The sequence below is a fragment of the Paenibacillus sp. D51F genome, from assembly GCF_053345695.1.
Genome location: NZ_JBKFAO010000004.1, coordinates 1 through 115,343, shown reverse-complemented (window position 1 = coordinate 115,343; position 115,343 = coordinate 1). Strand labels below are relative to the sequence as shown.

Annotated in this window: 99 protein-coding genes, 1 pseudogene and 2 riboswitches (1 of these 102 running past the window's edge); of the genes and pseudogenes, 74 read left to right on the top strand and 26 right to left on the bottom strand. The window is 60.4% G+C overall.

All coding sequences use genetic code 11. The annotated features are described in order from the left end of the window. From yicI to fumC, 14 genes are all read left to right on the top strand, one after another. Positions 1-1,566, top strand: the 3' portion of a protein-coding gene (gene yicI / locus ACLBWT_RS09570) for an alpha-xylosidase (RefSeq protein WP_447662842.1). The gene continues 834 nt to the left of window position 1, outside the view; the window shows 1,566 of its 2,400 coding nt (coding positions 835-2,400); the start codon falls outside the window, past its left edge; the stop codon is at positions 1,564-1,566. A 433-nt stretch (positions 1,567-1,999) separates the two neighbouring features. Next, entirely contained in the window at positions 2,000-2,980 is a 981-nt protein-coding gene (locus ACLBWT_RS09565; RefSeq protein ID WP_447663098.1) for an ABC transporter permease, read from the top strand. Between the two features lie 14 nt (positions 2,981-2,994). Further along, positions 2,995-3,897, top strand: coding sequence for a carbohydrate ABC transporter permease (locus ACLBWT_RS09560; protein WP_447662841.1), 903 nt, complete (start codon positions 2,995-2,997; stop codon positions 3,895-3,897). Between the two features lie 175 nt (positions 3,898-4,072). Further along, entirely contained in the window at positions 4,073-5,812 is a 1,740-nt protein-coding gene (locus ACLBWT_RS09555; protein WP_447663097.1) for an ABC transporter substrate-binding protein, read from the top strand. Positions 5,813-6,045: 233 nt separating this feature from the next. Beyond that, positions 6,046-7,842, top strand: a complete 1,797-nt coding sequence (locus ACLBWT_RS09550; RefSeq protein WP_447662840.1) for a histidine kinase — start codon at positions 6,046-6,048, stop codon at positions 7,840-7,842. Between the two features lie 3 nt (positions 7,843-7,845). Further along, positions 7,846-9,459: a response regulator gene (locus ACLBWT_RS09545; protein WP_447662839.1), complete on the top strand. Its 1,614-nt coding sequence runs from the start codon at positions 7,846-7,848 to the stop codon at positions 9,457-9,459. 188 nt (positions 9,460-9,647) lie between these two features. After that, positions 9,648-10,502: a helix-turn-helix domain-containing protein gene (locus tag ACLBWT_RS09540; RefSeq protein WP_447662838.1), complete on the top strand. Its 855-nt coding sequence runs from the start codon at positions 9,648-9,650 to the stop codon at positions 10,500-10,502. A 264-nt stretch (positions 10,503-10,766) separates the two neighbouring features. Continuing rightward, complete coding sequence (locus ACLBWT_RS09535) at positions 10,767-11,441, top strand: SOS response-associated peptidase (RefSeq protein WP_447662837.1); 675 nt, start codon at positions 10,767-10,769, stop codon at positions 11,439-11,441. Between the two features lie 515 nt (positions 11,442-11,956). Then, entirely contained in the window at positions 11,957-15,553 is a 3,597-nt protein-coding gene (locus ACLBWT_RS09530; protein ID WP_447662836.1) for a chemotaxis protein CheB, read from the top strand. Between the two features lie 384 nt (positions 15,554-15,937). Continuing rightward, positions 15,938-16,135 (top strand): hypothetical protein, encoded by a 198-nt coding sequence (locus tag ACLBWT_RS09525; RefSeq protein ID WP_447662835.1) that lies wholly within the window; start codon positions 15,938-15,940, stop codon positions 16,133-16,135. 159 nt (positions 16,136-16,294) lie between these two features. Further along, a complete protein-coding gene (locus tag ACLBWT_RS09520) occupies positions 16,295-16,483 on the top strand; it encodes a hypothetical protein (protein ID WP_447662834.1) in 189 nt (62 codons plus the stop codon). A 162-nt stretch (positions 16,484-16,645) separates the two neighbouring features. Beyond that, entirely contained in the window at positions 16,646-17,392 is a 747-nt protein-coding gene (gene map, locus ACLBWT_RS09515) for a type I methionyl aminopeptidase (RefSeq protein ID WP_447662833.1), read from the top strand. Positions 17,393-17,798: 406 nt separating this feature from the next. Further along, positions 17,799-18,467, top strand: a complete 669-nt coding sequence (locus ACLBWT_RS09510; RefSeq protein WP_447662832.1) for a bifunctional 2-keto-4-hydroxyglutarate aldolase/2-keto-3-deoxy-6-phosphogluconate aldolase — start codon at positions 17,799-17,801, stop codon at positions 18,465-18,467. 102 nt (positions 18,468-18,569) lie between these two features. Next, positions 18,570-19,955 (top strand): class II fumarate hydratase, encoded by a 1,386-nt coding sequence (gene fumC, locus ACLBWT_RS09505; RefSeq protein WP_447662831.1) that lies wholly within the window; start codon positions 18,570-18,572, stop codon positions 19,953-19,955. Between the two features lie 427 nt (positions 19,956-20,382). Here the strand turns inward: fumC and ACLBWT_RS09500 are convergent, their stop codons facing one another. From ACLBWT_RS09500 to ACLBWT_RS09490, 3 genes are read right to left on the bottom strand one after another with little or no spacing between them, the layout of a single operon-like run. After that, a complete protein-coding gene (locus ACLBWT_RS09500; RefSeq protein ID WP_447662830.1) occupies positions 20,383-21,003 on the bottom strand; it encodes a ferric reductase-like transmembrane domain-containing protein in 621 nt (206 codons plus the stop codon). Further along, positions 21,000-22,049 carry an FAD:protein FMN transferase gene (locus tag ACLBWT_RS09495; RefSeq protein WP_447662829.1) on the bottom strand — a complete coding sequence of 350 codons (1,050 nt, stop codon included), beginning with the start codon at positions 22,047-22,049 and terminating at the stop codon, positions 21,000-21,002. The genes ACLBWT_RS09500 and ACLBWT_RS09495 overlap by 4 nt, the downstream gene beginning before the upstream one ends. A 2-nt stretch (positions 22,050-22,051) precedes the next feature. After that, positions 22,052-22,405: a hypothetical protein gene (locus ACLBWT_RS09490; RefSeq protein WP_447662828.1), complete on the bottom strand. Its 354-nt coding sequence runs from the start codon at positions 22,403-22,405 to the stop codon at positions 22,052-22,054. A 320-nt stretch (positions 22,406-22,725) separates the two neighbouring features. Between ACLBWT_RS09490 and ACLBWT_RS09485 the strand changes: the two genes are divergently transcribed. Together ACLBWT_RS09485 and ACLBWT_RS09480 are read left to right on the top strand one after the other, a co-directional pair. Beyond that, the gene (locus ACLBWT_RS09485; protein WP_447662827.1) at positions 22,726-24,666 is read left to right on the top strand and encodes an ABC-F family ATP-binding cassette domain-containing protein; all 1,941 of its coding nucleotides are present in this window, start codon (positions 22,726-22,728) and stop codon (positions 24,664-24,666) included. 6 nt (positions 24,667-24,672) lie between these two features. Beyond that, the gene (locus tag ACLBWT_RS09480; RefSeq protein ID WP_447662826.1) at positions 24,673-25,323 is read left to right on the top strand and encodes a fumarylacetoacetate hydrolase family protein; all 651 of its coding nucleotides are present in this window, start codon (positions 24,673-24,675) and stop codon (positions 25,321-25,323) included. 150 nt (positions 25,324-25,473) lie between these two features. Here the strand turns inward: ACLBWT_RS09480 and ACLBWT_RS09475 are convergent, their stop codons facing one another. Further along, positions 25,474-25,617: a hypothetical protein gene (locus tag ACLBWT_RS09475; RefSeq protein ID WP_447662825.1), complete on the bottom strand. Its 144-nt coding sequence runs from the start codon at positions 25,615-25,617 to the stop codon at positions 25,474-25,476. A gap of 58 nt (positions 25,618-25,675) precedes the next feature. Between ACLBWT_RS09475 and ACLBWT_RS09470 the strand changes: the two genes are divergently transcribed. Continuing rightward, on the top strand, positions 25,676-26,266 hold the full coding sequence (locus ACLBWT_RS09470; protein ID WP_447662824.1) for a ribonuclease H-like YkuK family protein: 591 nt from the start codon (positions 25,676-25,678) through the stop codon (positions 26,264-26,266). A 230-nt stretch (positions 26,267-26,496) separates the two neighbouring features. Here ACLBWT_RS09470 and ACLBWT_RS09465 read toward each other — a convergent pair whose 3' ends face one another. The 3 genes from ACLBWT_RS09465 to ACLBWT_RS09455 form a co-directional block, all read right to left on the bottom strand. Beyond that, on the bottom strand, positions 26,497-26,958 hold the full coding sequence (locus tag ACLBWT_RS09465; protein ID WP_447662823.1) for a Dps family protein: 462 nt from the start codon (positions 26,956-26,958) through the stop codon (positions 26,497-26,499). 156 nt (positions 26,959-27,114) lie between these two features. After that, positions 27,115-28,653 (bottom strand): MDR family MFS transporter, encoded by a 1,539-nt coding sequence (locus ACLBWT_RS09460; protein WP_447662822.1) that lies wholly within the window; start codon positions 28,651-28,653, stop codon positions 27,115-27,117. A gap of 188 nt (positions 28,654-28,841) precedes the next feature. Next, positions 28,842-28,991, bottom strand: coding sequence for a hypothetical protein (locus tag ACLBWT_RS09455; RefSeq protein ID WP_447662821.1), 150 nt, complete (start codon positions 28,989-28,991; stop codon positions 28,842-28,844). A 231-nt stretch (positions 28,992-29,222) separates the two neighbouring features. Between ACLBWT_RS09455 and galU the strand changes: the two genes are divergently transcribed. The 4 genes from galU to htpG all read left to right on the top strand — a co-directional run bounded on the left by galU (position 29,223) and on the right by htpG (position 34,925). Further along, on the top strand, positions 29,223-30,098 hold the full coding sequence (gene galU, locus ACLBWT_RS09450) for a UTP--glucose-1-phosphate uridylyltransferase GalU (RefSeq protein WP_083436264.1): 876 nt from the start codon (positions 29,223-29,225) through the stop codon (positions 30,096-30,098). Between the two features lie 161 nt (positions 30,099-30,259). After that, complete coding sequence (locus ACLBWT_RS09445) at positions 30,260-31,657, top strand: zinc ribbon domain-containing protein (protein ID WP_447662820.1); 1,398 nt, start codon at positions 30,260-30,262, stop codon at positions 31,655-31,657. A 30-nt stretch (positions 31,658-31,687) separates the two neighbouring features. Continuing rightward, positions 31,688-32,833, top strand: coding sequence for a S1C family serine protease (locus tag ACLBWT_RS09440; protein ID WP_447662819.1), 1,146 nt, complete (start codon positions 31,688-31,690; stop codon positions 32,831-32,833). A 211-nt stretch (positions 32,834-33,044) separates the two neighbouring features. Then, positions 33,045-34,925, top strand: coding sequence for a molecular chaperone HtpG (gene htpG, locus ACLBWT_RS09435; RefSeq protein ID WP_447662818.1), 1,881 nt, complete (start codon positions 33,045-33,047; stop codon positions 34,923-34,925). Positions 34,926-35,111: 186 nt separating this feature from the next. Here htpG and ACLBWT_RS09430 read toward each other — a convergent pair whose 3' ends face one another. Continuing rightward, a complete protein-coding gene (locus ACLBWT_RS09430) occupies positions 35,112-36,257 on the bottom strand; it encodes a hypothetical protein (protein WP_447662817.1) in 1,146 nt (381 codons plus the stop codon). Between the two features lie 225 nt (positions 36,258-36,482). After that, a complete protein-coding gene (locus ACLBWT_RS09425) occupies positions 36,483-37,097 on the bottom strand; it encodes a superoxide dismutase (protein WP_447662816.1) in 615 nt (204 codons plus the stop codon). Between the two features lie 462 nt (positions 37,098-37,559). Here ACLBWT_RS09425 and ACLBWT_RS09420 point away from each other — a divergent pair, with 462 nt between their 5' ends. From ACLBWT_RS09420 to folE, 7 genes are all read left to right on the top strand, one after another. Then, a complete protein-coding gene (locus ACLBWT_RS09420) occupies positions 37,560-37,982 on the top strand; it encodes a GNAT family N-acetyltransferase (protein WP_447662815.1) in 423 nt (140 codons plus the stop codon). 141 nt (positions 37,983-38,123) lie between these two features. After that, positions 38,124-38,693, top strand: coding sequence for a DUF402 domain-containing protein (locus ACLBWT_RS09415; RefSeq protein ID WP_447662814.1), 570 nt, complete (start codon positions 38,124-38,126; stop codon positions 38,691-38,693). After that, complete coding sequence (gene lepB, locus ACLBWT_RS09410) at positions 38,690-39,322, top strand: signal peptidase I (protein ID WP_447662813.1); 633 nt, start codon at positions 38,690-38,692, stop codon at positions 39,320-39,322. Before ACLBWT_RS09415 ends, lepB begins: the two co-directional genes overlap by 4 nt. Before the next feature lie 49 nt (positions 39,323-39,371). Then, positions 39,372-39,824: a ribonuclease HI gene (gene rnhA, locus ACLBWT_RS09405; protein ID WP_447662812.1), complete on the top strand. Its 453-nt coding sequence runs from the start codon at positions 39,372-39,374 to the stop codon at positions 39,822-39,824. A 49-nt stretch (positions 39,825-39,873) separates the two neighbouring features. Then, positions 39,874-41,058, top strand: coding sequence for a tRNA epoxyqueuosine(34) reductase QueG (queG, locus tag ACLBWT_RS09400; protein ID WP_447663095.1), 1,185 nt, complete (start codon positions 39,874-39,876; stop codon positions 41,056-41,058). Positions 41,059-41,153: 95 nt separating this feature from the next. Then, positions 41,154-41,423, top strand: a complete 270-nt coding sequence (locus ACLBWT_RS09395) for a YneF family protein (protein WP_021881158.1) — start codon at positions 41,154-41,156, stop codon at positions 41,421-41,423. 35 nt (positions 41,424-41,458) lie between these two features. After that, on the top strand, positions 41,459-42,052 hold the full coding sequence (folE, locus tag ACLBWT_RS09390; protein WP_447662811.1) for a GTP cyclohydrolase I FolE: 594 nt from the start codon (positions 41,459-41,461) through the stop codon (positions 42,050-42,052). A 184-nt stretch (positions 42,053-42,236) separates the two neighbouring features. Here folE and ACLBWT_RS09385 read toward each other — a convergent pair whose 3' ends face one another. Both ACLBWT_RS09385 and ACLBWT_RS09380 read right to left on the bottom strand, forming a co-directional pair. After that, positions 42,237-43,439 carry a Fe-Mn family superoxide dismutase gene (locus tag ACLBWT_RS09385; protein ID WP_447662810.1) on the bottom strand — a complete coding sequence of 401 codons (1,203 nt, stop codon included), beginning with the start codon at positions 43,437-43,439 and terminating at the stop codon, positions 42,237-42,239. A gap of 140 nt (positions 43,440-43,579) precedes the next feature. Then, a complete protein-coding gene (locus ACLBWT_RS09380; protein ID WP_447662809.1) occupies positions 43,580-44,602 on the bottom strand; it encodes an alpha/beta hydrolase in 1,023 nt (340 codons plus the stop codon). A gap of 446 nt (positions 44,603-45,048) precedes the next feature. On the opposite strand from ACLBWT_RS09380, the gene ACLBWT_RS09375 reads away from it, so the two are divergent. Both ACLBWT_RS09375 and ACLBWT_RS09370 read left to right on the top strand, forming a co-directional pair. Further along, positions 45,049-45,816 (top strand): IclR family transcriptional regulator, encoded by a 768-nt coding sequence (locus tag ACLBWT_RS09375; protein ID WP_447662808.1) that lies wholly within the window; start codon positions 45,049-45,051, stop codon positions 45,814-45,816. Positions 45,817-46,070: 254 nt separating this feature from the next. Beyond that, positions 46,071-47,432 carry a dicarboxylate/amino acid:cation symporter gene (locus tag ACLBWT_RS09370; RefSeq protein WP_447662807.1) on the top strand — a complete coding sequence of 454 codons (1,362 nt, stop codon included), beginning with the start codon at positions 46,071-46,073 and terminating at the stop codon, positions 47,430-47,432. Positions 47,433-47,659: 227 nt separating this feature from the next. Here ACLBWT_RS09370 and ACLBWT_RS09365 read toward each other — a convergent pair whose 3' ends face one another. Next, the gene (locus ACLBWT_RS09365) at positions 47,660-48,283 is read right to left on the bottom strand and encodes a hypothetical protein (protein ID WP_447662806.1); all 624 of its coding nucleotides are present in this window, start codon (positions 48,281-48,283) and stop codon (positions 47,660-47,662) included. Positions 48,284-48,288: 5 nt separating this feature from the next. Beyond that, positions 48,289-48,478, bottom strand: a riboswitch (cyclic di-AMP (ydaO/yuaA leader). Between the two features lie 214 nt (positions 48,479-48,692). Here ACLBWT_RS09365 and ACLBWT_RS09360 point away from each other — a divergent pair. From ACLBWT_RS09360 to ACLBWT_RS09300, 13 genes are all read left to right on the top strand, one after another. Continuing rightward, positions 48,693-49,811, top strand: a complete 1,119-nt coding sequence (locus tag ACLBWT_RS09360) for an amidase domain-containing protein (RefSeq protein WP_447662805.1) — start codon at positions 48,693-48,695, stop codon at positions 49,809-49,811. 68 nt (positions 49,812-49,879) lie between these two features. Next, positions 49,880-51,013, top strand: a complete 1,134-nt coding sequence (locus tag ACLBWT_RS09355) for a D-alanine--D-alanine ligase (RefSeq protein ID WP_447662804.1) — start codon at positions 49,880-49,882, stop codon at positions 51,011-51,013. Between the two features lie 129 nt (positions 51,014-51,142). Further along, a complete protein-coding gene (locus tag ACLBWT_RS09350) occupies positions 51,143-51,460 on the top strand; it encodes a hypothetical protein (RefSeq protein ID WP_447662803.1) in 318 nt (105 codons plus the stop codon). Further along, entirely contained in the window at positions 51,457-52,476 is a 1,020-nt protein-coding gene (gene uvsE / locus ACLBWT_RS09345) for a UV DNA damage repair endonuclease UvsE (protein WP_447662802.1), read from the top strand. Before ACLBWT_RS09350 ends, uvsE begins: the two co-directional genes overlap by 4 nt. A gap of 109 nt (positions 52,477-52,585) precedes the next feature. Continuing rightward, complete coding sequence (locus ACLBWT_RS09340; RefSeq protein ID WP_447662801.1) at positions 52,586-53,407, top strand: sulfite exporter TauE/SafE family protein; 822 nt, start codon at positions 52,586-52,588, stop codon at positions 53,405-53,407. 135 nt (positions 53,408-53,542) lie between these two features. After that, complete coding sequence (locus tag ACLBWT_RS09335) at positions 53,543-54,370, top strand: inositol monophosphatase family protein (protein ID WP_447662800.1); 828 nt, start codon at positions 53,543-53,545, stop codon at positions 54,368-54,370. A 167-nt stretch (positions 54,371-54,537) separates the two neighbouring features. After that, positions 54,538-55,587, top strand: coding sequence for a hypothetical protein (locus ACLBWT_RS09330; RefSeq protein ID WP_447662799.1), 1,050 nt, complete (start codon positions 54,538-54,540; stop codon positions 55,585-55,587). A gap of 182 nt (positions 55,588-55,769) precedes the next feature. After that, positions 55,770-56,003 (top strand): hypothetical protein, encoded by a 234-nt coding sequence (locus ACLBWT_RS09325; RefSeq protein WP_447662798.1) that lies wholly within the window; start codon positions 55,770-55,772, stop codon positions 56,001-56,003. After that, the gene (locus ACLBWT_RS09320) at positions 56,003-56,701 is read left to right on the top strand and encodes a sulfite oxidase-like oxidoreductase (protein ID WP_447662797.1); all 699 of its coding nucleotides are present in this window, start codon (positions 56,003-56,005) and stop codon (positions 56,699-56,701) included. The genes ACLBWT_RS09325 and ACLBWT_RS09320 overlap by 1 nt, the downstream gene beginning before the upstream one ends. 309 nt (positions 56,702-57,010) lie before the next feature. Further along, positions 57,011-57,307, top strand: coding sequence for a hypothetical protein (locus ACLBWT_RS09315; RefSeq protein ID WP_447662796.1), 297 nt, complete (start codon positions 57,011-57,013; stop codon positions 57,305-57,307). Between the two features lie 181 nt (positions 57,308-57,488). Then, positions 57,489-57,908, top strand: a complete 420-nt coding sequence (locus ACLBWT_RS09310) for a MarR family winged helix-turn-helix transcriptional regulator (RefSeq protein WP_447662795.1) — start codon at positions 57,489-57,491, stop codon at positions 57,906-57,908. Positions 57,909-57,939: 31 nt separating this feature from the next. After that, positions 57,940-59,559: a DHA2 family efflux MFS transporter permease subunit gene (locus ACLBWT_RS09305; protein WP_447662794.1), complete on the top strand. Its 1,620-nt coding sequence runs from the start codon at positions 57,940-57,942 to the stop codon at positions 59,557-59,559. A gap of 57 nt (positions 59,560-59,616) precedes the next feature. Beyond that, positions 59,617-59,937 (top strand): hypothetical protein, encoded by a 321-nt coding sequence (locus ACLBWT_RS09300; RefSeq protein ID WP_447662793.1) that lies wholly within the window; start codon positions 59,617-59,619, stop codon positions 59,935-59,937. Positions 59,938-60,023: 86 nt separating this feature from the next. Here the strand turns inward: ACLBWT_RS09300 and ACLBWT_RS09295 are convergent, their stop codons facing one another. The 4 genes from ACLBWT_RS09295 to ACLBWT_RS09280 all read right to left on the bottom strand — a co-directional run bounded on the left by ACLBWT_RS09295 (position 60,024) and on the right by ACLBWT_RS09280 (position 65,445). Next, positions 60,024-61,310 carry a dicarboxylate/amino acid:cation symporter gene (locus tag ACLBWT_RS09295; RefSeq protein WP_447662792.1) on the bottom strand — a complete coding sequence of 429 codons (1,287 nt, stop codon included), beginning with the start codon at positions 61,308-61,310 and terminating at the stop codon, positions 60,024-60,026. A 56-nt stretch (positions 61,311-61,366) separates the two neighbouring features. Next, complete coding sequence (locus ACLBWT_RS09290; RefSeq protein ID WP_447662791.1) at positions 61,367-62,812, bottom strand: malic enzyme-like NAD(P)-binding protein; 1,446 nt, start codon at positions 62,810-62,812, stop codon at positions 61,367-61,369. 316 nt (positions 62,813-63,128) lie between these two features. Continuing rightward, positions 63,129-63,830: a response regulator gene (locus ACLBWT_RS09285; protein WP_447663093.1), complete on the bottom strand. Its 702-nt coding sequence runs from the start codon at positions 63,828-63,830 to the stop codon at positions 63,129-63,131. Next, positions 63,823-65,445 (bottom strand): ATP-binding protein, encoded by a 1,623-nt coding sequence (locus ACLBWT_RS09280; RefSeq protein ID WP_447662790.1) that lies wholly within the window; start codon positions 65,443-65,445, stop codon positions 63,823-63,825. Before ACLBWT_RS09280 ends, ACLBWT_RS09285 begins: the two co-directional genes overlap by 8 nt. A 225-nt stretch (positions 65,446-65,670) precedes the next feature. Between ACLBWT_RS09280 and ACLBWT_RS09275 the strand changes: the two genes are divergently transcribed. Further along, positions 65,671-66,744 carry a DctP family TRAP transporter solute-binding subunit gene (locus ACLBWT_RS09275; protein WP_447662789.1) on the top strand — a complete coding sequence of 358 codons (1,074 nt, stop codon included), beginning with the start codon at positions 65,671-65,673 and terminating at the stop codon, positions 66,742-66,744. A 374-nt stretch (positions 66,745-67,118) separates the two neighbouring features. Continuing rightward, the gene (gene udk, locus ACLBWT_RS09270; protein WP_447662788.1) at positions 67,119-67,742 is read left to right on the top strand and encodes a uridine kinase; all 624 of its coding nucleotides are present in this window, start codon (positions 67,119-67,121) and stop codon (positions 67,740-67,742) included. Between the two features lie 224 nt (positions 67,743-67,966). Here udk and ACLBWT_RS09265 read toward each other — a convergent pair whose 3' ends face one another. Beyond that, the gene (locus tag ACLBWT_RS09265; RefSeq protein WP_447662787.1) at positions 67,967-70,366 is read right to left on the bottom strand and encodes an MMPL family transporter; all 2,400 of its coding nucleotides are present in this window, start codon (positions 70,364-70,366) and stop codon (positions 67,967-67,969) included. A 95-nt stretch (positions 70,367-70,461) separates the two neighbouring features. Next, positions 70,462-71,076: a TetR/AcrR family transcriptional regulator gene (locus tag ACLBWT_RS09260; RefSeq protein WP_447662786.1), complete on the bottom strand. Its 615-nt coding sequence runs from the start codon at positions 71,074-71,076 to the stop codon at positions 70,462-70,464. 354 nt (positions 71,077-71,430) lie between these two features. Here ACLBWT_RS09260 and ACLBWT_RS09255 point away from each other — a divergent pair, with 354 nt between their 5' ends. From ACLBWT_RS09255 to ACLBWT_RS09225, 7 genes are all read left to right on the top strand, one after another. Next, positions 71,431-72,348: an ABC transporter permease gene (locus tag ACLBWT_RS09255; RefSeq protein ID WP_447663092.1), complete on the top strand. Its 918-nt coding sequence runs from the start codon at positions 71,431-71,433 to the stop codon at positions 72,346-72,348. Between the two features lie 19 nt (positions 72,349-72,367). Beyond that, positions 72,368-73,255 (top strand): carbohydrate ABC transporter permease, encoded by an 888-nt coding sequence (locus ACLBWT_RS09250; protein WP_447662785.1) that lies wholly within the window; start codon positions 72,368-72,370, stop codon positions 73,253-73,255. Positions 73,256-73,339: 84 nt separating this feature from the next. Beyond that, positions 73,340-75,040, top strand: coding sequence for an extracellular solute-binding protein (locus tag ACLBWT_RS09245; protein ID WP_447662784.1), 1,701 nt, complete (start codon positions 73,340-73,342; stop codon positions 75,038-75,040). A gap of 108 nt (positions 75,041-75,148) precedes the next feature. Continuing rightward, entirely contained in the window at positions 75,149-77,038 is a 1,890-nt protein-coding gene (locus ACLBWT_RS09240; RefSeq protein WP_447662783.1) for a histidine kinase, read from the top strand. Next, a complete protein-coding gene (locus ACLBWT_RS09235; RefSeq protein ID WP_447662782.1) occupies positions 77,038-78,600 on the top strand; it encodes a response regulator in 1,563 nt (520 codons plus the stop codon). Before ACLBWT_RS09240 ends, ACLBWT_RS09235 begins: the two co-directional genes overlap by 1 nt. Positions 78,601-78,778: 178 nt before the next feature. After that, on the top strand, positions 78,779-80,449 hold the full coding sequence (locus tag ACLBWT_RS09230; protein ID WP_447662781.1) for a cellulase family glycosylhydrolase: 1,671 nt from the start codon (positions 78,779-78,781) through the stop codon (positions 80,447-80,449). Positions 80,450-80,743: 294 nt separating this feature from the next. Further along, entirely contained in the window at positions 80,744-81,331 is a 588-nt protein-coding gene (locus ACLBWT_RS09225; protein ID WP_447662780.1) for a YjgB family protein, read from the top strand. A 133-nt stretch (positions 81,332-81,464) separates the two neighbouring features. On the opposite strand, the gene ACLBWT_RS09220 is transcribed toward ACLBWT_RS09225, so the two are convergent. Further along, entirely contained in the window at positions 81,465-81,971 is a 507-nt protein-coding gene (locus tag ACLBWT_RS09220) for a PCYCGC motif-containing (lipo)protein (RefSeq protein ID WP_447663090.1), read from the bottom strand. A 205-nt stretch (positions 81,972-82,176) separates the two neighbouring features. On the opposite strand from ACLBWT_RS09220, the gene ACLBWT_RS09215 reads away from it, so the two are divergent. Continuing rightward, positions 82,177-82,926, top strand: a complete 750-nt coding sequence (locus ACLBWT_RS09215) for a MerR family transcriptional regulator (RefSeq protein ID WP_447662779.1) — start codon at positions 82,177-82,179, stop codon at positions 82,924-82,926. A 70-nt stretch (positions 82,927-82,996) separates the two neighbouring features. On the opposite strand, the gene ACLBWT_RS09210 is transcribed toward ACLBWT_RS09215, so the two are convergent. Further along, on the bottom strand, positions 82,997-84,037 hold the full coding sequence (locus ACLBWT_RS09210; protein ID WP_447662778.1) for a hypothetical protein: 1,041 nt from the start codon (positions 84,035-84,037) through the stop codon (positions 82,997-82,999). Positions 84,038-84,167: 130 nt separating this feature from the next. Between ACLBWT_RS09210 and ACLBWT_RS09205 the strand changes: the two genes are divergently transcribed. Continuing rightward, positions 84,168-84,962: a gluconate 2-dehydrogenase subunit 3 family protein gene (locus ACLBWT_RS09205; protein WP_447662777.1), complete on the top strand. Its 795-nt coding sequence runs from the start codon at positions 84,168-84,170 to the stop codon at positions 84,960-84,962. Positions 84,963-84,980: 18 nt separating this feature from the next. Beyond that, positions 84,981-86,699 (top strand): GMC family oxidoreductase, encoded by a 1,719-nt coding sequence (locus ACLBWT_RS09200; protein WP_447662776.1) that lies wholly within the window; start codon positions 84,981-84,983, stop codon positions 86,697-86,699. Between the two features lie 484 nt (positions 86,700-87,183). Here the strand turns inward: ACLBWT_RS09200 and ACLBWT_RS09195 are convergent, their stop codons facing one another. Together ACLBWT_RS09195 and tatC are read right to left on the bottom strand one after the other, a co-directional pair. Continuing rightward, a complete protein-coding gene (locus ACLBWT_RS09195) occupies positions 87,184-87,378 on the bottom strand; it encodes a twin-arginine translocase TatA/TatE family subunit (RefSeq protein WP_048744779.1) in 195 nt (64 codons plus the stop codon). A gap of 52 nt (positions 87,379-87,430) precedes the next feature. Beyond that, entirely contained in the window at positions 87,431-88,159 is a 729-nt protein-coding gene (gene tatC / locus ACLBWT_RS09190) for a twin-arginine translocase subunit TatC (protein WP_447662775.1), read from the bottom strand. A 205-nt stretch (positions 88,160-88,364) separates the two neighbouring features. Between tatC and ACLBWT_RS09185 the strand changes: the two genes are divergently transcribed. The 7 genes from ACLBWT_RS09185 to ACLBWT_RS09155 all read left to right on the top strand — a co-directional run bounded on the left by ACLBWT_RS09185 (position 88,365) and on the right by ACLBWT_RS09155 (position 96,248). Continuing rightward, positions 88,365-88,733: a c-type cytochrome gene (locus ACLBWT_RS09185; RefSeq protein ID WP_447662774.1), complete on the top strand. Its 369-nt coding sequence runs from the start codon at positions 88,365-88,367 to the stop codon at positions 88,731-88,733. A gap of 347 nt (positions 88,734-89,080) precedes the next feature. After that, on the top strand, positions 89,081-90,943 hold the full coding sequence (locus ACLBWT_RS09180) for an LTA synthase family protein (RefSeq protein ID WP_447662773.1): 1,863 nt from the start codon (positions 89,081-89,083) through the stop codon (positions 90,941-90,943). Positions 90,944-91,139: 196 nt separating this feature from the next. Next, positions 91,140-91,339: riboswitch (cobalamin riboswitch) on the top strand. A gap of 161 nt (positions 91,340-91,500) precedes the next feature. Further along, a complete protein-coding gene (locus ACLBWT_RS09175) occupies positions 91,501-92,490 on the top strand; it encodes a DUF4430 domain-containing protein (protein ID WP_447662772.1) in 990 nt (329 codons plus the stop codon). Next, on the top strand, positions 92,483-93,376 hold the full coding sequence (locus ACLBWT_RS09170) for an energy-coupling factor transporter transmembrane component T (protein WP_447662771.1): 894 nt from the start codon (positions 92,483-92,485) through the stop codon (positions 93,374-93,376). The genes ACLBWT_RS09175 and ACLBWT_RS09170 overlap by 8 nt, the downstream gene beginning before the upstream one ends. Next, positions 93,349-95,022: an ABC transporter ATP-binding protein gene (locus tag ACLBWT_RS09165; protein WP_447662770.1), complete on the top strand. Its 1,674-nt coding sequence runs from the start codon at positions 93,349-93,351 to the stop codon at positions 95,020-95,022. The genes ACLBWT_RS09170 and ACLBWT_RS09165 overlap by 28 nt, the downstream gene beginning before the upstream one ends. Beyond that, positions 95,019-95,720, top strand: a complete 702-nt coding sequence (locus ACLBWT_RS09160) for an ECF transporter S component (protein ID WP_447662769.1) — start codon at positions 95,019-95,021, stop codon at positions 95,718-95,720. The genes ACLBWT_RS09165 and ACLBWT_RS09160 overlap by 4 nt, the downstream gene beginning before the upstream one ends. Before the next feature lie 24 nt (positions 95,721-95,744). Then, on the top strand, positions 95,745-96,248 hold the full coding sequence (locus ACLBWT_RS09155; RefSeq protein ID WP_447663088.1) for an anti sigma factor C-terminal domain-containing protein: 504 nt from the start codon (positions 95,745-95,747) through the stop codon (positions 96,246-96,248). Positions 96,249-96,280: 32 nt separating this feature from the next. On the opposite strand, the gene ACLBWT_RS09150 is transcribed toward ACLBWT_RS09155, so the two are convergent. Together ACLBWT_RS09150 and ACLBWT_RS09145 are read right to left on the bottom strand one after the other, a co-directional pair. Continuing rightward, a complete protein-coding gene (locus ACLBWT_RS09150; RefSeq protein ID WP_447662768.1) occupies positions 96,281-96,538 on the bottom strand; it encodes a hypothetical protein in 258 nt (85 codons plus the stop codon). Positions 96,539-96,552: 14 nt separating this feature from the next. After that, the gene (locus ACLBWT_RS09145; RefSeq protein WP_447662767.1) at positions 96,553-96,930 is read right to left on the bottom strand and encodes a DUF948 domain-containing protein; all 378 of its coding nucleotides are present in this window, start codon (positions 96,928-96,930) and stop codon (positions 96,553-96,555) included. Between the two features lie 509 nt (positions 96,931-97,439). Here ACLBWT_RS09145 and ACLBWT_RS09140 point away from each other — a divergent pair. Further along, positions 97,440-98,006: a uridine kinase family protein gene (locus tag ACLBWT_RS09140; RefSeq protein WP_447662766.1), complete on the top strand. Its 567-nt coding sequence runs from the start codon at positions 97,440-97,442 to the stop codon at positions 98,004-98,006. Between the two features lie 1,487 nt (positions 98,007-99,493). Here ACLBWT_RS09140 and ACLBWT_RS09135 read toward each other — a convergent pair. Further along, on the bottom strand, positions 99,494-100,840 hold the full coding sequence (locus ACLBWT_RS09135) for a glutamate-1-semialdehyde 2,1-aminomutase (RefSeq protein WP_447662765.1): 1,347 nt from the start codon (positions 100,838-100,840) through the stop codon (positions 99,494-99,496). A gap of 393 nt (positions 100,841-101,233) precedes the next feature. Then, on the bottom strand, positions 101,234-102,307 hold the full coding sequence (locus tag ACLBWT_RS09130; RefSeq protein ID WP_447662764.1) for an LCP family protein: 1,074 nt from the start codon (positions 102,305-102,307) through the stop codon (positions 101,234-101,236). Between the two features lie 322 nt (positions 102,308-102,629). On the opposite strand from ACLBWT_RS09130, the pseudogene ACLBWT_RS09125 reads away from it, so the two are divergent. From ACLBWT_RS09125 to ACLBWT_RS09075, 11 genes and pseudogenes are all read left to right on the top strand, one after another. Beyond that, positions 102,630-103,667: pseudogene (locus tag ACLBWT_RS09125) on the top strand (ABC transporter ATP-binding protein); the annotation flags it as partial. A gap of 280 nt (positions 103,668-103,947) precedes the next feature. Continuing rightward, on the top strand, positions 103,948-104,742 hold the full coding sequence (locus tag ACLBWT_RS09120; RefSeq protein ID WP_447662763.1) for an ABC transporter permease: 795 nt from the start codon (positions 103,948-103,950) through the stop codon (positions 104,740-104,742). 3 nt (positions 104,743-104,745) lie between these two features. After that, positions 104,746-105,546, top strand: coding sequence for an ABC transporter permease (locus tag ACLBWT_RS09115; protein ID WP_447662762.1), 801 nt, complete (start codon positions 104,746-104,748; stop codon positions 105,544-105,546). Between the two features lie 97 nt (positions 105,547-105,643). Further along, entirely contained in the window at positions 105,644-106,126 is a 483-nt protein-coding gene (gene bcp, locus ACLBWT_RS09110; protein ID WP_447662761.1) for a thioredoxin-dependent thiol peroxidase, read from the top strand. A gap of 157 nt (positions 106,127-106,283) precedes the next feature. Then, a complete protein-coding gene (locus ACLBWT_RS09105; RefSeq protein WP_447662760.1) occupies positions 106,284-107,234 on the top strand; it encodes a glycerophosphodiester phosphodiesterase in 951 nt (316 codons plus the stop codon). A 108-nt stretch (positions 107,235-107,342) separates the two neighbouring features. Beyond that, on the top strand, positions 107,343-109,028 hold the full coding sequence (locus tag ACLBWT_RS09100; protein ID WP_447662759.1) for a polysaccharide deacetylase family protein: 1,686 nt from the start codon (positions 107,343-107,345) through the stop codon (positions 109,026-109,028). Between the two features lie 319 nt (positions 109,029-109,347). Then, positions 109,348-109,749, top strand: a complete 402-nt coding sequence (locus tag ACLBWT_RS09095) for a peptidase G2 autoproteolytic cleavage domain-containing protein (RefSeq protein ID WP_447662758.1) — start codon at positions 109,348-109,350, stop codon at positions 109,747-109,749. 3 nt (positions 109,750-109,752) lie between these two features. After that, positions 109,753-110,070 (top strand): hypothetical protein, encoded by a 318-nt coding sequence (locus tag ACLBWT_RS09090; RefSeq protein ID WP_447662757.1) that lies wholly within the window; start codon positions 109,753-109,755, stop codon positions 110,068-110,070. A gap of 350 nt (positions 110,071-110,420) precedes the next feature. Next, positions 110,421-111,449, top strand: a complete 1,029-nt coding sequence (locus ACLBWT_RS09085; RefSeq protein ID WP_447662756.1) for an AAA family ATPase — start codon at positions 110,421-110,423, stop codon at positions 111,447-111,449. Then, positions 111,446-112,924, top strand: coding sequence for a DUF58 domain-containing protein (locus ACLBWT_RS09080; RefSeq protein ID WP_447662755.1), 1,479 nt, complete (start codon positions 111,446-111,448; stop codon positions 112,922-112,924). The genes ACLBWT_RS09085 and ACLBWT_RS09080 overlap by 4 nt, the downstream gene beginning before the upstream one ends. Then, the coding region (locus ACLBWT_RS09075) for a transglutaminase-like domain-containing protein (protein ID WP_447662754.1) at positions 112,911-115,343 on the top strand (2,433 nt) is incomplete at its 3' end. The genes ACLBWT_RS09080 and ACLBWT_RS09075, both read left to right, overlap by 14 nt.

The following is a 115,343-nucleotide window of genomic DNA, read 5'->3' as shown; positions in this document are numbered from 1 at the left end:
GACCTGACCGGCAAGCCGGCGCTGCCGCCGGCCTGGACGTTCGGGCTGTGGCTGTCGACCTCGTTCACGACGGAGTATGACGAGGCGACGGTGAACGCCTTTGTGGACGGCATGGCGGAGCGGGATCTGCCGCTGTCGGTCTTCCATTTCGACTGCTTCTGGATGAAGGAATTCCACTGGACGGACTTCAAATGGGACGAGAGGGTATTCCCGGATCCGGCCGGCATGCTGGCGCGCCTCAAGGAGAAGGGGCTCAAGATCTGCGTCTGGATCAACCCGTACATCGGGCAGCGCTCGCGGCTGTTCGAGGAAGGGCGGAGCAGGGGCTACCTGGTGCGCAAGCCGAACGGCGACGTCTGGCAGACCAATCTGTGGCAGCCGGGCATGGCGCTGGTCGACTTCACGAATCCGGATGCCTGCGCCTGGTACGCCGGGTACCTCGACGAGCTGATGGACATGGGCGTGGACAGCTTCAAGACGGACTTCGGCGAGCGCATCCCGACGGATGTCGCCTACCATGACGGATCCCATCCCGAGGGCATGCACAACTACTACACCTTCCTCTACAACAAGGTCGTATTCGAGGCGCTGGAGCGCAAGCTCGGCCGCGGCGAGGCCGCTGTATTCGCCCGTTCGGCGACGGCGGGCGGCCAGCAGTTCCCGGTCCACTGGGGCGGAGACTGCTACGCGGATTACGAGTCGATGGCGGAGAGCCTGCGGGGCGGCCTGTCGCTCGGGCTGAGCGGCTTCGGCTTCTGGAGCCACGACATCGGAGGCTTCGAGAACACCGCCCCGGCGCATGTATTCAAGCGCTGGCTGCAGTTCGGCCTGCTGTCCACCCACAGCAGGCTGCACGGCAGCACGTCGTACCGGGTGCCTTGGGCTTATGACGAGGAATCCGTCGAAGTGACGCGGACGTTCACCAAGCTGAAAATGAAGCTGATGCCTTACCTCTACAGCGTTGCCGTCGAAGCGAAGGAGCAAGGCGTGCCCGGCATGCGCGCCATGCTGCTGGAGTTCCCGGAAGATCCGGCGGCGGAAACGCTGGACCGCCAGTACATGCTCGGCGGCTCGCTGCTGGTCGCGCCGGTATTCTCGGAGTCCGGCAACGTCAGCTACTACGTGCCGGAAGGCCGCTGGACCTCGCTGCTCACCGGCGAAGCCGTCGAGGGCGGACGCTGGCGCAAGGAACGCCACGGCTTCCTCAGCCTGCCGCTGCTCGTGCGGCCGAACACGCTGCTCGCGCTCGGCGCGGTCGACAGCCGTCCGGACTACGACTACGCCGATTCCGTAGAGCTGGCGCTGTACGCGCTGGAGGACGGCGCGAGCGCGAGCGCGGCCGTATGCGATACGTCCGGAGCGGTGCAGCTGAAGGCGCAGGTCAGCCGCTCGGGCAATCGTCTCGAGCTGCGCGTCAGCGGTGCCGGCAAGCCGCTGCGCCTCTCGCTGCACGGAGGAACCGGCGAGATCGCAGAGGTTGCCGGAGACGGAGCGCGGCTTGCGGATGGAGCTGTCGTCCTGGACGGCTTCGCTGGAGAAGCGTCAGCCGTCATCATCTTGCGCTGACGCTGACCGCTGACCGCTGACCGCTGACCGGCGGTCGGAAGAACAGTCCGGCCGCGCAGCGATCATCGATTGAAATCCTGAGTTCATCTTCTATGACCCTGAATGACAAAAAGGCCCTTTAAGAGCAGCAGCACACTTAAAGGGCCTTTCGTTTATTCCGCGAACAGCTTATCGGCGTCGTCCAGCGCCATTTTATGGCCGAGGGAGGAGTAGTCTTAGCCATTTTTGCCCGTCGAGCACATAGACATGCTTGCGGAAGAGCAGGAATGCGCTTTCAGAAATCTCTAATTTTGACCTGATTTTCGCTCCGATCCCTCCGGTAGGAAGGCCCGGGTGAATGCGTTACCATGAATGGCATAGGGAAACAAGCAAGCGTGGAGGTGCCCGGGCGCAGCTGCCCGGGACGCTGCGGAAGAAAGGAAGGATGGAGCTTGTGAAAGCGCTGACAGACAAACATCCGGCCGCCGGTCCGGATGGAGCCGCACTAGCCGCAAGCTCGGGCCCGGCCCGGTTCTGGAAAGTAATGAAGTCCCAGAAGTACTTGTATTTCATGTCGATTCCGTTCGTGATCTGGGTGTTCGTGTTCAGCTACATGCCCCTCTGGGGGTGGACGATGGCGTTCCAGGATTTCAAGGCCGGCAAGTCGTTCGGCGAGCAGAAATGGGTCGGCTTCAAGCATTTTCAGGAGCTGTTCACCGACGAGCGCTTCTACCTCGTGCTGCGCAACACCTTGGCGATGAGCCTCATGGGCCTGATCGTAGGCTTCGTCGTCCCGATCCTGTTCGCGGTGCTGCTCAACGAGGTGAAGGGCCGGATGTTCAAGCGGACGGTGCAGACGATCTCTTATCTGCCTCACTTCGTCTCCTGGGTCGTCGTAGCGGGCATCGTGACCAAAATGCTGTCGACCGACAGCGGAGCCGTCAACAACCTGCTCATGTGGCTGCATATCACGGACGAGCCGATCCAGTTCATGGCCAAAGGAAGCTGGTTCTGGAGCATCGTGACCGCCTCCGACCTGTGGAAGGAGCTCGGCTGGAGTGCGATCATCTATCTTGCGGCCATCGCCGGCATCGACCCGGAGCTGTATGAGGCTTCGAGAGTGGACGGAGCGAACCGGCTGCGGCAGATGTGGCATATTACGCTGCCGGGCATCCGCACGACGATCTCGGTGCTGCTCATCATGAGCATCGGGCATCTCATCAGCATCGGCTTCGAGAAGCAGTTCCTGCTCGGCAACAACCTGGTCAAGGATTACTCGGAGGTGCTGGATCTGTACGCCCTCAATTACGGGCTCAGCCTGGCGAGGTTCTCCTTCGGCACCGCGATCGGCATCTTCAACTCCGTCGTGAGCATCTTCCTCCTGTTCCTGGCGAACGGCGTGCTGAAGAAGGTCACGAAGGAAAGCATCATGTAAAGGGGGGACCAACGATGAACAAGGCTTTCAACGCCACCCGCGGCGAACGGGTATTCGACGTCATCAATATTCTCATCATGCTGCTGCTCGTCTCCGTCACGCTGTATCCCTTCCTGAACGTGCTGGCGATCTCGCTGAACAATTCGCAGGATACGGTCCGGGGCGACATCAGCCTCTGGCCCCGGCAGTTCACGCTGGAGAACTACAAGGTGATCTTTGCCTACGAGGGGCTCATGCAAGGGTTTAAAATCTCCATCCTCAGGACGGTCGTCGGCACCGTGCTGGGACTGCTGAGCGCCTCGATGCTGGCCTTCACGCTCAGCCGCGCCGACTTCCAGGCGCGCCGCTTCGTCTCGGTGTTCCTGGCGCTGACGATGTACTTCTCCGGCGGGCTGATTCCGGTCTACATCCTGATGCGCGACCTGCATCTGATCGGCACGTTCTGGGTGTACGTCCTGCCGGGAATGGTAGGGGCGTTCAACGTCTTCGTCATCCGCTCCTTCATCGACGGCCTGCCGTTCGCGCTGCAGGAGTCGGCCAAGCTGGACGGGGCGAACGACTTCACGATCTACTGGCGCATCATTCTGCCTCTCGCCAAGCCGGCGCTCGCGACGATCGCGCTCTTCCTGGCGGTCGGGCAGTGGAACGCCTGGCTCGACACCTATCTGTACAACGGCTCCAGCGAAACCTGGACGACGCTGCAGTACGAGCTGATGAAGGTGCTCCAGAGCACGCAGCAGGGCGGAGCGAACATGCGGACCAGCAACGAGGACATGACCAAGCTGATGAACCAGGTGTCGCCGGAATCGATCAAGATGGCGATCACGATCGTGGTGACGGTGCCGATCCTGGCGGTCTATCCGTTCCTGCAGCGGTATTTTGTCGGCGGCATGACGCTTGGAGCCGTCAAGGCGTAAGGCTTCGCCGGGCCATCCCCGCAAGGCGGGCCAGCCCTTCCGAGAACAGGGAGATTGGCCGGCCGCGCAGCACCTATCGGGTAGCTCGTTTTAAATAAAGCAAAATGAATGCGTTTGCTTCGAATCGTTTTCCAGACGGCTTTTTCAGACCACTAGGGAGGTTATGAGCTTGAAGATGCTTAAAATGAGACAAACAAGAGCGACGGCCGTGCTGGTGCTAGCCGGCGTGCTCGCCGTGACGGCAGGCTGCTCGGGCAGCAACAACAGCGGCGGAGGCAATACGAACGCCGCCGTGTCCTCGAATACCCAGGGCGGCGCGGCCAACGCGGATGCCGGCAAGCAGGATCTCAAGCCGGTCACGTTCAGCTTCTTCGGAGCCGACGCCAGCCCGAACTGGAACAACATGCAGGATGAAGTCGGCAAAGCCATCACCGAGAAGACCGGCGTCACGATCAAGGCCGAGTACGCGGTATCCGGCGGAGGCACGGACAAAATCTCGCTGATGGCGGCCAGCGGCCAGTACCCCGACATGGTGTTCGCCAAGGGCGACGTCGACAAGCTGGTCGACGCCGGAGCGCTGCTCGACCTCACCGACCTCATCGAGAAATACGCCCCGAACCTCAAGAAGGTATACGGCAAATACATGCAGCGCCTCAAGTACAGCAAGGAAGACACGTCGATCTACGTGCTTCCGAGCAACGACTCCATCGATCAGACCTACTTCGACGCCGGCGGCGGCTTCGAGCTGCAGCAGCGCGTGCTGAAGGAGCTCGGCTATCCGCAGATCAAGACGCTCGAGGACTATGAGAACGCCCTCAAAACCTACTACGCCAAGCATCCGACGACAGACGGCAAGCCGACCATTCCGCTCACGCTGGACACGGATGACTGGCGCATCATGATTACCGGCACCAACCCGGCCTTCCTGGCTACGGGCCTGCCCGACGACGGCGAATACTACATCAATCCGGACACCTACGAGGCATCCTTCCATATCCGCCGTCCGGAAGAGAAGGAATACTTCCGCTGGCTGAACAAGATGTTCAACGAAGGGCTGCTGGACAAGGAAGCGTTCGTGCAGAAGAGCGACCAGTACAAGTCCAAGATCGCCAGCGGACGCGTGCTCGGCCTGATCGACCAGGAATGGGGCTATGGAGACGCCGAGAACGCGGTCAAGAGCAAGGAAGAGGGAGCCTATACGTACGGCCACTTCCCGGTCACGATCTCCTCGGATGTCAAAGACCACAGCTTCGCTCCGACGGGCTTCATGGCGGGTTATGGCATCGCCATCACGAAGGACTGCAAGGATCCCGTCCGCGCGATCCAGTTCCTCGACTGGATGGCTTCCGACGAAGGCCAAGTGCTGCGCAACTGGGGCATCGAAGGCAAGCAGTACAACGTGGAGAACGGCATCCGCGTCATTCCGGCCGATATCCAGAAGCAGAAAACCGAGGACAACACGAACTTCACGAAAAATACGGGCATTGGACTGTACTTCGTCTTCGGGCCTCACTACGGCGACGGCGTGAAGGATCCGAGCGGCAGCTACTACACGACGAACTTCCCGGATCAGATCGTGGCGGGCTACACGAATGCGGAGAAGGAAACGCTCAAGGCGTACGGCGCGACGACGTGGAAGGACTTGTTCCCGAACGAGAGCGAGTTCAAGGAGCGTCCTTACGGCGCCGCCTGGAACATCCCGGCTCCTTCCGATCCAGACTACAATGTCATCTTCAAGAAGGCGGAGGACATCATCTGGAAGAAGATTCCGGAAGCGGTGCTCGCCAAGCCGGCCGACTTCGACAAAGTGTATGATTCCATGCTGAAGCAGCTGGACGACGTCAACCTCAGCAAGATCGAGAACATCTATACCCAGGCGGTCAAAGACCGCGTGGAGCAGTGGTCGGCCAAGTAATCCCGGCCGCGTCCGAGGCAGCCGTCCCGAATCGGGGAGGGCTGCCTTCGGGTCTTTTTATCCGGGAAGAAGGGAAGGTCCGATTTCATGTGGAAGCGGATCTTCGCCAGGATGGAGATGGAGCCTGTGCCGCTTGCGCGGCGGCGGATTTTCCCGTTTACCTTTGTAAGCGGTTGCCTTACGATACGGTCTAAGACTATCTTCTTCATGGATCGAAAGAGAGGCATCCGCAAGTGAGACAAGTCATCCGGCATATCGGATTCCGCTTCAACAACCTTCGGCTCAAGAGCCAGCTGTTCATCGCCTTCCTGATCGTCGTGCTGATCCCGGTGCTGATCGTGGGCGTTTTCCTGACGGCCCAGTACCGGAACAACGTGCTTGAGCAGGCGACGCGGCAGACGACGAACAACGTGGACAAGATCGTCACGCAGACAGCGGACATCCTGCGCATCCCGATGGAGCTCTCGGACGATTATATGGTCAGCACGGACCTGAGCAATCTGGTCAATACCCGGTACGCGACCGTGTTCGACTCTACGCATGCGCTGTGGGAGTTCAACGATTTCCGCAGCGCCGTGAAGCTGTACCGCGAGGTGGACTATATCCGGCTGTACGCGGACAACGATACGCTGCTGGAGAATTGGGAGTTCCTTCATCTGACGGACGCCGTCCGCAGGACGGACTGGTACCGGGCCGCCAACGCCAAGGACGGCATCCATTGGATGTACACGTCCAACGAGACGAGGAAAGGAGCGAAATCGCTCAGCCTCGTGCGCCTGATCCCCTTTCCTACTTATAAGACAAGCGGCGTCCTCGTCATCGACGTCAACCCGAAGCTGTTCGACACGATGCTGCGGCAGGAGCCCTACGATACGATGATCGTGGACGCTTCGGACACGGTCGCCGCGGCGAAGAACGGCTCATGGATCGGCAAGAACCTGTCCGAGCTTGAGTTCCCCGGCCTCGGCGGCAAAGCCGAAGGGACATACAACATGACCTTCGGCGGCGAGGAATACCGGGTCGTCATCGAGAAGCTGAACCCTGCCTCGAGCGTCAACGGGCTGCGCATCGTATCCGTGTTCGCGGTGGAGAGCATCGTCGGGGAAGCGAACCGCGTCGCCCGCCTCGGCATGGGCGTGCTGGCCGTGAGCATGGCGATCGCGCTGGTGCTCATCTACATCGTGGCCTCGGTGCTGACCAAGCGCACGCTCGTGCTGTACCGCAACCTGAGCCGGGTCGGCAAGGGCGATCTGCAGGTATATTCGGACATCCAGGGCAACGACGAGATCGGACTGCTGTCCCGGCAGTTCAACAATATGGTGGCGAGCATACGCGGGCTGATGGCGGAGGTGGAGGATTCGCACCGGCAGCGGACCGAGCTGGAGGTGAGGCAGCGGGACATCAAGCTCAAGATGATGGCCAGCCAGATCAATCCGCATTTCCTGTTCAATGCGCTGGAATCGATCCGGATGAGGATCCATATGAAGGGCGAGAAAGAGATCGCTTCCGTCGTGCGCATGCTCGGAAGGCTGATCCGCAACAACATCGAGATCGGGCAGCGCCATATTCCTCTCGGCGAGGAGCTGGAGATCGTCCGGTACTACTTGGAAATCCAGAAATTCCGATACGGCGAGGACCGCCTGGAATTCGTCATCGATGTCGAGGAGGAGATGTCGCTGACGCTCATCCCGCCGCTGATCCTGCAGCCGTTGGTGGAAAATGCCGTCGTGCACGGCCTGGAGGGCATCGGGGAAGGCGGGCGCATATCGATTGCGGGAAGAAGATTGCAGAACGGAGGCCTGGAGCTGACCGTCGCCGACAACGGCATCGGCATGACGGCGGAGCGGCTGCGGGACAACCGGGATGCCCTGGACGATCCAAGCGAGGACAAGCAGCATCGGATCGGGCTGCGCAACGTGCATCAGAGGCTGGTGCTGAATTACGGCCCGGGCAGCGGCCTGAGGCTCGAGAGCAAGGAGGGGGAAGGGACGGAGATCAGGCTTCTCATTCCCCGGATGAAGGAGGGATAGCGGATGTACAGCTTGTTGATTGTCGATGACGAGCCGGCGATTCGGGAAGGCATGCAGACGCTGATCGAATGGGAGCGGCTGGGATTCCGGGTCGCCGGGCTGGCGGCGGACGGCATGGAGGGGCTGCGACTGTACCGGGAGCTGTCCCCGGATCTGATCCTGGTCGACATCCGGATGCCCAAGATGAACGGCCTTGAGCTGGTCGAGGAGATCAGGAGGCAGGATTCCGCCTGCCGGATTATGGTGCTGAGCGGCCATGCCGACTTTTCTTATGCGCAGCAGGCGATCCGCTACGGCATCGAGGGCTACCTGCTGAAGCCGGTCGACGAGGATGAGCTGGAGCAGTATGCGGCGCGGATCGCCCGTTCGCTGGATGAGGAGCGCGGGAAGGCGGCCGATCCGGCCAAACGGCGGGAAGAAGCGCTGCTGGCGCTGCTGTCGGGAGATGCGGAGGGGGCGCTGTCGATCGCCGCGGATGCCGGAAGAGCCGGCATGCTTCCGGGCGTCCATGCAGAAGCCGGCGGGCGGGACGCCTCCGGTGCTGATCTGTGGCGGCTGCTCCATGGAGGCGCTCCCGGCGGCCGCGTGCTGCTGGCGGAGGCCGGACAGGGAGACGGCCTGGAGCAGGCGGAATTCAGGCGGAGGCTGGAGGCGGGAGCCGCAGCCCGAGGGCTTGGACCGGTCTTCGAGGCCGGGACCTCTCTGGGGCTGCTGATTCCAGGCGGGGAATCGGCGCTGCGGTCCGCCGCGAAGCTGCTGGAGGAAAGCGCAGGCGAAGGAGGCTTCACCGCCGCCGCGGGGTCATGCGCGGAGGAGCCGCCGGCAGCCGCGCGTTCGCTGCTGGAGGCGCAGGAGCTGATGGCCTTGCGCTTCCTGCTGGAGCCGGGCCGCATCCATACCGAGCGGCCTGCGATGCTTGCGGCGGGAGCTCCCGGCCATACCGGATCATCAGCGGCTTGCGCGGCGGATGGAAGAGATGATGCTCGCCTGGCCGTGCTCGCCCTGGCGCTCAGCCGCGCCGTGGAGACGGGCGGCATGTCCGGCATCGTCGCCTCTCTGGACGAGGCGGCGGCCTCGCTGGCGGCCGGGAATGCGTCGCGCCCGGCATTCTCCTCGGCGATGGCCGAGCTGATGACGCTGGTCATGGCCGAGCTTGGACGCCATGGCGGCGCGCCTGCAGATGGGCGCCATGGCGCCCTCGCGGCGAGCGTCTACCGGCACGCCAACTGGAGCTCCATGCGCGCGGAGCTGGCCGCCGGACTCTCCGCCGTGCAGCAGTCGCTGGACGCGTCGGACAGCGGCAGTGTCCTGAGGCGCATGACCGGCTTCATCGAGCGCCACTACGGCGAGCCGCTGAGGCTGGAGACGCTTGCCGAGCTGTTCGGGTACAACAGCGGCTACTTAGGCAAGCTGTTCAAAAGCCATACCGGCGTCTCCTTCAACGCCTATCTCGACCGTCTGCGCATCGAGCGGGCGATCGCCTTGCTGGAAGGCGGCATGAAGGTGCGCCAGGCCGCGGAGAAGGTCGGCTACGCCAACGTCGATTATTTTCACGCCAAATTCAAGAAATACACGGGAAAATCCCCTTCCTTCTACAAAAAACCGGGCGAAAGCTGATGGAGTCCGATCGATTTGCTACAATAGATGCATCCGGGAAGCCGGGCCCCTCCAGAGGGTGCCCGGCTTCTGCCGATGCAACGGCCTTGGCGCACGCCGATCCGGCAGATGCGCCGAAGCCATGGACAAACAGCCGCAGCCGCCGGAAGCGGCTGCCGGTTTTCTAGAGATTTGGGAGAGATGAAGAAATGCCTGATACGAGACTGTTGACCTTCCGCTGCCCGCCGCTGCCCTTCCTGGTCGAGGCCAGGAGAGCGTCATACGATGCGGGAGAGGAGCACCCGAGCCGGACCGATCTGGGCATGTTCGAGCTGATTCACGTCCGGCGGGGAGCCCTTTCCGTGACAGAAGGAGACAGCACCTGGACGGTGGAGGCGGGACAAGTGCTCATTCTGCGTCCCGACCGCCCCCGGCTTGGCGCTGGAGCATGCACCGGGGAGACGGAGTTCGACTGGGTTCATTTCCAGTTCCAAGGGGAGTGGGAAGAAACGGCCGAAGGGGACGAGTCCACGCTGGTCGGGGACCATTACACGCATACGGTCAGGCTGCCCAAGCTGATCGCAGGCATATCCGGCCAGCCTGCCGCCGCAGCCTTCGCCTTGCTGAACGAGGCGGCGTCAAGCCCGGACCACGGGGCTTTCTGGACCCGGCAGATGAGCTTTCTCGATCTGCTGCGGCAGCTCGAGGCTGCAGGCCGGACAGGCATCTACCGGGCATCCGCCTCTGCAGTCGCCGAGCAGGCTGCAGCTTATATGAAGGAAAGCTACCGGGAATCGGTCACGAACGCGGAGCTGGCCAGCGCGCTCGGCTACCACGCCGTCTATATCGCCCGCTGCATGGTGGAGACATTCGGCTGCACACCGCAGCAATATCTGCTCTATTACCGGCTGGACAGGGCCAAGCTGCTGCTGCTGACGACCGACTGGCCGATTGCCCGCGTCGCCGAGGAGAGCGGCTTCAGGCAGACGCCGCATTTCTCGCGGCTGTTCGCCGCCCATGCGGGCATACCGCCGCATCGCTTCCGCAAACGGTTCACGCCCTGACTGTTGATGAAGCCAAGGATCAAGCGCGCAAACCATCAACCTTGTCCATGATTCGCAGGCTGAAATGATCGATATCCCTAGAGGCTTCGGCCTCCGGGAGCGTCGCCGCCGATAACCGGCCGCCGGCTCCATCCACAGGCGATAGGAGAGAGAGGAGAGGTTTGCGGAATCTCCTTTCCGCCATCCTTCCCGGCACGCGCATAACTTCCCTCCGGTTGCAGATACTGGAAGCGAGACGAACAACCGGGAAGGTGGCCAACAACTATGTGCGTGCGTTTTTCGCTTACGTCTGACATCGAGGAGCTTGAACACCGGTTCGCGATCCGCGATGCCGTCCGAATTCCGACGATGCGCTACAATATCGCTCCGACGCAGAACGTCCCTGTCATCCGCAACAACCGCCACGGCGTGAGAATCATGGACGATGCCAGATGGGGACTGTTTCCTTTCTGGGCCAAGGATGCCGTCAATGCCGATGTCTCGATGCTGGAATCCAAGCCATGCTTCAAGCAGATGCTGATCAGCGGCCGCTGCATCATTCCTTGCAGCGGAATGTACGGCTGGCAAAGGGGAGCGGAGGAGAACGGACCGAAGCAGCCTCGCGCCATGCGGATCATGGTCCAGGGACAGCCGCTGTTCGCCATGGCTGGCTTGTATGACGAGTGGAGAACGCCAGAAGGTTCGCTGATGCGTGCGGCGACGATCGTGACCGTATCGGCATCCGGCCCGTTGTCCCTGCTGCAGGATCGGATGCCGATCGTGCTGGACGAGGAAGGGCTGGAAGACTGGCTCAATCCGTCCATCCGCGAGTTTTCGTTCCTGCGCCGGCATCTGCAGCCGCTCGAGCCTTTCCAGCTGCGGGCCTATCCCGTCAGCAACGCCGTGGATGACGAGTTGTACGAAGCGGCGGATTGCATCGCGGAAATTCGGATGGCTTGAACCGGCATAGGCATATGCAGAGGCATTAGGCAGGTGCTTGGGCATAGGCATAGGCAGCATAGACAAAGAAGGCCGATCTCCGGGGAGATCGGCCTTCTTTGTCTTCCGTGGACGCTGAAAACGGATGGATCCGGGCCAGGGCATGCTTCAGCCTGGTCCGGTCCTCCGATGGCTGCCGGAAGTCTTTCAACCGCTCGGCCTCGGCGAGCCAAAGATCCAGCTCCGGCAGGCTGCGCACGATTGCCTCCAGGCTCATGCCTGCAGAGCAGAAGATCCAATCCTTGTTGAAGTTTACCTCAAGCCGGACGAGCCTTTCCATCGCAAAAAAAGACGAATATCCGGTATTAATGCCGAATAAACGGAATCATTTGGACTTTTTGCTGGGTAAGAGGAAACAGAAGTCTTGCGGAGAATACACTATAAGCTATTTATCTCCGGACAGGGCGACTGATAGGGCCGGCTTTTATCCTTCGCAGCCCCATTTCCGTCCAAGCGCTCAACCAAGGAGGGACGACATGACCAAGATACCTTCCGACAGCCAGCATTCCGAAATCCCGCTCTGCAACGCCGAACCGGTCCGAATCGTCGGCATCGGCGCCTCGGCGGGAGGACTGGAAGGCTTGAAGCATTTCTTCCAGCAGGCAAGTCCGGAGACCGGTCTTGCCTTTGTCGTCATTCAGCATTTGTCGCCCGATCACAAGAGCCTCATGAACGAGATTCTCTCTTTATATACGCGGATGGAGATCCATCTCGCCCGCGACGGCATGGAGGTTGAGCCGAACACGATCTATCTCGTTCCTCCGCGCAAATCGCTTTCCTTGAAAAAGAACCATCTATGGCTTTCGGATCCGCATCCCGACGAGATCCATTACCCGATCGACTATTTCTTCCATTCGCTTGCGGCCGATCAGGGCCAGCAGGCGATTGCCGTCGTGCTGTCCGGTACGGGCACGGACGGAACGAGGGGCATTGCAGCTGTAAAACGCAGCGGCGGGATCGTGTTCGCCCAGAACGAGGAGTCGGCGAAGTTCGACGGCATGCCTCGCAGCGCCATTGACAGCGGACATGTCGATTTCGTGCTCGCTCCCGATAAGATCGCATCCAAGCTCAAATTCCCCTCTTCCTTGATTCCTAGCGCCGGCTATGCTGTTCAGGCCGCCGCCTTGAACGATTCGGAGGCGCTGCTCGCCAAGATTTTGGAGAGGGTGAGGGAGCGGACGAACATCGATTTCAGCTTTTACAAGAGGAACAGCCTGCTGCGGAGGATCGAGAAGCGGATGGCCGAGGCAGGGACGGGAACTCTGGCCGACTATGAGCTTCTGCTGGAGACGAGGGAGGAAGAGGTGCTGGCGCTGAGGCAGGATCTGCTCATCCACGTCACCCACTTTTTCCGCGATCCCGAAGCGTTCGACATCATCCGGGAAAAGGTGCTGCCCAAGCTGGTCCGCGCCAAGCTGCTGAACAAGAGCACCGAGCTGCGGATCTGGACGGCCGGCTGCTCGACTGGCGAGGAGGCGTACTCCATCGGGATGCTCGCCCTCGAAGTGCTGGAGCAGGAAGGCGCGCAGAACCGGTTCAGCGTCCGCATCTTCGCCACCGATGTGGACAAGCAGTCCATCGATTACGCCAACCATGGCGTCTATCCGCTGTCGATCGGGACCTCGGTGTCCAAGGCGCGGCTCGACAAATACTTCGTCCGCCATGGCGACACGTATCAGGTCACGCGCGAGCTGAGGCGGCTGATCGTGTTCGCACCCCACAACCTGACGAAGGATCCGCCGTTCAGCAATCTCGATCTCATCAGCTGCCGCAATATGCTCATCTACCTGCAGCCGGAGATGCAGCAGAAGGTGCTGTCGCTGTTCAACTTCGCCTTGACTCCCGGTGGCTTTCTGTTCCTGGGGCCGAGCGAGACAGTCGGCAGGCAGGACCATCTGTTCGAGTCCTCCAACGGCAAGTGGAACATATTCCGGCACAAGAGCCAGCGCAAAAGCAGCGCGTCCGGCGCTGCGCTGCTCATGGACGGAGCCAGGAGGCTGTCCACGCCGAGCGAGATGAGGGAGCGGCGCAAGCAGCAGGCTGGGGCGAATGCGCAGGAGAACCGCCGCCAGAGCCAGTTCTACAGTACATACGTGAACGAGCATATGCCTCCTTCCCTGCTGGTGGACGAGAAGCTGGACATCCAGCATTTGACCGGCAATGTGCAGCCGTTCCTGTCCCCGATGGAAGGCAGGCCTTCATGGAGCCTGCAGAAGATGCTGGAGCCGGGGCTTGCCGTCGCGGTCATGACCGCCGTCCAGCAGATCCGCTCCGGGCTGGATGAGGTCGTGTTCCGCCATCTGGTCGTGCAGACGGCGTCGGGAGAACAGCGGATCAACGTGACCGTGCGTCCGTTCTCGAAGAGCGGAGCGGCGTTCGCCGGCAGCATGCTGATCATCCTGGAGCTCGCCCCCGAGCTGGATGAAGTTCCGACCGCTTCCATCGATCTGAACGACAGCGTCCGCCGGCAGATGGTATGGCTGGAGCAGCAGCTCCACTCTACCGAGGACAAGCTCCAGTCGGCGATCGAGGAGCTGGAGGCTTCCAATGAAGAGCTGCAGAGCACGAACGAGGAGCTGATCGCCTCCAACGAGGAGCTGCGGAGCACGAACGAGGAGCTGCAGGCGGTCAATGAAGAGCTGGTGACGATCAACACCGAGTATCAGTTCAAAATCCAGGAGCTGACGGAGCTGAACAACGACATGGACCTGTTCCTTGTCAGCACCAAGATCGGCACGATCTTCCTGGACACTCAGTTCTGCATCCGCCGCTTCACTCCCGCTGTGACCAAGGAGATCCATCTTCTCGATGTGGACATCGGGCGGCCGTTCCACCATATTTCGCATCAATTCTACTATGGCCAGTTCGTGGAGGACGCCTCCAGGGTGCTGCAGTCGCTCCGTTCGCTGGAGAAGGAAATCAAAAGCCGCAGCGGGCGCTGGTACAAGATGCGGATGATGCCTTACCGGACGCTGGAGCATCTGACCAAAGGCGTCATCATCACGCTGGTGGACATCACCGAGCTGAAGGAAGCCAACGAGGAGCTGCTGCGCCTCTCGTATGCGATCGAGCAAAGCCCGATCCTCGTCGTCATCTCCGACCTTGAAGGAGGCATCCTCTACGCCAACAGGCAGTTCCAGGACCTGACGGGCGAGACGTCGGAGAGCATCTACGGCAGGCATCTGGAGTCTCTCGATGACTGGCAGGCGAGCGGCTGCAGCTTCGCGGACATCTGGGAAAAGCTCAAGCGCGGCGAGATCTGGGAGGGCGAGCTGGCCGGCATCGGCAAGGATGGAGCGGTCTACTGGGAGCAAGCGAGGCTGGTGCCGATCGTGAAGCTCGGCGAGACGATCCACTACATGAAGATCTCCGAGAACATCACCGACCGCAAGACGACGGAGGAGATGCTCCGCAAGTCGGAGATGCTCGGAGCCGTCGGCCAGCTGGCGGCCGGCATCGCCCACGAAATCCGCAATCCGCTCACCTCTCTCAAAGGGTTCACGAAGCTGATGCAGGAAGACAACCGGCGCAATTACATCTCCATCATGGCGATGGAGCTGGAGCGGATCGAGCAGATCGTCAGCGAGCTGCTCGTCCTCTCCAAGCCGCAGGCGGTCGACTTCCATCCCGTCGCGCTGGGAACCGTGCTCCGGGATGTCGTGATGCTGATCGAGGCTCAGGCGACCATGAACAATGTGCAGCTGGAGCTGGAAATGCCGGAGAACGACATGCTCGTGCAAGGGGTGGACAACCAGTTGAAGCAGGTGTTCATCAATCTGATCAAGAACAGCATCGAAGCCATGGGCTCCGGAGGCATCATTCAGGTGAAGGCTTCTATCGGCGAGGACAACATGGCCTGGACCCGAATCATCGACCAGGGCTCCGGCATCCCTCCGGAGAAGCTGGCCAAGCTGGGCGAGCCGTTCTTCTCCACCAAAGCGAGAGGAACCGGGCTGGGCCTTGTCATGACGTACAAGATCGTCGAGAACCATCATGGCAAAATGTATTACGAAAGCGAGCTCGGTAAAGGAACGACGGGCTTCGTCGGCCTTCCGATCATCCGCAGCAGCTGACCCGCGGCAGAGCCGTCATCCAAGCCGGAAGCGCATCTTCCGGTTTTTTTCCATTCCTCCGCTCATACAATGGGATAGACGCTCGAAGATGGGCCAACCCATCCCTCTGGCGACGGATGAAGGAAAGGAGAGCGATGCAAAGCCGATGATCTTCATTCCGTTCGTCATTTAGCGTTTGATTGGCGGACACGCAGGGTAAAAAAACTGAAAAGCTTGTCCATTCCTGTCGATAATCCTTGAAGGATGGGGAATTGATGCGGTTTCGGCGATCGCCGGCTGCAGAGGGAGATGAGGGAACGGCACGGGGTGCCGCTGTTGTAAGCGCCTTACCTTTCCGATATACTTTTCCGTAATGACATTTACTGGAGAAGCGGGGGCGGCGGCATGGTGATTGAAGGATGGGTGACGGCTCTGACGCTTGCATTCGGCGTCGTGGCAGCTGTCGTCGGCGTCGCGGCCTACCTGCGCTTGTACCGCCGCCAGAATCCGGACCAGGGCCTGAGCAAGGCCGAGGCGTCCTTGCGGGACAGCCGTAAATTTCAGGAGGAACCGAACGATAAAGAAGTCCCTCCGCAGGAATGAATGGGAATTTGCTTCCAACCTGATGCATGAAGTGATATAATAGTGTGAAAAATACAAACATTCGCTTAACTGCCATGGAGTATCTGCACCATAGGGATACCTGCACGTTCTCGAATCCGAAGTTTCGGATGGACATCCAGCGTTAGAGGAGGAGATTTCATGGCCAAGCACAGCCAGAATGAAGTCAAGGAAAGCCTCAAGGAACTCACGAGAATTTTTCAGCCCAAGGATCCGCGGAAGTTCGTTAAGGATTACATCCGCAAATACCGCATCACCGGCGGATATGAGGATGAGCTGACGTCACTGGTTGAGCATGAAATGGACAGAATGAATTCCTCCGTGAGCTAGAACAAGCGAGCCTATCATATACCAGGCCTGGATACTCCCCCTGCGGAGTTCCGGGTCTTTTTTGCGTGGAATCAGGCGGCGGAATGAGGCGCGGCTCTTCCGAATAGCATAGATCGAGGGAGCTTGGATGGCGATCTTGGACGAAGAGCGGAGGCATCAGCCATGGCGGAATGGAAATCGGAAGAGGAAATCGGCAGGATCCGCCGCGCGGGACGAGTCGTCGCGTTATGCCACGATGCGATCGCGAAGCGGATCGCGCCCGGCGTCACGACGCTTGAGATCGACCGTTTCGTTGAACGGCTGATGGCGGAGCATGGGGCTTACCCGGCTCAGAAGGGATACAGAGGCTATCCTTATGCGACCTGCGCGTCTGTAGGAGAGGTCGTCTGCCACGGATTCCCGGATGCGGAGCCGCTTCAGGAGGGGGATATCGTGACGATCGACATGGTTGCGGATGTGGACGGCTGGAAGGCCGACTCGGCTTGGACCTATGCGATCGGAAAGGGCGGTCCCGGCGTGCAGTCGCTTATGGCGGGCGCCCGGCAGGCGATGCTGAGGGGGATCGGCCAATGCCGGGTCGGGCGCAGGATCGGCGACATCGGCGCCGCGGTTGTCCAGTCGGCGAAGGAGACGGGGCATTCGGTCGTGTCCAGCTTCGCGGGGCATGGGATCGGACGTTCCATCCACGAGCCGCCGGAGGTGAACCATGTCAGCAGAGGCGGCAGCGGAGCGGTTCTGCAGCCCGGCATGGTGCTGACCGTCGAGCCGATCCTGACGGCAGGCGGGTCGGAAGTATGGATTGCCCATGACGGCTGGACGGCCCGGACGAGCGACCGTTCCTGGTCGGCGCAATACGAGCATACGGTGGCAATAACCGAGCAGGGACCGGTTATCCTTACTTGTTTGTAAAGCGGGGATGCGGGCTCGAAAAAAGTTATCCCCCAAACTATGCACATATGCACAATTGATATCCACAATATCCACAGGGTTGTAGGGATAACTTGACCGGTTAGCTTGCAATGCTGAAAATATGGATCCATAAAGGCTTTTTTGATGGTGATTGTCCCCTTGTGGATAAAAAATGATTCGGCCTCTTCCATCTGGAAGAGGCTTTTCTGTGGATAGCTTCGATGATTGACGGTGGCGACGGGCTAGTGAGACAATGGAAGAAAGCGATTCCTACAGTTGCCTGTTCCAGGCGGCTGTAGGATCCGGAGGCGGGGAAGCAGCCGTGCGGCGATCGCCGCACGGCCGGCAGCATGACGAGGCCGGCCGCCGAGGCTCTAAGAGCATAAGAATCGGGGAGGAAGCTGACATGCTTAACAAACTGAGAGTGACTCAAGCAATCGCGGAAGCGGGCGTCGTGGCCGTGCTGCGCGCAGATTCGGCGGAGGAGGTCGCCCGCATGGCGAGGCATGCCATCCGCGGGGGGATCAAGGCGATCGAAATTACGATGACCGTGCCGATGGCGCTGCAGGCGATCCAGCAGCTGGCCGCAGAGTATTCCAGCAAGGCGGATCCCGCATCGGATACCTACGCGATCATCGGCGTCGGAACCGTGCTGGATCCGGAGACCGCCCGCGCGGCCATTCTGAGCGGCGCGGAATTCGTCGTTGCGCCGGCTGTCAATCCGGACACGATCACTCTGTGCAACCGCTATGCGGTGCCGGTCATGCCGGGAACGATGACGATCCGGGACATCCAGACCGCGATGGAGCTTGGAGTCGACATCGTCAAGCTGTTCCCGGGAAGCGCGTTCGGTCCGGATATGATTACGGCCGTCAAAGGCCCGCTTCCGCAAGCGAACATCATGCCGACGGGCGGCGTGTCGCTGGCCAATCTGGCGTTGTGGGTGAAGGCTGGCGCGGTCGCGGTCGGCATCGGCGGAGATCTGACCAAGGAAGCGGTCAAGCAGGGGGATTACTCGCTTATCGAGCGGCAGGCCCAGGCTTACGTCCAAGCCTACCGGGACGCCAAGGCCTGAGCGCGCCGCGGGGCAAGCCCGCTGGCGGCAGACGCTCGGATTGGGTAAAATGGGTGAGTGAAGGTAAGCGGTTTATCGACTTGAGAGAGGCGGAATGGAATCATGGAATACCGGATTGAGAAGGACACGATGGGCGAAATCAAGGTTCCCGCGGACAAGCTGTGGGGCGCGCAGACACAGCGCAGCCGCGAGAACTTCAAGATCGGCTGGGAGAAGATGCCGCTTGAAGTCGTCAAAGCGATGACATATGTGAAGAAAGCGGCGGCTCAGGCCAATCGGAAGCTTGGCGTTCTCGAGCCGGAGAAAGCCGACGCGATCTGCCGCGCGGCCGACGAGATCCTCGAAGGCAAGCATGACGGGGAGTTCCCGCTCGTCGTATGGCAGACGGGCAGCGGCACGCAGACCAATATGAACTGCAACGAGGTCATCGCCCGCCGCGCGAACCAGCTGCTGGAGGCGGAAGGCTCCATGGTGCGCATCCACCCGAACGACGACGTGAACCGTTCGCAGAGCTCCAACGATACGTTCCCGGCGGCGATGCATATCGCGGCGGTCATCGCGGTATCGACCTCCCTGCTGCCGGCGCTCGAGGTGCTCAAGGCGACCTTGCACGAGAAGAGCGTCAAATTCGACGACATCGTCAAAATCGGCCGCACGCATCTGCAGGATGCGACGCCGATCACGCTCGGCCAGGAAATCAGCGGCTGGGAAGCGATGCTGGAGAAATCGTCCTGGATGCTGACGAGCAGCGTCGACGCCATCCGCGAGCTCGCGCTCGGCGGCACGGCGGTCGGCACCGGCATCAACGCGCATCCGGACTTCGCGGTGCAGGTGGCGGCCGAGGTGGCCGAGATTACCGGCCATAACTTCGTGACGGCATCGAACAAGTTCCATTCCCTGACGTCCCACGACCAGATCGTCTGGGTGCATGGCGCGATCAAGGGCCTTGCGGCCGATCTGATGAAGATCGCCAACGACGTGCGCTGGCTCGCCAGCGGCCCTCGCAGCGGCATCGGCGAGATCACGATCCCTGAGAACGAGCCGGGCAGCTCCATCATGCCGGGCAAGGTCAACCCGACGCAGTGCGAAGCCATTACGATGGTCGCCTGCCAGGTCATGGGCAACGATGCGGCGATCGGCTTCGCGGCCAGCCAAGGCAACTTCGAGCTGAATGTGTTCAAGCCGGTCATCGCCTACAACTTCCTGCAATCCGTCGTGCTGCTCTCCGACTCCATGCTCTCGTTCAACGAGCATTGCGCCGTCGGCATCGAGCCGAACCTCGACACGCTGAAGCACAATCTGGATCAGTCCTTGATGCTCGTGACGGCGCTCAACCCGCATATCGGCTACGAGAACGCGGCCAAGATCGCCAAGCAGGCGCATAAGGAAGGCACGACGCTCAAGGAGAGCGCCATCAAGAGCGGCCTGCTCACTTCCGAGCAGTTCGACGAGTGGGTCCGTCCGGAGAAGATGACGGGCAAGCGCTGAGAAAGAAATAGGCAGGTGGCTCCGCCCCGTCATAGGAACGTGATGGGGCTTTTTTTTGATAGGGGAAAAGGATGAGGAATTGTTCGACACCTAAACAAATCAGGGCCGATACATGGATTTGAGCAGATCCAGTTCCAAGCTCTTCTTTCAAGGTTCGGGCGTGATGCGATAGGAATTCAAAAAGGACTGTCCCGTAAGTCATGAAAATGACCGGGGACAGTCCCTTTTTTCATAGGGTCAAACGAAACACCTTCTTGCACGGAGCTCAGCGCCTGCCGATGCGGATATGGGAGGCGAGCGTGCGGATGAAGCCGAAGATATGGAAGAGATTGCGTACGGGTAGTTTCACAGCCGAAGTGAATGGACAGGAATAACGGAAAAATGTGCAGCCGTAACTGTTGCCTGCAATCCGGCGGCTGAAACTTCCTCAGCTTGCATCGGAGCCGCGGGAAGCTTGATGCCGGCGGCTTCCATCCGGCCTGCGCGGACCGGGAAGGACTTCCGCACGGGCTCCGGGCTTGCGGGGGATGAGGCGTCCGCAGAACAGGAGAAGCGTCGCTCCCCCGGTCACGGCGTACATCCCTTGAACGACGCCAAGCGAGCTGTCGGTTCCGGCCAGCAGTCCATGCAGCAGGGCGGCGGCGAACATAGGATACGCGAGCATATGGATCGCGAGCCATAGAGGCCGCTTGAGGCGAGGGCGCAGATCCGTCGTGAGGATGAGGAGCAGCATGCCGTACAGGGCGATGCTTCCGATGCCGTACAGAACAGGATGGTCATGCGCGGTGAATGGAAGGAGCAGCTCTCCCCAGGTGAACGGCGTGTACGTATCAATGACGAGCACGGCGGCATGGAGCAGGGCGATCGCCGTGCCGGCGACCGTCAGCCGGCTGTGCCAGCGGTAGACCGAGATTTTCGACGCTCCCTTCAAAAAGGGATAGCCGTACAAGATGCCCAGCGACATGCCTCCGAACAGGGCGAGGTAAGCCGCGATGCCGGCGATTCTCGTCAACTGCCAAGTTGGCCATTCCACCATCCATTGGATCATATCGTCGCCTCCTGGATTGCCAGTGTGCCGGGCTCCCAGACGAAGCGTCCGGGATTCCGGGAAGGGATCAGGATCAGCTGGCGCTTATCCGTGATGACGGCGGCCTCGCAGCCGGGAGCGCCGAGCTTCATCCGGGCCGTGCCTTCTTCCAATCCGCAGATGCAGAAGGTTTTGGCCCAGGCTTCGCATTCGGCCGCCTCCGCTCCGGCGACAGTCGCCTGGACGATGCCGCTGGCAGCGCTGCGCCCGGTAAGGGGATCGATGAGATGATGAAGGCCGGATTCGTCTTTCCCCCAGCGCCGCTTCAAGGTCGAGGAGGTTGCTGCGGCTCCGTGCTTCAGCGACAGGCGCGCCGCATCCCTGCCGGTGTCCCAGGGATCCTCGATGGCGATCGTAGAGAAAGGGGCGTCCTTGTCTTCCTGCCATACGCTGAGGTCTCCTCCGGCGTTGACGATGCCGGCGGGAAAGCCGTGCCGCCGGCGCAGCCAGCCGGCGAGCCGGTCGGCGGCCCAGCCTTTGACGATGCCGCCGAGATCGAGCTCGCAGCCGGGTGCGAGCCGAACCGCGCCCATGCGTCCGTCCAGCTCGAACGGCTCGGCGTCGGCAATAGCTGCGGCATGACGGCCCGTATCCGGGTGGATTCCCGCTTGCCCGGAGGCTTCGGCAGATTCGAAGGCTTCCGCTTTCGCGAAGGCTTCGGTGAAGGTGTCAGCATGCTCGAAGGAGCGGCGATAGCCCTCCCGCTGCAGCTGGCGGAGCAAGCCGGGGTGGAAGGCGCCGCCCGTCTGCCGGTTGCATTCGAGCGCCAGTGACAGCACCTCCTCCATCATCGGCGATACGAACTGCCAGGAGCCGGCAGTCCGGTTGAGGGCGCTGAGCTCGCTGCCGGGCAAAAAACGGCTGAACCTCGCCTCGACATCGCGGAACCAGCGGCCGACCAGCGCATGATAGGCCGGCGTATCGGGAGTCCGATCGTCAGGCCAGCGGAGAATGGCCGATATGTCCGTGTTCATCGCCCTCAACGTGATTCGGGATTCGGCCGGCATGGTCATGACCCTCCGGAGCGGGAGCCCATGCCCCCGCCGCTGTCGGATTGGCTCCAGCCGCCGCCTGCCGCTCCATCGGACGGGAAGGAGCCGCCTCTCATGCCATGCCTGCCCGCGGGCCTTCCGGCTGATCCATCGGCAGAGCCGCTGCCATCCGGGCTTCCCGATTGCCAATCCTCCATGAGCTTGTCCGGATTGGCGAAGGTGGAATCCGAACCGCCGGATGTCGTTCTCCCGGACAGGATCTTTTCCTGAAAAGCCGAGCTGTTATGCACGGTACTGAACAAAACGAACAGGGCTGCCGCTCCGCCGGCGCCGATTTGCCACTTTCTCCATTTGCCGATTTGCCGCTTCATCGAATCCACCTCGCTTCAAGGATTACGTCTTACGTCTTATCCTACTTTGTCAAAATGAACAGAAAATGAAGATAGAGCTGACATGGAAATGATTTTTTTCTAAACAAGAGCGGGTTTGGCAAAGGCGTAGGGAGAGGGCTTCGCCGCGTAGCTTCCATACAGGGAGCCGGCCTTTGGACCGGAGGCGGCCGAGGGGAATGTACGGACCGAGCCGGCTTTTGGGCTTCCCGTCCTCCGCTTCCGGAATCGGACGGCGGCTGCGCAGCCGCCAAGTTGTGGTATGATGGAAGTACGAGAAAACAAGAAAGTCGGGGCCTGATATGCATCTGTTATCGGTAGAGCATCTTTCCAAAACCTACGGGGAGAAAAAACTGTTTGAAGACGTAAGCTTCGGAATATCCGACGGCGATAAAATCGGCATCATCGGAGTGAACGGAACAGGGAAGTCGACGTTTCTGAAGGCGATTGCGGGTATCGAGCCCGCCGACAGCGGCAGCGTCGTCATTCCGCCGCGAGTCAGCGTGCGGATGCTGCTCCAGAACTTGGAGTTCGATCCGGAGGAAACCGTGCTTGAGCATGTGCTCAGCGGGGATTCGCCGCAGCTGCGGGCCGTGCGTGACTACGCGGCGGCGCTGGAGGCTCTTGAGCGCAGCAGCTCGGATGCGGCGCTGCAGGAACGCCTGCTCCGGGCCAACGCGGCCATGGACGAGCAGGATGCTTGGCAACTGGAAAGCGATGCCCGCACGGCTCTCTCCAAGCTCGGCATAACGAGCTACGAGGCGAAGCTCGGCACGCTGTCCGGAGGCCAGCGCAAGCGGGTGGCGATGGCCGCCGCGCTGCTGTCGCCATCCGATGTGCTCATTCTGGACGAGCCTACCAACCATATCGACAACGAGTCTGTCGCATGGCTGGAAAGCATGCTGCAAAAGCGGCGCGGCGCGCTGCTCATGGTGACGCATGACCGCTACTTCCTTGATCGGGTCAGCAACCGCGTCATCGAGCTGGACCAGGGCCGGGCTTTCTTCTATACGGCCAACTACAGCCGGTTCCTGGAGCTGAAGCTGGAGCGCGAGGAGCGGGAGGCGGCGAGCGAGTCCAAGCGCCAGAATCTGCTGCGCAACGAGCTCGCCTGGATCCGCCGCGGCGCCAAAGCGCGCTCGACGAAGCAGAAGGCGCGGATCGAGCGCTTCGAGGCGCTCAAGGAGGCGGGGCCGGGCAAGGCTTCCGGTAAGCTGGACTTGTCCGTCGCATCCTCCAGGCTGGGGCGCAAGATCATCGAGCTGGAGGACGTGAGCAAAGGTTATGGAGACCGGTCGCTGATCAACGGCTTCAGCTACATCGCCGTGCCGGAAGACAGAGTCGGCATCATCGGGCGCAACGGCAGCGGCAAGTCGACGCTGCTGAAGCTGATCGCCGGCCGGATGGAGCCGGACAGCGGACAGGTCGTGCTCGGCCCGACCGTCAAGCTCGGTTATTTCTCGCAGGAGCATGAGGAAATGGACGAGTCGATGCGCGTCATCGAATACATCCGCGAGCAGGCGGAGCAGGTCCGCACCGGCGACGGCACGACGATCAGCGCCGGGCAGCTGCTGGAGCGGTTCCTGTTCCCTCCGGCGATGCAATGGTCGCCGATCTCCAAGCTGTCGGGCGGGGAGAAGCGCCGCCTGCAGCTGCTGCGCATCCTGAGCGGCGCTCCGAACGTGCTGCTGCTCGACGAGCCGACCAACGATCTCGATATCGCGACGCTCGGCGTGCTCGAGGATTACCTCGACGACTTCCCCGGCGTCGTGCTGGTCGTCTCCCATGACCGGTACTTCCTGGATCGGACGGTGGACCGGATCTTCGCGTTCGAGGACGGCGCCATCACCGAGCATACCGGCAACTATTCGGATTACGAAGAGCAGGCTCAGAAGAAGGGAAGTCCCCAGGACGCGTCCACCAAGCCGACTGCTCCATCTCCGTCCGCCGCCCAGGCGGGAGGGACGGCCGAAGCTCCGCGCAAGGAATCCAAGCTGCGCATGTCTTACCAGGAGCAGAAGGATTTCGAGGCGATCGACGGCCGCATCGCGGAGGCGGAATCCGAGCTGGAGCGTGTCCAAGAGGATATGGGCGTCTCGGGAAGCGATTCGGTTCGCCTGCAGGAACTCATGGCCCGACAGGAGAGCCTGGAGGCGAAGCTGGAGGAATTGATGGAGCGCTGGACCTATCTGAACGAGCTTGCGGAACAAATCGAAGCCCAAAAAGCGAAGAACAGGAGCTGACCTTGCATGAGTGCCTATGAAGACTACAGCCTGGAGTCCGTACGCAACATCTATTGCATCGGCCGCAACTACCGGCTGCATGCCCTTGAGCTCGGCAACGAAGTGCCGAAATCCCCGATGGTGTTCACCAAGCCGACCCATTCGCTCATTCCGATGGACGGAAGAGCCGTCGAGCTTCCGGGCGGGGAAGGCGAGGTGCATTTCGAGCTGGAGATCGTGCTTCGCGCGGGACGACACTGGGAGCCGGGAGTCGGAGCCGACGAGCTGTTCGACGCGATGGCGCTCGGCCTCGACCTGACGCTGCGCGACGTGCAGAGCAGGCTCAAGGAGAAAGGCCATCCATGGCTCGCCGCCAAAGGCTTCCGGAACTCGGCCCCGATCGGCCCGTGGCGGCCTTATCCGGGCATGGCCGGCTTGGAGGCCGCCGACTTCGCCTTGCTGCGCGGCACCGAGGTCGCCCAGCTGGGCAACGCCAGGGATATGATCTTCAAGCCGGACGTGCTCGCGGAGCATATCGGCAGCCGTTACGGCCTGCGCCGGGGAGACATCATCTTCACCGGCACGCCGGCCGGCGTCGCCGCGCTTCGGGACGGCGAGGAGCTGAGCGCTCTCTGGAACGGGGAGAAGGTCGCTTCCTCCCTTATCTCCCTCGTTTGACGACATGCATCGAACAGCCGCATCCTGCCCTCGTTTCGGCGAGGCTTGGATGCGGCTGTTTTTTTATCCGATGCAGCGGTCTGTCGAACGCAGCGAGCAAGAGGGGAGCCGGCTTGGCCTCGACAGGAAACAGGAGGCCGGGAACGGCGCCTATTCCAGCCGGCTCCCGCGATTGGACAGTCCTCTACTATGGTTGAGCATTGCCGGCGTCGGCTTGCTGAGCAGCACTGCAGGCCGGACGACGCCTTGCCGCAGCGCCGGACGGAGGAGCGCCTGCTGCTTGGGCCGGTTCATAGGCGCCGCTATCCAAGCATAAGCTGACGGTAGACAGCGAGGGCGGGTGAGAGCTAGCGTGACGAAGTCCAAGAGACAGCCGGAATCCCATGATTACCGCAACAGGCTTCGATTTCACAACGTCAAGGAGCAGCATCTGACCTTGGGCGAGGTCGCCGAGCGGATGATGTCTTTCATAAGGGAGGATCCGCGGGCAGCGTATCATTTTGCCATCGGAACGGACTCCCAGGTTCATCCGAACCACACCAAATTCATTACGGGCCTCGTTCTGAGACGGGTGGGCAAAGGAGCCTGGGCGTGCTACAGGCCCTTCGTGCTGAACAGAGAGCTGGCCTCGATCCGCGAGAAGCTGGCCTTCGAGACTTCTCTCTCCCAGGAGATGGCCGCTTATCTGGAGGAGCATCGAATCGTGCCCGGGATGGAAGATCTGATTCTGCCTTACGTATACCAGGGAGCCGAGCTCCGGACGTTCATCGATATCGATGCCGGGACGGAGCCTTGCCTCAATCCGACCCATCTGTACGTCCAGGAGATGATCGCCCGCGTGGAGACGATCGGCAACTACGTGCCCCGCGTCAAGCCGGAGGCTTACTGCGCTTCGAGCTATGCGAACCGCTACACCAAGCGGCCGGCAAGGATCGTCATGTGAATTGATTTACCGCTTTGGCTGCGGCGAACGCCTGCTTTTTTCATACTGGTGACAGGCATGGCAGCTTTTGAGTTAATTCGGCTTCGAAGGCATCCGGCACCCAATGCCGCGCTAATTCGGCTTCGAAGGCATCCGGCACCCAATGCCGCGCTAATTCGGCTTCGAAGGCATCCGGCACCAATCCCGCGCTAATTCGGCTTCGAAGGCACCCATCATTTCATCGGCCGCGTTTATTCGGCTGCGAAGGCATCCAGCATCCAGACATGCTTCTCCAGCGACGTATGGATGGCCAGCAGCATATCGGCCGTCGTTTCGTCCTGGTGGCTTTGAGCGGCGGCCATTCCTTCCTTGAGCTCGCCGATCATGCTCCTGAAGTCGGCCGAGACCGACCGGACCATAGCGATGGCGGATTCGCTGCCGGCCGCTTCCTGGACGGTAGCCGTCTCCAAATAAGCCTTCATGCTGGCCAGCGGCTTGCCTCCGACCGCCAGCAGCCGCTCCGCGAGCTCGTCGACATGAATGGCGGCTTCTTCGTAGAGAGCCTGGAACTTATCGTGCAAGGTGAAAAATTGGGGGCCTTTCACATACCAGTGGTATTGGTGAAGCTTCACATACAGGATGCTCCAATTGGCCAGTTGGAGATTGAGGACTTGAGCAACGGACGGGACGGCTGCAGCGGATGTGGCGGTCATGCAGATCAGCTCCTTATTTATAATAATTATTATCTAGTATTAAATATAATGAATTCGCGATCGACTGTCAAGGACGGCTCCCGAAAGCGGCTGAAATGAAAAGAGGCCCCTTTTCAGGGACCTTTCTGGCTGGCTGGGAAACGCGGCCGGCCGGGGTTAATCTGTGCGGAGCTCTTGCTTGGCCTCAGGCTTGCGGGTCATCGTCATGCGGGTGCCCGGCATGAGCAGGACCATGACGACGGCGGCTACGGCCGGGATAAGCGCCCACAGGAAGGTGTGGGAGATGGAAGTCGCGAGCGCGGCTTCGATTTTGTTCAGCACCTCGGCCGGGATTTCCTTGCGGCCTTCAGGCGTAAGGAACTGCTGGTTGCCGCCGCCTCCGCCGCCGATCGGCGCCTTGCCTCCGAACGCGGTTTCCAGGTGCGAGGTGAAGATGTTGCGCTGGATGATGCCGAAGATCGTAATGCCGAGCGTCATGCCGAGGGAGCGCATGAACGTCGTCGTGGCGGTAGCAGCCCCGCGCTGGCGCATGTCGAAGCCGTCGATGGCGGCCATGTTCAGCACGGAGAAGGAGTAGCCGACGCCGAAGCCGAGCAGGATCATCTCCAGCGTCACGACGAAGCGGGCGGTATCCGGGCTGATGAAGCCGAGAGAGACGACACCGGCCAGGAAGAACACCGCCGAGATCATCATGATGGAGCGGAAACTCAGCTTGGTTGTCAGGAAGCCGCCGACCTGGCTGCCGACGACGGAGCCGATCATCATCGGCATGAGCAGCAGGCCGGAGTTGGTCGCCGAGCCGCCGTACACGCCTTGGATGAAGATCGGAATATAGATCGTGGCGATGATGAAAGTCGAGCCGTAGAACAAGGAAGTCAGCACGCTGCTGGCGAACAGCCGCTTGCGGAACATTTTGAACGAGATGATCGGCTCGGCGACTTTCGTTTCCGTATACAGGAACACCGCCAGCAGCACGACGAATCCGGCGAACAGGCCGAGAATCATGCCGGAATCCCAAGCGTATTTCTGGCCTCCCAGCTCCAGGGCGAACATGAGGCAGACGATGGCTCCGACGAGAGTGAACGCGCCGACCCAGTCGATGCGCTGTTTGGAATGGGAGAGGGATTCCTTGTAATAGGTCCCGATGAAGATCAGAGCGAGAATGCCGAGCGGGATATTAATGTAGAACACCCACTCCCAGCCGATATGATCGGTGATGACCGCGCCGAGCAGCGGTCCGAAAATGCTCGAGATGCCGAATACGGCTCCGAACAGGCCGGACATCTTGCCGCGCTTCTCCGGCGGGAAAATATCGAATACAATCGTGAACGCAATCGGCATGAGTGCTCCGCCGCCGATGCCCTGGATGGCCCGGTACACGCTCAACTGGGTAATGCTGCCCGCCGTGCCGCACAGCGCGGAGCCGAGCAGGAACACGATGATGCCGAAAATGAAGAACCGCTTGCGGCCGTACATGTCCGACAGCTTGCCGAAAATCGGCGTGCCTGCCATGAGGGCGATCATATAAGCGGATGTCACCCATACGAGCTGGTCGTACCCGCCGAGATCATCGACGATCCGCCCCATGGCGGTAGCGACGATCGTGTTGTCCATGGCTGACATCAGAATAGCGAGCATGAGGCCGGCTACGACGAATCGGGTCTGGCGCGAGCCTGTCTCCGACATGGAATTCATTCCTTCTTTCTCCTGCAAATTAAGATCCATTCTTATTATATTCAAATTTGAGTATAAGACAACGGATTTGTTTTAGGGCTGAATCATTCCGGAGAAAGCCGAATAGGATGGATTCTTCGCGCGGCGGTCGAATTGGCAGAACCACGGGACAGATGGCGTTCTGCCGGACGAGGACATCGGGTATCGCGTCAGGATCGGCTATGGCTGGAATAGTTATTCCCGCCGTCGTATGGAATGGTTATTCCCGCCGTCGTATGGATACAGTATACAAATGCCTGTCCTTCAAGGATGCGGGCCTGCTTCACATGCAGCAGAATCGTCTCTGCCATGCCGCTCATCCAGCTTTCGCCTGCAAATGCTTAAATTTACGGTTATGATCATGCAGAACGCCTCCTTGCATATACCTGAATGGTGCCCCTTGGCGGCTCTCTCATACGTCCGCTGGCGCCTTCCGACAAGAATTGGTAAACTGGAAGCAACGGAATTGAATCTGAACGATTATTTACATATCGCATTTTCTTGGCCGGTTCCGGCCATGTTCCTATCATGACGAAGGAGTTGGACCCGACTTGACTCATATCCGCAAAGCAATCATACCTGCAGGAGGTCTTGGAACCCGTTTCCTGCCCGCAACGAAAGCCCAGCCAAAGGAAATGATGCCGCTCATCGACAAGCCGGCCATTCAATATATCGTGGAAGAAGCCGCCGCATCCGGCATCGAGAGCATCATGATCGTCAGCGGCCGCAGCAAGCGTGCGATCGAAGACCACTTCGACAAATCGGTCGAGCTGGAGAACGAGCTGGAAGCAAGAGGCGACGAGGAGACGCTGAAGGTCGTCCGCAGCATTTCCAAGCTGGCCGACATCGTCTACGTCCGCCAGCGGGAGCCGCTTGGCCTCGGCCATGCAGTGCTCTGCGCCCGCAGCTTCATCGGCAACGAGCCTTTTGCGGTGCTGCTGGGAGACGACATTCTGCGCTCGCCGCAGCCATGCCTGGGAGAGATGATGAACTTCTACCGGGAAACCGGATCTTCGGTCGTCTCGGTCATGGAAGTTCCATGGGATCAGACCCACAAATACGGCATCGCGGATCTGGAAGGGGAAGGCATGTTTCCCCGCATCCGGAACCTGGTGGAAAAGCCGGCTCCCGGCGAAGCGCCTTCCAATTGGGCTGTCGTCGGGCGCTACGTGCTCGACCCTGCTGTATTCCGCCTGCTCGAAAGAGCGGAGCCGGGCAAGAACGGCGAGATCCAGCTGACGGACAGCTTGCAGAAGCTGAATTCCGTGCTGCCGATGCATGCCTTTAAGTTCCAGGGACGCCGGCATGACGTAGGTGATAAGCTGGGATTCGTACAGGCAACGATCGACATGGCGCTGGAACGCGAGGATTTGTCTCAGGCAGTACGTGATTATATGAGAAGCAAGCTGGAGACGGAGTTATTGTAGGCTTGCGCTAGCAGGGCAGTCATCCGAATCATGAACCGTCCGGGGCACAGGAATTTGTCTGGGCGGTTTTTTGGTTTTCGATTGCTTTTACGGAACTTCATCCGTTAGTAATAGATAGAGAAACCGATAGGAACAGGTTGACATGGTGGAGGCTTGGGAAGATGAGCAGGGAAACCAGTAAAGGAGAGCGCGGCCGGGTAGTGCGGACGGCATGTCCTTATTGCGGTTTTGCGACGATGGACGACGAAGCTTCGTTCTGCAGCCGCTGCGGCAAGCCGCTCCATACTGCGGCCATTTTGGCGCGCCGCCTCGAACGGGCGGAATGGCTGGAAAAAATCAAGGATGTCGGCGCCGGTGCAAGCGCACAGCCTCTTCAGGACCGCGAAGCCCAGGAAATATGGAATCGCATGTCGCGCGATGGCGAGTCCGGCCGCAAGGCGGACGGAGGAAGCGGGCGGGCTGAGCGGGCTCTGGGCGAACGTTCTGATATCTCTGCGGAGGGCGCACCGGCGGCAGGCTGCTTCCGGATATGGATGCTGCCGGCTGCTGCTATGCTGATCAGCTGTCTGGCCGTGCTTGTCGTCTTCGTCCATGACGGGAAGGTCAACGCCAAGGTGCGTTCCTGGCATGTACAGGCGGAAAAAGAAGCGAAGGCCGGGCAGTACCGGAACGCCGAGGAGCTGCTGAAGCTCGCTGCGGCTTCCCGGCCCGGCAATCCCGGCATTGCCAAGGATATCGACATCGTCCGTCAGGCCGCCAAGCTCGACGATGATATCAAGGCGGCGGGGCTGCTGCTCGACCAGGGCAGCCTGGAGAAGGCGGAAAGCGGGCTGCGCCAAGCGCAGGCGACGCTGAGCAGCCGACACGAAGAGCTGTTCGATCCGATCCGCGACAAGCTGGCAGGAGCGGGGGCAAGGCTGGCCGTGCAGCAAGTATCGAGCGAGCTGGACGGTCTGGGAACGATCCGGGAAATGGCGGAGAGGCTCCAGAGGCTGCGCGGACTCCAGGCTCCCGGGGCGCCTGAGCTGCGTCAGCGCATTTTGGACAGCATGGTCGAAATGGGCATCAACCAGGCGCTGCAGCTGCTGAGGAAGAAGGACTTCTCTGCCGCCCGCGCCGCTGTGGACGAGACGATCAGCCATGCGGGAAACACGTCGAAGCTTCAAGATATGTCTGCCCGGATCGACAAAGAGAAGGAAGAATACGAGGAGCAGGAGCGCAAGCGCCTGAATGCGGCCATGCAGATGGCCAATCTGGAGCAGCGGCAAAATCAGACGGATGCATTCGACATCGTGGAGCTGAACGTTTCCATAGGCGAGGAAGGCAGTTCCGTCATTACCGGCCGGCTGAAGAGCAAGGCGACCCGAAGCATCCGCGCCATCCGGCTCTTCTATGTCCTGAAGGATTCGGAAGAGGTGCAGATCGGCTCCGGCACGATATCCGTTTCAAGCGGCGGGGTCATTGAGCCGGGAGGAAGCGCCGCCTTCACCGAGAAGAACGCTTCGGTCAAGAGCGAGGCGTCCGTTGCGATTACTAGCGCGACTTGGTATATCGATTAATTGTCGCGTGGATAAGAAAGGAGGGACCCCATGAGGCTGAGCAAGTCCCTTGCGGCCGCTGCGGCAGCAGCCGTTCTGCTTGCGGGAGCGGGTACGGCCTGGGCGCTGCACGGGTACATTCCCCGCCAGATGGGCATGGAGCCGCTGCTCGCGGTTTCGCCGCCGGAGGGAACGGCTGCAGGCAACGCAGCCGCGCTGAAGGACATTATTTTCCGCATCCAGAAAAAAACCGTCACCATCCAGAGCGAAAGCGGACTTGGATCTGGATTTCTGTACAACGCCAAGGGAGATATAATCACCAACGCCCACGTCGTGGCGGGATCGAGAACGGTGAGAGTCACGACTTCCGATGCCCGTGAACTGACGGGAGAGGTGATCGGCATCGGCACGGATACCGATATTGCCGTCGTGCGCGTGCCCGATCTGGAGGGAACGGAGCCGCTGCGCCTGGAGCGCAGCGGGCGGGTGGAAGTCGGGGATGCCATCATTGCCGTCGGCAGCCCGCTCGGATTGCAGAATACCGTGACTCCGGGCATCATCAGCGGGCTTGGACGCACGTTCTCGATGAAGCCGTACACCTACCGGAACATGGTTCAGATCTCGGCAGCGATCGCTCCCGGCAACAGCGGCGGGCCGCTCATCGACCAGCGGACGGGAATGGTGCTCGGCATCAACTCGGCGGAAATGCAGGACGGAGAAATCGGCTTCAGCATCCCGATCTCCGATATCCTGTCCGTGGCCGAGGGATGGTCGCAGACTCCGATGAAGGAGCTGCCCGGCGTTCCGGGGAGCGCGACCAATGCCCTGACCGGCAAGAAATCCATTACGGACTACGCCGGTTATCTTGTGTCCCGTTTCTATGAGAGCCTCAGCAACGGCGATTACGTCTATGCGTACTCGTTGCTGGGAATCAACTGGAAGAAGCAGGATCCTTACGAGGATTTCCGTCGAGGCTACCTGCCGACCAAAAATGTCGTCATCAAAAGCATCAAGGTCGACAAGGACGGGGAGCGCTCCGCGGTGGTCAAAGCCGTCATTACGGCCGAAGAGCATGGTCAGGACGGCAAGACGTCCACCCGCAGCTTCGAGGTTTCCTACGAAGTCGGATACGAGAACGATCAGCTCAAGCTGATCAGCGGCAAGGGCAAGGAGCTGGGGACCAGAGACGGGGAATAGATTTTGCGGAGCTTCTTGCCTATGGCGCAAGCGGCTGAGCTCTTGCAGGGGCAACCCATATCGGACTCTCTGTCGAGCTGGTTGAAACATCGGATCCCTCTTAGAAGCAGAGGGAATCCTTGACAAGCCAATTTGCGGAGTGGTATATAAAGTTTTAGCACTCTTCATTCCGGAGTGCTAATCTACCCGATCCAAGAGGAGAGATTTCAAAGTGGAAAAAAAGCAGTTCCAAGCTGAATCCAAACGTCTTTTGGAAATGATGATCAATTCCATCTATACCCAAAAGGAAATTTTTCTTCGCGAGCTGATCTCCAACAGCAGTGACGCCATCGATAAAATCTACTATAAAGCGCTGACGGACGAGAAGCTGACGTTCAATCCCGACAGCTATTTCATCCAAATCATACCCGACCAGGCTGCGCGCACACTGACGATTCGGGACACCGGCATCGGCATGAACCGCGAGGAGCTCGAGAGCCATCTCGGCATTATCGCGAAGAGCGGCTCCCTCGCCTTCAAGCAGGAAAACGAAGCCAAGGACGGCCGCGACATCATCGGGCAGTTCGGCGTCGGTTTCTACTCCGCCTTCATGGTCGCCGACCGCGTGACAGTCATCACGAAGCCGCTGGATGGACAAGAGGCGTGGAAATGGGTTTCCGAAGGTGCGGACGGCTACACGATCGAGAGCGCGCACAAGGATTCGGTCGGCACCGAGATCATTTTGGAGATCAAGCCGAATACCGAGGATGACAACTACGACGAGTATTTGAACGATTACCGGCTCAAGGCGCTGATCAAGAAATACTCCGATTTCATCCGCTATCCGATTCGGATGGAGGTTTCCTCCAGCCGTCTCAAGGAAGGCAGCGAGGATGAGTTCGAGACGTACACGGAAGAGCAGCAGGTCAACAGCATGGTTCCGATCTGGCGCAAGAACAAGAGCGAGCTGACGGCCGAGGACTACGAGGCGTTCTACCACGAGAAGCATTACGGCTTCGACAAGCCGCTCAAGCATGTGCATGTGAGCGCCGACGGCGCGGTCGTCTATCAGGCGATCCTGTACATTCCGGAGACGATCCCGTTCGATTATTACACCAAGGAGTTCGAGAAGGGTCTGGAGCTGTATTCCAGCGGCGTGCTGATCATGAACAAATGCGCCGACCTGCTTCCCGACTACTTCAGCTTCGTCAAGGGCATGGTGGACTCCGAGAGCCTCTCGCTCAACATCTCCCGCGAGATGCTGCAGCATGACCGCCAGCTGAAGCTGATCGCCAAGAACATTGAATCCAAGATCAAGAGCGCTCTGCAGAGCATGCTGAAGGACGAGCGCGAGAAGTACGAGCAGTTCTTCAAGTCGTTCGGCCGCCAGCTGAAATTCGGCGTCTACAGCGACTACGGCATGCATAAGGACGCGCTGCAGGATCTGCTGCTGTTCACGTCCTCCAAGGACAAGGCGCTTGTTACCTTGGCTGAATACGTATCCCGCATGCCTGAGAACCAGAAGTATATCTACTACGCTTCCGGCGAATCGGCCGAGCGCATCGAGAAGCTCCCGCAGACCGAGCTCGTGCTCGACAAGGGCTTCGAGATTCTGTATTTCACCGACGACATCGACGAGTTCGCCGTGAAGATGCTTGCCGGCTACAAGGAGAAGGAATTCCGCTCCGTCTCCAGCGGCGATCTCGGCATCGAAGAGGACGAGAAGACGGCTGAGGACGAGAAGGCCGATGAGGAGAACAAGGCTCTCTTCGAGGAGATGAAGGCGCTGCTCGGCGACAAGGTCAGCGGCGTGCGGGCTTCCAGGCGCCTGCGCAAGCATCCGGTCTGCTTCGCCACGGATGGCGAAGTGACGATCGAGATGGAGAAGATCCTGAAGGCGATGCCTAACAGCGGCGAAGTCAAAGCCCAGAAGGTGCTGGAGCTGAACGTCGGCCACGATGTCTTCCGCTCGCTGAAGGAAGCCTATGAGAGCGACAAGAGCAAGCTGGGCTTGTTCACGTCTCTGCTCTACAATCAGGCGATGCTGATCGAGGGCTTGCCGATCGAGGATCCGGTGGAGTTCACGAACCAGATCTGCCAGGTCATGGTGTAAATCCACAAAAGGCAGCCCCCAAAGTCATTGACTTGGGGGCTGCCCTCTTTTTTTGGATTTACGATGATCCTTAAGCAAGAAGGATGTGTGAAACGTACTCGCGTTTATCCCTCTATGGCATGCTTGCCGCTCGCTGCAGAAAGCCGCTTCCATTAATCAGATGCGAGCCATGAAAGAGCCGGCTGTTCAGGTTCCGATGTGGATAAGATCGATGCCGATGACATCTTTCTGGTGAACGGGGAATGTAAGGAGAGTATGCGGTATCTGCCGTCCGTTCAGACGAAGGGTATACTGGACGTTGTCGCCGATGCGGATATCGTCCGAAATGTCGTTGCGAACGCCGCCGACGGATTGCACGCCGCCGCCGGGGGAAATTCGGACGACACCGGTGTATTCGAGAGCCTGGGCAATGCTCATCCCGTCATAATAAGGAATTTGGTAATCCTCCGTCACGTAAGAAAAGGATTCGCCGCCTTCAATACGGACGGTAACCGGCGCAGGCATGTTGGGCGTTCCTGTAGGACTGGTGCCGGGGGCACCGGGTCCTGTAAAAGGTACAGGGAAGCCTGGTCCGCCGGGGAAGCCGCCGCCGGGAAAGCCCGGTCCGCCGGGGGAGCCCGGTCCACCGCCAGGGAAGCCTGGTCCGCCGGGGAAGCCGCCGCCGGGAAAGCCCGGCCCGCCGGGGAAGCCGCCGCCAGGGAAGCCCGGCCCCCCGGGAAAGCCGCCGCCGGGGAAGCCCGGCCCGCCGGGGAAGCCCGGCCCGCCGGGGAAGCCCGGCCCGCCGCCGGGGAAGCCCGGCCCGTCGGGAAAGCCCGGTCCGCCGCCAGGGAAGCCCGGCCCGCCGGGGAAGCCGCCGCCGGGGAAGCCCGGCCCGCCAGGGAAGCCCGGCCCGCCGCCAGGGAAGCCCGGCCCGCCGGGGAAGCCCGGCCCGCCGGGGAAGCCGCCGCCGGGGAATCCCGGCCCCCCGGGAAAGCCCGGCCCGCCAGGGAAGCCGCCGCCGGGGAATCCCGGCCCGCCAGGGAAGCCCGGCCCGCCGCCAGGGAAGCCCGGGTTGCCGGGGAAGCCGCCTCCGGGAAAGCCTGGTCCGCCGGGGAAGCCGCCGCCAATCGGCGGGAAGATCCCGCGATCCGGCCCTTGAATCGGCGGGAATATCCCTGGGTCGTAACCGGAGAGAGGCGGGAAGATGCCGGGGGCCGGCTGAGCGGCCGGCACGAAATGGAACCTGCGCTGGCTTCCGCCGCAGCCGCAATCTCCTCCGGCTTGGACAGGCTGATAGGCGGGCTGATAAGCGGCCGGATAGGCTGGAGCATAGTAAGGATAGTAAGAGTTCATTCCGGACATGCAGCTCCTTTCGGACATTGCCTTGAATACACTATCCTATGCGGCATATGCCTATCCTCTTTCCGCGAATCTTGAAAAAAAAAGTCCCGAACGCCGTATATGTCCGAATCCCAGCATCCTCCCATGCCAGAGCTTAAGCGACGGGCGGAGGAAAAAGGCTATCCCGGAAAACAAAAAAAGACCGGGCCCGATAGCCCGGTCTTCCATTGAAAAAATTTATTTTACGGCTGCTTCGTAACGCTTGCCGACTTCATCCCAGTTCACGACGTTCCAGAACGCTTTGATGTAGTCAGGGCGTTTGTTTTGGTAGTTCAGGTAGTAGGCATGCTCCCATACGTCCAGGCCGAGCAAAGGCGTTTCGCCTTCGAAGATCGGGCTGTCCTGGTTTGGAAGGCTGTATACTTTCAGCTTGCCTTCTTTGTCGGCTGCGAGGAAAGCCCAGCCGCTGCCGAAGCGCGTCGTTGCTGCTTTGGCGAAGTCTTCCTTGAATTTCTCGAAACCGCCCAGCTCGCTGTCGATCGCTTCTGCCAGCTTGCCTGTAGGCGCGCCGCCGGCGTTAGGGCCGATCGTCGTCCAGAACAGGCTGTGGTTCGCATGGCCGCCGCCGTTGTTGCGTACAGCGGTGCGGATGGATTCAGGAACGCTGTTCAGGTCGGAGATAAGATCCTCAAGGGACTTACTTGCCAGTTCAGGAGCGGATTCCAGAGCGGCGTTCAGGTTGGTCACATACGTGTTGTGGTGACGGTCGTGGTGGATCTCCATCGTCATTGCATCGATATGCGGCTCCAGAGCGTCGTTGGCATACGGAAGTGCTGGAAGTTCATGTGCCATAATCAATTACCTCCTCAGATAATATGTAGCGATTCAAGTTCATTATCCCTCAATCAGCCTAATAAATCAACATTTTAGTTTCAAAAGTCGGCAGTTATTCCGCTCTATCCGATGCGATAAAGAGGGAATCCCTTCGATGGCAGATCGTTCCAGCCTCCGGGAGAGGGGCGGAAGTCTTTCGGGGTGCAAAAACTGGCGGTTCCGGAGCCTGTCCAGGCCAGACGACTCCAGAGCGGCAGCGCATCTTATCCTCTCACGAAAAAGCATATTTATTCCATTACCCACATGAACTTTTCCGAATCGCGATGTAAGCGCTTGTAGGATAGCGCTTACATAAGAATGTAAGCGCAATGTTAAATTTAATTAAGGTTTTTGAGCAAAATGGCTGGATTTCGTTAACTTTTGACGTATAATCAGAGTTAGCTTTTACAATGACATTGAATGTAAGGGAGACAAGCATTCATGCATCTTCGTTCTTTCCAGCTTTCAGACTACCATGCCGTGACGTCCTTGCTGCAGTCGGTGTTGTCGGAAGAGTGTTACGAGCTGACAATCGAAGCGCTCACGCGCCAGCTTTCATGGGACAGCGATCTTGTGCTCATCGCTTCGGCGGGCGACAAGATGACTGGCATCATCATCGGAACGATCGACAACAACCGAGGCTATTATTACCGTGTGGCCGTTCATCCGGATCACCGCGGCCAAGGGATCGCCAAGAACCTCATTTCCAGCCTCCGCGGCCGGTTCGAGCAGCGCAAGGTTTCCAAGATCATGGTTACGGCCGACGAGCACAATGAACCCGTGCTTCCGCTTTACAGCTCCCTGGGCTTCGAGCCTTCCGATTTCTATCATTCGTTCCAGAAGCTGAGCATCGTGGCTGGCTGAACCGAAGAACCAAGCTTTGTTTCCCGCAATCCTTCCTTTCAAAATATGGTCGTCATCCCGAGGCATATCCTTCGTCAATTGCTTTTGACGTCCGGATGTGCTTTTCTTATTAGTAAGATGTGAATGTCAGGGAGTGCGTAAGTGAACAACTATCGGCGCTGTTACATCAAAAGCTTCAAGCATGACGGCCATCTGCACCGGCAATGGCAGCGGAACTGGATCGTGCCGCAGGAGCTGCTTCTGCCGCAGCACGCCGCGGAGGGGATGCATGTGCTCCTCAACAACCAGACGCCGATCAAGGAAGCGGACGGATCCATGTGGGTCAGCCGCGTTCCAGCGGTCTCTTTTTTTATTCCGGGCAAATGGTTCAACGTCGTCGCGATGATCGAGGACTTCGGCATCCGTTATTACTGCAATCTGGCATCGCCGCCATACCTGACGGGAGATGTGCTGACCTATATCGATTACGACCTTGATGTGATCCGCACTGCGGGCGGCGATCTGGCTGTCGTGGATCGGGACGAGTACGAAAGGCATAAGGCGGAGTATCGCTATCCGCCGGTCGTCGACGCCAAAGTAAGCGAAGGGCTGCGGGAAGTTACCCATCGGATCCGCGGAGGCCAGCCTCCTTTCGAGGACGAGGTCGTAAAGGCCTATTATGAAGCCTGGCGGGCGAGCATAGCGAACGGCACGGAGGGTGAGCCGGAATGAAAGGGACGCCGAGCGGGGAGAAGGATGCGCTGCCGCTGGCGGAAGGCGGCCCGGAGGGCGTCGGCATGACCGCTGACGGGCATCCGGCCCGCGCAGGCGCAGCCTCGCATGCCAGGGAGCTGTTTCGGCTGGTCCGCACGGCCGTCCTGGCGCTGGCGGTGGTCGCCTTGCTGCAGCGATTCGTCTTCAACCTCTCGATCGTAGAAGGACAGTCCATGCAGCCGACCTTGTCGGAGGGCGATTGGCTGCTGGTCAACAAGATGGCCATGTCGATGTCTTCTCCGCAACATGGCGACGTCATGATTATCCGGGATCCGCAGCGGCCGGACGGCAGTTCCGAATATCTCGTCAAGCGCGTCATCGGCTTGCCCGGCGATGTGATCGAGATCCGCGACGGCAGCTTGTACCTGAACGGGGAGAAGCTGGAGGAATCCTATGCGGGCGGAGACCGCACGGAAGGGATTTTCCCGCTTCTGACCGTCGGCAAGGGCAAGCTGTTCGTCATGGGAGACAACCGTCTGCCGCTGGCCAGCCGGGACAGCCGCGCCTTCGGGCTCGTCGACGAGGATGATGTCCGGGGCAGGGCGGAGTTCGTCCTTTGGCCGGCCGGGCATATCGACAAGCTGTAGCGGTGGAGCGTTTTGCTGAAGGATCAAGCAGAAGGAGTTGGCCCTTTATATGAAAGAAGTATCGATCTATACGGATGGAGCCTGCTCCGGCAACCCCGGTCCGGGCGGCTGGGGAGCCGTCCTGTTCTACGGGGACAAGCGCAAGGAGATATCCGGCGCGGAGCCGCATACGACGAACAACCGCATGGAGATCCAGGCGGTCATCGAAGCGCTGTCGCTGCTCAAGGTTCCTTGCAAGGCGACCGTACACAGCGACTCGGCCTATGTGGTGAACTGCTTCCAGAACAACTGGATCAAGGGCTGGCTGCGCAACGGCTGGAAGAACAGCAAGGGACAGCCGGTCGAGAACAAGGAGCTGTGGCAGCGCCTGTGGGAGCTGATGGGCATCCATGAGGTTTCCTACGTCAAGGTGAAGGGCCATAGCGACAACGAATGGAACAACCGCTGCGACGAGCTTGCCGTCGGAGCGATCAAGACGATGAGGGCGTCAGGCAAGGTGTGAGCGACGGACCGGAATCGGACGGATGAAGGAGGGGAGGAAGATGGAGGAAATGATCAGGGATGCGGCCTTTTGGACCCGTCTGAAGGCGGATATGAAGGAAGCCGCTTACGGCCTCGGCATCGACGACATCGGAGTCGCTTCGCCCGAGCCGTTCACCGAGCTCAAGGGACGTCTGATCCGGCACCGGGAGCTCGGGTATGAATCCGGCTTCGAGGCCAAGGACATCGATCGGCGCACCGATCCTTCCCTTCTCTTCGACGAGCCGCTGTCGATCATCGCGATCTCGGTCGGCTACCCCAGCAAGCTGCACGATCCGCCCAAGTCGGAGCCGGGGGCGAGAAGGGGAATCCTGTCGCGCTCTTCCTGGGGGGAGGATTATCACACGGTGCTGCGGAGCCGGCTCGCGCGGCTGGAGGATTGGCTGCGGGAGCGGGTGCCGGAGCTGCGGGCGGAGTCCATGGTCGATACCGGCGAGCTGTCGGACCGGGCGGTCGCAGAGCGCGCAGGGATAGGGTGGAGCGGCAAGAACAGCTTCATCATGAACCGCAAGCACGGCACGTGGATCTACCTTGCGGAGATGATCACCAACCTGCCGCTGGAGCCGGACTCCCCGATCGAGGACAGCTGCGGCAGCTGCACCAAGTGCATCGACGCTTGCCCGACGGGCGCGCTTGTCGGTCCCGGGCAGCTGAACGCGCAGCGCTGCGTGTCCTTCGTCACCCAGACCAAGGAAATGGTCTCCGACGAGCTCATGCGCAAGATCGGCAACCGGCTGTACGGCTGCGACACCTGCCAGATCGTCTGCCCCGTCAACAAAGGCATCAACGTCACGCGCCATCCGGAGTTCGAGGCAGACCCCGAGCAGGTCAAGCCGCTGCTGGAGCCGCTGCTGGACATCTCGGGCCGCGAGTACAAGGAGCGCTACGGCTCCAACTCCTCCTCCTGGCGGGGCAAAAAGCCGATCCAGCGCAACGCGGTCATCGCGCTCGGCAACTTCCGCGAGAAGGGCGCCGTGCCCGCCCTGATCAAGGTGCTGCGCGACGATCCCCGTCCGGTGCTGCGCGGCACGGCAGCCTGGTCGCTCGGCCGCATCGGCGGCGAGGCGGCGCTCCAGGCTCTGCGGGATGCGTTCGGTACGGAGGAAGATCCGGAAGCGCGGGATGTCATCGTCCGGGCAACGGCTTCAGCGGAAGCATTGGAAGCCGGGCAAGAGCCGGTATCTCCGCATTCCTGAACGGTCCGCAGCGGCTGTTTCCGGATTGCGCGCGATACCCGATAATGCTATCATGGACAAGTCTATGAACACCCATGAAGGATAGGTGAGCCAATATGGAATGGTACAACTACGTCATCCCCATCGTTACCCTTATCGTCGGAGGGGTCGGCGGATTTTTCATCGGGGTCTTCTATCTCCGCAAGCAGCTGGAGAAGATGCAGTCCGATCCGGAGATGCTGCAGAAGATGGCCAAGCAGATGGGCTACAATCTGAACGGCAAGCAGATGCAGCGCGCCCAGCAGATGATGAAGAACCAGGGCGGCGCCGGCGCCCCTCAAAACCAGAAGTTCATTCCGAACCAGCGCGGCGGCAAGCGCAAGTAAGCCCCTGCTGAAGCCAGAAGGGAAGAAACCCGCCTATGGCAGGCTTGAAGGACTATAGCAATTCCCATGTCTCCCGCAACCGGGAGCAGATCGAATATCATCTCCGCGAGATTCTCAAGCTCGTCGGAGAGGACGTGGAGCGCGAAGGGCTGCAGGATACGCCTGCCCGCGTGACGCGGATGTACGAGGAGATTTTCGCCGGCTACGAAGTCAATCCGGCGGAAGTGCTCGGCGTCACGTTCGACGAGAACCACGAGGAGCTCGTCATCGTGAAGGATATCGTGTATTACAGCCAGTGCGAGCATCATATGGCCCCGTTCTTCGGCAAGATCCATATCGGCTACCTGCCGAACGGCCACATCGTCGGCCTCAGCAAGCTGGCCCGGCTCGTTGAAGCCGTCACCCGCAAGCTGCAGGTGCAGGAGCGGATCACGGCTCAGATCGCCGACATCCTGATGGATGCGCTGGCGCCGCAGGGCGTCATGGTCGTCGTGGAGGGCGAGCATCTGTGCATGTGCTCCCGGGGCGTCAAGAAGCCGGGCAGCAAGACGATCACCTCCGGCGTGCGGGGAGAGTTCCGGACCAGCAGCGCGCTGCGTTCCGAATTCCTCTCGCTGCTGAAGCAATAGCAGCACGCAGAACCCGCTTGCCTTAGGCAAGCGGGTTTTTTGCGCGTTCATCCATTCAAAGGCGGACATGGCTCGTGATCAAGCTCAGCATGACGAGGGAGCTCAGGGAATCCTAGCGGGAGTCCAGGCATCGGGAGCTGACGCAAGGGGCGGGCAGTCCGCAAGCCGGGGCCACTCGCCAGGCTCAGTATGGCTCCCAGGCGATCGTCCTCGCTATTTCGAAGCGCTGGTTCACATAGGGCCAGTAGACGACGTTCCACCAGTCCTTGACGTAATCGGGACGTTTGTTCTGATGCTTCAAGTAATAGGCATGCTCCCAGACGTCCAGCGGCAGCAGGGGGATGGCGTCCCATTGGGACAGGTTCTGATGCTTCTCCGCCTGAAGGATTTCAAGCCTGCGGCTGCGGGGACTCCAGACGAGGATCGCCCAGCCGCCGCCCTCGACTTTGCCGGCAGCTTCGCTGAACTGTTTTTTGAACGCGTCGAAGCCGCCGAAATCATGGTCGATGGCATCCCCGATCGCGCCTACAGGCCGGCCGCCGCCTTGAGGCGACATGACGGTCCAGAACAGCGTATGCAAATAATGGCCGGCGCCGTTGAAAGCGAGCTCGCGCTCCCAGTGCTTCACCAGGTCGAAATTCCCGCTCTTCCTGGAAGCCTGAAGCTCTTTCTCCGCCTTGTTGAGATCCGTGACGTAAGCTCGATGATGCTTGTCGTGATGGATTTCCATCGTCTTGGCGTCGATGTACGGCTCCAGGGCATCATAGGCATACGGGAGCGGCGGAAGCGTATGGCCTCCGATGGGAACCTGCTTCAGCTCCCCGGCAGGATGGCCTTTGGCGTGCGGTCTGCCTGACTCGCCATCGCGGGAAGCCGAGGCTGGCTGCTCCTTCTCCGAGCCGTCGCTGGCGGAGCGGGCAGCTTCGTCGGCGCGGCTGCGGGCTTGGCTGTAAGCCTCGGCCTTCCCAAGGCAGTAGCTGGATTCCCGCAGCGCATGGTCGACGGCGGAGCGCCCAACCTGATCTCGAGCCAATGCGGGGCTCGCTTGCAGCATTTGCGCCAGCTGCTCGATAAAGGTTTTGCTCTGGAGCGCGGATGCCTCCAGCAAGCCTGCGGTGCGCTGGTCGATCATGGCCAGAGAGTGCTCGGCCTCCTCGCTTCTCTGACCGCCTCCGCCTATTCGAGCCTCTTCTCCCAGAAGCTCCTCGGCCTGCTGCCCGGTCAGCCGGAACAGAGGCTCCCACTGCTGCAGCAATCCCTTGTAAGCCGGCTCCAGGCCGGGAGAGACGAGCCGGATAAGCTCCGCGTGGCTTTGTTCCTGCATCTTCCATTGCTTGATATCCTCCAGCAGCTTAAGCTGCCTGGCGCTTCGGTCCGCTTCCGCCATATGTGGCCGCCCCCTCGAGCATGTAGTTTTCATCCTCTTCTAGATGTATTCGGGCTCGGGGACAGCTATGTTCGGGCTTTTGAAGCCCAAAAAAACCGGACCCTCGGGGGTCCGGCCACAAGCTTGGGATGTTCATGAGGTCAGGCGGTCATGCCCTCGTTCTCGAGCGACTGGTTGACCTGGCTGAGAAACAAGGCGACGCGCTGGATATATTCCTTGGGATGCTCGCGGAACAGCATCTCGTGATAGCCGCCGTTCACGATCCATTCCCGCGACAGCGGATTCGTCTGCCGGCTCGCGATCGTTTCGGCCGATTGATAGGAGGCTTTGACATCCATCGTTCCGTGGATCATATAGATGGGAATATCATAATCGGTGCTCATGACCTTCTCGGCGGGAATCTTGTTGAAATCCACCCCTGTCCAGAGCGGCAGGAGAGCCTCGATCAGAGGCAGCGAAGGAAAGCGGGGGAGATCGATGATCTGCCGGACGTTCTCGAACAGCGTGTCGGGGCTCGGCACGAACGTACTGTCGAGGATCATGGCGTCGATATCCTTCGTTTGCAGCGCGGCCTGCAGCGCGGTTCCGGCTCCCATGCTGAAGCCCCAGACGACGACCTCGCCGGAGCCGTGGCTGCGGGCGTAATTCACGGCGCCGAGCAGCTGCTGGGACTCCTCCCAGCCTCCCGTTGCCGGGGCGCGGTATTGCTTGGAGGCATAGCCGTAATCGAACATCAGAACATTATAATGAAGCCTGTGGAGCAGGCTCGCCAAATCATACATAGGCACCCAGGTTTCTTCGCGGTTCGCTCCGTAGCCGTGGCTGAGGATGACGGTCCGATCGGATGCTTCCTTGACGGAATGGCCGGACCCGGCGGGGATATACCAGCCGCTGACCGTCGTACGGCCGCTCTGGCTGGGAAAAGTGATGTCGCTGTAGCTCAGCTGCTTGGCTTCCATGGGATTGGAATAGACCGGAGCCACATAAGGATAAGCGACCATCCAGGCGATGTAGCCGTGGAAAGCGGCAGCCGCGAGCAGGACGAGCGCGGCCAGGGCGGACACGGAAGCGATCAGCGCGTTGCGGCGCGTATCCCGGCGGGGAGCGACGGATGACCGGTTTCCCTCGAGGTTAAGCGGCGTCGACAGGGCGGTGCTGCTCATATCGTCTTCCCCTCCCTTGCAATGTAAGCGGTATAGATCTGATGTACTACTACTTTATGTGTCTTTGGTCCGGGCTGTCAATTGATATTGGTGAATTGTTAAGCTCTTGTAATCTGCTTGTAAAACAATGCATGCAGCGGCAGAGGACAGGGGAAGAAGAGCCTGTTTCTTTACGGAATTCGGGAATGCGGTTATACTAGAAGAATCTCGGTTTCATTGTATGAAACCCTACAGGCATGAAAAACATAGAACGTACGGGAAATGCTTCTCTATAATGATAACGGTTCTCAGTCGATGTCAACAGCTCGCTTGCAAGGCCGGCTGACTGATGTACAAACCATTCTGCCCGAGTTTTCGGGTTCGGAGTGAACCGATAAGCAGCATCCCGGCAACAGAAGCGGGGAATGAAGAGGCATCGCATCCGGTGCCGGAAGGAGATGAAGAGCGTGGAGCCAAGAGGAGCCCGTGCGGATGAAGGCAAGTCGAATGTGCGAGCTGTCGAACGCGCGCTGGATATATTGCTGTGCTTCACGACTGAAAGCGATCTGCCGATGACGGAGATCGCGGAGCGCGTCGGCCTCCATAAGAGCACCGTCCACCGAATGCTGGCGACGCTGGAGGACAAGGGCTTCCTGGAGCGCGACCGCAGCTCGGAGAGGTACCGGCTCGGGATGAAGATCTGGGAGCTCGCCGCGCATATATCGCGCTCCGGCGATCCCGCTGCGATCTGCCTGCCGGAGATGGAACGGCTTCGCGACACGATCGGCGAGACGGTAAGCCTGTATGTGCAGGACGGACGGGAGCGGATCCGCATCCAGGCCGTCCAAAGCAACCAGGCGATCCGCAGAGTCGCGCCGGTCGGCCTCAGGCTGCCGCTCTATGTGGGAGCTTCGAGCAAAGTGCTGATCGCCTTTGCGGAGCCGTCCTTGGCCGATCGGCTCATGTCCGACGAGGCGATGCCTCCGGGCCTCGATCCGGCTGCGTTCCGCGAGCAGCTGGAGGAAATCCGCCGCATGGGCTACGCGACGAGCCAAGAGGAGCGGGAGCCGGGCGCCGCCGCTGTGTCGGCTCCGGTCTTCGACCGGTCCGGCCGGCTGGCGGCCGCGTTGTCCGTCTCGGGACCTTCGGCCCGATTCACCCCGGAGATCATCCGGGAACAATCCGCTCTCATCATCCAGTCGGCTCAGCGCATGGGCGCCATGCTGTCCGTCTGATCGGATTGAGCAGGGTCCGCTTTCCAGCAGCGCTGCCGGTCGAGAAGCCGGGCGGATAGAAGGAATTCCGCCTGGCCGGAGAAAAGCCCTGTCAATCATAGGATCGCTCAAACATCCGGAGACCTCGAGGTCTTCGTTTTTTCTTTTCCATGATAAGGAAGAGGCTCGAGAGGTTAAATATAGTTGACATATAACAATAATATTACTAATATACTATTCCAGAGTAAAAAGATAGGAATAAGGAGTTGAGTCGCTTGGTCCCAAATAATAATCTGATCCATGCTATACAAACGAACTGGATCAGCTTGCTCGTTTCCATCGTTGTCATCGGTCTGCTCGTCTATCTGGCACGCCGCCGTGTAAGCTTCGGCTATCGCGTTCTGATCGCGCTCGGCATCGGGCTGGTCGTCGGCATTACGCTGAACGCCCTTGAGCTGGATGCGACCAGCATCGGCACGATCGGGTCCATCTATGTCAACCTGATCAAGATGCTCGTCATTCCGCTCGTCGCCGTGCTTGTCATTTCAAGCATCACCTCGATCTCGAATCTCGGGCAGCTGCGCAAGATCGGGACGAAGACCATCCTGCTGTTCCTGGCTACGACCGGGATCGCAGCGCTTATCGGGCTTGTCGTCGCTCTGGTCGCGAACCCGGGAACGGGCATCGCCCAAAGCGTGCCGGAAGGCTACGAATCGCGTTCCATTCCGACTTTCTCGGAAGTCATCCTGAACCTGGTTCCGTCGAACCCGATCGGGGATATGGCGGACGGCAAAGTCGTGCCGGTGCTGATCTTCTCCATTTTCGTCGCGGTGGCGATCGTGCATCTCAGCTCCCGCAAGCCGGAAGCGGTCGAGCCGGTGCGCCAGGTCATCGAATCGCTGAAGCAGGTCATGAATCAGGTGACCAAGTACATCATCCGCTTGACGCCGTACGGCGTGTACGCGCTGATCGGCTCCATGGCCGCCAAGTACGGCGCAGAGACGCTCAAGCCGCTTATCACGCTCATTATCGCGACTTATATCGCGCTTCTGCTGCACTTCATCCTGACCTTCGGAGCGCTGGTGACCTTCGGCGCGAGGCTGAATCCGTTCAAGTTCCTCCGCAAAATCTATCCGACGATCGCGGTCGCCTTCACGACTCGCAGCAGCTACGCGACGCTGCCGGTCAACCTTGAGGTCATCACCAAAAGGCTGCGCGTATCGCCGCGCATCGCCAGCTTCGTCGCTCCGCTGGGCGCGACGATGAACATGAACGGCTGCGGCGGCGTATGGCCTGCCGTCGTGGCGGTATTCGTCGCCCAGGTGTACAACGTGCCGCTGGGCGTATCGGATTACGTGCTCATCGTGCTGGTCAGCATGATCTCGTCGATCGGCGTCGCCGGAGTGCCGGGTCCGGCATCCATCTCGACGACCGTCGTGCTTACCGCGCTTGGCCTGCCTCTGGAAGGACTGGGCCTGGTGCTTGCGATCGACGCTGTCGTCGACATGGGCCGCACGGCGCTGAACGCCTCCGGCACGACCGTGTCGACCCTGCTGGTCGCCGTATCGGAAGGGGAATTCGATCGGGAGTCCTACGAGCGGGATGAGGAAGACGAGCTCGAATTGAGCCACGCATAAATTCAGGAATAGAAAGACTGCCAGCCGTTATTGCGGCTGGCAGTCTTTTTTATTGTCTATGTATGCTTCCTGAACGGCGGATGGATCTCTGTAAGTGAATACGGCCAGCACTTTCAAATCATGATCCAAATGTCCGCTCAAGGCCGCCAAAGGCCAAGAGGCATCCCCCGGCCGCAAAGCGGATAGGGGATGCCTCTTGAAGGGATGAAGGACAGAGCGCCATCCGGCTACAGAGACAGCCGGATATGGATGTCGGATGTTTCGATAAGGGCGTTGCGTCTCCAGAAAGCGGTCGCCGGGAACAGCGTGCCTTCCTGGGAGGACGGCTCCAGCGTCTTGCGCAGCAGGCGATCCCTGTGGTCGCTGATCCATTCCGCGTCGTAATAGAGCACGGACATCGCCTCGTCGGAGCGGACCCCGACGAACGGCTGGAACCAACGGCTCCACGCGTCCCAGCTTCTCGGCGCCTTGGCGTAAGGAATGAGCACGGAAGCCTGACGGATGGAGGAGCCGAAGCACAGATGCAGCACGACGCGGTAATCTCCGCGCTCGGGATCGACGAGCGGTCCCGTGCGGGTGATGAACAAGTCGATGCAGCGGATGCGGCGGCTTGATGCTGAGCGCTCTTCTTCAAGCGCCTCGGGACGGAAGGACGGCCTGTTCGCCGTCTCAGCAGCCGGGGCCGGCGGGGAATAAGCCTCCGCGACCGCCATGTCCAGCGCGATCGGCGCGTCCAAGCCCGGAAACGGCGGCGGCGCCAAGAAGGCCTCGACCGCAGACGCAGAACAGACGGAAGGCGCAATGAAGCCCTCCTGCGCGGAAGAAGCCGCGCGGTTGTCTTTCAGTGACATCCTGACATCTCTCCTTTGTGCGCTTACGGGGTTAGCTGACGGATTCGGGCCAGAGAGTAGCCCTACCAAAAGGCAAGAGACGCGGCTTCGGCAGCCCGGCCTCTTCCTTTCGGATTCACCCCGGCAAGCGTCGACAGACGCCCGCGTATTGGTTCCCCCGCTTCCACAGTACGTGGAATTCAGCAATATGGTGATAGAGTGGTACATCATATCATAAGCCAGCCGGGCTTGTTTTGTAAAATTCGATATTGACTGAAATTTCGATATATATCTGCCGCATTCTCGTTGAAACGCCGGATAACGGCGTTTAAGCGCTCTATCCGGGATGGGTCCGCATATTTTAGTGGAGAGCAGACATAAGATCATCTTGATGATGGGCGAATACCGACCAGAAGGGATGGGGAAAGGAATGCCGCGTACCGGTACCCGGGGAGTCAAACGATCGGAGGCTCAGCGCTCGCAGCCGTCCTCCGGCAAGCAGGCTGCGCTGGAAGGCTGGAGAGGAGCCGTGCAGGAATACGTGCACGGGTACAACGAAGCCGAAGTGGAGCGGAGGCATGAGGTGCTCGGAGCCTTGCTGGAAGACAGGGATCACCGCCGCCGCCTGGAGGAAAGGCTGCGCCGGCTGCGCCTCAGGGACGAGGAGCGCGGCATTCTGTCGCCGCAGAGCGAGACGAGAGCGACGCTGCTGAGGATCAACGAGTCCGCGACCGAAGTGTCGGTCGTCCTGAAGCTGCATGTGAAGCGGCATGTCGAGCATCGCGGCCGCTCCTACACCGAGGAGCGTCTCGAGCAGGAGCGCCTGTGGCTGGCCGAGGAAGGCGGAGCATGGCGCCTGACCCGGGTGGAGCCGATCGTCGGCGAGCGCAGGCCCAGATACGGCCACGCCGCGGCGGACAGCGCGCTGGCCGAGCATCGCTCCTACGGCGACGGCGGCGGCAGCGGAATCCAGCGTCCGGGCTCGCCGCGCCCTTTCCTTAATTACGGCGTCTTGTCCCGCCTGAATACACGCGACCGCGCCGTCGAGTACAGGCGCGAGCTGGTCGCCGCCTACGCTGACCGGTGGTGGAACGAAGCGAATCCGGCCTACGAGCTGTTCGAGGTCAACTGCACGAATTACGTGTCGCAATGTGTCTTTGCAGGCGAAGCACCGATGAACTATACTGGTAAAAGAGAATCGGGATGGTGGTACAAAGGCCGTATAGGCGGCCAGGAATCCTGGAGCTACAGCTGGGCGGTGTCGAACGCGCTGCAGCTGTATCTGTCGTTCCCGCGCAGCACGGGCATGCGGGCGACGACGGTGGAGAGCGCATCCGAGCTGTCCCTCGGGGACGTCATCACCTACGATTGGGGCGGGGACGGGCGGTTCCAGCATACGACAGTCGTGACGGCATTCGATGCCGACGGCATGCCGCTGGTCAACGCCAACACCGTGCCGAGCCGGCACCGCTATTGGGACTACAAGGATTCCTACGCCTGGACGGACCGGACGCGCTATCGATTTTATCATCTGCAGGACTATTTCTGATGCGGGAGCCGCATCGGTCCATGCAGCGATTGGCATTCTAATTCAAGAAGGTTACCGGAGGAGCTAACATGGGAGACAAAATTCGCGTCGGACTCATCTACGGAGGCAAGTCGGGCGAGCATCAGGTATCGCTGCAGACGGCGCTGGCCGTTATGGGCGCCTTCGATTTCGATAAATACGAGGTACAGCCCTTCTATATTACGGGCCAAGGCGAATGGCGCTCCGGAGGAGTGCTGCTGGAAGCCCCGCACAGCGTCGAGCAGCTGAAGCTGTCTCCGGCAGAGGACGGCGGCATGGCGCTGGCGCCGGTATTCGGCGGACTGGCGACGGCTGCGGCCGGAGAGGGCGCCCTGCAGGCGGCTGCCGCTTCGGCGGGAGCTCCGGGAGGGACGATCGACGTCATGTTCCCGCTGCTGCACGGAACGTTCGGCGAGGACGGCACGGTCCAGGGGTTGATGGAAATGGCCAATATTCCTTATGTCGGAGCGGGTGTCCTTGCTTCGGCAGTAGGCATGGACAAGATTTTCATGAAGAAGGTGTTCGCCCACGAGGGGCTCGAGCAATGCGTCTACCGCTACTTCAACCGGACGCAGTGGGAGAAGGACCGCGCGTTCTTCGTCATGGAAACGGAGGTCGCTCTCGGCTATCCTTGCTTCGTCAAGCCCGCCAATCTCGGCAGCAGCGTCGGCATCTCCAAAGCCCGCAACCGGGAGGAGCTCATCGCGGCCATCGAGCTTGCGCTGCGTTACGACCGCAAGGTCGTCATCGAGGAGTTCATCGACGGGCGCGAGATCGAAGTCGGCGTGCTCGGCAATGACGAGCCGCGCGCATCGGTCGTCGGCGAGATCGTCAGCGGAACGGACTTCTACGATTACAACGCCAAGTATGTGGACGGCACATCCGTCATGCACATTCCCGCCGATCTTCCGGAAGAGACGGCTGAAGCGGTGCGCGAGATGGCGATCCGGGCCTATCTGGCCATCGACGGATCCGGCCTCTCCCGCGTCGACTTCTTCCTTCGCAGGAGCGACGGCAAGATTCTGATCAACGAAGTGAACACGATGCCGGGCTTCACGCCTTACAGCATGTACCCGCTGCTCTGGAAGGAATCGGGCGTTCCTTACAAGGAGCTGCTCGACAGCCTCATCGGCTTGGCGATCTCCCGCCATGCGGAGAAGCAGAAGCTGGAGTACGGCGGCTGACCGGTTTCCATACGTTTCGCACACATTCGCGCTTCCTTCGCCTTGGCGGGAGGGAAGCTCGTTTTTTCATCCGCAGCATCCGGACAAGCAGCCGCGCTTGCCGCAGTAATGAACAGGAGGGTGAAGACAATGGGATTCGCAACGGAATTCAATTCGGTATGCAAGTTCAAGTCGGAGCAGGAGCTGTACGAGCTTCTGGAATACGGCAAAGGAAAGATGATGAAATCGGGGTTCCGGGTATTCCCGGCCGGACAGAAGGTCATCGCCTACACGCCAGGCAACCAGGCGATCGCCATCGTGAAGATCCTCGCTTCCATCGCGGAGATCAACTTCCAGGGCGATGAAGTGACGCAGGTGGAGATGGAGCTCGTCCGCAAGCTGACGGAGGAAGAGTCGCGCGTGCAGACGGCGCTCGCCCATGAAATGTTTTTCGGCGGCCGGGGATGATTGTCCGCTTCGGCTTCGTCGCCATGAGCCTGCTGGTGGAGAACGCTTCATCATCGCGCACCATGACCTATAAGAACTTCTCCAAGCTGGAGGATCGCGAGGCGGCGCTGCGCAAGCTGGAGCGGATCGCCGAGGAAAATCTGCACAGCGCCCTGCGCATCATGCGCAACAACCGCTATGCCGGCATCCACGTCTATCGGTTCTCCTCGAAAATCATTCCGCTTGCGACGCATGACGCGCTTGCGGACTGGGACCCTTACCCTGCGCTGGCTGCGTCCTTCAGCGAGGTCGGAGCCTTCGCGCGGGAGACCGGCATGAGGGTCAGCTTCCATCCCGATCACTTCTGCGTGTTCAGCACGCCTCGTCCCGAGGTGCTGAAGAGCTCGGTCAGGGATATGGAGTACCATGTGCGGATGCTCGAGGCGATGGGGCTGGACGAGAAATACAAATGCAATATCCATGTGGGCGGCGCGTACGGGGACAAGCCCGTCTCCGCCGAGCGGTTCATCGCGCAGTTCGGAGCCCAGGATGCCAGGCTGCGCGGCCGGGTGACGCTGGAGAACGACGACAAGACGTTCAACGCCCGCGAGACGCTCGACATTGCCGAGAAGGTCGGCAATCCGGTCGTGCTGGATATCCATCATCATGCGGTCAACGACGGCGGCGAGACGAAGGAAGCTCTGTACGGGGAGCTGTGGCCGCGCATCGCCGCCACCTGGAACCGGGAGCAGCGGCGGCTTGGACTGGATGGGGGGCCGTCAGGCCTGCCGCCGAAGATCCACGTCTCCAGTCCGAAGAGCCTCAGCGATCCGAGAGGCCATGCGGACTTTGTGGAGCCGGGCCCGCTGCTGGAATTCCTGCGCGGCGTGAACGGCTCCGTGGAGCTGCTCGACTGCATGATGGAATCCAAGGCGAAGGACCAGGCTCTGGTGACGCTGATGGAGCATTTTCGCGGGCTCGAGGCGGCGGGAGAGGGAATCCGTGTCCTGGACGGCGGCACGATCGAAGTCTTGTGAAGGCGGGGAACACGGTACGGGCACGAATCGCCATCCGCTCCGGCGGAGGGGGGATCCGTGCCTTTGCCGCGCAAGCGGCGTCTGAAGGATGCCGAAGGAGGGAATACCTATGCTGGAATGGGTTCTGATCGTACTTACAGGCGTTGTCGCTTCCATATTCGGCAGCATTGTCGGTCTTGGCGGCGGCATCATCATCGTGCCTGTCCTGCTGCTGCTCGGCGAGCGCCTGACAGGAGCGCCGATTCCGGAGGCGACTGCCGTCGGCACTTCGCTTGCCGTGCTGATCGTAACCGCGCTGGCGTCGTCGATGACGTACGCCAAGCAGCGCAAGGTGGATTTCCGCAGCGCGTGGATGCTCTTCATCGCCAGCGGCCCGGGAGCGATGCTCGGCTCGGCGCTGACCTCCCGATTCCATGGAGGCGCCTTTCAGCTCAGCTTCGGCCTGTTCATGCTGCTTATGGCCGTGCTGCTCATCTTGCGTGACCGAATGAATCCGCTTACAATTGAATGGCCGGTCTCCCGCAAGCTGACCGACGGCACAGGCGCGACGTACGAATACGGCTACAGCCTGCCGCTGCTGCTCGGAATCGGCTTGCTCGTCGGCCTCGTGTCGGGATTGTTCGGCATCGGAGGAGGCTCGCTGTTCGTTCCCGTCATGGTCATTCTGTTCCGCTTCCCGCCTCATGTGGCGACGGCGACGTCCATGTTCGTCATCTTCCTGTCCTCCATTCTGGGCAGCGGCGTGCATGGCGCCATGGGGGAGATCGACTGGCTGCTCGTGCTCGCCCTCGCTCCGGGAGCCTGGGCGGGGGGCAAGGCCGGCGCCTGGATCGCAACCCGCATGAGCGGACGCAGCATCATGTGGCTGCTGCGCGCGACGCTGCTCGTGCTGGCCGCGCGGCTCATCTGGCAGGGCTGGTCCGCTCTTTGAGCGGGCGCGCGATGTGAATGCCCTGCGACCGATCCCCATGCGCAACAGAATCCGGATGGTGATCGTATACCTGATAGACAACCGGCTGCAGCCGGAGGATATCGCCATAGAGACAAACAGAAAGAAGTGAGCAGGATGAACGAACCGGTAGTCGGGAGCAAAAGTTTTGCCGCCGTGGCCATCAACTGCGCCTCCAAGGCGGGCGAGTGGATCAAGACGAAGCTCGGGAACTATCAGAGGCTCGACGAGAAGATGTCGCCTCATGATCTCGTCACCGAGGTGGATAAAGGCTCGGAGAAGCTGATCCGCAGCCTCATCATGATGAATTTCCCTTCCCATTCGTTTCTTGGGGAAGAAGGAGTGGAGCCGGGGCCGGAAGCGTCGACAAGAGCTCTTGAGAGCGTGCGCGACGCGGAGTATCTCTGGATCGTGGATCCGGTGGACGGAACGACGAACTTCGTGCACGGCTTCCCGTTCTTCGTCGTCTCCATCGCGCTGGCGCACAAGGGAGAGATTATCCTGGGCGTCGTCTACGACCCGTCGGCCGACGAGCTGTTCATCGCGGAGAAGGGGAAAGGCGCCTACGTGCACGGGAAGCGGATGAGCGTATCGGGAGAGGAAACGCTGCGGAGCAGCCTCGTCGCCACCGGCTTTCCGGCCGAGCACAGGGCGGCCCTGCCGCGGAATCTCGAACAGCTCCAGCGGATCGCGCCGAAGGTGCGCAACATCCGCTCCTCGGGCTCTGCCGCGCTGCATCTCGCTTATGTGGCGGCAGGCCGGCTGAGCGGCTTCTGGGAGATCGGGCTGAACAGCTGGGATATCGCGGCCGGCGCCTTGCTCGTGCAGGAGTCTGGGGGCACCGTCGGCGATATCGACGGGACGCCGTATCATCTCGGCGTGCGCGACGTAGCCGCGACCAACGGGCGGATCCATGAGGAGCTGCTGGCGGAGCTGGCCGACTGAAGGCCGACCCCTGCGGCATAGAATCAATACGGAAGAGCCGGACCTTGCATGCGGAAGATGCGGCAGGTCCGGCTCTGTCTTGTCTAGCGGCGCGGCCCTGTCACCGAGGCCGTGCGGCAGGTTCCTTTCGGTACGGCGCGGCAGGAGTAGAAGGGAGGACGAGGGGAATGCTTATCGGAGACGCGAGGAAGCTGGCGGATGAATGGGTCAGGAAGCAGGCAGCGCCTGGAGAAGGATTCGTCGGAGCCTATCTGGGAGGATCGACGGCATCGATGCCGGAGGAGGCCGAGCTGCCTGCCGGCTCCGATATCGATGTGTTCGTCGTGCTGGAAGGAGGAGCGGCGCCTTCCAAGCTCGGGAAGTTCTTATATGGAGGAGCTTTGCTGGAGGTGACGTATCTGTCCTGGAGCGAGCTGGATTCGGCGGAAAAGGTGCTCGGCTCCTATCACCTGGCGGGAGGCTTCCGGAACGGCCGGATGTCAGCGGATCCGTCGGGACGGCTTGGCGCCATCCAGCGGGAGACGGTCCGCAGCTTCCCGGAACGCTTCTGGGTCGAGCGGCGCTGCCGGGATGCGCTGCAGAGGGTGAAGGACGGCCTGAGTCGGACGGAGCCGGATCTGCCTTGGCATGACCGCGTGACGGCTTGGCTGTTCCCGACGGGCGTCGCGACCCATGTCATTCTGACCGCGGCTCTTCGCAATCCGACGATCCGGCTGCGCTATCTGGCGGCGCGCGGCGTGCTGGAGGAATACGGTTTGAGCGATTGTTATGACGAGCTGCTTCAGCAGCTGGGCAGCGCCAAGCTGCGGCAGGCGCGCGTCGAGCACCATCTGGCCGGACTTTCCCGAACCTTCGACGCGGCCGCAGCAGCTGCGCGGACGCCGTTCCCCTTCAGCTCCGACATCACCCCCGAAGCAAGGCCGATCGCGATCCAGGCCAGCCTGGAGCTGATCCGAGCCGGCAATCACCGGGAAGCTGCCTTCTGGATCGCCGCTACTTACGCCCGCTGCCGCAAAATTCTGGCCGCCGACGCGCCGGAGCTGCTGAAGCCGCTCGCTCCGGATTTCGACGAGCTTCTGGAAGACCTCGGAATACGCTCGCAGGCGGATCTGGAGCTGAGGGGGCGGCGGACGCTGGCCTACTTGCCGAGGCTGGAGGAGATTGCGGCGACCATCATGGAGCGGAACCCTGACATTTCCGGATCCATAAGGGCCTGATGGCGGCATAGACTGTCTTCGCATGGGGAAAACCTCGAATGAGGCTGTCTCGACAAGGACTGATTTCCTTGCTGCTTGCGGCGGACGGTCGATTGTCAACTTGTTTTGCGCATGGCTTTCAAGGCCGAAATAGGCTACACTACAATCAGGAAAACATGACAGTTCGCATGGGAGGAATACACATGACGGAAGCACACGAGCAAGCAGGCGCGGAAGCGGCCCAGGACCAGGAAGCGGCCGAGCAGCCCAAGAAGATGACGCTGGCCGAAGCCGCCAAGCTGAAGATGCAGCAGAAGAAGCAAGCCCAGGCGGTCGGCAAGCAGGGACAAGCAGGCGGAGCCCAAGGCGGCGCCAAGGAGCTGCGCAGCCAGCTGAACAAGAAGCCGAACAATCAGCGCAGGCGGATGGGTGTCTGATGTCATATGAGAGCGACAAGGCCGAGCGGCTGAAGCGGAACGCAGCGGCGATCATGAACAAGATCAAGCCCGACGCCCGGTACGGCGACCGCGTGCCCCCGGGGCAGACGGTGACCGACCGGTTCCCGATTCTCCATGAGGGAGAGATTCCCGTCTATGATATGGACAAGTGGGAGCTGCGGGTTACCGGAGCGGTAGAAGGCGGAGAGAGAAGCTTCAGCTTCGCGGAGCTCGAGGCTTTGCCCCGCGTCAGCGTGACGCGGGATATCCACTGCGTGACCCACTGGTCCAAGATGGATACCGAGTGGGAAGGTATTCTGTTCCGGGATTTTCTTAGCCTCGCCGGAATCGAGCCTTCGCCGGATGCCCGCCATGTCATGGTCTACGGCGATCATGATTATGAGACCAACATGCCGCTGGCCGATCTTATGGGCGACGATATCCTGCTGGCCTTCAAGTTCGCAGGGGAGCCGCTCACGGCCAAGCACGGCGGACCGCTGCGCCTCGTCGTGCCTCATCTGTACTTCTGGAAGAGCGCCAAATGGCTGCGCGGCTTCGAATTCATGACCGAGGACAGGCCCGGGTTCTGGGAGCGCAACGGCTTCCACAACACGGCTGATCCCTTCCTCGAGCAGCGGTATTCCGAGTCCGGCTTCGAGCTGCCGGAGGATGAATGGGTCCACAAGGATTATGACTGAAGCTTCCCGCCAAGGGATGGAGAAGACCGGAGGCATGAGCCTCCGGTCTTCTCTTTGCGTTCATAGATGGAGCCCAGGAGGAGCCCCGGCAGCAACCCTCCGCTGGAGCGACAGCCGGAAGAGGCGGGACCATTTGCTTTCCGTGCAGTCCGCGCCTCGTCCAATAAAGCTCTTATGAAATTTTCCTTAATCTGCTAAAGTAACCTGTAGACGAGCCTCGGGAGGAGCGTTGGATTTCGGCCATACCGGCTTGGTCATCAAGCATTTTGACTATTTATTCCATTACTATTACACGGGCTGAATGCCTGAATGGAGCCGTTGTTCATGCCGGTGTTTTCCTGGAAAAGATCCCTGTGGCAGGGAGCTGCGATCGCTTTGGCCGCGATGGCGGCAGGTTTGGCTTATCTCGCTTGGTTCTGGCTGAGGGAGATGTATTTCGTGCCCGATGATTTTCAGTATCGCGACAGCCGCTTCTTCGTCGTTCACGGCAGCCCGGTTCTGTGGATCGCGGCGGCCGCCGCGTTGCTCGCGGGGATCGCGGCGCTGTTCGCCGGACTCAAATGGACAGTCTGGCGGATGTCCGCACAGCGCCGTCTTCAGAAGTAAGCGGCTGCCGTAAGCGCAGTACGGGGCCAAGCCCCAAAAGCGAGCTTTTCCTTTGCCAAGGAAAGGCTTTTTATTTGTTTCACAGCTGGGAATGATATGTCCAGGTGGCATCCAAATTCATTTGACATTATAATTGTTAAACTGTATAAATATATTATTGTTTAATAAAGGGGAGGCCATCATGGGGACAGAGGTCAAACGTTTCCAGGAAGCCGTACAGACCTTCATGCACAAGCTCCAGAACGCGCTGGCGGATGCATTCAGGGACAGCCCGCTGACGTTGCCCCAGATGTTCATGCTCAGGCAGGTTCAGCTCAAGGGTCCATGCAAGCTGGCGGCGATCGCGGAGAAGATGGAGGTCAAGCCGAGCGCGGTCACGGTCATGATCGACCGTCTCGAGAACGGCGGTTATGTGCTTCGGCACCATGACACGGTCGATCGCAGATCGGTTCTGGTGGAGATAACGCCAAGGGGAAAGGAGGCGCTCGAGGAAGGACACCGGGTGAGGGAACAATTGCTTGGCCGTTATCTCACGCGGCTGACGCCGGAAGAGGTCGTCACGATTACGGAGCTGATGGAGAAGCTGACATCGGAATCCTAACCTACAGTTAAAGGGAGAAGAGAGAGACATCATGGAGCATTTATCCCATAAGCGGAAGCTATCGATCATGATCGCTGTCATGGCGGCCATGTTCTTCGCTGCCATCAACCAGACCATCACCAGTACAGCGATGCCGAGAATCATCTCCATCCTGGAAGGTATGGACTACTACACCTGGACGATCAACATCTACCTGCTGACGTCCACCATCGCCACGATTCTCGTCGGCAAGCTGTCCGATATGTTCGGCCGCAAGCCGTTCATACTGATCGGTATCTTGTTGTTCATTATCGGGGCGTTCCTGACGGGAACCTCGAGCGATGTGTTCCAGTTCATCATTTACCGCGGTATTCAAGGCATCGGCGCCGGCATCATCCAATCCACCGCATTCATGGCGGTAGGCGACCTGTTCCCTCCGCGGGAGCGGAGCAAATGGATGGGACTGATGACAGCCGTATTCGGCTTCTCCAGCGTCATCGGCCCGACACTCGGCGGCTATCTCGTCGACCATATGGATTGGCACTGGCTGTTCTGGATCTTCCTGCCGCTCGGCATCGTGGCCTTCGTCATGATCCTGATGCTGTTCCCGAAGGTGGAGCGGAAGCCGGGGGAGAAAGTCGACTATCTCGGCTCCCTGTTCATGACGACGACCATCGTGCCGCTGCTGCTCGCCTTCTCTTGGGCAGGCACGAAGTACGAGTGGGGCTCGCTTGAAATCCTCAGCCTGATCGGAGGAGCCATCCTATCGGGGGTTATCTTCGTCTTCATTGAGCGGCGCGCCAAAAATCCGATCCTGCCGCTACATCTGTTCAAGAACGGCGTTGTGACCGTATCGAACATCATCGGCTTCTTCATGAACTTCGGCCTGATGGGCGCGATGATCTATCTGAGCTTCTTCGTTCAGGGCGTGCTCGGCATTTCCGCCACCTACGCAGGCTATGTCACGATGCCGATGTCGATCTTCATGGTCGTCACCAGCGCCTTGATCGGCCAGCGCATCTCCAAGAGCGGCAAGTACAAGCGCTACGCGCTCATCGGCGTGCCGATCATGATCATCGGCATGGGCATCATGATCATCATGAACAGCGTCTGGATGGCCGTGCTCAGCATGTGCATCTTCGGCGTCGGCCTCGGGATGGGCATGCCGGTATTCTCGCTGGCGACGCAGAACGCCGTATCCCACAAGGAGCTTGGCGTCGCTACAGCCTCCTCGCAGCTGTTCCGGAACCTCGGCGGCACGATCGGCATCGCCGTCATGGGAACGGTCATGTCCAACAACCTGGCCCGTCATCTGAAGCAGGCGCTGACATCCTCGGATGCGCCGGATCTCAGCAAGCTGGATCCGGAAGTCGCCAAGAAGATGGTCGAGTTCGCGAATCCGCAGACGCTCATGAACAGGCCGCTGATCGAAGCGACCGAAAAGAGCCTCCCGGAAGAGGCGCGGGTCATCTTCGTACAGATGATCGACCGTATCCGCGACGCGCTCGGAGATACGCTGTCGCTCGTGTTCGCGACCGGCACAGGCGTTCTCTGCATCTCGCTGGTGCTGGTGTTCTTCCTGAAGGAGCTTCCGCTGCGGACGACGAACCAGGCGCAGGATGCCGTGGTCGCTGCCGAGGCAGGCTCGAAGCCGGAGCCCGGCACGAATTGACCGTTGCTGGTAAACAGCTGTCCCCGCGGAATTCCTTTCCGCGGGGATTTTTTTGCGATGATCAAAAAGGGAAGCCTCGTTGCAGAGGGCTTCCCTTTTTTGATGCGCAGGCACCGGCGCGGCCTTGCTGTCCCAGCCGCTCCTCCAGCCCGAGAAACGAAACGAGTTCCGCATGGCCGGCGAAGTCCGGAACGCTGGTGCAGACGGAACGTCATGGGCATCAATGCGGCGAGCTTCCTCGTATCGGCGGTCTGCATCCTGCTCATCCGCAAGGGCGTCGTCCGTCCGACGAGAGCCGATCAGGCTTGCAGCGGCGGCTTCGGCATCGCGATGCCCAAAAGTCATCGTCGAATAGAAATGCTGCAGGCTGCCGGATGAAAAAGCATGCCAAAAACCGCAACCCCTCGGGGCTGCGGTTTTTGGCGCGGATCGACCGTTGCTTCCGACTAGCCGTGGAGCAAGCTTCAGGCAGAGACGGCGCGGCTGGACGAAGGGTCGATTTCAGGACTGGCTTCCTTCAGAGGCTGGAACTGGTTTTCGCTCTTGGCGATGACGACGGTAGCGACGGAGTTGCCGATCAGGTTCGTGATGGCGCGTGCCTCCGACATGAAGCGGTCGACGCCGATCAGCAGCGCGATGCCTTCAAGCGGGATCGGCGTGCCGGGCAGTGCGGCCAAGGTGGCCGCAAGAGTGATGAAGCCGGAGCCGGTCACGCCAGCCGCTCCCTTGGAGGTGAGCATGAGCACGCCGAGGAAGGTCACGATCTGGAGCAGAGTCAGCTCGATGCCGTAAGCCTGCGCGATGAAGAGCGCCGCCATCGAGAGGTAGATGCTGGTGCCGTCCAGATTGAAGGAATAGCCGGTCGGGACGACGAGGCCGACGACGGGCTTGGAGCAGCCGTATGATTCCATCTTGTTCATGAGGCGCGGCAGGGCGGACTCCGAGGAGGAGGTGCCGAGCACGAGCAGGATCTCGTCCTTGATGTGGCGGATCAGGCCGAAGATGCTGAATTTGTAGTAGCGGGCGATCAGGCCGAGCACGACGATGATGAACAGGAACATCGTCATGTACGTCGCGAGCATCATTTTGCCCAGCGAGAGAAGGGAGCCGAGACCGAACTTGCCGATCGTATAGGCCATCGCTCCACCCGCTGCATACGGGGAGAACTTCATGATGATGCCGACGATCTTGAAGAAGATCTCATTCAGCTTCTCGAAAAATTCCGTAACCGGACGGCCCTTGTCGCCGAGCATGGACAGCGCGAGGCCGAACAGGACGGAGAAGAAGAGCACCGGCAGCATCTGGCCGCTCGCCATCGCGGCGATCGCGTTGTCGGGAATGATGCCGAGCAGGAAGTCCTTGAAGCCATGCGAGGTTTCGGACGCCTGCTGCGCATAGCCGGCGACCGCGTCGGCCTTGCTGCCGACGCCCGAGGTGTCGATGCCGTCGCCGGGACGGATCAGGTAGGCGATGGCGATGCCGATCGCCATGGCGAAGGTGGTCACGAGCTCGAAGTAGAGCAGCGCCTTGCCGCCGATCCGGCCGATCTTTTTCATGCTGCCCATGCCCGCGAAGCCGATGACGATCGTGAAGAACACGATCGGCGTGATGACCATCTTGATCAGCTTGATGAAGATGTCGGCGAGCACCTTGAGCGAAGCCCCGAAGCTCGGGAAGAAATACCCGATGGCGATGCCGATCACGATGGCGGTCAGCACCTGGACAGTCAGGTTTCTGAAGTTGATTTTCATCGGAACCCCTCTTTCTTGTCTGGTCGGTTGTCAGGCTTGGATACGGACGGTTCCCTTCAAATAGGCGTTGGAGCCGAAGCTTTCGGCTTGGAGGGGGTCTCCTTGCGGGCGACGCCGGAGGCGTATGCGGCTTCGATGACCGCCTCGCGCACCTTCTCCACGACCTGATGGTTGAATACGCTCGGAATGATGTACTGCTCGTTCAGCTCCTCGTCCGTCACGACAGAAGCGATCGCCTTGGCGGCGGCCAGCTTCATCTCCTCCGTCACGCGGGAGGCGCGGCAGTCGAGGATGCCGCGGAAGATGCCCGGGAAGCAGAGCACGTTGTTGATCTGGTTCGGATAGTCGGAGCGGCCCGTCGCCATGACGCGGACGTAAGGCTCGGCCTCCTCCGGCAGAATCTCAGGAGTCGGGTTCGCCATCGCGAAGACGATCGGGTCGGCGGCCATTTTTTTCAAGTCTTCCGTCTTCAGCACGCCGGGCCCGGAGACGCCGATGAAGATGTCCGCGCCTTCAATGACATCGGAGAGGCTGCCTTCGAGACGGCCAGGGTTCGTGTTGTCGGCATACCATTGCCAGTATTCGTTGGCGTAGCTCTTGCCGGGGACAAGGGCGCCTTCGCGGTCCACGCCGACGATGTTGGCGACGCCGGCGGCCATAAGCATTTTGGAGCAGGCTGTGCCGGCGGCGCCGATGCCGCAAACGACGACCTTGCATGACTGCAGCGTCTTGCCGATGAGCTTGACGGCATTCAGCAAGCCGGCCAGCAGCACGACGGCCGTGCCGTGCTGGTCGTCATGGAAGACGGGGATATCGAGCTCCTCGGCCAGGCGCCGCTCGATCTCGAAGCAGCGGGGAGCGGAGATGTCCTCCAGATTGATGCCGCCGAAGGTCGGGGAGAGAGCCTTGACGATCGCGATGATTTCTTCGGTATCCTGGGTTTTCAGGCAGATCGGGAACGCATCCACCCCGGCGAACTGCTTGAACAGGACGGCCTTGCCTTCCATGACCGGCATTGCGGCTTCCGGCCCGATGTTGCCGAGGCCGAGCACGGCGGAGCCGTCGGAGACGACCGCGATCGTGTTGCGCTTGATCGTCAGCGTATGGGCGCGGGACGGCTTCTCATGGATGGCCATGCATACTCTCGCGACTCCGGGCGTGTAGACGCGGGACAGATCGTCGCGGTTTTTGATCGGCGTCTTGGGCGTCGTCTCGATCTTGCCTCCGATATGAAGCAGGAACGTCTGGTCGGACACCTGCAGCACGCGGACGCCGGGAAGCTGGCCGACAGCGGACGCGATCCGGTCGGCATGGCTCTGGTCGTACACGTTGACGGTCAGGTCGCGCACCGTGGAGGCGGAATCGGAGCGCGTGACGTCGATCGCGACGATATCGCCGCCGGTATCCCCGATGACCGTGGCGATCTGGGCGAACGAAGCGGTGGCCCGGCTGAGCTCCAGCCGGAGAATGATCGGTGTTGAAGCGCCTGTAGGTATGGACATGGGACTGCACATCCTTTGCATCTGAAGGTTCAGTTCATGGGTTCTTTCTGTGACAGGGATACTGGCCGTGATGTGCTCGCAAGCTCGTTCTAGTGTTCGCGCCACACTTCTGTTTTCATGATATCGCTTTCATTTGAAAGCGCTAGCATACGGTCATAATGGTTGTTTTGGTCTTTATGGTCATGAAGGGGATGGAGCGTGGAGGAGGGGAAGAGAGAAGGCGGAGAGCGGAACTTTGCTGCTGTGCCGCTATGGCATCACGATAAAAAACCCGCAGCCAGGGTTGGCTGCGGGTCGCATGAATATCAGATTTTGTTCAGCGAATTGTGTTAAGAGAATAAAGGTTGACCGACCTGCCGACGCCGTATTGAAGCTGGAGGGTGACCTGGCCGCTCTTGGCCAGATGCTCCAAATACCGTCTGGCCGTGACACGGGCAATGCCGACGTTTTCAGCGACGCTCTCGGCCGATACGGCTTCCGGCTGAAGCCCGAGATAGCGGATAATCTGCGCCAGCGTCGCTGCCTGGAGCCCCTTGGGAAGGTTGTCCCCAGTTCTGGAAGGAGGGGCTGAAGCCGCAAGGTCCGAGCCTGAGCCGTGCAGATACCGATCCAGCTCGCCCTGATCCAGCTCCCCGCCGGAGCCAAGCTGCTCGCGGCGCTGGAGCCAGCGAAGGAGAGCTTCCCGCACGCGCTCCGCCTTGAACGGCTTCATGATGTAGTCGTCCGCTCCGCCCTGCACCATGGAGCGGATCGTGTCCCGGTCGTTGGCGGCGCTGATGACGATGACTCCGGCCGCATGGCCTTCGCTGCGCAGCTGCCGAAGCGTCTGGATGCCGTCCAGTCCGGGCATGTAAATGTCGAGTATGACCATGTCCGGATTCATTCGGCGGATCAGCTCCATGCCTTCCAGTCCGCCGGAAGCGGTGCCGACGACGCGGAAGCCTTCCACCGATTCCACGAACTGCCGGTTGACCTCGCGGACCATGGGATCGTCTTCGATCAGGATGACTTCAACCATCTTCATGTTCGCTCCTTCCTGTTTCCAGCTGCCTCTCCTCCGCCATGGGGAAGAACAGCGTGATGGATGTGCCTGCTCCGGGCGCGGATTCGACCTGGATCGTTCCGCCGCCCTTCTCCGCGATGCCTGCGATCAGATGCATGCCGATGCCCCGGCCGTCTCCCGGCTTGGTGCTGAAGCCGCGCTCGAACATGCGGCGGCGGACATGCTCATCCATGCCGCAGCCGTTGTCCTCTACGAGCAGAGACAGCTGCTCGTCGTCCTGCTCCAGGCTGACGAGCACGCGCCTGGGCTCAGGAGCCTCCGCCAGCGAATCGAAGGCATTCTCGATCAGATTGCCGAGCAGGACGACGAAATCATGATGGTCGAGATGCTCCGGGAAACGCTGCAGCCGGCTGTGGGGATCGATCTGCACGTCGATGCCGAGCTCCTGGCCGCGGCTGATTTTGCCGAGCAGCAATCCGGTCAGGCTGTCATGGAAAAACCGGGTTCCGAGGAACCGGTTCAGCTCTTCGCGCTCGCCCGACATGCGGAACAGATAGTCGAGCGCCTGCTCGCCCTGCCCGAGCTGGATCAGCCCTCCGATCGTATGCAGCCGGTTCATATACTCGTGGTTCTGGACCCTCACCGTGTCCACGAACGCTTTGACCCCGGTCAGCTCCTCCGCCATCCGGGCCACCTCGGTCCGGTCCTGGAAGATGGCTACGGCGCCGACGGTATGTCCCTGCACACGGATCGGCACGCGGTTGCTGACAATATGCTTGCCGCCGATGAAGATTTCCTGCTGGTAGACCGGAGCATCCAGCTCCAGAATCTCCGGCAGCCGGGTATCGGGGAGAACCTCGCGGATAGGACGTCCGACCACTTCGCCGTCGATATGGAAGATCTGGCGCGCCCGCTCGTTGAAGACGGCGATCCGCTCGTCGTTGTGGATGGCGATGACGCCCTCGTGCATCGCATGGAAGGTCGCATCCCGCTCCACCAGCAGCCGGGCGATCTCCAGCGGCTCCATGTCGAACATATCCTTCTTGATCTGCCTAGCCAGCGCCCATGAGCCGGCGAGGCCGACCAGCAGCGACAGCAGCAGAATGGCGGAGATCTGCCCGGCGAAGGGCAGAATGACCTCTCCGGGAGAGGGGAGGACGCGTCCTGCGAGCACGGTGCCGATCTGCATATGCGAGTTGTCCATGACCGGGACAAAAGCGCGCAGCGCGGTTCCGAGCTCGCCCTTCGCCTTGGAGACATAGCTGTGCTCGGCGAATGCCGGCCCTTCGTCTGTTCCCCGGGAATAGGTGCCGACACGGTCCGGTACCGGATGCGACAGCCGCTTATGCTGCATGTCCATGACCACCACATAGGTGGCGTCATGGATGATGCCGATCCGTTCGGCGGCCTCCCGCAGCTGGGGCTGCCGGGCTTCCTCCTCCAGCCCGGCGGCGATCTCGGGCAGCCGGGCCGCCGTCCTGGCTGTGACGAGCAGCCGTCTGCCGAGCTCCTCCTCCTGCAGATGGAGGATGCTGCCGACCGCTACGCCGCCGCCGGCTATGAGCGCGAACAGCACGACGCCGAAGGAGAGCAGGGCGATTTTCCAGTTGATTTTGAGCTGCTTGAGCATGGTCGGGCCTGTCTCCTTGCGGGATGGAATAGGGTCTATAAGCAATTTCCCCTCATCATACACCAGAGCAAGAGGCCTGCAAACCTGCGGCGATACCGAGGGCGGGCTTCTCCAACAGCCGTCAGGTAGGATAAGATGAGGTTCATGAAGATGTGGATTAGGGCTGAGGACAAGGCTGAGATGAGGACGAGATGAGGACGAAATGAGGACGGGAGGCGGGGAGGAATGAGCAGAAGGTTCAGGCTGTGGGGCGGCGGTCTGCTGCTGGCGGCGGCTGCCGTGCTGTCCATGTTCTGGCTTGGAGGGTACAAGCTGCCCGGCCCGCTGCCGGTGGACGACGAGCAGACGGGCTTCAGCGGCAGGCATGTCATCAAGTTCAGCTACGTCGTGGCGGAGAATACGCCCAAGGGACTGGCCGCGCAGCGGTTCGCGGATCTGGTGGAGGAGAAGTCCGGCGGCACGGTGCAGGTGCAGTTGTTCCCGAACGGAACGCTGTTCACGGAGCCGGACGAGCAGGCCGCTCTGGCTCGCGGGGATGTGCAGATGATCGCGCCTGCCTTTTCCAATCTGTCGACCCGGATGCCGGAGTGGAGCGTCATGGACTTGCCCTTCGCCTTCCGCACGGAAGAAGCGGTGGAGGAGGCATTCAGCGGCGAGGTCGGCTCACTGCTGTTCAAGCGGCTGGAGAGCAGGGGCATGATCGGCCTTGCCTTCTGGGGCAACGGGTTCAAGCAGATGACGGCGAGCGATAAGCCCCTTGCGCATCCCGAGGATTTCAGCGGCATGAAGTTCCGCATCCTGCCGGGCCCGATCGTTGATGCCCAGTTCCGGGCTTTGGGCGCCTCGACGGCGGACATTCCGTTCAACAGCGTGTACAAGGCTTACGAGAGCGGCAGCGTCGACGGCGGGGAGAACACGATCACGAATATTTACAGCAAGAAGTTCTACCAGGTGCAGAAATACATGACGGTCAGCAACCACGCCTATCTCGGGTACGCCGTGCTGATGAACCGCTCCTTCTGGGAAAGCCTGCCGCCGGATGTGCAGGCCATCATTCAGGAGGCGATGCGGGAGACGACCGGCTGGGCCAACAAGAGCGCGCGTGAGATGAGCCGCAAGGAGCTCGCGGAAATGCGGAGCGGCCGCTGGATGAACATCGTCGATCTGCAGGAGCCGGAGCGGCGGGAGTGGATGGCTCTGTGGGAGCCGCTGTACGGACAGGCGGAGAAGCTCGCGGGGCGGGAGCTGATGGATGCGGTGCGGCGGCTGCGGAGCAAGTATGGGGGCGGGGAGGGATGAGAATTCAGCTTGCTGGTTTAGAGTAAAATAATGGGCAGCGGCTTAGTCATATTTGACATGGTATCCTTGTTTATGAGGTTTACATTTTTGGGTTTGAAAACCTACTCGGGACAAGGAGTTTTAAGGTGTGCGACCGCTTCCCGTGCGGGAGCACGGATTGAATATCCAGATGAGAAATAGGGTTTAAATAGGAAGGTTTTCCCCTCCTTTATCCTTGTGTGATCAAAAGTTGGAAAAGCGGATCGCACCGGATTTGTCCAATCCCAGAACTTACCGCTCCCAGGCTCCAAAACATGATTTCCAACGGATGAAAAAATCCTCCCGCTGTGCTAAACTAACGGAATTGCATGTAATTTGGGGGGTAACAAGGCTTTATGCTTATCATAGGAATCGCCGGCGGCACAGGCTCGGGCAAAACGACCGTCGCCCGCTCCGTCATCGACCGGATGGGACCGGGCAAAGTGACATTCATCTCGCAGGACAACTACTATAAGGATCACTCGGAGCTCAGCATGAGCGAGAGGGAGAAGATCAATTACGATCATCCCTTCGCCTTTGACAACGAGCTGCTCATCGAGAATCTCAAAACGCTGAAGCAGGGGCTGAGCGCCCAGGCTCCCGTCTACGACTTCACGGTCCACGCACGCCGCACGGACAAGTCCGTCGAGCTGAAGCCGAGCAATATCGTCATCATCGAGGGGCTGCATGTGCTCTCCGACGAGAATCTGCGCGAGCTGCTGGATATCAAGGTGTTCGTGGACACCGATCCGGACGTCCGCATTCTGCGCCGCGTGCTGCGCGACATCGAGGAGCGGGGCCGGACGATCCACTCCATCCACGACCAGTATCTCAATACGGTCAAGCCGATGCATGAAGCGTTCATCGAGCCGTCCAAGAAGTACGCCGACATCATCATTCCCGAAGGCGGCCACAACGAAGTCGGCATCGAGCTGCTCTCGGTGCTGACCGAAAAATACCTGCACGGCAGCCGCAAGTAATCATCCTGCCTAATCCGGCAGCCGGCGCGAACCGGCTCTGCCCTTTAAGCCTCCCAGCCGGGAGGCTTTTTTGCGCCCTGAGACCGATTCTCGTCGATCGGTTTTTTGTTTCATGCCTGATCTTTTAAGCCCTTTAAAAATGCACCCCCTAAAGGTTCAAAGGCCAACACCGGAGTGTTGGCCTTTGTCCTTTTACAGAAGGTGCCTTTGTCTTTTTTTGGGCCTTAAATGCGATCCTGACCTTGAACGGCTGCATGGTGTGCAGCCTGTTCCTTGGCGTTCAGCCGGGCGATCAGCTTGTCGCCCTCGACGTCGAGGTTCGGCAGCATGCGGTCGAGCCACTTCGGAAGCTTCCAGGCCGCGTCTCCGAAGATGGCCATGACGGCGGGCACGAGCGTCATGCGGATGATGAAGGCGTCGATCAGGATGCCTGCCGCGAGCGCAAAGCCGATCTGCTTGATCATGATATCCGGCGCGAAGATGAATCCGGCGAATACGGACACCATGATGACGGCGGCCGCCACGACGACGCGGCTTGACTGCTCGTAGCCGTGAATGACGCTGTCCGTTCCTTTATGTCCGTGGACATACGATTCCCGCATGGAGCTGACGAGGAACACCTGGTAGTCCATCGCGAGGCCGTACAGGATGCCGGTCACCATGATCGGCATGAAGCTGAGCAGCGGGCCGCCGGTGTCGAAGCCGAAGATGGAATGGAGCCAGCCCCATTGGTAGACGGCGGTGGTGATGCCGAACGTGGCCAGCACGCTGAGCAGGAAGCCGACCGTAGCTTTGATCGGAACGATGATCGAACGGAACACGAGCAGGAGAATGATCACCGACAGAATCACGATAATGAGGATGTAGGTCGGGAATACATCGGCCAGCTTGGAGGACATGTCGATGTTGATGGCCGTGAAGCCGGTGACGCCGAGCGTGACATGGTTCTCCTTCGCGACGGCGGAGTCGGGAGCGCGGAGCTCCTGGACGAGAGTCCGGGTTGCCGCGTCGGTCGGTCCCGTGGTCGGGATGACGCTGATGATGCCGATGTCGCCGGTCTTGTTGATGCCCATCGGAGAGACGAGAGCGGCGCCCTCCTGGCCTTGAAGCCCTTGGACCAGCTTGTTCAAGCCCTCGGGCGTGATGCGTCCCGAATCGGAATCAGGCTCCGCGACCAGAAGGAGCGGGCCGTTGTAGCCTTCCCCGAAGCCGTCGGAGATGGCGTCGTAGCTCTGCCTGACGGGGGTGTCCAGATTGGCGGTCGCTCCGGAGGGAATGCCCATCTCCATCTTGGCGACCGGAATCGCGGCAACGCCGAGCACGGCCACGACTCCAATCACGACGAGCCAACGGGCCTTGACGACTCCTTTAGCCCAGCGATGCGCGAAGCCGTGGCGCTTTTTGGACGAAGCGGCATTTTTTGCACGCGCCTTGGGCGAGACGATCTTTTCGCCGATCAGGCCAAGCAGCGCAGGCAGCAGCGTCAGGGAGAGCAGGACGTTGACGAAGACGGTCACAGCTGCGACCAGCGCCATCGCGGACAGGAAGGCGATGCCGATGACGAGCATGCCGCACAAGGCGATGATGACGGTCAAGCCGGCGAAGAAGACCGCGCTGCCGGCGGTGCCGACGGATCGGCTGGCCGCTTCGCGCGCGCTTAGGCCCTGATCGAGCATCATCCGCCGCTGGCGATTGACGATGAACAGCGAGTAGTCGATGCCGACGGCCAGGCCGACCATGAGCGCCAGCACCGGCGTAATATCGGTCATCGGGATGAATTTGGAGAAGGCGAACGCAGCGCCGACGCTGATCCCTACTCCGAGCAGGGCGGACAGCAGCGGCAGTCCGGCGGCGACGACCGAGCCGAGGGTCATCAGCAGGACGACGGCGGCAACCGCTACGCCGATGGCTTCCGTGGAGCCGATGGCAGGCTTGCCCGTCAGAGAGTCGCTGGGAAGGGCGGTGATGCCGGAGCCGTTCTGCTCGACGGTATCGATGGCTGCGATCACGCTGTCCGTCACCGACTTGGGCAGCGAGGTCTGCTGCACGGTGAACTGGAACTGGAACATCGCCACGCTGCCGTCGGCGGACAGCATGACGCCGGGCAGCGGCGCGCCGTCGACCATCATAGGACCATAGGCTGGCGCGGCGCTCTGAGTCTGCCCGCTGCCTGTATCGGCGGCGGCGTCTCCTGCCTGGCTCTGCCCGCCGCCAGCTGCGTCCGCCGCACCAGCCGCAGGAGAGTCTCCTGCCTGGCCTTGCGCCGAGGCGGCGGCCGCTGCTTGCGCAGCCAGCTCGGCGGGATTGATGACATAGTCGAGCTGATACACGTCGTTGATTGCTTTTTGGATCAGGCCGGACCGCTCCGGTGTATCGAGGCGTTCGCCTTTGGGAGCGGTGAACACGACGCTGGCTTGTCCGCCGGAAGCCTCCGGCAGCTCCTTTTGCAGCTGATCCAGCACCTTCTGCGATTCCGTGCCTTCGATTTTCATCTCGGAGGTGACGTGGATGCCGTTGATTCCAAGCAGAGCGAGGACGACGCCGAGAATCGCGATCCAGCTCAGGATGAATCGCCATGGCTTGTCATAGGCGGACTTCCCCGCCTGATAAAGAAAAGTGGACATATGTAGCAGATCTCTCCTTTTGGTTGAACGGGATGAAGGACGCGGACTGGATGAACAAGGTGAACAAAGTGGATGAACGAGATGAATGAAGGAGACTAGAAGCCGCCCCGCAAGTAACCGAAGGCCGTGTCCAAATAATGCTCGAACGATACCGCATCAGACGCGCCGGTCTCCGGCTCGTCCGGCAGAAGGACGTCAATGCTCCCGTCGATCAGAGGGAGAACGGCTCCGTACAGAGCTCCGGCAAGGAGATGGGAGTAGACGTCGGGATATCTTCCGCGAGAGATGCCGTTCAAGGTCGTTTGCGCCTCCAGCTGCAATCGGCGAAGCAGGCTGAGGATATAGGGCTCCAGGGTAGGCGAGCGCTTGGACAGCGATACGAGAGCACGCAATTTCCGGATCAGCTCGGCCGTAAGCCGCATCTTCATCAGCCGGAAAAGAACGTCGAGCGGATGAGAGCCTTCGGGCAGCGTCTTCAGCATATCCATAGGTTCTTGCTTCTCTTTGAAGGCGAAGGCCGCCATGACGACCGCTTCTTCCTTGCAGGCAAAATAATTCGCAAACGTTCTTCTGGAGTAGCCGGCGCGGCGCGCGATATCATCGACCACAAAGCCGTCCAGTCCATGCTCCAGAGCCAGCTCGAAAGCCGATTCTGCCAGAGCGTGGGCGGTCGCTTCTTTCTTCAAGTCCCGTAGGGTAGGTTTGTCCATGGCTATGCGTTTATGCGCACACCTCGCTTTCCTGAGACGGTCCTGGCTCACCAAGAGGAAACCGTATATAAATAGTATTGCCCATCGGGCAAACATGCACAATGGGCAAGATGTTGCAGAATCATGTCTTTTTTATTAAGGGAGGAAAGAGGGATCGCGCCAGACGAATGGGTGAAGGATGGGTTGGAAACCGATTCTCGGCTGGATTCCACCTGAAAAATAGTAACCTTACCTAGAATCTGGCACCTGTTCATGTTCAATTCAAGCGCTTACAATGAGGACAGTCAACGGAGGTGCAAGGCAATGAAGTCAGAAGCTCAGGTGAAGGCCCCGACCGTAAGGTCCGCCGCAGGCATGGGTAGAGGGCAGAAATGGCTTAGAAGGCTGTACAGCCAAAGGTATTTGCAGATCATGGCGCTGCTCGGCGTCGCCTGGATGATCGTGTTCAACTACATTCCGATGTACGGAATCATCATTGCCTTCAAGGAATACGACATCATTTTCCCGATGTCCATGGCGCCTTGGGTCGGTCTCGACAATTTCAGGGAATTCCTGAACGACGACATGCTGCTGACCGTCATCAAGAATACGCTCGGCATCAGCTTGATCAAGCTGATCGTAGGATTCCCGCTTCCGATCGTTTTTGCCCTATTGCTCAATGAAGTCCGGTCCGTCCTGTTCAAGAAATGGACCCAGACGATCACCTACCTGCCGCACTTTCTGAGCTGGGTCATCCTCGGCGGCATCCTCGCCACCTGGCTGTCCGATGTCGGCGTCATCAACAAGATATTGCTGTCATTGAATGTAATCGATTCACCTATAACTTATCTGGCCGAGCCGAAGTATTTCTGGTCCATCATCATCGTCTCGGATATATGGAAGGAGCTCGGCTGGTCGGCGATCATCTATCTCGCGGCCATCAGCAGCGTGTCTCCCGAGCTGTACGAGGCGGCGACGATCGACGGAGCGGGGCGGTTCCAGAAAATGCGCAACATCACGCTGCCCTCCATCATGGGCACGATCACGATCCTGTTCATCCTGGCGGTCGGCAACGTCCTGAACTCCAACTTCGACCAGATTCTCGTGCTGCGCAACCAGCTCAACGCCGATGCGAGTACGGTAATCGATTATTACGTGTACCAGACCGGCCTGATCGACAACCGCTTCTCCTACTCGACGGCGGTCAACTTGATCAAGTCCGTCATCGCCCTCATTCTGCTCGTCGGGGCGAACTTCGTCACCAAGAAGCTCAACAACAACTCGCTGTTCTAAGAGGAGGTCCGTGACTACCATGTTTACCCTAAAAAGGCAAAGCCCCGGCGAAACGGCCTTCGGCATCGTCAACGGTTTCCTGATGCTCGTCATCTGCTTCCTGACGCTGTATCCGATCTGGTATGTCCTGGTCAACGCCTTCAATGATGGAGCGGACGGGATGCGCGGCGGCATCTACTGGTGGCCGCGGCAGTTCAGCCTGGACAGCTTCGGAGCCGTCTTCCGCAGCCAGGGCATCATGACCGCCATGGGCATCACGGTGGCCAAGACGCTTCTCGGGGTTCCCATCCACGTCCTGTTCACGGCAATGGTCGCCTATGCCGTAAGCCGAAGGGAACTCATCGGCCGCAATGTGTACATGATCATCGGCACGATCACGATGTTCTTCGGAGGCGGCCTGATTCCATACTACCTGCTGATCCGCGACCTCCACATGCTGGACAACTTCCTTGTCTACATCATTCCGGCGGCGTTCAGCTTTTTCGACCTCATCATCTTCCTCAGCTTCTTCCGGGAAATTCCGGCCGGGCTGGAGGAGGCGGCGAGGATCGACGGAGCCAACGACTTCACGATCTTCCTGAAGGTGGTCATTCCGGTCTCGATGCCGGTCGTCGTCACCATCGCCCTGTTCCACGGGGTGTACCAGTGGAACGATTACTTCACGGGGATGATCTACATGAACAATATGGACCTGCAGCCGATCCAGACGTTCCTGTACCGGGTCGTCGCCCAGTCCAGCTCGAACCAGATGCTGGGGGCCATGCCGAGCGGGGTCACGCAGACCGTGACCAGCCAGTCGCTGAAGCTGGCGACGATGGTCGTCACGACCGCGCCGATCGTATGCGTGTATCCGTTCCTGCAGAAGTACTTCGTCAAAGGCTTCATGGTTGGTTCCCTCAAGGGCTGACGTCAACGGGATTATCCGTTCCGCGCCGAGCGGGATTGATAATATAGATCGCACTCATCAACCATAGAAAAGGGGCAACTTTCAATGGGAACTACGCGTAAGGTGGCAACAACGCTTCTGGCGCTGGCCATGACCTTCTCCGTCGCTGCCTGCTCCGGCGGCAGCAATAATGCCGGCAGCAACAACAAGGGGGCTGACGGATCCGCATCGCCGGCACCGTCGGCACCGGCAGCCAACACGGAAGCATCGACATCCCCGGCTCCGGCAGCTAGCGACGAGCCGGCCTGGAAGCAGGACACCTCGCCGATCACGTTCGACTGGTACATGAACTTCAGCTGGTTCAACAAGAAATGGGGCGGCGACGCCACAGCCGAGTACATCACCAAGAAAACCGGCGTCAAGCTGAACTTCATCGTGCCGGCCGGCAACGAGAACGAGAAGCTGAACACGCTGATGGCTTCCGGCTCGCTGCCTGACTTCATCACGCTCGGCTGGTACGAGGAAGGCGTCCGCAAGATGATCGAGGGCAAGCTGGTGCTGCCGCTCAACGAGCTGGCGAAGGAATACGATCCATACTTCTTCAAGATTGCGGACCCGGCCAAGGTGGGCTGGTATACGAAGGATGACGGCAATATATACGGCTACCCGAACGCATCGTCGTCCCCGGCCGACTACGAGAAATATGGAGAGAACTTCACGTCCAACCAGACCTTCGCCGTCCGCAAGGATATGTACGAGGCGCTCGGCAAGCCGGATATGAGCACGCCGGAAGGATTCTTGAATGCGCTTAAAATGGCCAAGGAGAAATTCCCGGATGTGAACGGCCAGCCGCTCATTCCGCTCGGCCTGCATGAATTCACGGAGACGGGCAACTACTCGCTTGAAGGCTACCTCCAGAACTTCCTGGCCATTCCTCAGGTGAAGGACGGCAAGCTGTATGACCGCCGCCAGGATCCGGAATACCTCAAATGGCTGAAAGTATTCCGCCAGGCGAACCAGGACGGCCTGCTGGCGAAGGACATCTTCATCGACAAGCGTCCGCAAATGGAAGAAAAGATCGCCCAAGGCCGCTACTTCGCGATGCTGTACCAGCGCTCCGACTTCGCGGCGCAGAACACGCAGCTGTTCCAGAAGGATCCGAACATGGTCTACATCGCCGTGGACGGACCGAAGAACGCAGCCGGCGAGCAGCCGACGCTGTCCGGTCCTGGCATCTCCGGCTGGACGGTCACGCTGATCTCCAAAAACGTCAAGGACAAGAAACGCGCCATCGCTTTCCTCAGCTACCTGATGAGCGAAGAAGGCAATAAAGATATGTATCTTGGTGAGAAAGGCGTAACCTATGATACAATCGACGGCAAAGACCAGTTCAAGCCGGAAGTGCTGGACCTGCTCAACAAGGACCGCACGGCGTTCGACCAGAAATACGGCGCTTCGTACACGTACTGGATGCTCATGGACACGAACATGAACCTGCAGTGGGCGCCTCCTAGCGTCGAGCCTTCCAAGCAGATGGAAGACTGGACGAAGGGCAAGTCGATCAGCATGGCCGAATACGACAACCTCGACCCGGCAGCTACGAGCAAGGAAGGCGTCGCCGGAAGCAAGAACGCCCGCGCATGGGGCAAGGCTCTGCCTAAGATGCTGCTGGCGAAGTCCGATGCCGAGTTAGACGAGATCTTCAACAAGTACCTGAAAGACCGCAACGAACAGGAAGCGATCGATGCTTTCCGTCAATCCGCATTCGAGTCCAACCTGAAAAAGCTTGAATCCTTCGGCAAATGATTCATCCGGCTCTGGCCGATAAAGGTTGACCATCAAGCCTGGCCGTCCGCTTCCTTCCGAGGCGGATGACCGGGCTTGTACCATCATGAGGCAGGATGTGAAGGCAGCATGGCGAGAGCGGGCAGGCAGTTGACGGCAAAAGTTCGGGAGTACGCGGGCAGTCTGCCCCTGCAGGTGAAGCTGATCGCTTCATTCGTGCTCATCATTATCGTGCCGGTGGTGCTGTTCGCCTGGTATACGCTCCGCGGGGTGTCCGACTACTCGATTCGGGAGCTGACCAAGAAGAACGAGAGCATCCTTGACATCGAGAAGACGAATATCCGCAACAATATGGAGCTGATGGAATGGACGGGCCAGATGGCCTTGTCCAACCGGGAGATGGTCGACTATCTCCAGACGCAGGAGGATATGGATACCGCCTGGCTGCTGGAGTTCAAGACCAAGACGTTCAGCATGTTCCAGAATTTCCTGTTCAACAACCCGCGCATCGCCAACATCCGGCTGTTCAACAACAATCCGTACGTGCATGAGTTCTGGCCGGTCATCCTCAATGAAAGCCGGATCAAAACCAAGTATTGGTACGACACGGTCAAGCAGCAGAAGGGCATGGTCTGGTGGGAGCTGCAAAAGGACCGTTCCGTCCTCACCAATTCGACTGCCGGTCCCTTTGTGGAAATTCCGTACGTGTCCCTTCTCCGGGAATTCAAATACCCCGACGACACGACCCACAACGGCATCCTGGAAGTCAGCATGGAGCTGGAGAACTTCTTCAACAAGACGTTCGGCAGCGTCCAGGATCCGACCTCGCGGCTGCTGGTGGTGGGGCGCAACGGCGTCTTGTACACCGACAGGGGAGCGCCGATCTATGGGAGCAGCACGCCGGAGAGCCTGCTGAAGCATGTGAAGCTGACGGATTCGGAAGCCAACGTCATCTCGGCCTTCTCGGAGGGAGGCCAATCCTATCTGGCGCTGCACACGTACATCCCGATGCTGGACGTCCATCTCGTCAATCTCGTCAACCGGACGGACACGCTGGCCGACATCCAGAGAACGCGCGGCAACCTCGTCATCATGATCGTGGTGCTCGTCGCCGTCCTCAGCCTGCTGTCCTATTTCATGCAGTCGATCATTCTGAAGCGCCTGCGCGTCCTGAGGGATTCCATGAAAAAGGTGCGCAGCGGCGACTTCCACGTGGACGTGCCCGTGACGGGCAGCGACGAGGTCGGCGAGCTCGGCCATCATTACCGGCAGCTGCTGAAGAAGATCAACGAGCTGATCGTCGACCAGGTCAACCGGCAGGCGGCCTCCAAGGAGGCGGAGCTGCGATCGCTCAAAAACCAGATCGATTCGCATTTCCTCTACAACACGCTGGAGAACCTCAAGATGCTGGCGGAAATCGAAGGCCAGTACACGATATCCGATTCCTTGACATCGCTCGGCGGCATGATGCGGTACAGCCTCCAATGGACGAGGGGGCATGTGCGGCTGCGGGACGAGATCCAGCATATCCAGAATTACATGGCGATCATGAACGTCCGCTATGACGGCCGGCTCGAGCTCAAGCTGGATATTCCGCCGGAATGCATGGACCAGGAAGTGCTCAAGATGTCGCTCCAGCCGATCGTGGAGAATGCCGTCAAGCATGGAATGAACAGCGACTCCGGCAGCGGAAGGCTGACCGTTATCGTCTCCGCGTCGATCCGGATGAACGAGTGCGTCATCGAAGTGACCGATTCGGGAGCGGGCATTCCGGAGGAGAAGCTGCGCATGCTTACAGGCATGCTGCGAATGGATGAAGCTGATTACCAGGAGCTGAGGAGCCGCGTGCAGACGGGCAGCCGTGAAGGAAGCGGCATCGGGCTGCGGAATGTGGACCATAGGCTCGTCATGAGCTATGGCCGGGAGTACGGCATCCGGATCGAGAGCATCGAGGGCAGCTTTACGAAGGTGGTCATGACGCTGCCGCAACTGATTCTAACACGGGGGGAGAACATCTGATGCTAAGTCTGCTCATCGTCGACGACGAGAAAAATATCCGGCTCGGCCTGCAGGCCATGATCGAGCGCCAGTCCGCGGGCCGCTTCACGTATTTCTTCGCCGAGAACGGCCGCGAGGCTCTGGAGCTTCTCGGCAGGGAAAGTATCGATATCATGATTACCGATATCCGCATGCCCGTCATGGACGGCATCGCCCTGCTGGAGAAAATGCAGGAGCTTCCCTCGATTCCGGCAGTCATCATTTTGAGCGGACATGACGATTTCCCTTACGCCCGGGCAGCCATACGCTATCAAGCGAAGGAATACCTGCTGAAGCCGATCGTTCGGGAGGAGCTGTTCGCCGCTCTCGGGAGGCTGGAGGAGGAAGCCGAGCGCCGCAGGGAGCGGGAAGCGGCGGCAGCTTTTTCTCCTCCACCGGGCCAGGAGGAGGATGCTGGCGGCCAGCTTGCCTACGTGCTGTCCCAGGAGCGGATCGACATCGATGAGATTCGCGGCAGGCTGCTTGGCGCCGGACTCGGCTGGCTGGAGGCGGGCTTCTCCGTGGCTTTGGTGAAGATGCCGGAATCAGCCGGGGCTGATGCTCTGTCCCTGATCGTGAGGGCGGGGAAAACGCTCGGAGGAGAAGGAGATCGTTGGACGGCCTGCCGGGACCGGGAAGGGCTGTTCGTCCTTGCGGCGGCCGACGAGGGACTGCTGCGGCGGCTGTCGGAGCAGCTGTCCGGCAACGTGCTGCTTCCGGCCCGAATGGCGCTCAGCTCCCGCGCTTCGGGAATCGCCCAGCTGCGCCGCTCCTACAGCCAGGCCAGGCAGGTATTGAAATACTTCCTGCTGTATCCAGAGTCGGAGCTGCTGTCGTATGTCGGGCTTGGCGACCGAAGCTCCGGCTGTCCGGTTCCTGTCGAGGCTGTCCGAAGACTGTCCAACATTCTCGGAACGGGCAAGCTGCAGGAGATGAAGCGGCTGCTGCAGCAGATTCTGGATATCCGGACGGTGAGCCGCTGCGAGATCGGTTATTTGGAGGCGATCAGCCGCGTCCTGAACGAAGAGGTGTTCGACCGCGTCTTCCGCCACTACGGCGAGGAGTCCATCGAGATTCTGAGGCTGTACCGCCGCGCTGGCCATATCGAGAACTTCGACCGCTTCGACGACTACTACCGTCTGGTGGAACAGCTGCTGGAGCGCCTCGACGAATATGTCGCCGGCGTCCGGGGCGCCCATGGCGAGCGCAAGGATATGCAGAAGGCGGTCGAATATTTGCATGAGCATTTCGCCAGCGACGTGAACATGGCCGTGGTGTCCAATCATATTTCGCTCAACTACACCTATTTCAGCCAGGCATTCAAGGAGTACACGGGGGAGAGCTTCTCGGTGTACCTCCGCAGGCTCCGGCTGGCCAAGGCCAAGGAGCTGCTGGGCACCTCGGACCGGAAGGTGTACGAGATCAGCACGATGTCGGGCTTCGACAACGTGAAGCATTTCACGCGAGTGTTCAAGGAAGTGGAGGGCATCACCCCGCTGGAGTACCGCAGCCGCCAGCTGACGCATGGTGCGGGACGCTCCTGACCTTGCGGCGGCTGAAGCTTGGGAAGCATGCGCCTGAAAAGCACGAGTCTGAGTGCGGATCTGACCTGGCAGCGGCGGTTGAACCCATTTCGCCGTCGCTCCTGAAGATGCCGGGACAAAGACGGATCCGATTGATTTCATATGTAACCGATTACTTTATGCCAGGGAGGAACCGGAAATGGAGAGCCGTCAGCAGGAAGTGGAAGGCTGGGTAAGAGCGGAAGGAAAGCGGCTGGTCAACGGCAGAGGCGAGGATCTGATCCTGCGCGGTACAGGGCTTGGAAGCTGGCTGCTGCCGGAGGGATATATGTGGAAGCTGCCCGAGGGCGGCGACCGGCCGCGGCGCATCGAGCGCATGGTGTCGGATCTGATCGGGGAAGAGGAGTCTCGAGCCTTCTGGCGGACGTACCATGAACGCTATACGGCCGAGTCAGACATCCGGCAGATGGCGATGGAAGGATTCAACTCCGTGCGGGTTCCCTTCAATGCGAGGATGCTGCTGGAAGGGGAACGGAATGCCCAAGGCTATAATGATGAAGCGCTGAAGCTGCTCGATGACGTCATCGGCTGGTGCCGCAAATGGAAGCTGTACGTCATTCTGGACATGCACGGAGCGCCGGGCGGCCAGACGGGGGCCAATATCGACGATTCCGAGAAGGATCTGCCCGAGCTCTACATCTCTCCGGAGCATCGGCAGGCAGCCATCGACATGTGGCGCATGCTGGCAGAGCGCTACCGCGACGAGTGGATCGTGGCGGGCTACGATCTCTTGAACGAGCCGCTGCCGGAGTATCACGGACAGTACAACGGAGAAGCCGAGCCGCTGTACCGGGACATGATCGCCGCTATCCGCGAGGTCGACGAGCGCCATATGATCATCCTGGAGGGCGTCCATTGGTCGACCGACTGGTCGATCTTCACTGAGAAGCTGGACGGCAACGTGCTCTATCAATTCCACAAATACTGGAACAACCCGGATACGGAAAGCATCCGGAAGTACCTCGAATTCCGCGACGAGTGGAACGTGCCGATCTTCATGGGAGAGGGCGGCGAGAACGACCTGGACTGGTATGCAGGAGCGTTCCGGCTGTTCGAGGACCATGGCATCAGCTGGAATTTCTGGACGTGGAAGAAGATGGACACGATCAATTCCCCATGCTCGGTGGCCAAGCCGGTCGGCTGGGAGAAGCTCGGCGCCTATCTGGACGGAGGAGAGAAGCCGGATGCGTCCGAGGCCCGCGCCATTCTAGGCGCTTACCTGGATGGCCTCCCGCTGGAGGCATGCGACTATCATCCGGAAGTCGTCAACGCATTGTTCCGCAGGCTGCCGGTCCGCATCCCGGCCATCCATTACGGTTATGAGGGAGCTGGCAGCAGCTTCGGAAGCACGGGCGCCAAGGAATGGGAGAGCGGCTACCGCAAGGAAGACGGAATGGAGATCCGCTATCTCGACGGCAGGCCCAAGCTGCCTCCGACGGAGCCGGGCTGGCATCGCTGGGATACCGAGGGAGGGCTCTGCCTTGAGCTGAAGGATGGCGAATGGGCGGCATATGACTTTACCGTCCGCGGCGGGTCCGGGGCTGCGGAGACGGATAGAGCGGGCGAGGCGCACCCTGCTGAAGCTGCGAGGTATCGGCTGAAGCTCCACGCGATCGCTCTCGATCCGGCTGGAGCCGCGGCGGTCGAGCTGGACGGGCGTCCGCTTGCGGAGCTGTCTCCGGCAGTAGGCTGGGACGCGGTAGTACAGGAGGCCGAGCTGCCGGCGCTGGAGGAAGGCGCGCATCGGATCGTCGTCAAGGCTCGGGGAGCCTCCCTGCGAGTGGAATCCCTGCTTTTCGAGCGGATCTGAGACGCGGCAAAAGAGTGGAGACGGCCGGAATCAAAGGGATGGCAAAAGGAAAGCCCGGAAGGCTGCTCGGCAGCCTTCCGGCTTTTTTGGTCTGGAAATCCGGATTGAGGGACTAGGCAAAGGGAGGAGGCTCAAAGAACGGAGGGATTAATTTCCTGTCCGCCTGCCGGGAGAATCTGCGCAACAAATCGCCGGCCAGGGACGTCGGGTAGATATGAATCCATTACGAGGTAAATAGTTTACCTCTAAAATGGGTAAGGGTATCCATACCCCAATCTACAGGAGGTCTTCAACATGAACTTGCAATGGACGAAAAAAACCGCCTTCGCTGTTCTCGCCGCCGGGGTTCTGGCAACATCCGGATCCGCGCTGCCTTACTCTTCCGCTCATGCAGCCGCTTCGACCGCTGCCGTATCGGCGCATGACCAGGCCGCAGCCAAGCTGAACAGCTTTTATAAGCCGGCTCTCAAGGGCCAATTCCCTGATTTCAACTCCTTCACGGTCGGAAAGACTACCCGCCAGACCGTCGTCAAGACGATCGGAGCGCCGATGATGCCGATGAAGGACTCGGACGGGTTCGACGTGTATACGGCGGACATGGGACAACCCGGCTACGCCTTCAACTACAAGCTGGGCAAAATCCGCGAGATGCGCTACTTCGGCACGAACGTGGAGCGCCAGACGAATATCGGCGGCATTACGGTCAAGCTGCTCGTGCAGCAGTGGGGAGCGCCCGACGCATCCGTCATTTTCAAGACGGGCAAGACGCAGCAGAAGAAGATCAGCTACGTGCGCGGGGATTACCAGCTCGACTTCATCTTCAACAACATCAACGGAACCGACTGCGCGCATATCAATCTGAAAGCCAAGACGTTGAAATAAGGTCTGGCATCAATCTTCATAGGCTGAAAGGTTCACGCGGGTGATCGTCAATGCCGCGAATGGAAAAAGAGGCTTTCGGGTAATTCCCCCGACAGCCTCTTTGCGCTGCTTTGCATGAGCTCGGTTGCTTGGCTCAGGAAGCCTTGTACTGCTCCTCGATGGACTCGCGGATCTGCTTGGGCGTCTTTCCTTCGGCCAGCATGCTGATGGACTGGGCCGCGATCTGCAGGCAGACGCCGCAGCGGGTGCCGTGATCGTCCCAGACGACGGAGCCGTCCTCCTTGATTTCATGGACGAAGCAGTTCATGTTGCTCTTATGTCCGGCGGAGCTTTCCATGCAGCCGCAATAACACGGCATGCCCGCCAGCAGCTCCGTCGCCTGGCCGGCAGCCTGATAGACGAGCCGCACCTGCTCCGGCTGTCCGTCCAGGAACTTCGGCAGCGTCTCTGCCGATGCCGTCGTCTCCTGCAGATCGCCGCTGACCGTGTGGACCTCGCCGTCTCCATGCCCGGCATGGCCTTCTCCCCCGGATTGCGCGGCCTTGTCCGCTCCTCCGCTGCTGCAAGCAGCGGTCAGCAGCAGCAGGGACAGGGAGCCGAGCAGCGTTATCCTTCGAATCCTTCCGCCTAACGCCATCATCATGTCGCACAGCCTTTCCGGGAACTCTTGAGGCGAGCATGCGGCCCTGCCGACGCCAGCCCAGAGCGGCTTGTCCCGCATTGTCTGGCGCCAAGCGGGCTGGCTTGTCCCCGCGTTTTCTTTTTCTTACTATAACATAGGAAGATGCTGTTGACTCTCACGCAGCGTGAGGCCTTATTCTGAGGCAGAAGGGAGAGACGCGAATATGCTCAAGGTGAAGGAAGCAGCGGAGCTGGCCGGCATCAGCGTGCGCACGCTGCATCATTACGACGAGATCGGCCTGCTTCATCCGGAGGAAGCGACGGAGTCCGGCTACCGGCTGTATTCCGACCGCGATCTCGCCATGCTCCAGCAGATCCTGTTTTTTCGCGAGCTCGGATTCCCTTTGAAGCAGATCAAGTCCATTCTCCAGGATCCGGGCTTCTCGGAAGCCGAAGCGCTGCGGCTGCACCGGGATATGCTGCTGGAGAAGCGGAGGAGGCTAGATGCCATGATCCGCACCGTCGACAAGACGCTGCGGCATGCCGAAGGAGAGATGAAGATGAGCAGCACGGAAAGGTTTGAAGGATTCGATTTCTCGTCCAATCCCTACGAGAAGGAAGCGCGCGAACGCTGGGGCGACCGGAAGGTTGACGAGGCGAAGGCGGCAGCGAAGGGCATGACAAAGCAGGACCAGGAAGCCTTCAACGACGTTTATCGCCGGCTGGCGGATGTTCGGCATCTGCAGCCGGATTCCGCTCCGGCGCAGGAGGCGGTCGGGGAGTGGTACCGCGTGCTTCAGACGTTCGGCACGTACACGCCGGAGATGTTCCGGGGACTCGGCCGGATGTACGTCGACGATGCGCGGTTCACAGCCAACATCGACAAGTTCGGCGACGGTCTCGCTGTCTTCATGCGCGACGCGATGGCTGCGTACGCAGATCGAGCCCGGGAAGAGGAAGCCGGAGGGAACTGAAGGATGAGGAAACAAGGAAAAGGCAGCTCCGGAGCAAGGTCCGGGCTGCCTTTTTCCTTTTTGCGGAAACTTAACGCTGCTGCTTTCCGACCAGCTTCAGCAGCTCGCCGAGCAGATCGCCGGCCTTGGCCGCATCCTTGTTGGAAACAGCGATGGGCCCGGCTTTGTCACTTGCCGATGTACCCTTGACCGTCCCCTCGGGAGCCATTTCCGTCCCGGCCGTGCCTCCGGCCGTGCCTCCGGCCGTGCCTCCCGCCATGCCTCCCGCCGTGCCTCCCGCAGCGCCTCCCGCCGTGCCTCCCGCCATGCCTCCGGCAGCGCCGTTCTGCTCGAGCAGGCTCCGGAGCTTGTCGATCAGCTTGATGGCTTGGGAGCTTTCGATGCTGTCCACGTCGACTTGATCGCCGAGATATTCCTTGAGCTTGGCCTTCGCCTCTTCCAGGTTGCTGGAATCGACGCTTTTGGCGCCGTAAGTGCCCGCGGATTTCGTGTTCTCGGCTCCGTGGCCGCTGAAGCCTGCCGTTCCGCTCAGCAGCTTCTTCTGCATCGGATCGTAGCTTGCGGACGTCATGCCGCGCTTCGAGGAAGCGAGAATGACATGGTCGTCAAACACGAATACCTTCACGCCTTCGATGCCGTCGGCTTTGAGCCGGGATTGCAGATGCGACGAGAAGCCGCCGCTGTGCAGGCCGGAGCTGCCGATGAGGCTGTAGGTCGACGTTCCGAGTCCATGCGTCGTTCCGGCATGCTCGTAAGTCGTCGTTTTTTTGTTCCGGTCGATGCTCGGAATTTCCGTCGTGCCGTCCGCCATTCCATACCCCGAAGCTCCGTATGGATGGTGGCCGTCCATGCCCATGCCGTAGCCGGTAATCCGCTCACCCGTGCGCTCCAGCGCGCGCGTGCCGCTGCGAGCCGAATGGCTCACGTCGCGGCCTACGTTTTCGATTCCTCTAACCGTGTTATTGCCCGCTTTCTCCAGGCCTCGCACGGCCGAATGACCGGCTCCATGCATCTGCTTTCCATTTTCCTTGGCCGGGCCCGCGCATGCGCCCAGCGCCGCCATGCTGCCGACTAGCACGCTGGCGGCCGCAAACCGTATCGCTTTTTTCATCAAGTGCAACCTCCATCCGCATATTGACAAGCGCAAATAGGGTATCCTTTTGATTTCAAATGTATAATGCTTTCTTCTTGGAAAATAATACGGACATTACCATCTTGCAATCAGGGAGGAATCTATCCGCATGGACACAGACAAGCAGGGCCCCGGCGCGGACCGGAAGGATCCCGTACAGGAGCCATCAAGAAGGCGGTTTCTCATTCGTTCCGGGTATGCGCTTGGAGGACTTGTCGTCGGGGGAGCCGTAGGCGCCCTCATTCCCCGCAAGCATGCAGAGGCGAACACGGGCAAGGAGGGGGAAGGAACCGCCGCCACCGCCGCCACCAAGGTACCCGGAAACTTCAACCGCGCGCTCATGTTCTTCACCCAGTCCCAGTTCGCGATCGTGCAAGCCGCTATGGAGCGGATCTATCCCGAGGACGACCACGGGCCCGGAGCCGCTTCCTTGGGCTCCGCCTTCTTCATCGATCATCAGCTCGCCGGCGATTACGGCTTCAACTCCCGCGACTACATGTCCCCGCCATTCTATGCGGGCGAAAAGGTCCAAGGCTATCAGGGCAGGCTGCTGCGGCGGGACATGTATCTCATCGGGCTGCAGGAGATGGACAATTACAGCCAGACGAAATACCAGAAGGGCTTCGCCTCGCTCGAGCCCGCGCAGCAGGACCAGGTGCTGGCCGCGTTCCAGGCCGACGAGGTGAAGCTGACCACAATCTCGGCCAGCGGCTTCTTCAATATGCTGCGCGCGAATACGATCGAGGGCGCCTACAGCGATCCGCTGTACGGCGGCAATGCCGACATGGCCGGCTGGAAGATGAGGAACTACCCGGGCAACCAGATGAGCTACACCAATATCATCGAGAAGGATTTCACGAAGATCGCTCCGCAAAGCCTGCAGGAGCATATGGCGATCCATTAGCCGGAAGGAGCTGTCAGCATGCCAAGGAAATTACCCAAAACCGACGTCGTCGTCGTCGGGGTCGGCTGGGCAGGGGGCATCATCGCCTCCGAGCTGACCAAGCAAGGTCTAGGCGTCGTCGGACTGGAGCGCGGAAGAGAGCGCAAGACCGAAGATTATTTCATGGTCCATGACGAGCTTCGCTACGGCGTGAGGTACGATTTGATGCAGGATCTGTCCAAAGAAACGATCACGTTCCGCAGCAAGGAGCAGGTAAGGGCGCTGCCGATGCGGCAGTACGGCTCGTTCCTGCTCGGCGACGGGCTGGGCGGCGCCGGCGTGCACTGGAACGGACAGACATTCCGCTTTTTGCCCTATGATTTCCAGATCCGGACGAAAACGATCGAGCGCTACGGAAAGGCGAAAATTCCGGACGGCATGACGCTGCAGGATTGGGGTGTCACGTACGACGAGATGGAGCCTTACTACGACAAGTTCGAGAAGCTGATCGGGCTGTCCGGCGAGGAGAACCCGCTTGGAGGCAAGCGGTCGAATCCTTATCCGACGCCTCCGATGAAGAAGACTCCCGCCATGCAGAAATTCATCGAAGCGGCCAAGAAGCTGAACCTGAATCCCTATATGCAGCCTTCCGCCAACCTGTCGGAAAACTATACGAATCCGGACGGGGTGTCGCGCGCGGCTTGCCAGTACTGCGGGTATTGCGAACGGTTCGGCTGCGAGTACGGAGCCAAGGCGGACCCTGTAGTCACCGTCATTCCGGTCGCCAAAAAAACGGGGAAATTCGAAATCAGGACCCATTCCAACGTTCGCCGAATCTTACATACCGGGGGCAAGGCGACAGGAGTGCTCTATACGGACGTCACGACCGGCGAGGAGATCGAGCAGCCGGCGGACATCGTCGTCGTCACGAGTTATGTGTTCAACAATGTGCGCTTGATGCTGATGTCCGGCATCGGCAAGCCGTACGATCCCGCCACCGGCAAGGGCGTCATCGGCCGCAACTATGCCTATCAGGTCCTCAAGGGCAACGCGGCGGGATTTTTCGAGAACGAGGAATTCAACAACTTCGCGGGGGCAGGCGCTCTCGGCGTCAATCTGGACAACTACAACGGAGACAACTTTGACCACAGCGACCTGAAGTTCATCCACGGCGGCTCCATCAGCATCGGCCAGACCGGCCAGCGCCCTATCCTGAACAACCCGGTCCCTTCGGGAACGCCGGCATGGGGAGCCGAATTCAAGAAGAATTCTCTGAAATACGCCAACCGGGTGCTGTCTGTCGGAGGCCAAGGGTCATCGATGCCGTTCCGCCATCACTTCCTCGATCTCGATCCGACCTACAAGGACACGTTCGGCGACCCGCTCGTGCGGATCACGTTCGACTTCGAGGAGCAGGACCGCGAGCTTGCGGTGTTCCTGGCCAACAAATCGGCCGAGATCGTCAAGGAGATGGGCGCGAGCCATGTCGAACAGCTCAAGGAACTGGGGCCGTACGACATCGTGACCTATCAGTCCACGCATAATACGGGCGGCGTCGTGATGGGCGACTCCCCGGAAACGTCGGCGGTGAACAGCTATTCCCAAAGCTGGGATGTCGACAATCTGTTCGTCGTGGGCGCAAGCTCGTTCCCGATGAACTCGGGCTACAATCCGACCGGCACGGTCGGGGCGCTCGCTTACCGGGCCGCGGAGGGGATACTGGAATACCACAAGAAGGGCGGCAGCCTGGCGAAATAAAACTTCAAGGGCCAACCGAACCGATTGGCCCTTTTCCTTGCGCATATGGCGGTACGCAGAAGCAGGATAAGGCGGAAAACGGGCCTTAATGGTGCTTCCAGCGGTATGCAGAGGTGGATTAAGGACCGAAACGGGCCTTAATGGTGCTTCCAGCGGTATGCACAGGTGGATAAGGACCGAAACGGGCCTTAATGATGCTTCCAGCGTTATGTACAGGTGGATAAGGTCCAAAACGGCCCTTAATGGTGCTTCCAGCGGTATGCAGAGGTGGATTAAGAACCGAAACGGGCCTTAATGATGCTTCCAGCGGTATGCAGAGGTGGATAAGGACCGAAACGGGCCTTAATGGTGCTTCCAGCGGTATGCAGAGGTGGATAAGGACCGAAACGGGCCTTAGCCTGGACCAGCCTTACCATAACAAAGAGGCTGTCTCTCGCCGAAGCGGCGCTTGAGACAGCCCCATTCAAATGCTCGCAGCAAGAAGCTAGTTCAGCTGCTTGCGCTCTTCCTTGGACGGTTCGATGACATCGTCGTCGACGATTCCTTTGGTGGAGTTGCGGAACTCGCGCAGCGTATCGCCGAAGGCGCGCCCAAGCTGAGGAAGCTTGGCCGGGCCGAACACGATCAGGGCAATGGCGAAAATGATGACCAGCCCGGAAATGCCGATATTGTTGAACATGATGTTGGTCTCCTTTCCGATCAGATATCAGCCGGCATGCGCCTTCGGCGCCTCACGGGGAGGCGACGGGCTGCGCTCGGCGGTTATAGAGCCTGACAGACAGGAACGCGCTGATCTCGTACAGTACAACGAGCGGAATCGTCACCGACAGATGGGAGACGAAATCCGGCGGCGAGATGCAGGAGCCGACGACGGCCAGGCCGAGATAGGCGTATTTGCGCGTCTGCTTGAGCCTGGCCGGAGTCAGCATGCCGATCCGGGTGAGGAACAGAATGACGAGCGGCATCTCGAAAGCAAGCGCGAGCGGGAACACGACGCTGAACAGGAAAGAGAAGTAGCGGTCGATGCCGTACGTTTCCACGGCGCCTACCGTCCGGTTCATTTTTTGCATGAAATCCAGCATCATCGGGAACACGACCCAATAGCTGAAGGCCAGACCCGTCAAGAAGAGCAGGAAGGAGGCCGGAACGTACATCAGCGTCCCCTTGGCCTCCCTGTCGGTGAGCCCGGGCTTCACGAAAGCCCACAGCTGGAACAGAACGACCGGCAGCACGAGCACGAGGGCGAAAAGCGTCGCGCAGCGCAAGTAGACGAACAATCCATCCGTGTAGGCGAACACATTCCATTGAACGTCTGTTCCGGCATGCGAGCGGATCAGCTTCAGCAAATGGGGGGAGGCGTACATGCCGCCGCAAAATGCGGTGACAAAGCAAGCTCCGACCACGATCAATCGCCGCCGCAGCTCCTCCAGATGGCGGATCCATTCCTCCTGCGCGGACATTGGGCAGCACCTCCTTCACCGGTTCGGGCCGCCGGCAGAATGGCAGTTCTTGCCTCGGCGGTTTCCAGGTACAGGAATAGATTCTCCGAATGAAGGAAGCCTTATGCACAAAAGGAATTCGCAGCATGCGAAGAACAAGCATGAGGAAGGAAAATTCGGGGATTCTACTTGTATCCGAAAGGATAATCGAAGGAGGCATGTACCGATGGATCCTAAGAAAAAATGGCTTCTCGCGGCCGTGCTGGCTCTGTTCGTGCTTGCGGCTGCCGCCTGCGGCGGAGGCAACAAGAACAACGGCGGGACAGGAAACGCCGGTGAAGCGACGCCGGCCGGCAATGGCGGCACGACGACCGCTCATGCGGAGGAAGTGTACAAGTCCAACTGCATCAGCTGCCATGCGGCTGATCTCGGGGGAGGCGTCGGCCCGAACCTGCAGAAGATCGGCGCCAGCGAGTCGGCGGAGAAGATCCGCCATCAGATCGAGAATGGAGGCGGAGGCATGCCGGCCTACAAAGGAACGCTCAGCGACGCGGATATCACCGCGCTGACCGACTGGCTTGCCTCCAAGAAGTAAACAGCCGCGGAAATCCCCGCAGCCTCACGATGAGGAGCGGGGATTTTTTGCGTTCCGATTTGCCGGTCCGAGGGGCAAGCCTGTGAGCCGGGAGGCGGCTGCACGCTGCTTGCCAACCCGGCTCTTGAGTTCGGGATCTTGCCAGCCTCTGCCCCCTGTTTCATGACATGCCCTCCTAGTTTATGGGTCTATACCCATTTCCAAAAGATTCCTGACAAGGAGCCATGATTTGATTGACTGCTTAAATAACCGGATGTATGATATATGGCGTTGGCGGCGTTCGAAGCGAATCCGTCCGATTTCACGTTCTCATTCCATCATTCTACAGGTAAGGAAGTCATGTCGAAATGAAGATCATTTTACGGCTGGGCAACCTCCGTTTTTTGCTGTTTACCCTTATTCTGCTGGCCAAGAGCGCTCTGGCCTGGTATATCGTGTTCGAAGACGGTCCCAGCTGGACCATGCTGCTGACGGAGATTCCGTTCATGTGGGCCGTATTCTGCCTGATTGAGTGGCTGGCTTCCAAACGCAAGCTGCTGTATTACACTCTGGCGGATCTGGCATTCACTTTCCTGTATTTCGCGGTTCTGATGTACTTCAAGTATTACGGCGTCATCGTCACCTACCATCAGCTCAACCAGGCGGGCAAAGTGACCGAGGTCGGGGAAAGCACGTATTCCTTGATGGATCCTTATTATCTGCTCGTCTTCGCCGACATCATCATTCTGCTGTTCCTGCAAGTGCGGCTGCGGATGAAGAAGAAATCCGGATATGACGCCAGCAGGCTGCTGCCGTACCGGAAGCCCGCGGTGCTTGGCATTCTCGTCCTTTCCGTTGCTCTCTGCGTCTTCGATATCTGGCCGAACCGGGCCAGCATGAACGAAAGCAAGCAGGCGGAGGAAATGGGCATCCTCAATTACGAATTCTATACGCTGCTGTCGGACGGCATCGACAAGCAGGAGACCGAGACGGTTCCGGTCACCCAGGCGGCGATCGACGAGCTCAAGGGTATTTCCGCCAGCCCGAATCCGGATGCCTTCGGCGCCGCGAAAGGCAAGAACGTCATCATCATCCAGATGGAATCGTTCCAGAACTTCCTGGTCGGGCTCAAGGTGGACGGCCAGGAAGTCACGCCGAATATCAACAAGCTCGCCGATGAGAATTACTACTACAAGAACTTCTACAGCTCTGCGGGCTCCGGCACGACCTCCGACGCCGAGTATGTGGTCAACACGTCGCTGTACGTTCCCGCGCATGAGCCGGCGGTGCAGGCGCTTCCGAAGAACGGCCTTCCGAGCCTGCCCAAGCTGCTCCAGAAGATCGGCTACGAGACGGCGACATTCCATACGAACGACGTCCAGTTCTGGAACCGCTCCGAGCTGTACCCGGCTCTTGGATGGCAGCATTTTTATGACAAAAGCTATTTCGGAGACGGCGATCATGTGGCGTTCGGCGCCTCGGACAGCGTCCTCTTCTCCAAAACGATGCCGAAGCTGGAGGAGATGAGCGCATCCGGCAAGCCGTTCTACGCTCAGATCATTACGATGAGCGCCCACCATCCGTACAATATCCCGGAATCCAAGATGACGCTGGATTTGCCGGACAACTTGGACGACACGCTGCTTGGGCGTTATTTGCAGGCGCAGCACTTCGCGGATCAAGCGCTTGGCCGATTCATCGACGAGATGAAGAGCAGCGGGATGTGGGACAACAGCATGGTCATGTTTTACGGCGACCATCAAGGTCTGCCCGTCTATACGCTCGACAAGAATGAAAAGACGTCCATCGATGCGATGATCGGCCATGAATACAGCTATGCCGACATGTTCAACATTCCGTTCATCCTTCACGCTCCGGGCGTTACGGGACCTTCCGTCATTACCGAGACAGGCGGGCAGATCGACATCATGCCGACCGTGGCGAATCTGGCGGGAATTCCGCTTGCGGACCAGATCCACTTCGGCACCGACCTGCTGAATCTCAAGGGACGTCCGAACATGCTGCCGGTGCGGCATTTCCTTCCTACCGGCTCGGTCATTACGGATTCCGACGTGTTCGTTCCCGGCAATGCGTTCGAGGACGGCACCAACTACCCTCTCGTGGGCAAGGACACCGGCGGACGCAAGACGACCGAGGATGAATTCAACCGCACCCTTCAGCTGCTGAAGCTGTCCGACAGCTACAGCCAGACGCTGCGGGATGAGCCTTGATTCAGCCGGAATTTTTGAAGACAGCCTTGCTCACGAGCATGGCTGTCTTTCTTTCTTTCGCGGCTGTGGGCCAAGCATTGAAGGAGGCGGAGAATATCCGGGAACCGGCTGCCGGGTCGTCGCGGCGCTTGGAGCCGCAAACTGGGTACTGTGTTTTGAAGCGGAGTCTGCTACAATGAGGGATGACTTTTTACAATTGCATAGTTGCTTTTATGGTGCCTGCGCGGGTATTTCGCCTGCGGGGCTTAATAGGGAAGTTCGATGGAAATTCGACGCGGTCCCGCCACTGTGAAGCCGAGCGGCTGCCCGAGGCATCCACTGTCCCTGCCGGGATGGGAAGGAAGGGCGGCGCGATGAAGCGAAGCCAGGAGACCTGCCATAGAAAGCTTGAATCATAGCTTCCCGCGAGGATGGGAGGGAGAGCTGCGGGCAGCGGCTGTTTGCCTGTACGCCTGCCCGCGGCGAGGCATCCCTTTCGGACATCTTTCACGTGAAAGATGTCTTTTTTGGCTTGTCCGCTCCGGGGAGCGCTCGGGCATAGAGGAGGCTTCAGGGCAATGAACGGAAGAAACAGTTTGAATAAAGCGATCGGCATTATCGCCGCAGTGATGATTTTGGCAGGCACCGCTTGGCTGTACGGCGCCGGACCGCTCGCGAAGCCGGCCGGAGGGCAGGAAGCCTCCCTGGCGGGCAAGTCCGATACGGCGCTGGCTTCGGGAGATGGAGCCGCAGAGGGGCTTGTCCCGCCGCAGGCCGAGGAAGGGCAGGCTACGGGAAGCCCCATTCCGTCTCCGGGAGCAGCGGCGAAGCCGTCCATCGGACCGGAAGCGTCGGCACAGGCGAGCGGCGCAGCAGCATCGGCAACGCCTGCGCCGGGCGGGAACGGGACCGGGGGAGAAGGAGCGGCAGGAGCGGGAACCCCGCCGCCTTCCGGTTCCGGCCAGCCGCAAGCGACGCCGGGCTCTGAAGCAGGCACGGCCAAGCCGGCGCCGACGGAATCGGCGACAACTACGGCTAAGCCGACGACGCCGTCAGATGCGGCATCGGGCACATCCAAGCCGAAGCCGACAAGCGGTCAGGCATCGCCGGTTTCCAAGCCGACGGCCCCGGCGGCAACCCCCGCCGTCAAGCCGAAGCCTTCCGCGCCGGCCGCCAAGCCGCCGCAGGATCAAGCCGTCACGATATCGGTTGCCGGCTCGGCCAAGACGGGCATCATTCTCAAGTCGACCCGGGTCGAGGCCGAGGAAGGCGATACGGTGCTGGATGTGCTGAAGAAAGTAGCGCGCATCCAGAAATTGGTCGTCGATTACAGCGGAAAGGGAGCGGCCGCCTATGTGAGCGGAATCGGCAATCTGTATGAATTCGACGAGGGAGCGGGCAGCGGCTGGCTGTTCAGCGTGAACGGCATCTTCTCGAGCCGCAGCGCCGGAACGTCGGTACTCAAGCCGGGCGATGAGGTCCGCTGGGTGTACACGACCGATTACGGCAAGGATGTCGGAGCCTCGGACGGCGACGGAGCTGGAAGCGGCAAGGGCTCCGATGATTAGGAGGCTGGGGTTTGCCGGCCTCCATCCCGCCGTGGCGATGCTTTATTTCCTGGTGCTGCTCGTCTCCTGCATGATGTTCACCGATCCCGTCATGTCGGGATTGACGCTGCTGGCGCTCATCGCGCTGCATCTGACTCTCGACGGCGGACAGGCCATGAAGCGCGGCTTGAAGGTTTATGCCATCCTGGCTTTACTCATCTTCGTCACCAATCCCTTGTTCTCCAGCAGAGGCGCCACGATTCTGTTCTACTTCCGCGACCGGCCGGTTACGCAGGAATCCGTCGTTTACGGGGCTCTGTTCGCTCTCTCTCTGGTCAATGTCCTGCTCGCCTTTGCTGCGTACAGCCTGGTCATCACCTCGGATAAATTCCTGCTGCTGGCCGCTCCGATTGCGCCCCAAACGGCGTTCGCCGTCACCGTGACGCTCCGCTTCATCCCGCTGCTGACGCGCAGGCTGAAGCAGATCATGACCGTTCAGCGGGCATTCGGCTACATCTACCCCGGCATGCGCAAGAAGCTGCTGATGCGGGAAGGGATGGAGACGATGCACACCCTTGTCGCCTGGTCGCTGGAGGAGGCGATGCAATCCGCCGCCTCGATGCGCTCGCGCGGGTACGGGAGCGGCAAGCGCAGCAGCGCCGTCCGGTACCGGATGGAAACGCGGGATTGGGCCTTCCTCTGGCTCATCGTGCTTGCCGGAAGCAATGTCGTCATCGGACGGCTGTACGGCGTCCACGACTACGAAGTGTTTCCCAGGCTTCAGCCGCTGGACGGATCGCTCACGGCATGGGTCCACTTGGGCTGTTATGCGGTCTTTCTGGCGATTCCGCCGGCCATGAACGGAAAGGAGCGTCTGCATTGGCGCATTATCAGATCGAGAATGTAAGCTTCCGGTATGCGGGCGGCGACGCTCCGATATTGGACGATATTTCAGTCGATATCGAGGAGGGCGATTTTGTCCTCCTATGCGGCCCGTCCGGCTGCGGCAAGACGACGCTGCTGCGCCAGCTGAAGAACGAGGTGCGGCCGGCGGGCAAGCGGGAAGGCAGCATCCGTTATGGCGGAGCGTCGATCGAGGAGCTGCCGGCGCGGCGGTCTGTCGAAGAGATCGGCATGGTGTTCCAGCATCCCGACAGCCAGATCGTCATGAACACGGTCTGGCAGGAGCTTGTCTTCGCCATGGAGAACCTCGGTTATCCGGCGGAGCAGATCCAGCGCCGGATCGGCGAGCTCGTGCCGTTCTTCGGCATGGAGGAATGGCTGCATCGGCAAGTGCATGAGCTGTCCGGCGGCCAGAAGCAGCTGCTCAGCCTGGCGTCGGTCATGTCGCTGCGGCCGAAGGCGCTGCTGCTCGACGAGCCGACGGCGCAGCTGGATCCTATCGCTGCGAGGGAATTCATCGGCCTGCTGGCCCGGATAAACGAAGAAATGTCGATCACGGTCATCATCAGCGAGCACCGGCTCGAGGATCTGTTCCCGCTCGTGACGAAGGCTCTCGTCCTGAGGGAAGGCCGCATCGCCTACGCGGGCTCTCCCGGAGAGGTCGCCCGCCGGATGGGCCGATCCGGCGACGGAGAATATGCGGCGTTCCTGCCTTCGGCGACCCGGCTCTATCTGCAGGGCGGAGGGGGCGAAGAGGACGGCGCTGTGCCGCTGACGGTCAGGGACGGCAAGCAATGGCTGCAGGCGCGGACAGGCAAGCATGACGGGGCGGACGGTCAACGTGGCGGAACGTTCATGGCGGAAGGAAAGCCGGCATCGGCTGTTGCGCCTCCCGGCAAGCCGCTGCTGACGGGCAAAGGACTTTATTTCGCCTATGAGAAGGATGCTCCCATGGTGCTCGGAGGGCTTGATCTGGACATTCGCGAAGGTGAGCTGTTCGCCTTGTTCGGCAGCAACGGCAGCGGCAAGTCGACGCTGCTGCAGGTCATCGCGGGGGTCATCAGGCCGCTGCGGGGCAGCCTGTCGCTGGAAGGCGAGAGCCTGCTCAAGAAGCGCCGCGCGGGCTCGATCGGATATGTCGCCCAAAACCCGCTGCTGTACTTCACTCGCGATACGGTCGGGGCGCAGCTGGACGACAGGCTGGAGCGGCTCGGCCTGGACAAGCGGGAGAGCCGTCTCCAGGAGCTGCTGGAGCTGTTCGAGCTGGAGGGGCTGCTGTCCCGCCATCCGTTCGATCTCAGCGGCGGCCAGCAGCAGAGGCTGGCCCTGCTGATCGTGCTGCTCGGAAATCCCAGCCTGCTGCTGCTCGACGAGCCGACCAAGGGGCTTGATCCGCTCTTCAAGGGAAAGCTTGCCGAGCTGCTCGGCGATCTTCGGAGGCGGGGGACGACCATCCTGATGGTCAGCCATGATGTCGAATTCGCCGCTTCCCATGCGGACCGCTGCGGGCTGCTGTTCGACGGCCGCATGGCGGCAGCCGAGGATACCCGCTCTTTCATGCGGGAGAATTACTTCTATACGACTGCCGTGCAGCGAGCCGCCGGCAGCCTCTATCCGGACGCCGTCGTCCTGGAGGACGTGCCGTTATGAGCGGGCCTCTGCGCAAAGGACTGTACGTCCTCAGCTTCGGCGGAATCGCCGCGCTGCTCGTGCTCGTGCTGTGGAGGAGAGAGCTCTATCTGCAGCTCAGCCTCATCATGATCGGGCTGGTCATGCTTCCGTTCTTCATCCGCTTCGAGCGCAGGCGGCTGCGCGCCGAGGAGCTGCTGCTGATCGCCATGCTCGGCGCCATCGCTGCGGTGAGCCGCGTGCCGTTCGCGGCGCTGCCGGGCGTGCAGCCCGTTTCGTTCGTCGTCATCATGGCGGCGCTCGTCTTTGGAGCGGAGACGGGCTTCCTGGTCGGAAGCATCGCTGCGGTCGCCTCCAACCTGATGCTCGGACAGGGTCCATGGACGCCTTGGCAGATGTTCGGCTGGGGCATGATCGGCTTCACAGCGGGCCTGCTGAGGCATACCCGCTTCATGGCGAGCCGCTGGGGACGCGCTGCGTTCGGCTTCGGCTGGGGCTTTCTGTTCGGCTGGATCATGAATCTGTGGTCCTTGCTCGGATTTTACGACCGGCTGAGCTGGCCGGCCTTCGCCTCGGTCTATGCAGCCAGCTTTTATTTCGATCTCGCGCATGCGCTTTCCAACGTGTTCTTCCTGACGCTGTTTTCCGGCATCTGGCTGAAAATAATGGGCCGGGTCAAACAAAAATACGGCCTGCTGGAGAACGGACGGGCCGGATAGCATGCCGGACAGTCTGGATTATGAATCCCCGATCTTTTTCTATTCCTTCGTCAAGAAGACCCGAGGCGCAAGGCAGCCAAGCTGCTCTGCGCCTTTTCCTTTTCCTTAGCCAAGGAAAAGAGCTGGAGTGCCGGCCAAGGGAGGAAAAATGTCGGTCCCGTATGGTATTGGGTGGACACCTACTCGAACCGCTTCCCGTATGAAGCGAAAAAAATGCCGGATGGAAGCTCTGTCAGCCCGTTTCCGGACAGCGAAACCGGCGTGTATGGCTTTGGCCGACACCCCGATACGGCGACAGAAGAGGATTTTCTGAAGCTGATTCAGGCCGGTCTCGACCAGAAGGGGAAGTATGAGGGCGAATACAAGCGGATTTACGATTATTTGCGAAAGGACAAGCCCGCTCCCCAGACGAGCGATGTGCGCATATGGGGTGTCGTCGTGACGGGCACGGCGGAGCATCTTAAGGCGCTGAAGGGAAAGCCTTACTTGAAAGCCGCCGTATTCGGGACGATTGCGGACCGGTATTAGGCTGATGGGTAGACATTTCCAGCCAGCCGCCGTTAGGGCAAAAAGGTCCGGGACGATAGCGTCCTAGACCTTTTGTTGTATACCAGTGAACGATTAGAGGCATAGATGTTCTGCCTGTAAAGCGAATAGTTGATGGAGTGGAGGAACCAGTTCAAGGTGATGATGGCTACCGCCAGATGGAGCAGAACGGGCAGCCAGGCTTTGCGCGGCAGCTGCAGATCCTGGACGAGGCTGATGACGGCCCAAATGAATATGACCAGATAGGAAAGCTGAATTAGAAGCGTGGGCATCGCGGATCCCCCCTTTACTTCAAGTTGATCTGGATCGCTTTTTTCTTCGGCGCTTCCGTCTCCGCCGCAGGGTGGAGCACGTCCCCGATCGCGGCAGCTGCCTGCTTGACGGTTCTCGTTACGCTGTGAAGCGCTTCTCCGACATCATGCGCGGATTCGAAGATCGGCTCTACCGTACGGATTTTGCCTTTGACGTCGGCAGTAATCAGATTGGCCGTATGGATCAGCATCTTGGATTCGTCGGTCAGCCCGTGTATGGCGTTGCGGACTTCCGAGAGGGTGCGGTTGGTCTCGCTGAGAGTACTCATGCCTTTATTGAGAATACGGATGACGAAGAACACCAGAACGACGAAAGCGGCGGCGCTGGCCGCTATGCTCAGCGGTATGATCATGTCTCCTCCTCCTTACTAGGTAGCCTATGTGCAAGCCCGGCAGATATGCCTCTCTCTTGATCCCGGCTGCTCCTAGACGTTGCGGAGGAACGAGCGCAGACGGGCTTTTGCGCTGCTTGCAAAAGCTCTATTCTTAGCAGCTATTCTGGCTTAGGATAGAGAAAGACGAGGCGGAGGTCCTGAGGTCCTGAGGTCAGGAAGAGCATGAGGAAGGCGACAGAAGGACAGAATGGCTGGGCCGGAGTATAGAACAGGAAAACAGGATGGGACAACAGGATCAGCCGGATAGGATAGTAGGGGCGGATTATAGAATAGGGACGCAGGATAGGACAGCAGGATAGGACAGCAGGATAAGACAGCAGGATGAGGAACAGCAGGATAGGACAGCAGGATGAGGAACAGAAAGATAGAAATTTCTGAGGAAGAGCAACGACAGGATGAGCAGCGTTAGGATGAGCAAAGACAAGAAGGATGCTAGTCACGGTGCAGATCGGCAGGAGGAGAAAGCAATGGCTTTATGCGTTGGCATCGCGGGAGGTACGGGCAGCGGGAAAACGACCTTGAGCCGCTATTTGGCAGGGAATCTAGCGGAGTTCCGCGTCCGAGTGATCCATATGGACAAGTTCTACATAGAGCAGCGTCCCCGGACGATCGCCCCGCTCAGCGGCCAAGAGTACGAGGACTTCAATCATCCGGACGCCTTGGATCTGGACGCGGTCGGCCGGGAGCTTCGGGAGGCACTGGAGGAAGAGGACATCGTCCTGATCGAGGGATTTCTGCTGTTTGCCATCAAGGAATTGGTGGATAGGCTGGATTATAAAATTTTCGTCGATTGTCCTTCCGACGAGCGGCTGGCCCGCAGGCTCGGCAAGTTCAAGAACGGCAAGTACACGCAGGAGGAGACGGTCAGGGAGTATTTGGAGCTGGTGCGGCCGCGGCATGATGGCTACGTGGAGCCGACCCGCTGGCAAGCGGATCTCGTGCTCAATGGCTCTCTTCCAACCGCCAGAGGCGGGGAAATGCTGCTGGAATGGATCCGGTTCAAGGCGGCTCAGCCGATGCCGCGCAGCATTTGAGCGTAAAAATGAATGCGTGCTTTCCGAACCGACCCACCGCAATCCGAGGATTCTCCTGATTCACGTATCGAAAGAATGCCTACTACGGACGGATCAGGCTGACCCCTAAAAGCAATGTGGCTTGTTTCGAGCCTTAGAGCCTGCTCATGCAGCCCGGAGAGGGCCAATAAGGCTTCTTTTGAGCCTTAGAGCCAGCTCATGCAGCCCGAAGAGGGCCGATAAGGCTTATTTTGGACCTACGTCAAGAAAGTAGACAGTCGGTAACGGACAATTTTAGGAAATCTGCTTAAACGCAGCTGCAAACGAGCAGGTGATAGATACCCAAGAGAAGCGTGGATTCGCTTCCGGTTAGCTGTGAAAAGACTCCCCATGCTGGCGTTGTCATAGCAGTTCCTCACGGCTCATATTCGCCCTTCATGTTGTACTGAGGGAGTTGGCTGCGGTATTGGTGGGAAGTGTACACAGCTTCCTCGATCCGAGTGGTGCAAGAGTTCCGGTCGGGGGCGTTTTGGGGTCGTGAGCCATCTTCAGCGCGTCGAGCACTAGATCCGTTTTCATTTGAGGAGCAAGCTCCAAGCCTACAATTTCATGGGTACAGAGATCCAGACGTTAGCTAGATAAAGTCGTCCCTCGCGACAGGGGATATAGCTTTAAACATGCGGGAGATTGCACCGCTGCGGTTGCTCACTCATGTGAGTGAACACCTCCATCTACGATTCGCTCCTGTTTACCCTAAACTCAGGGAATAAGGCGGAAAAACCGTCTAATTCGTTCCTATTTACCCTAAACTCAGGGAATAAGGCGGAAAAACCGTCTAATTCGTTCCTATTTACCCTAAACTCAAGGAATAAGGCGGAAAAACCGTCTAATTCGCTCCTAGTTACCCTAAACTCATTGAATAAGACGGAAAAACCGTCTAATTCGCTCCTAGTTACCCTAAACTCTAAGAATAAGACGGAAAAACCGTCTAATTCGCTCCTAGTTACCCTAAACTCAAAGAATAAGGCGGAAAAACCGTCTAATTCGCTCCTAGTTACCCTAAACTCTAAGAATAAGACGGAAAAACCGTCTAATTCGTTCCTAGTTACCCTAAACTCTAAGAATAAGACGGAAAAACCGTCTAATTCGTTCCTATTTACCCTGAGCTCAAGGAATAAGACGGAAAAACCGTCTAATTCGTTCCTAGTTACCCTGAATTCAAGGAATAAGACGAAAAATCGTCTAATTCACTTACTCATGTGAACACTTCCATTTACGGTTATTATTGGCTTTCCGTTATCGGGTGTTCACTTTTTATTCTAGTGCATTTCGAAACCTTAGAGCCTGCTCAAGCAGCCGGAAGAGCAAATAAACGGAATCCAGATTTTCCACCATAAAAGAGCGGTCCCGGAAGTCAAAAATGACTTTCGAAGACCGCTCTTTTTTGGGCAGCATGCTTTGGGCTTCTAGCTCGACATGGCTGATATTTAGCTCGACATGGCCGATATTTAGCTCGACATGGCCGCGAACGATTCCTCCGCCGCCTCCAGAGTCCGGGCGATGTCGGCTTCCGCATGCGCCGTCGTCAGGAACCAGGCTTCGTACTTGGATGGCGCGAGGCAGATGCCGCGCTCCAGCATGAGGCGGAAGAAGCGGGCGAACTGCTCGCCGTCCGTATCCTGCGCCTGGTCGTAATTCGTGACCGGATGGTCGCAGAAGTGGGTGGAGAAAGCGCCGCGGATCCGGTTGACCGTCAGTGGAATGCCGTGGCGAGCTGCAAGATCGGCCAGGCCGTCTGCCAGCCCTGCGGCGAGGCGGTCCATGCGCTCATAGACGCCGGGCTCCTGCAGAACCTCCAGGCAGGCGATGCCGGAGGCGATGGAGGCCGGATTGCCGGCCATCGTGCCAGCCTGATAGGCGGGGCCGAGCGGAGCGACCTGCTCCATGATGATTTTTCGGCCGCCATAGGCGCCTATCGGCAGTCCGCCGCCGATGATTTTGCCCAGCGCGGTCAGATCCGGCTCGATGGCGGCGTGATCCGGGAATGCGGCGAAGGTCTGGGCGCTGCCGTAGTGGAAGCGGAACGCCGTAATGACCTCGTCATAGATGACGAGAGCTCCGGCTTCGCGCGTCAAGCGGCACAGCTCTTCGAGGAAGCCGGGTTCAGGCATGACCATGCCGAAGTTGCCGACGATCGGCTCCACCATGACGGCAGCCGTCTCGCTGCCCCAGCGCTCCAAAGCCGCCTTCAGCGCCGGAATATCATTGAACGGCACCGTGATGACTTCGCTGGCGATGCTCTGCGGAATGCCCGCGCTGTCCGGAATGCCGAGCGTGGACGGGCCGGAGCCGGCGGCGACGAGCACCAGATCGGAGTGGCCGTGGTAACAGCCGGCGAACTTGATGATCTTGTTGCGCCCTGTGTATGCCCGGGCGACGCGGATCGTCGTCATGACGGCCTCTGTGCCGGAATTGACGAAGCGGACCTTGTCCATGGACGGAATGGCGTCCTTCAACATGCGCGCGAGCTTGATTTCAAGCTCCGTCGGCGTGCCGTAGAGCGTGCCGTTGGCCGCTGCCCGGCTGATCGCTTCCGTAATATGGGGATGGGCGTGGCCCGTAATGATCGGACCGTAAGCACATAGGTAATCGATATATTTATTGCCGTCGACATCCCAGAAATAAGGGCCTTCGGCGCGCTTCATGAACACGGGAGCACCGCCGCCGACCGCCTTGAAGGAACGGCTCGGACTGTTGACGCCGCCGACGATATGCTGGAGAGCTTCGCCGTACAGCTCCTCTGAGCGTGCGCGGGAAGAGCCGGGGACGGCGAAGGGATCGGTTGAAAGGGACATGATAGGCCTCCTGGAAAATAAGGGTTGGGATAAGGGGGGATATGGGCGGATCGACACTTTGGGAATAATCGGCCAGCTGCAGCGATAGACGTGCGGAAACAGCGTTCAGCTTCGGCCCTAGAAAGTCGGAAACAGCGGCCTGCTGCAGCGAAAGAGTGGCGGAGAGAGCGGGCTGCAAGCAATGGATGGCAGGAAGCGAGTGGTTCGAGCAGGGGAGCTGCCTGCCGCGCAGCCGTCAGAAAAGGAGGGCAAGACGCATCCTCGGGGGGGATGGTCCTGCCCTAATGGGTCAAGGCTTCAGTTCAGACGGTCGGGCGGAGATTTGCCGCCGCCCAGCCTTGCAGGCAAAGGGCGATCCTGGCTGGCTTTAAGCCGCGAGCGCAAGCTTCCCGGCTAAGGACTGCCTGTCCCGGCATTCGAAGCATTGTCCGCGCCGGAATTCGCGGCAGGATCCGGCTGGGATTCATCCTCCGTCAGGACCTCCTGCACATAGTCGCGAAGCTTGGCTTCGTTGCGGACGGTGAGCACGGATGCGCCGCCGATCTTCTCGTCGGCCAGCAGATCGCTGGGCGGCAGCTGGGCGGTACCTGCGTTGCGGAGGCCGAAGCCGAGCTGGCCGAGCTTGAACATGTCGTCGGACGACATGTTCGTTTCGACATACGGGCTGACGCTGCGGATGATCGAGCTCAGCTTGGTGATGTTGCCGAGATCCTGCATCTTGACGGCGACCGCGCTGAGGAACTTGCGCTGGCGCTCGGTGCGGGTGAAGTCGCTCGTCGCATCGTGGCGGAACCGGACGTATTGGAGCGCCTGGTCGCCGTTCAGATGCTGGTAGCCCTTCTGCAGGTCGATGTCGTAGCGGTTGCCGTCGGCGTTATCGGTGTATTTCATCCTCTTCTCGACATCGATGTCGATGCCGCCGATGGCGTCGACAAGCGATTTGAAGCCTTCGAATTCGGTGTAAATATAATACTGGATCTCCAGTCCCGTCAGCTCGCTGATCATCTGCATCGACAGCTTGTAGCCGCCCTGCACGATCGCTTCGTTGGCGCGGCCTTTGCCGTGGCCGGGAATGCTGACGTACGTGTCGCGGAGCAGGGAGAATAGATGGGCTTTCTTCGTGACGGGATCGATCGACAGCACCATCATGGAATCGGAGCGGGCCGGTTCGTTCGCGCTCTTGTTCTCGCGTCCGTCTCCTCCCATGAACAGGATGTTCACGCGCTCCTTGCCTTCCCACTCGGGAGGCTGCTCCAGCGAGGCATTGTTCTCGAACTGGGTGAACTTGGACTTGTCCGGCGGCTTCTGGAGCTCGTCAAGCGCTCTGACATTGTCGACAATATAATAGGCTAGGGCAGCGGCCATAATAAGCAGGACGCTGAAGAGCGCCCATAACCAGGTCCGTCGCTTTCGTTTTGGCGGCTTCGGCTTGGATGAGCCCTGTTGCCGACTTTTTCTGCTTTCCATTCGGCGGTGTAACTCCCTTCGCATGTTGAGGCTGAAATGGATTCTAACGGAACAAATCGGCAGAAAAGTCGGGATATTGAACCCCCGGGCTGCAATTGGAGCCTGTCCGACGTACTGGAAGGCGCCAATGCAGCCGGTCGCCGGGTTATGGGCTCTGCTGGCCGATCCTGGGGCATGCTGTCCGGCTTGCTTCCCCTGGCTGTCGTAACATATCATAAAATTATAAATCCGGGGTCGGTTGGACGCAAGTTTTAACCGCGGGAGAGGAATTCACTCCCAATTTCCCGGGAAATGTCGAGTGGAATTACGAGAGGAGCTACGCATGAGCAAGAAGCCGGCTATAGAGGTGCGGGATCTGCGCAAGGAATTCCGCGTGCAGAAAAACCGCGAGGGGCTGTCCGGGGCCCTCAAGGATCTATTCAAGCGCGAATACCGTGAGGTAGCCGCTGTGAAGGACATCTCCTTCGAGATTCCCCAAGGGGAAATCTGTGGATATATCGGAGAGAACGGGGCTGGGAAATCGACCACGATCAAGATGCTTACCGGCATCCTCGTGCCGACATCAGGCCATTTGAGGGTCAACGGCTATGTGCCGCATAAGGATAGGGAGAAGTTTGTCGGAGGGATCGGCGTCGTGTTCGGCCAAAGGTCCCAGCTGTGGTGGGATATCGGCGTCGTCGAGTCGTTCCAGCTGCTGCGCAAGGTGTACCGGGTGCCGGAAGCGGACTACCGCAAGCGGCTGGATGAACTGGTGGAGCGGCTGCAGCTGGGCGAGCTGCTGAACCGTCCCGTGCGCAAGCTGAGCCTCGGCCAGCGGATGCGCTGCGAGATCGTCGCCAGCCTGCTGCATAATCCGTCCATCCTGTTCCTGGACGAGCCTACGATCGGGCTCGATATCGTCGTCAAGACGGAGATCCGGGATTTCCTGAAGACGATGAACCGCGAGCATGGCACGACCATTCTGCTCACGACCCATGATCTTCAGGATATCGAAGCGCTCTGCTCCAGAGTCATTATGCTGGATGACGGGCGTATTATTTATGACGGCGGCCTGGAAGAGCTGAAGAGCCGCTGGAGCCGCGGACGCGAGATCGTGTTCCAATTCGCAGGGAGGGTGCAGGCGGAGCGTCTGCGGGCGCTGACCTCCGGGCTGGAAGGCGTGGAGTGGAGGCTGGACAACGATGTGACGGCCGCGATGTGGCTGCCGCATGAGGTGAACGTGTCGGAAGCGCTCGCCCGCGTCGTCGGCGACGCCGGCCTGGAAATCCGCGACATGAAGATTATCGAGACGAACACCGACGAGATCGTGCGCGAAATCTACCAGTCCGGCGATGCCCAGTCTCCGGGCAAGGCGAGGGCGGCGGAGCTTGCCGTAGAAACCCTGGATGGTTCCGATGCAGGCGGCGAGGCAGGCTCGCCGCTCGCGACGGCTTCGACGGACAGCGGGGAAGCGGCAGCTTTGGGCGGGGAATCGCCGTCCATGCAGCTAGCGGAGGCATCCGCTTCCGCAGCCGGACCGCTGCAGCCGGCGGGGCGTGACGCCCTTGATCCGGAAGACCGGGACGGCGGGGACGCCTTGTCCGAGACGGAAGCCGGAACGCCTGTCCTCGCAGGGGCGGAAGGGAAGGGGCCGGTGAAACGTGGCTAGCGCCTATCTGGACCTGATCCGGATCCGCTTCCTGATGATGCTTGCTTACCGCGTTAACTATTACAGCGGCATCATTATTTATGCGATTAACATCGGGGCCTATTACTTTCTGTGGGGGGCTATCTACGGGGAGCAGGAAACGCTTGGCGGATTCACGGTCAGCCAAATGACCACTTATGTCGCCGTGTCCTGGATGGCCCGAGCCTTCTATTTCAATAATCTGGACCGGGAGATCGGCAACGAAATCCGCGACGGGAGCGTGGCGATCCAGATGATCCGGCCTTACAACTATCTGGTCGTCAAGATGATGCAGGGCTTCGGGGAAGGCATCTTCCGCTTCCTGCTGTTCATGATTCCCGGCATGGCTCTGGCCTGCCTGCTGTTCCCGGTGAAACTTCCGTCCGATCCCGGCATCTGGGCGGTGTATCTGGTCATGCTGTTCTTCAGCTTCCTGATCAACTCGCAGATCAACATCCTGACCGGCCTGGCGGCGTTCTTCGTCGAAAGCAGCGAAGGCATGATGCGGCTGAAGAGGGTGGCGGTCGATCTGTTCTCGGGGGTCATCGTCCCGATCAGCTTCTTTCCCGGCTGGCTGGAGGGGGCCATGAAATGGCTGCCGTTCCAGGCGATCACCTATCTGCCGAGCTCGGTGTTCACGGGAAGGACTCCCGCCAGCGAGATCGGCGGCGTCCTGGGCTTGCAGCTGCTCTGGTTCCTCATTTTGCTGCTGCCGATCGCGCTCGTATGGCGTTCCGCGCGAACCCGGCTGTTCGTACAGGGGGGCTGAGCGATGAAACTGCGTTTCTATCTGTCGCTGCTGATGGACTACTTCAAGAATTACGCCAAAACGAAGCTGACCTACCGGGCCGACTTCTGGATCGAGGTGCTTTCGGATCTCAGCTTCCAGGCGGCCAACCTCATCTTCATCCTGGTCGTCTTCCAGCATACGCCGACGCTCGGCGGCTGGAGCGAGGCGGAAGTCATTTTCGTCTATGGCTTTTTCATGGTCCCGTTCGGAATCTTCGGCACCTTCTTCAATCTGTGGAATTTCAGCGACCGCTACATTACCAAAGGCGAGATGGACCGGGTGCTGACCCGTCCAGCCCACAACTGGTTCCAGGTGACTCTGGAGAATATGGATCCGCCTTCGCTCATCGGTTCTCTGGCGGGCATCGCGATCATGATCTCCTGCTGGCTGAAGCTGGGCTTGCCGCTGGAATGGTGGGATATTCCGGTCATGATCGTGCTGGTGCTCGGGGCGGTGCTCGTGTATGGAGGCATCTATACGGCCTTGACGGCCATCTCGTTCTACTCGGATGCGCCGACCGGCATTCTGCCGCTGATGTTCAATATCCAGAACTACGGACGCTATCCTGTCAATATCTACAATAAAGTCATCCGCTTCCTGCTCACCTGGCTCATTCCTTTCGCCTTCGTGGGCGTCATCCCGGCTTCGTATTTCCTCGGAGACCACGGGGACGGATTGTCGCAGCTCGCGCTGCTGACGCCGGTTGTCGGCATCGTCTTCATGACGATCGGCATGGCCGTATGGAACCACGGGGTCAAGAGGTACCGGGGCGCAGGCTCATAGCCTTCAGAGCCGCCTGCCTGCATGAGGCGGCAGGCTTGCCGCAGGTAGAGCGGATGCCGCACGCCAAGGGCCGAGAGTCCGCCGAGGAGGAAACATCATGTCAGCCACGCTAGCGCCGGGACAGCCGGCGCCTGATTTCACGCTGCCCGCTGCAGGAGCGGAGCAGGAGACCGTAACCCTGAGCCAATATCGCGGCCGAAAGGTCATTCTGTATTTCTATCCCAAGGATCTGACTTCGAGCTGCACGCAGGAGGCTTGCGATTTCCGTGATGCTTGGCCGGATTTTGACGGCCAGGGGGCGGCCATCCTCGGCATCAGCCCGGATCCGGTCAAGTCCCATCATCGGTTCCGGGACAAGCACGGGCTCACGTTCCCGCTGCTGTCGGATCCGGAGCATGCCGCCTGCGAAGCCTATGGCGTCTGGCAGCTCAAGAAGCTGTACGGCCGGGAATATATGGGCGTTGTGCGGTCGACCTTCCTCATCGACGAGGAAGGCCGTCTCGTCAAGGAATGGCGGGGCGTCAAGGTGAAGGGCCACGCAGCCGACGTGCTTGCAAGCCTTGCCCCGGTTCCCGGCTGAAGGGATTGAACAATCGGAGCTTCTGTTCTTGAAGACTTATACGGCCGCTTTTGCGGGCAGACCCAGTCTGCCGCAAAAGCGGCCTTTGTATTGCAGTGGTAAATGACACCTATTTGGGACATAGTAGATATAAAGGGAACTCCAGGGGGGATAAGGCATGAGGAGCGGATGGAAGAGAATCGGACCGGCCGCGGCAAAAATGGGGATCGGCCTCTGCGCGGCGCTGCTTCTTCTGCAGGCGCTGCCTGGGCGCGCAGACGCCCTCCAAGCGAAGGTGCCGGTCCGGACAGCTTCAGCCCAAGCGCCGGCCCGCCCGCTCATTCTCGCGCACAGGGGAGCTTCGGCTTATGCGCCGGAGAACACGATGGCGGCTTTTGATCTAGCCGTCCGCCAGGGGGCCGATTTTATCGAGCTGGATGTTCAGCTGTCCGCAGACGGGATCCCGTTCGTGCTGCACGACGATAACCTTGAGCGGACGACCGGCGGCAAGGGAATGGCCTCGCTCCGCACGGCGGACGAGCTGAATCGGCTGGACGCCGGAGCCTGGTTCTCTCCTCGCTTCGCCGGACAGCGGATTCCGCTGCTCGAAGACGTGCTGCTGCGCTATTACAACCGCATCGGCCTGCTCATCGAGCTGAAGGATGCCGAGCGGCAGCCGGGCCTCGTGCAGGCGGTAGCGGAAGCGATGAGACGCTGCGGCATCAACGGAGAAATCCGCCTGCAGGACGCGGTGAACGGCCCGCCTTGGAAGAAAGAGCCCGTCATGATCCAGTCGTTCCACATTCCCGCGCTCAAGCAGTTCCACGGCCTGCTGCCGTCGATCCCGCTTGGCGTGCTGATCGCGGATGACAAGGAGCTGACTCCTGCGGCGCTGCATGCCATGGCGGAATGGGCCGATTACGCCAATATCCGCAAGCAGCTGGCCAAACCGCTCATGGTGAAGATGATCCACGACAGCGGCCTGCATACGTTCATCTGGACGGTGGACAGCAAGCGGCAGGCGCTCAAGGCCGCGGCGGCGGGGGCGGACGGCATCCTCACGGACGATCCGGAGGCTTTGGGGTCGTTCTGGTCGCAGAGAAGGCCGAAGCCGGGCTTGAAGAAGTAACGGCAGCCGGGCGGAGAATGGATGAGACAAGCTTGTCATAGAGCCGGACCCTCTCTCATAGAATCTAGCAAAGAGGATTCGTTTTTCATAGAAAGGGTGCATCCATTCATGGGGAAAAGTACGCTTCGTATGATGGCAGCCGCTGCGGCGCTGCTGACAGGATTGACGGGGTTCGGCAACGATTGGACTTCTCTCGCTCCAGACAGGGCGCTGACAGCGGAACCGCCTGCAGCGATGGCTGCAGCTTCCGAACAGCCTGCCGCGCAGACAGACGCCGCCCGATCAAAGAGCCACGCGTCTCCGCTCGGAGCCGCGTCTGCCGCCGCGGGACAAGCCGGGTCCGGAAATCAAGGGGGAGCGGCCGTAGGATGGAACAGCATCGCCTTGTCCGGCATGACGGAGAAGCAACTGATCGCAGCATTGAAGCAGGCTTCCGGCGCCGGACAGGACGGGGGGACGGCAGACGCAGCTCAGGCAGGCCAGGTTGATTCCTCCGGCACGGCGCCTGAAGCGGACGTGCAGGGAGCGGCGGCAGAGGCTGCCGGAACGGCCGGGACCAGCGCCCCCGCTCCTGCTGCAGGCACGGGCAAGAGCGCAGCTGCGGAGCGTCCCGCCAAGCCGACCGTCTACCTGACCTTCGACGACGGACCGAGCATTTACACGCCTCAAGTGCTGGATATATTGAAGAAAAATGGAATCAAGGCGACCTTCTTCATGGTCGGCCGCCATGTCGAGGAGCGTCCGGATCTGGTGCGCGAGGTCAAGGCGGCCGGACATTCCATCGGCAACCATTCCTACGATCATGTCTACTCCGAGATCTACGGCAGCTTCGCCGTTTATGCCGAACAGACGGTACGGACGGAGAAAGCGCTGCTGGAAGCGGGAGTGGCGACGGATCTGGTGCGGGCTCCAGGGGGCACATACAGCAACTTTGACTCGGGTTATTTCGAAGCGATGAAAAACGCGGGCTACAGGATGGTGGACTGGAATGTAGACAGCGGCGACTCCAAGCGTGTCGGAGTGCCGGCCAAGGAAATCATCGCCGGCGCGACTTCGGCGCCGCTGAAGCATGAGATGACGATCCTGCTTCATGACGGCACCGGCCATGCCGAGTCGGTCAAGGCTCTTCCTGCCATTATCGCTTACTACAAAAACAAGGGCTACAGCTTCGCTGCCGTCACCCCTTCCGCCGACGTTCCGTTGTTCCCGCTGGCGAAGCAGATCAAGTGGCAGCGGCCCGCGCCGCTTCCGGGCGAAGCGGCCGCCTTCGCGGCGGAGAGCGGCAAGCTGAGGGCGAGCCAGCCCTGGCTGGCCGCAGACGACGGGGACAAAATCTCCGTGCCGGCGATGGCTCCTGTCGGCCAGGCGCAGCCGCACAGCCCTCCCGCAAATCCAGCGGGCAGCGGAAAAACGGGAAATGGAAAGGCGTACGGCACTCTCGATGCGGATCTTCTCCTTCATACCCCGCTTGGAGATCTAAAGCTTGCTTACGGCGACTATTCGCTGCATGGAAACAAGCTGTCCGTACCGGTCCGCCGCGTCGTTGAAGCGCTCGGAGGCTCGGTGCAATGGGACGCCGCGTCAGGCACCGCCGCCATCATCGCCGGCAACGGAGCAAGCGGCAGCCTGCCGCAAGAGCTTGTGTTCCAGCAGCCGGCCGGCAGGCTGCGGGCGCCGTTGACCGATCTGCTGGAGCTGATTGGCCAGCGTGCCGTGCAGATGAGCAGCTCGGCCGGGCTTGTCGAGGTGTGGACGGTCGAGGCGCTTCTGGATTCCGGCAAGATGGCCTCTTAAGAGCAGCCGCAGAAGCCGTTGCAGAGGCCAACTGCAAGGCCAATAGAGGCTAAAAGCAGAGGCAAATCGTAGAGGCCAGCAGCAGAGGCCAATAGCAGAGGCAAATCGTAGAGGCTAATAGCAAAGGCAAATCGTAGAGGCCAGCAGCAGAAGCCAATAGCAGAAGCCAATAGCAGAAGCCAATAGCAGAGGTCAAAAGAAAAGGCGGTGTGGCTGCCGAAGGCTTCGCCTCCCATGCGGAGGGCAACACCACGGCGTCGATAGGCGGGAACTCCCACTCGGAAGGCTATATGACCGAGGCGTCCAAAAATTACGGGGGGTGCTGACGGTCGAGAGCGGCGACTTCCCCCACGCGGAAGGGCTGCAGACGACCGCCATCCTCAACGGATCTCATATCATGGGCCGGTATGGGACGACGCTATACACGTATTCCTGGCATGTGGCGGATGGAACCTCTGCGGGCGCGCCTGGGCTGGCCGCCGTGCTTGCAGGGCTCTACCGGAACAAGTACATCGCCGGCAGCTATTTCTCCGGCGGGGCCGATTATGCCGAAATGTACGAGACGATCGATGGCAGCTCCATCGAGCCGGGTTATTTCATCGCTCTGGACGGGGACCGGATCCGGACGGCGGCCGCCGGCGACGACATCACCGGCATCTCCAGCGCGGTTCCGACGATGGTCGGAAATGCAGCGGAGCTCCGGTGGGGGGAAAGTATGTGAAGGATGAATGGGAAGGGTGCAGGTCCAGGAAGTGACCGTTCCCGAGCAGAGGGACGCGGACGGCGCCGTCATCCGTCCCGCCTATATTCTGACGGACCCGGTCTTCAATCCCGCCGGGGATCCTTCCCGGAGCTATGTCCTCAGAAGGCTGAGAGCGGAACCGTCGGCCTGCTCGGCAGGCTGCTGGTGGGGTACGACGGCTCCCGCATGGTCAACGGCTACTGCCTGCCGAACGATCAGGGCATTGCGACGAGCTCGGAGACGGGGTACCGGGTCATGAGGCGGACGGGCGACAATCAGATTCTCGTATTGTTTCGATAAAAAGGCCAAGACCGGCGGCGGTCCCGGCCTTTTTTTCATTCCGTTCCGGCTTTGGAGCTGAGGCAGGGCGTCGATGCTGTTGGGGCGGATTCAAGCCATAGCCGCTCCAAGACGATTCCGCTTCCCGAAGCGACTGAAAATATTGCTCCATCAACTTATCAAACTTATCAACCCATAGAGTGAGCTCGGCGTCGTTCAGCCCGGTTATGCAAGCTGAAGCTGGCAGGCAGAAAGAGGGAAAGATCCGTTATCATCCACGATCCTAGGCTTCGGGGTCTATTTCTTCCTTGCGGTGGAGAGACTGGTAGCATGGAAGATTCATAGAATCCGGAAAAGCAGGAGGAATCGAAATGCTGAACAGGGAACCGCAGAAGCAGGAGACGCCCGGTCATCGTCCGAACGGGGCGGAGGAGTGGCCGGAGCCGAAGCAGGCGCTCATTGCGCGCCTGGAGGCTCGCGCCGAGAGCGTGCTGCTCGGCAAGAGGGAGACCATCGGACTGGCTGCCGCGGCGATGCTGGCGGGCGGCCATATTTTGCTGGAGGATGTGCCGGGAGTCGGCAAGACGCTGCTGGCCCGCGCGCTCGCGCGGCTGACGGGAGGCCGCTTCCAGCGCATCCAGTTCACTTCGGACCTGCTGCCGGCGGATGTGACGGGAAGCTCGGTATGGGACGGCAGAGCCGGCGAATTCATCTATCGCGAAGGTCCGATCATGGCCAATATCGTCCTGGCCGACGAGATCAACCGCACATCGCCTCGAACGCAGTCTGCGCTGCTGGAGGCGATGGAGGAGAGATCCGTCACCGTGGACGGGACTACCCGGCGGCTGCCGGAGCCTTGGCTGCTGATCGCTACCCAGAATCCGCTTGACGACGAAGGAACGCATCCGTTGCCGGAGGCGCAGATGGACCGCTTCATGATGAGGCTGTCGATCGGCTACCCGGACAGCCGGGACGAGGTGAGGATGCTGGAAATGATGGCGGCAGGCGAGCAGCGGCAGCCGGAGCTGCTGCGGCCGGTCGTCTCCGCGCGGCAGTGGCAAGCCATGGTGGAGGAGAGCCGGACGGTGCATTGCAGTCCGGAGCTGCTCGCTTATATCGTATGCGTCGTCCAGGCGACGCGCATGGCCCCGGAGCTGACGCTCGGCGCGAGCCCGAGGGCGTCGCGGGATTGGCTGCGGGCAGGCCAGGCGATGGCTTACGCGGCAGGCCGGGATTACGTGCTGCCGGATGATCTGAAGGCGGTCGCCGCAGCGGTGCTGGCCCACAGGCTGTGCGCCCGGGACGGATACGGCCAGCCGGATCCGGCAGCCGCGGCAGGCGCGCTGTTCCGTATTCTGGGCTCCGTGCCGGTTCCCGGTTCCCGGGGGGCAAAGCCGTGAGCGCGTCCGGCAGCGGAGCGGGAGGGCCGGGACGGCATGCGGCGGGACTTCCGCTGGCAGGTGGAATGGGGAGCGGAATGATGCATGACGCCGGAAGCCCGACATTGAACGGAGCCGGCTATGCGGCTGCGCCGGGAATTGCGGCGCAAGGCGGCATGGCGGCGCCCGGAGCGGGAAGCATGGCAGTCCGGGCTGCTTCAAGCTTGCCTGCGTCCATCAAGCCGCGCCGTTTGGCGCTTGCCGTTCTTGCCATGCTGGCTGCTGCAGCTATGGCCGCAGCAGCTGTCCGCGGCGGAGCGGCGGAATGGCTCGCTGCTTCCGTGCTTGGGGGCGTGCTGGCGCTTGCCGCCTTGCCGGGATTATGGATGGCGGGCAGCGGGCTTCAGGCTGAGCGGCGGCTGGCGCCGGGAAGACAGGACGGCTCGCTGGAGGTGACCCTTGTGATTCGGGGGCGCCGGGTGCTGCCGCTGCTGATGCTGCAGGTACGGGAGGAGCTGGTCAATGAATCGGCGGGCCTCAAGCAGCCTTTGACGGTGGCTGGCTGGTCTCTTCCCTGGCTGAAAAAGGAGTGGACGCTGAAGTATGAGGCGGCGAACCTGGGACGGGGCTGCTACCGGTTCCGGGCCGTGACGGTGACAGCCGTCGAGCCGTTCGGACTGGCCGCTTCCCGGCGGAAGCTGGAATGCGGCGGTGAGTTCACCGTCCTTCCCCAGCCTGAGGGAGACCGGAAGAGCATTCCTCCGGCTGCAGCGGATAGGCCGCAAGGCGGAATCGGCGGCAAGGAGCCTGGCGAAGGGCGGCGGGAGCGGCGTTCCGGCGGCGCCGGCCCAGGCACGAGGCCTTACCGGGAGGGAGACTCCGTCCGGCATATCGATTGGCGGGCGGCTGCCAAGGGACGCGAGCTCCGGACCAAGACGGACGAGGCCGGCCCCGGCGCCGTAGCCGTCGTGCTTCTGGGCTCGGGAGCCGGCGTCGGCGACGCGCTGCTCGACCGCAGCGCGGGACTCGCGCTGGCTGCGATGCTGGAAGAGCGGCGAAGCGGACGCTCCGTCCGGCTGCAAGCGGGGGCAGGCACGGTGCTTGTCCGCGCCGGCGGCCAAGGCAAAGGAGCCGTCGAGGCGGCGGCGCGTCTGCTCGCGAGGCTCAGCCCGGCATCGATGGGCACGCTGGCGGAGCAGCTTGACCGGCTGCGCTCGGACAGGCTGCTGCCCCACGGGTGCAGCCTGGTCATGGTGACGCCGGACTGGCAGGACGGAGAAGCATGGAGCCATGCGGCGGAGGCGGCCCAAGCGGCCGGCTGCCGCTTTGAATTCAGGGTGCCGATGCTGCAGACGGTGCCTTCCGCCGCCATGCGGGAGCGGATGCGCTGGGCGCAAGCCAGAGGATACCGCGTCTCCTGGATCTCTCTATCTTCGCCGGCCGCCAAGCCGGCTCTTCATCAGGGAAAGGAGGGCGGCCGCCATGACGGGAGGTAAAGGCGCCGGCAAGCAGCATGGAGCTGGAATAAAGCAAGGAGCGGGAAAGCGGCAAGGAACCGGAATGCAGCAAGGAGCCGGCGAGAGGATAGGATCGAGAGCTCATGGAGCCGGATATCCTCCGCAAGCTGATGATAGGCAGGGAAAAAGCGCAAGGGGCGGAACGCTCCCCGGGCTGACTTTGAAGGCGGCAACGCCTGCCGCCCCGCTGACCGGCAAGGCCGGTCATGCGGGTTTGCCTTTGCTGGCCGCACATGGGGCAGGAAGCGGCATTCCGTCCGGAAGCCAGCCGGGACAACCGGCAGCAGGAGGCTTTCTGGCGCCAACGGGAACCGGCTTGCCGGCGGCAGGAACAGCCGCTCCGGCGAATAAGCCACTGAAGAGCACGAGCGCGCGCTCACATTCCGGCCGTCCTGCAGGAGGCAGCGGAAAGATTGCTGCTGCCGCTTCGGGAAGCGATCTGTCGGGACATTCGCTGAGCCTGCCGCTGCGTCTTGCCACCAGCCTGCTGCTGCTTGGACTGCTGGCGGAGTGGCTGCTCCCGCTCGCTCAGCTGCCGGGCTGGAACAGTTCCTTTCCGCTGGCGCGCCTGCTGCTTATCGGAGGGGCTTTTTTGGCTGCAGGCGCTATTTTGCTGCCGGGCTGGGCCGCTTCGCTGCTGAGGGCGGCGGTGCTCATCGGCGGGGCGGGCTGGATGGCCGGAGGCATGCGGCTCTTGCTGGATTGGATCGGCGGCTTGCCTGGCATAATTGCGGATGATATCCGCAGCGTGGGCGCCCAGGGCATCTCCGGCCTGTCCGCTCCGACGCAGGCGCTCCTGCTGCTTGCCGGACTCGCGGCGCTGCTGTCCGCGCTCCAGACACTGGTCTGGATCCGCCAATGGGGACTGGGCCTGACCGTGCTGACGGGCTTGTATCTCGGCCTGCTCTATCAATGGATGGGCCTCGACTTGCTGCCGGGCATGGCCCGGGCGGCGGCGGAGGGCCTGCTGCTCTCCGCGCTGCTGACCGGACATCGGCTGCGGCGGAGGGCAGGGGAAGCGCCTCCGCCGGTTCCGGCCGGGGCTTGGGGCTTCCCGTCCGGAGGGCATCCTGTCCGGCTGGGCGGGTGGGCTGCGGCGGCGGGCGCCGCCCTGCTCGTGCTCGGCGCCGCCCTCCTTCTGTCCAGCGGCAAGCCGCGCCTGTACGGCCCGGCGTCTTGGGCGCTCGAGGTCCAGCACAGCATCCGGGAAGGCGCCTCCTCAGCGGCTGCGGGCGCAGGGAACGCATCCCGGCTTGTCGTGGGAAGCGGCACGCTGCAAGGGGCCTTTTCCGGCTACAGCCAGGACGATTCCGTCTTGGGGGCGCCTCTCGCGCTGGCCAGGACGCCTGTCTTCACGGCGCTTTCTCCCGCTTCACTCTATTGGAGAGGAGAGTCCAAGTCCGTCTATGAAGGCCGCGGCTGGAGGGAGGATTACGGGCAGCTCCAATCGGTTCCGATCGGTTCGGTTGAGGGCTCGGAGTCAGGCGGGAGCGATGAGATCACCCAGACGGTGCGGCTCGCAAGGCATGCCGAAGGACAGCCGCTTCCGGTATCGGGCAGGAACGCCGAGCTGATGGCGGCGCAAGGGGAAGGCGCCGGAAAGGGGGCCACCGCTTACCTGAAGGACAAAATTACCGAAGCGATCTATTTGCCGCAAGGAGGCTCGGGAGAGCTGCAGTACGAGGCGCGCTCGGTCAAGCCGGAGACATCCGCTTCGGTTCTCCGCGCGCAGTCGGAGGTCAAGGATGCGGCAGAGGGCGACGATGCGGGGTGGCTGCAGGAGCAGATCCAGGCGAATCTGCAGCTTCCCTCCAACCTGCCGAAACGGGTGAAGGATCTGGCCTCGTCCATCGTCCGCGCGGCTGGCCCGAACCGGTACGACCAGGCGGCGGCCGTCAGCCAGTATTTGAAGCAGCATTACGTCTACTCGCTGACGGACACTTCCATTCCGAAGGAAGGCCAGGATCTGGCCGACCAGTTCCTGTTCGTGCAGAAGACGGGCTACTGCGTGCATTTCTCGACGGCGATGGCGGTCATGCTCCGCTCGCAAGGCATCCCGGCACGCTGGGTCAAAGGCTACACCGCCGGAAGTCCGGCCAAGGATCAAAGCGAGGCTGAAGCGGGAAGCCGGGTTTACGAGGTCACCGCCGCCGACGCGCATGCCTGGGTAGAGGTATATTTGGGCGGCGCGGGCTGGGTCGCGTTCGATCCGACGCCGGGCTTTGCCGGCCCGGCCGGAGCGGCGGCTGCCCTGCAAGGCGCGAGTCCGCAAGCGCCGAACGGGCTTGAGCAGCCTGGCGCCGCGCAGGACGGCTCGCCGGCGCAGCGGCTGCGCGATGCGGCCGGCTCCGCCGCGGCCCGCCTCGCCGCAAGCGCGGCCGGCTTCGCGCAAGCCGCC

Coding starts and splice junctions, on each gene's coding strand:
- ACLBWT_RS09385 (WP_447662810.1), bottom strand. CDS start 43,439: ATGGCGGAAGCGGACCGAAGCGCCAGGCAGCTTAAGCTGCTGGAGGAT.
- ACLBWT_RS09275 (WP_447662789.1), top strand. CDS start 65,671: ATGAGCAGAAGGTTCAGGCTGTGGGGCGGCGGTCTGCTGCTGGCGGCG.
- ACLBWT_RS09500 (WP_447662830.1), bottom strand. CDS start 21,003: ATGATCCAATGGATGGTGGAATGGCCAACTTGGCAGTTGACGAGAATC.
- lepB (WP_447662813.1), top strand. CDS start 38,690: ATGAAAGGGACGCCGAGCGGGGAGAAGGATGCGCTGCCGCTGGCGGAA.
- ACLBWT_RS09560 (WP_447662841.1), top strand. CDS start 2,995: ATGAACAAGGCTTTCAACGCCACCCGCGGCGAACGGGTATTCGACGTC.
- ACLBWT_RS09250 (WP_447662785.1), top strand. CDS start 72,368: ATGTTTACCCTAAAAAGGCAAAGCCCCGGCGAAACGGCCTTCGGCATC.
- ACLBWT_RS09445 (WP_447662820.1), top strand. CDS start 30,260: ATGAGCAGGGAAACCAGTAAAGGAGAGCGCGGCCGGGTAGTGCGGACG.
- ACLBWT_RS09245 (WP_447662784.1), top strand. CDS start 73,340: ATGGGAACTACGCGTAAGGTGGCAACAACGCTTCTGGCGCTGGCCATG.
- map (WP_447662833.1), top strand. CDS start 16,646: ATGGCGGAATGGAAATCGGAAGAGGAAATCGGCAGGATCCGCCGCGCG.
- ACLBWT_RS09260 (WP_447662786.1), bottom strand. CDS start 71,076: ATGGACAAACCTACCCTACGGGACTTGAAGAAAGAAGCGACCGCCCAC.
- tatC (WP_447662775.1), bottom strand. CDS start 88,159: ATGTCCGCGCAGGAGGAATGGATCCGCCATCTGGAGGAGCTGCGGCGG.
- queG (WP_447663095.1), top strand. CDS start 39,874: ATGATCAGGGATGCGGCCTTTTGGACCCGTCTGAAGGCGGATATGAAG.
- ACLBWT_RS09205 (WP_447662777.1), top strand. CDS start 84,168: ATGGACACAGACAAGCAGGGCCCCGGCGCGGACCGGAAGGATCCCGTA.
- ACLBWT_RS09525 (WP_447662835.1), top strand. CDS start 15,938: ATGGTGATTGAAGGATGGGTGACGGCTCTGACGCTTGCATTCGGCGTC.
- ACLBWT_RS09430 (WP_447662817.1), bottom strand. CDS start 36,257: ATGAACTCTTACTATCCTTACTATGCTCCAGCCTATCCGGCCGCTTAT.
- ACLBWT_RS09535 (WP_447662837.1), top strand. CDS start 10,767: ATGTGCGTGCGTTTTTCGCTTACGTCTGACATCGAGGAGCTTGAACAC.
- ACLBWT_RS09350 (WP_447662803.1), top strand. CDS start 51,143: ATGGGATTCGCAACGGAATTCAATTCGGTATGCAAGTTCAAGTCGGAG.
- ACLBWT_RS09130 (WP_447662764.1), bottom strand. CDS start 102,307: ATGGAAAGCAGAAAAAGTCGGCAACAGGGCTCATCCAAGCCGAAGCCG.
- ACLBWT_RS09240 (WP_447662783.1), top strand. CDS start 75,149: ATGGCGAGAGCGGGCAGGCAGTTGACGGCAAAAGTTCGGGAGTACGCG.
- uvsE (WP_447662802.1), top strand. CDS start 51,457: ATGATTGTCCGCTTCGGCTTCGTCGCCATGAGCCTGCTGGTGGAGAAC.
- rnhA (WP_447662812.1), top strand. CDS start 39,372: ATGAAAGAAGTATCGATCTATACGGATGGAGCCTGCTCCGGCAACCCC.
- ACLBWT_RS09520 (WP_447662834.1), top strand. CDS start 16,295: ATGGCCAAGCACAGCCAGAATGAAGTCAAGGAAAGCCTCAAGGAACTC.
- ACLBWT_RS09290 (WP_447662791.1), bottom strand. CDS start 62,812: ATGTCCATACCTACAGGCGCTTCAACACCGATCATTCTCCGGCTGGAG.
- ACLBWT_RS09200 (WP_447662776.1), top strand. CDS start 84,981: ATGCCAAGGAAATTACCCAAAACCGACGTCGTCGTCGTCGGGGTCGGC.
- ACLBWT_RS09540 (WP_447662838.1), top strand. CDS start 9,648: ATGCCTGATACGAGACTGTTGACCTTCCGCTGCCCGCCGCTGCCCTTC.
- ACLBWT_RS09285 (WP_447663093.1), bottom strand. CDS start 63,830: ATGGTTGAAGTCATCCTGATCGAAGACGATCCCATGGTCCGCGAGGTC.
- ACLBWT_RS09170 (WP_447662771.1), top strand. CDS start 92,483: ATGATTAGGAGGCTGGGGTTTGCCGGCCTCCATCCCGCCGTGGCGATG.
- udk (WP_447662788.1), top strand. CDS start 67,119: ATGCTTATCATAGGAATCGCCGGCGGCACAGGCTCGGGCAAAACGACC.
- ACLBWT_RS09280 (WP_447662790.1), bottom strand. CDS start 65,445: ATGCTCAAGCAGCTCAAAATCAACTGGAAAATCGCCCTGCTCTCCTTC.
- ACLBWT_RS09105 (WP_447662760.1), top strand. CDS start 106,284: ATGAGGAGCGGATGGAAGAGAATCGGACCGGCCGCGGCAAAAATGGGG.
- ACLBWT_RS09330 (WP_447662799.1), top strand. CDS start 54,538: ATGCTTATCGGAGACGCGAGGAAGCTGGCGGATGAATGGGTCAGGAAG.
- ACLBWT_RS09265 (WP_447662787.1), bottom strand. CDS start 70,366: ATGTCCACTTTTCTTTATCAGGCGGGGAAGTCCGCCTATGACAAGCCA.
- ACLBWT_RS09255 (WP_447663092.1), top strand. CDS start 71,431: ATGGGTAGAGGGCAGAAATGGCTTAGAAGGCTGTACAGCCAAAGGTAT.
- ACLBWT_RS09220 (WP_447663090.1), bottom strand. CDS start 81,971: ATGATGGCGTTAGGCGGAAGGATTCGAAGGATAACGCTGCTCGGCTCC.
- ACLBWT_RS09480 (WP_447662826.1), top strand. CDS start 24,673: ATGAGTGCCTATGAAGACTACAGCCTGGAGTCCGTACGCAACATCTAT.
- ACLBWT_RS09530 (WP_447662836.1), top strand. CDS start 11,957: ATGACCAAGATACCTTCCGACAGCCAGCATTCCGAAATCCCGCTCTGC.
- ACLBWT_RS09425 (WP_447662816.1), bottom strand. CDS start 37,097: ATGGCACATGAACTTCCAGCACTTCCGTATGCCAACGACGCTCTGGAG.
- ACLBWT_RS09395 (WP_021881158.1), top strand. CDS start 41,154: ATGGAATGGTACAACTACGTCATCCCCATCGTTACCCTTATCGTCGGA.
- ACLBWT_RS09325 (WP_447662798.1), top strand. CDS start 55,770: ATGACGGAAGCACACGAGCAAGCAGGCGCGGAAGCGGCCCAGGACCAG.
- ACLBWT_RS09365 (WP_447662806.1), bottom strand. CDS start 48,283: ATGTCACTGAAAGACAACCGCGCGGCTTCTTCCGCGCAGGAGGGCTTC.
- ACLBWT_RS09420 (WP_447662815.1), top strand. CDS start 37,560: ATGCATCTTCGTTCTTTCCAGCTTTCAGACTACCATGCCGTGACGTCC.
- ACLBWT_RS09210 (WP_447662778.1), bottom strand. CDS start 84,037: ATGAAAAAAGCGATACGGTTTGCGGCCGCCAGCGTGCTAGTCGGCAGC.
- ACLBWT_RS09320 (WP_447662797.1), top strand. CDS start 56,003: ATGTCATATGAGAGCGACAAGGCCGAGCGGCTGAAGCGGAACGCAGCG.
- fumC (WP_447662831.1), top strand. CDS start 18,570: ATGGAATACCGGATTGAGAAGGACACGATGGGCGAAATCAAGGTTCCC.
- ACLBWT_RS09090 (WP_447662757.1), top strand. CDS start 109,753: ATGAATGGGAAGGGTGCAGGTCCAGGAAGTGACCGTTCCCGAGCAGAG.
- ACLBWT_RS09225 (WP_447662780.1), top strand. CDS start 80,744: ATGAACTTGCAATGGACGAAAAAAACCGCCTTCGCTGTTCTCGCCGCC.
- ACLBWT_RS09195 (WP_048744779.1), bottom strand. CDS start 87,378: ATGTTCAACAATATCGGCATTTCCGGGCTGGTCATCATTTTCGCCATT.
- ACLBWT_RS09490 (WP_447662828.1), bottom strand. CDS start 22,405: ATGAAGCGGCAAATCGGCAAATGGAGAAAGTGGCAAATCGGCGCCGGC.
- ACLBWT_RS09360 (WP_447662805.1), top strand. CDS start 48,693: ATGCCGCGTACCGGTACCCGGGGAGTCAAACGATCGGAGGCTCAGCGC.
- ACLBWT_RS09545 (WP_447662839.1), top strand. CDS start 7,846: ATGTACAGCTTGTTGATTGTCGATGACGAGCCGGCGATTCGGGAAGGC.
- ACLBWT_RS09455 (WP_447662821.1), bottom strand. CDS start 28,991: ATGAGCGGCATGGCAGAGACGATTCTGCTGCATGTGAAGCAGGCCCGC.
- ACLBWT_RS09140 (WP_447662766.1), top strand. CDS start 97,440: ATGGCTTTATGCGTTGGCATCGCGGGAGGTACGGGCAGCGGGAAAACG.
- ACLBWT_RS09135 (WP_447662765.1), bottom strand. CDS start 100,840: ATGTCCCTTTCAACCGATCCCTTCGCCGTCCCCGGCTCTTCCCGCGCA.
- ACLBWT_RS09355 (WP_447662804.1), top strand. CDS start 49,880: ATGGGAGACAAAATTCGCGTCGGACTCATCTACGGAGGCAAGTCGGGC.
- ACLBWT_RS09465 (WP_447662823.1), bottom strand. CDS start 26,958: ATGACCGCCACATCCGCTGCAGCCGTCCCGTCCGTTGCTCAAGTCCTC.
- ACLBWT_RS09185 (WP_447662774.1), top strand. CDS start 88,365: ATGGATCCTAAGAAAAAATGGCTTCTCGCGGCCGTGCTGGCTCTGTTC.
- ACLBWT_RS09160 (WP_447662769.1), top strand. CDS start 95,019: ATGAGCGGGCCTCTGCGCAAAGGACTGTACGTCCTCAGCTTCGGCGGA.
- ACLBWT_RS09555 (WP_447663097.1), top strand. CDS start 4,073: ATGCTTAAAATGAGACAAACAAGAGCGACGGCCGTGCTGGTGCTAGCC.
- ACLBWT_RS09175 (WP_447662772.1), top strand. CDS start 91,501: ATGAACGGAAGAAACAGTTTGAATAAAGCGATCGGCATTATCGCCGCA.
- bcp (WP_447662761.1), top strand. CDS start 105,644: ATGTCAGCCACGCTAGCGCCGGGACAGCCGGCGCCTGATTTCACGCTG.
- ACLBWT_RS09150 (WP_447662768.1), bottom strand. CDS start 96,538: ATGCCCACGCTTCTAATTCAGCTTTCCTATCTGGTCATATTCATTTGG.
- ACLBWT_RS09380 (WP_447662809.1), bottom strand. CDS start 44,602: ATGAGCAGCACCGCCCTGTCGACGCCGCTTAACCTCGAGGGAAACCGG.
- ACLBWT_RS09475 (WP_447662825.1), bottom strand. CDS start 25,617: ATGAACCGGCCCAAGCAGCAGGCGCTCCTCCGTCCGGCGCTGCGGCAA.
- ACLBWT_RS09305 (WP_447662794.1), top strand. CDS start 57,940: ATGGAGCATTTATCCCATAAGCGGAAGCTATCGATCATGATCGCTGTC.
- ACLBWT_RS09510 (WP_447662832.1), top strand. CDS start 17,799: ATGCTTAACAAACTGAGAGTGACTCAAGCAATCGCGGAAGCGGGCGTC.
- ACLBWT_RS09340 (WP_447662801.1), top strand. CDS start 52,586: ATGCTGGAATGGGTTCTGATCGTACTTACAGGCGTTGTCGCTTCCATA.
- ACLBWT_RS09300 (WP_447662793.1), top strand. CDS start 59,617: ATGATCAAAAAGGGAAGCCTCGTTGCAGAGGGCTTCCCTTTTTTGATG.
- ACLBWT_RS09315 (WP_447662796.1), top strand. CDS start 57,011: ATGGAGCCGTTGTTCATGCCGGTGTTTTCCTGGAAAAGATCCCTGTGG.
- ACLBWT_RS09145 (WP_447662767.1), bottom strand. CDS start 96,930: ATGATCATACCGCTGAGCATAGCGGCCAGCGCCGCCGCTTTCGTCGTT.
- ACLBWT_RS09115 (WP_447662762.1), top strand. CDS start 104,746: ATGAAACTGCGTTTCTATCTGTCGCTGCTGATGGACTACTTCAAGAAT.
- ACLBWT_RS09335 (WP_447662800.1), top strand. CDS start 53,543: ATGAACGAACCGGTAGTCGGGAGCAAAAGTTTTGCCGCCGTGGCCATC.
- ACLBWT_RS09230 (WP_447662781.1), top strand. CDS start 78,779: ATGGAGAGCCGTCAGCAGGAAGTGGAAGGCTGGGTAAGAGCGGAAGGA.
- ACLBWT_RS09295 (WP_447662792.1), bottom strand. CDS start 61,310: ATGAAAATCAACTTCAGAAACCTGACTGTCCAGGTGCTGACCGCCATC.
- ACLBWT_RS09085 (WP_447662756.1), top strand. CDS start 110,421: ATGCTGAACAGGGAACCGCAGAAGCAGGAGACGCCCGGTCATCGTCCG.
- ACLBWT_RS09485 (WP_447662827.1), top strand. CDS start 22,726: ATGCATCTGTTATCGGTAGAGCATCTTTCCAAAACCTACGGGGAGAAA.
- ACLBWT_RS09235 (WP_447662782.1), top strand. CDS start 77,038: ATGCTAAGTCTGCTCATCGTCGACGACGAGAAAAATATCCGGCTCGGC.
- ACLBWT_RS09100 (WP_447662759.1), top strand. CDS start 107,343: ATGGGGAAAAGTACGCTTCGTATGATGGCAGCCGCTGCGGCGCTGCTG.
- ACLBWT_RS09460 (WP_447662822.1), bottom strand. CDS start 28,653: ATGAATTCCATGTCGGAGACAGGCTCGCGCCAGACCCGATTCGTCGTA.
- ACLBWT_RS09310 (WP_447662795.1), top strand. CDS start 57,489: ATGGGGACAGAGGTCAAACGTTTCCAGGAAGCCGTACAGACCTTCATG.
- ACLBWT_RS09440 (WP_447662819.1), top strand. CDS start 31,688: ATGAGGCTGAGCAAGTCCCTTGCGGCCGCTGCGGCAGCAGCCGTTCTG.
- folE (WP_447662811.1), top strand. CDS start 41,459: ATGGCAGGCTTGAAGGACTATAGCAATTCCCATGTCTCCCGCAACCGG.
- ACLBWT_RS09180 (WP_447662773.1), top strand. CDS start 89,081: ATGAAGATCATTTTACGGCTGGGCAACCTCCGTTTTTTGCTGTTTACC.
- ACLBWT_RS09495 (WP_447662829.1), bottom strand. CDS start 22,049: ATGCCGGCCGAATCCCGAATCACGTTGAGGGCGATGAACACGGACATA.
- ACLBWT_RS09215 (WP_447662779.1), top strand. CDS start 82,177: ATGCTCAAGGTGAAGGAAGCAGCGGAGCTGGCCGGCATCAGCGTGCGC.